Origin of the sequence: Streptomyces sp. 35G-GA-8, assembly GCF_023534745.1 — a bacterium.
Lineage (GTDB): Bacteria > Actinomycetota > Actinomycetes > Streptomycetales > Streptomycetaceae > Streptomyces.
This window is the reverse complement of record NZ_JAMHJQ010000005.1, coordinates 57,672-173,014: the sequence shown is the minus strand read 5'-3', so window position 1 is coordinate 173,014 and position 115,343 is coordinate 57,672. Positions and strand designations below refer to the sequence as shown.

The following is a 115,343-nucleotide window of genomic DNA, read 5'->3' as shown; positions in this document are numbered from 1 at the left end:
GGATCGCGCGGTCGCGAGGGCGGCGAGCAGGTCGGTCCGCTCGGCGTCGACGAGGGAGCCGGGTGTGGTCGTGGGGGTCACGATGATCAGGTCCTTCCGGTGGTTCTCGGTGCTGTTCTCGTTGTCTCGCACGAGACAACAGTCGCAGGAGAAGCGGACAGGATGTGTCCGCCTCTCGGGGCAATATGGAGTCATGCCGAAAACCTCAGCGCGACTGCTCGCCCTGCTCTCGCTGCTCCAGGCGCGCCGGGACTGGCCCGGGGCGCTGCTGGCCGAGCGGCTGGAGATCAGCCCCCGCACCGTACGCCGCGATGTCGACCGCCTGCGCGAACTCGGCTATCCCATCGTGGCGTTCAAGGGGCCCGACGGTGGCTACCGGCTCGACGCCGGCACGGAGCTGCCCCCGTTGCTGTTCGACGACGAGCAGGCCGTCGCCCTCGCCGTCGCACTCCAGATCGCCACGACCGCCGGTGCCGGCATCGAGGAGGCCGCGGTACGCGCGCTGAACACCGTCCGGCAGGTCATGCCCGCCCGGCTGCGCCATCGCATCGACACCCTCCGGGTCACCGCCGTCGAGCGGCCCGCGGGCCGGGACACCCCGCAGGTCGACAGCGGTGTGCTGATGACGCTCAGCGCCGCCGTCCACGCCCGCGAGGTGCTGCGCTTCGACTACACCCCCGCGGCCCCTCCGGGAACCACCGAGGACGACCGCCGCGAACCCGCGACGCGCCGGGTGCAACCCCATCACCTCGTCACCTGGGGAGGGCGCTGGTACCTCGTCGCGTGGGACCTCGACCGCGAGGACTGGCGCACCTTCCGCGTGGACCGGATCACCCCGCGTACCCCCACGGGGCCCCGCTTCACCCCGCGTGAACTGCCCGGAGGCAGCGTGGCGGCCTTCGTGACCGCCAGATTCCGGGGCTCAGACGGCTCGGGCCACTGGCCCTGCCGCGGCGAGGTGATCCTCGCCCTGCCTGCCGCGGCCGTGGCTCCCTACACCGCCGACGGCGTCGTCGAGGAACTCGGCCAGGACCGCTGCCGGCTCGTGCTGGGCTCATGGTCATGGGCCGGCCTGGCCGCCACCATCGGCAGGTTCGACGCCGACATCGAGGTCGTCGGCCCCGCCGAGCTCAAGGACGCCTTCGCGCGTCTGGCCCGCCGCTACGCCGACGCCGCGACCTGAGACCGTGTGCCGGGCGGACGCCCTCGCCTTCCAGGCGGCAGCCGTCGGCACCGCGGTGTCCCCGGACTCATCCGGGTGGTTTCACGCGCGAGCGATACCGTTCTCGGACATCGGCGCCACACACTGATGAACCATGCGCCAGTCAAGATCCTCCACCACCCATGTCAGCCGCCGGCGGTTGCTGTCCGTCTCCGGTGCCCTGGCGCTGACCGCCGCCTGCGGCTCCAACACCGGCCGGGGCGGGGGAGCGGGCGGTGGTCCGGCGCTCGATCACTGGTATCACCAATACGGCGAGGCCGGCACCGAACAGGCGGTGCGGCGCTACGCGTCCGCGTACCGGAGGGCGCGGGTCAACGTCCAGTGGCGGCCCGGGAATTACGACCAGCAGACGGCCGCGGCACTGCTGACCAAGAGCGCGCCGGACGTCTTCGAGGGCCGGCCGACCCTCGATCAGATCCGGGGAGGACAGGTCGCCGATCTGACCGGTCTGCTGACGGGCGTCCGGGACGACTTCCATCCCGCGGTGCTCGCCCCCAAGACGTATCAGGGCAAGGTCTACGGCATCCCGCAGGTCATCGACACGCAGGCGCTCCACTACCGCAAGAGCCTGCTGGACAAGGCCGGTGTCCGGCCGCCTCGCACCCTTGACGAACTGATCGACGCCGCGAAGGCGTTGACGACGAAGCACGTCAAGGGCCTCTTCCTCGGCAACGACGGCGGCGCCGGTGTCCTCGGTGCCACCCCGCTGCGCGCCGCCGGCCTGGAACCGGTCACCTCCGACGGAGAAGTCGGCTTCGACGACCCGCTGGCCGCCCGGACCCTGGGCAAACTGCACCGGTTCCACGCCGACGGCTCCCTCCTGCTCGGCGCTCCCACCGACTGGTCCGACCCGTCCGCGTTCGTCCAGGGGCTGACCGCCATGCAGTGGACGGGACTGTGGGCCCTGCCGCGGATCCAGCAGGCGCTCGGCGACGACTTCGGCGTCCTGCCCTTCCCCGAGGACGGCCCCCAGGGCAGGCCGTCGGTCCCGGTCGGCGCCTATGGCGCGGCCGTCCACGCGCACAGCCGCCATATCGACGCGGCGAAGGACTACGTGAAGTGGCTGTGGGTCGAACGCACCGACTATCAGCAGGACTTCGCGCTCTCCTACGGCTTCCACATCCCCGCCCGGCTCTCGCTGGCGAAGAAGGCGGCCGCACTCGCCGAGGGCCCCGCGGCCGACGCCGTTCGGTTCACGACCGACTACGGATACGCGGAGCCTCTGCTGTGGACCGACCGGAGCCTGACCGCCTTCCAGGACGCGCTGAGCCGGATCATCGTCGACGGCGCCGACCCGGCCGCACAGCTCAGACCGGTCATCGCCACGACCAGGGCCGAGTTGAAGCGGGTACGGTCATAGTCGCCCCGGCAACTCACCGCAGCGGCACGTCACTTGGGCGGCGGCTGCGCGGACCCCAGAACCGCTGGGTATGGTTCTGGGTCTTCGTCGGCCCCTTCGCCGCCGGGCTCGCCTTCTTCACCTACGTACCCCTGGTATGGAGCGTGTGGCTGAGCTTCTTCGACGCCCACAACACGGTGACGCCGACCGAGTTCGTGGGCTTGGACAACTACACCGAGATCCTCGGTGACCCCTCCTTCATCTCCAGCCTCACCACCTTCGCCGTCTTCTCCCTCTTCATCGTCCCGGCGACGTACGCCCTCTCCCTCGCGCTCGCGCTGATGGTGCACCGGCTGCGCTTCGCCCAGGCGTTCTTCCGGTCCGTCTTCTTCCTGCCGACCGCATGCTCCTACGTCGCCGCCGCGATCATCTGGAAACTCTCGATCTTCAACGGGGTGCGGTACGGGCTGGCGAACACGGTGCTCGGCTGGTTCGACGGCTCCGGCATCGCCTGGCTCTCGACCACCCGACCGCCCTGGTACTGGCTGGTCATCGTGACCGCCCGACTGTGGCTCCAGTCCGGCTTCTCCATGGTGATCCTGCTGGCCGGGCTCCAGCGCATCCCACCCACGCTCTACGAGGCCGCCGCGGTCGACGGCGCCCGCCCCGGCTGGCAGGTCTTCCGGCACATCACGTTCCCGCAACTGCGCGCGACCTCCGTCGCCGTCGTCCTGCTCCTGGTGGTCAACGCCTTCCAGGCCTTCGACGAGTTCTACAACCTGCTGTCCACGGCGAGCGGTTACCCGCCGTACGCCAGACCGCCCCTGGTCTACCTGTACTACGCCGCGCTGGGCCAAGGGCAGAACCTGGGACTCGGCAGCGCGGGCGCCGTGATCCTGGCACTGATCATCGCCGCCGTGACGGTGACGCAGGCGCGCTGGTCCGGCCTCGGACGCCGGGAGGACTGACCCGTGCGACGACACCCCACGAGCCGACCGGCGGCGTACTCGACGAGCCGGGCCCTCGCCCGCCGGCGGTTCGCCCGCGGACTGCGGCTCATCCCGCTCATCGCGCTCGCCGGGCTCTTCCTCGTCCCGTTCTACCTGCTGCTGCGCAATGGACTGGCCACCGAGGCGGACATCACCGGGCCCGAGTGGACGTTCTTCCCGGACAGCCTGCACTGGGGGAACCTCCGGGAGCTGTTCGACGACAGCAGTGTGCCCATGTCGCGCGCCCTGTGGAACTCGGCCGTGATCGCCGTTCTCACCACCGTCGGCACGCTGGTGCTCGCCTCGCTCGCCGGGTACGGCCTGGCCCGTATCGAATACCCCTACGCGAACCACGTCTTCTACGCGTTCCTGGTCACCCTCATGGTCCCGTCGGCCGTCACCTTCGTCCCGAGCTTCGTCCTGGTCTCCGCGCTCGGCTGGATCTCCACCCTGCGGGGACTGATCATCCCGACTCTCTTCAGCGCCTTGGCGGTCTTCCTCTTCCGCCAGTACTTCCTCGGCTTCCCCCGTGAGCTGGAGGACGCCGCCAGGGTGGACGGGCTCGGCCACTGGCGTACGTTCTGGCGGATCGTCGTGCCCAACACACGGCCGGTCTTCGCCGCCGTCGGCGCGATCGTCTTCATCGGCTCCTGGAACTCCTTTCTGTGGCCGCTGGTGATCGGCCAGGACCGCGACGCCTGGACCGTCCAGGTCGCACTCGCCACGTTCACCACGGCCCAGACCGTCAACCTCCACGAGCTCTTCATCGCCGCCGCCGTGTCGATCCTGCCCCTCCTGGTGGTCTTCCTCGTGCTGCAACGCCATATCGTCGCGGGCGCGGAGCGCTCCGGTATCGATGACTGACGCCGGAGGCAGCGGAAGTCACCGACCCGGGGAAGCCGTCATTCCAGGCATCCGGCCGTCGGGAGAGGGCCCGCGATCCGGGGAGGGCCCTCGACGAGGTCACGCAGCTGGGAGCGGGCGGTGATACCCAGTTTGGGGAAGCTGCGGTAGAGGTGCGAGCCGACCGTGCGCGGGGAGAGGAACAGCCTCTCACCGATCTCGCGGTTGGTCAGCCCACGGGCGGCGAGCCCGATGATCTGCCGCTGCTGCGGCGAGAGTTCGGCCAGCGCCCCGGGGACCGAGTCCGTGATGTCGAGGCCCGCGGCACGCGATTCGGCCCGCGCGCGCTCCATCCAGGGGCGCGCCCCCAGGCGACGGAAGGTTTCCAGGGCCTCCGTCAGCGGCGCTCGCGCCTCCGTGACGCGCCGCCGGCGCCGCAGCCACTCGGCGAGGTCCAGCAGGGTCTGGGCGCGTTCGAAGGGCCAGCGCTCCAGAACCGGGTCCGCCAGGGCCGCGCGGAAGTGCGGCTCGGCGTCCTGGGGGTCCGCGAGCAGCCCACGCGCGCGGTTGATCAGCGCGCGCAGACGAGGGGAGGCGTTGTCCCCGAGCGCCTGTGCGGAACGCTCGACGATCGCCGCCGCCTCCTCGCGGTGGCCGGCGCGCACCGCGGCGGCGGCCAGATCGGCGAGGGCCGGGTAGGACGCGTGGTAGTGCACGGGTGCGCCATCCGCCGTGAAGACCATGCGCAGTTGGTCGTACGCGGTCTCGTGGTCGCCTGCCGCGATCGCCGCGGCGCCGAGCGCGCGACGGGCGCGGACGGACACCGAACGGCTCTCCAGCGGATCGATCAGGGCGAACGCGTCGGCGGCTCGCGACCGGGCCGCCGACACGTCGCCCTGGAAGGCCAGTACGGTGGCGTCCGCGGAGGCCGCACACGCCACGGCATGGTCGAGGCCGCTTGTCGAACCGACCGCGGTGGTGCGGGCGCAGACCTCGCGGGCCTGTCCCCACTTTCCTCGCTCCACATAGGCCCAGGCGACCGCCCCGCCCAGACCCTCCGGCAGCGGTCCGCGCGACTCCCAGCGGTCGAAGGCCGCCTCGGCGGCGCGGACGGCCCTCGGCGTCTCGTCCAGGAGCCACGCCATGATCGCGAGGCTGGTGAGCCGGCCGGGACGGCGCTCCGCCTCGGCCGCCAACCCGGGGAGCAGGGAGACGAGTTCGGCTCGGTCGTCGAAGGGATCCGTGACGGCTCTCACCCAGGCGCGCGACCAGGCGTGTGCGGCGTTCTCGGGAAGGCGCCGCAGGAGAGCCTGGATGCGCCCGCGCCCCGTGTCCTCTCCGGAGTAGTAGCGGACCACGGCGGCGGTGGCCAGCAGGTCCAGAGCGGCGGCGGGCCGCGTGGGCGCCAACCGTTCTGCGGCGTCGGCCAGTCGGGAGAAGACCACGGAGTGGCGCACGGTCAGCGCCGCCAGCCGTCCGGCCTGCACCGCCGCCGAGGCCAGCAGCGACGCGTCGTCGGTGCGCGCGTGTGCCGCGGCGGCCAGCTCCTCCACCCAGGCGAGGTCGCCGGTGAACACGGCCGCCGCGGCGGCTTCGACCAGCAGCCGGGCGCTGTCCTCACGTCGGGGTGCCAGTTCGGCGGCGCGTTGCAGGGCCTTGGCCGCCGCCGCGTAGCCGCCGCGACGGCGGGCCCGGTCCGCGGTCCGCTCCAGCTCCGCCGATACGGCCGCGTCCGGGCCGGGGGAGGCGGCGGCGAGATGCCAGGCACGCCGGTCGGGTTCGTCCCGCAGCAGCTCGGCGAGTACGAGGTGAGCCTCGCGCCGCGCGTCACCGGACTCGGCGTGATAGACGGCGGACCGGACCAGCGGGTGGCGGAAGCGTACGTCCCGACCGGTGCGCCGGACCAGCCCGGCCCGCTCGGCCGGGGGCCATGCGTCGTCCTCGGCGGGCGGCAGCCCGGCGGAGACGGCGATCGCGGAGTCGACGCTGTCCATGGCGGCCAGGAGCAGCAGCGCCCGTGTGGTGGCGGCGGGGAGACCGCTCAGGCGGGCGGCGAAGATCCGCTCCAGGTGCTCGGTGAGCGGGAGCGGACCCGCGTCCGACGGCCGCACCGCCGTGCCGTGTGCGGCGGCCGACCGCGTCAGCTCGGCCAGTGCCAGCGGGTTGCCGCCGGCCTGGTCCAGGATCCGGGTCCTGATCCGGCCGGTGGGGCTCCCCGGCCGGCGGTCCAGCAGCCGGTTGGCCGCGGCGCTGTCGAGCGGTCCGAGGGCGAGCGTCGGTACGTGCCGGTCGAATCCGGGGAGATGATCGCCGGCGCGCGCTCCGATCAGCACCGTGACCCGTTCATCCCGCAGTCGTCTGGCGGCGAAGGACAGCGCGTCGAGGGAGGCGCGGTCACACCACTGCGCGTCGTCCACCACCACGAGCACGGGGGCCCGGTCGCCCAGTGCGGAGAGCAGGCTCAGGACGGCGACCCCGATGAGCATCGGGTCGGGTGCCGTCGTGGCCGACCCCTCGCCGAAGGCGTCGCGCAGCGCCGTACGCTGCCGCTCGGGCAGCCCGTCCCGCTCGGCCCGCACCGGCCGCAGCAGTTGATGCAGCGCGGAGAACGCGAGGTTCGACTCCGACTCGCTCCCGTCGGCGCGCAGTACGCGTGCGCCTCCCGCTCCGGCCCGGAGCGCCGCGGAGTCCAGCAGCGCGCTCTTCCCCGTACCCACCTCACCCACGAGCACCAGAAGCCGGTCGGCCGACGCCGGGTCCACCGCACGGAAGAGACGAGTCAGCTCCGCGTCCCGGCCGACGATCCGCGTCCCCGTGTCCGGCTCCGCTCGCGCGGCCGCACCGGTATTCCCCGCGTACTCGTCGTCCACAGAAATCTCCGGGAATCATGGCTCCCGTTCGGAGCCGCCGTAGCGTGCCCCACCCAGGCTACAAGCGGCGGGGCGGGCGCCCGGAGCGTGTGCGCGCGGGTGCAGTCATATGACGGATACCGCCGGCGTCGGCGGCGCCCTTACGGTTCCGGGAAATCCCCTGAATTCTCAAGGACGCCCCGTGGAGCAGATCGAGCTCGGCAATGTCACCGTCACCCGGGTCCGGGAATACTTCGGCCCCGTGGAAATGACCCCCGACACCTTCTTCCCGGAAAGTCCGAAGGAAGTCTGGGACGACGGTGCCTCCTGGCTGACCCCGCATTTCCTGGATTCCGGGACCCAGGTCGTGAATTCCGCGATCCAGACCTGGCTGCTGCGCAGTGAGGGCAGGACGATCCTCGTCGACACGGGCGTGGGCAATCACAAGGAGCGCCCGTACGCGCCGGTCTGGAGCCATCTGGAAACCGGCTTCCTGGCCAATCTCGCCAGGGCCGGCGTCGAACCCGAGGACGTGGACATCGTGATCAACACGCATCTCCATGTCGATCACGTCGGCTGGAACACCTTTCTGGACGGCCGGAGTTGGGTTCCCACCTTCCCCAATGCCACCTATCTGATCTCGAAGGACGACTTCGACTTCTGGAATCCCGAGAACGGTCATGAGCCGTTGCTCGGCCGTGGCAACCAGAATGTCTTCGAGGACAGCGTCGCCCCGGTGCACCGGGCCGGCCGGACGCTGCTGTGGGAGAACAGCCACCGGATCGACGCCGGCCTGCGCCTGGACGCGGCTCCCGGGCACACGCCCGGCTCCTGCGTACTGACGCTCGCGTCCGGGTCGGATCGCGCGGTGTTCGTCGGCGACCTGCTGCACAGCCCGGTGCAGATCCTCGAACCCGACACCAACAGCTGCTTCTGCGAGGACCCCGCGGGCGCTCGCGCCACCCGCCGCAAGGTCCTGGGCTGGGCGGCCGACAACAACGCACTCCTGATCCCGGCGCACCTGGGCGGTCACGGCGCCGCGGAAGTGGCGCGTGACGGAAGCAAGTTCGCCATCAAGGGCTGGGCGCCCTTCGCCCCGTACACCGAACAGGGCTGAGGCCCACGGAAAGGCACGCCAGTGAACCACCACCCCGACCCCGTCGTGACCACCGCCCAGGGGGCGGTCCGGGGGCTGCGCCAGGGCGCCACCACCGCCTTCCTGAACATTCCGTACGCCGCCCCTCCCCTCGGCGCCGCCCGATTCGCGCCGCCCGGGCGGCACACGTCCTGGGACGGCGTACGAGACGCCACCGTGCCCGGACCCAACGCGCCGCAATCCGAGCGCACCCTCGGCGGCGTGGACATGTCCCCCTACTTCGGCCCCGGTTGGAGCCGCGGCGAGGACTACCTCACCGTCAACGTGTGGACGCCCGCGGCCGTGGCGGGCGACCTGCCCGTCATGGTGTTCGTGCACGGCGGCGGATTCGTCGCCGGATCGACGCGGTCCGCGGTGTACGACGGCTCCGCCTTCGCCCGCGACGGCGTCGTCCTCGTCACCTTGAACTACCGGCTCGGCATAGCGGGGTTCCTCGATGTCCCCGGAGCGCCGGCCAACCGCGGTCTGCTCGATGTCGTCGCCGCGCTGCGCTGGGTACGGGAGAACATCGCCGCCTTCGGCGGTGATCCGCACAACGTCACCCTCTTCGGCCAGTCGGCCGGGGCGACCATCGTCGGCGGCGTCCTCGCCACCCCCGACGCCACGGGCCTCTTCCACCGGGCGATCGTCCAGAGCGGCAGCGGCCTGGGAGCGTTCACCACCGAACAGGCCGCCCGTGTCACCGGGGCGGCGGCCGAGGCCCTGCGCGTCGAACCCCATGCCGACGCCTTCGCGGAGATCTCCGACGAGCGGCTGGTCGAGGCGGCCTCGCGGCTCGCGGGCATCGACCTGCGGACCGAGACGCACAGTGATCCGCTGACGGGGCTCAGCCCCTTCAGCCTGGTCCTCGACACGCAGCCCGCCGCGTCCGTCGCCGCCGGCCTCGGCGCCGACATCGACCTGCTCATCGGGACCAACACCGAGGAGGGGAACCTCTATCTGGCCCCCATGGGCCATTACTCCACCTCGACCGCCATGGACGTCGACGCGGCGGCGGCCCGCTCACACGCGGATCCGGCGCGGCTCGTCGAGACGTACCGGAAGGCACGTCCCGGGGCGTCCTTCGGCGAGCTGCGCTCCGCCATCATGGGCGACGCGCTGTTCGGCGCGGGCAGCCGGGCCCTGGCCGACGCACATGCCGCGCACCCCGAATCCGGTACTTTCCGCTACGAGTTCGCGTGGCGCTCCCACGCCCTGGACGGAGAGCTCGGTGCCGCTCACGCGGTGGAACTCCCGTTCGTCTTCGATCTCGTGCGTCTTCCCCGGTTGCACGGACGGCGCGGCCTGCTCGGCCCCGAGGAGCCCCCGGCGGATCTCGCCGCCCGCGTGCACGACACCTGGGTACGGTTCGCCAGGACCGGCGACCCCGGCTGGGACCCGTACGACACCGGGCGCCGGGCCACGATGCGCGTCGACGCCGAGTGGACCCAGCTCGACGACCCCCACGGCCTGGAACGACGGGCATGGAGCTGAACCCATGGCCGGACGGACCCTCGGTCGGACGGACCCTCGGTCGGGCGGCTGCCTTCGGCCGGGCGGGCGCCTTCGGTCAGGCCGAGGGGGCGCTGTCGTCGCGGCAGGTGACGCCCGGCCGGGTGTTCAGTGACCACATGTGCGTGCATCGCGGGCACTGAAGGTGGACGACCGGTCCCCTGCTGGAGATCAGATAGCGCCAGTGCTCCCCGCAGTTGCGACGGTCGGCGCAGGTCGCGCAGTGCCGGGCATCGTCGCAGGCGGGGCAGGCCACCCAGGCGCGACGGGCGATGTCCGCCTGGGGGTCAATGGGAAGCCGCACCGCCGGGCTCCTCCCTCGGCAGGACACCTGCCGCCACGAGCAGGTCATAGGTGCGCCGCTGCTCGGCGTCGAGACCCGAGTAGAGGAGCGCGTACGCCTCGTCCTCGCCTCGGAGCGCGGCCACCGGGTCCCAGTCGGGCCCGAGCGCGGCCACGACCTCCGCCCGTCGTCGGGCTTCCTCGAAAGTCAGATCGATCGTGAAGGGTATGAGGCCGATGTCATTGTCCTGATTCATTGCGAAACTTCCAATGTGTCGACGGAACCCCGCCATCTTTACCAGGCGATCCCGCGACAGGGAAGGGTGACCTTAGTTGCCCCGGGGTCGCGCACCGTGGTGCCCGTCGCGGGCGCACCCTCGGATCGGCCCACGAGGGTGGCCCGTTGCCGGTGTCGGGCTCCGGTCCGGGAACCCCGTTCGCGCGCGGCACTGTGACGTACGTCACGGCGGACACCCCGAGAAGCCCGCTTCACCGAAGCTTTCCTGTCGACCTACCTGCCCTCGGACCGTGCCGGTCCTGTGAGCTGTCTCACCGGAACGGTTCGCGCGCACCGGTCAGTAACGGGCATGACCACGATTTCGCCGCCGCCTCATGCGACAGAGCCGCCCCGCCGAGTCACACCAGGAAAGCCGGGCGCCGCACACCTGCGGCCGGACATCCAAGGGCTGCGCGCCCTGGCGGTGGCTCTTGTCATCCTCTCCCACATCGGAGTGACGCGGTTCAGCGGTGGCTACATCGGCGTCGACGTCTTCTTCGTGATCTCCGGATTCGTGATCACGTCGATGCTGCTGCGCGAGCTCTCCTCGACCGGCCGGCTGTCCATCAGGGACTTCTACGCCCGCCGCGCGATGCGTCTGCTGCCCGCCGCCACCGTGGTCGTGCTCGCCACCCTCGCCGGATCGTGGCTGTACCTCTCCAAGGTCCGGTTCGCCGACTACGTGGGCGACGCCCTCAGCAGTTCCCTCTACGCGGCCAACATCCGGCTGGCCCTCACCGGCACCGACTACCTCTCCCAAAGCAGCCCGCCCTCGCCGTTCCAGCACTTCTGGTCACTCGCCGTCGAGGAGCAGTTCTATCTGCTCTGGCCGCTCCTTCTGCTGGTCAGCTGGATGGCGGCACGGCGCCACGCCTACGCGCTGGTGCTGCCGACGGCCGTCCTGACGGTGATCTCCTTCGCCCTGAGCCTGTTCACCACCGCGTCCTCGCCGTCCTGGGCGTACTTCGGTCCGCACACCCGGGTGTGGGAGCTCGGGACCGGCTCCCTCCTCGCCCTCGCCGCCACCCGGCTGGAAAAGCTCCCGGCCCGGATCGCGGCTCCGGCGACCTGGATCGGGCTCGCCTGTGTCCTGATCGCCGCGTCCACCTTCGACGAGAACACTCCGTTCCCGGGGTACCACGCGCTGCTGCCGGTGTTCGGAACCGCCCTGATACTGGCCGGCGGCCACGCCCCGACCCGGTTCGGCGCGGGACGACTGCTCGCGCTGCGGCCCGCGGTCTGGGTGGGCGGGCTGTCCTACGGCTGGTACTTGTGGCACTGGCCACTGCTGGTCATCGCGCCGACAGCGCTGCGCAGGAGCCCGGAACTTCCGCTGCTGGGCGCTCTGATGGCCGTCGCCCTGCTGGCCGCGTGGGCGACGTCCCGTCTGGTGGAGAACCCGGTGCGGTTCCATCCTGTTCTGCGCCGTCGGCCGGGCAGGGCACTGGGCATGGGCGCGGGCCTGTCGGCGGGCGCCGTGTCGCTGGTCCTGGTCGCGGGGGCCTTTCCGCCCGCGATCGACTCCGGCGTGGCCGCGCCCGTACTCCAGAACACCCTGCGGGCCGCACCGGACGCCGAAGCGCGGCTGGCGGAGCTGCTGGGCACCGCCCCCGCGCGCCTGCCGAGCAACCTCACGCCGGGAATCAGCGAGGTCAAGGGCGAGCGGTCGGCGCTCTACCGTGACGGCTGCCATGCCAACTACACCAGCACGAGCGCTCGGCCATGCGTCTTCGGCGACCGGGACTCCGACAAGGTCGTGGTGATCTTCGGTGACTCCCACGCCGCCCAGTGGTTTCCGGCGCTGGACCGGCTGGCCAGGACCAAGCACTGGCGGCTGGTCTCGCTGACCAAGGCGTCGTGCAAGATCGCGACGGTGACCACCGTCAGCGAGCACAAGCCCTACCGGTCCTGTGACACCTGGCGGAACAACGCCCTCGCCAGGATCGGCGAGTTGCGTCCCTTCCTTGTGATCGCCTCGTCCTCCGACGCGGGCACCCTGGCCGACACCGGGCTTGATCCCCTTCAGGAATGGACGGCCGGGTACCGCACCACCTTCCAGCGCCTCACGGCAACCGGCGCCCGGGTGGTCGAAGTCCTCGACACCCCCTGGCCCGATGCCGACGCGGTCGACTGCGCCGCGTCGTACCCCCTGCGGCTGACCATGTGTGCCACCGACACGACCAAGGCGTTCCGGGATCCGATCCGTAGAAAAGCCAGTCGTACGGCGGCGGCCTCCAGTGGGGTAACGGTCATCGACCCCGAGCCCTGGTTCTGCGCGCCCAACGGCGACTGCCCGATCGTTGTGGACGACACACTCGTCTACCGCGACGAAAGCCATGTCGCCGAGACCTACGCCGAGGCCATCGCGCCGGTGCTCGGTGACCGGTTGTCCCGGGCGCTCGATTGACGGATTGGTATCGATCCCCCCTGGGCAGTGAGCAGGGGAACTCGTGTCATGTGCACGACCATTCGCATGACCGTCCCATCTCTCCCCCAAGGAGGTCGACCATGCACGTCCCCAAGTTGACCCGCGGGCTCGTCGCCGCATCCGCCCTGACCCTTTCCCTGGTGGGTGGTCAGGCCGTCGCCGCCCCTGCCGCGGACACGGACAGGGCCTCGGCCGCCGACACGGCCTCGGCCGCCCGCGTGGTCACCTACGACGCCAGCGGTTCCGCGGAGTTCAGGTCCGCGGTCGACCGGGGCGCGGCGATCTGGAACGAGGTTGTCGACTCTGTCGAACTGCGGCCCTCGGCGGCCGGCCAGCGCGCCAACATACGGGTCCTCGCGGACAACGGCTGGCCCCGCGCCATCACCACCTCACTGGGCAACGGAACCGTCTACATCGGACGGCAGGCCGTGGACCAGGGCTACAACACGGTCCGTATCTCGTCCCACGAACTGGGCCACATCCTGGGCCTGCCGGACCGCAAGCCCGGGCCGTGTTCGAGCCTGATGTCCGGTTCCACCGCCGGAATCTCCTGCACGAACCCCTACCCGAACGCCGCCGAGGAGGCGGAGGTCGAGGGCAACTTCGGCGCTGCGTTCGCGCCGACGGCCGGAGCGGTGCCGCTCAACGTCATGCTCGTGGACTGACACCCGGCGCGGGACCACCGACGGGGGCGGCCGTATGCCCCGGAGCGCGCATCGCGTTCCGGGGCGTGCGCGGCGCGAGAGAATCCCGGCATGACAATCACCGCGCAGGCACTCAACAGAGCCACCCTCGCCCGACAACTGCTGCTGAGGCGTGAATCGCTCGACGTCGCGGACGCGGTGCGACGTGTGGTCGCCCTTCAGGCGCAGCAGCCCGCCTCGCCGTACATCGCGCTGTGGAACAGACTCAGCGGCTTCGATCCGGCCGGCCTCGACGCGGCCCTCGCCGGACACCGGACGGTCAAGGCGACGCTGATGCGACTCACGTTGCACGCGGTCCACGCCGACGACTACCGGACCTTCCGTGAGGCCATGGAGCCGACGCTGCGCGGCTCCAGGCTCGGCGACCCGCGCTTCAGGGCATCCGGGCTCACCGCGGAAGACGCCACCGTACTGCTCCCGGATCTCCTCGAATACGCCGACCAGGCGCGGACCCCCGCCGAACTGGGCGGCTGGCTCCAGGCGCGGCTGGGCGCCCCGATGGAGTCGGCGGCCCAGCGGATGCTGCGGCAGTACGCGCCGCTGTGGCACGCGCCGACCGGCGGGCCCTGGTCGTTCCGGACCAGGCCGTCGTTCGTCGCGGCGGGCACGCGGCCGGTCCTGGCGGATCCCGATGTCGCCGACGGAAGTCTGCGCACCCTGATACGCCGCTACCTGGAGGGCTTCGGGCCCGCGTCGGTGGCGGACATCGCGCAGTTCGCGCTCGTGGGGCGGGCCCGGGTCAGAACGGCGGTGAACGCGCTCGCCGACGAGTTCGAGCAACTGGAAGGCCCGGACGGCACGGTGATGTACGACATCCCCGGCGCGCCTCGGCCGGCCGAGGACACCCCCGCTCCACCCAGACTGATGGCGATGTGGGACAGCACGCTGCTGGCCTACGCCGACCGGGGCCGCGTCATCCCACCCGCCTACCGCAAGCACGTGACGCGGGTGAACGGTGATGTGCTGCCCACGCTGCTGGTCGATGGCCACGTCGCCGGCGTCTGGCGTCCCGTCGACGGTGGAATCGAGGCCACCGCCTTCCATCCCCTTCCTGGCCATGTCTGGGAGGGATTGGCAGCGGAGGCCGGTTCGCTCGTTTCGTTCCTCGCCGCCCGTGATCCGAGGGCCTACGGACGCTATGACCACTGGTGGGCCAAGGGAATGCCGGGCGCCGACACGCGGCTGCTCCCCGGCGACTGAGCGGATGAGCGACTGAGCGGATGACCGGATGAGCGCCGGGGGTACCTCGACGGCCGGCTCGGGCGCCTGGTCAGCGCGTTCGCGGAAGGGCGCGCGAGGCGGCTTGTAAGGTGCGTTCCATGCCGGATGCCCCGCCTCGCCCAGAGCCGTTCACCCCGCGGACGACCCCCGCGGCACTCGATGACCTCCGCGCGCGGCTGCGTGCGACGCGCTGGCCGGATACGCCCGAGGACGCCGGGTGGTCGCTCGGCACCGACCTCGCCTATCTCCGCGAGCTCGTCGCCTACTGGGCGAACGGCTTCGACTGGCGGGCGCAGGAGGCGGCGCTCGCCCGGCTGCCCCGCTTCCGCGTCCGGCTCGGCGGCCTGGGGATCCACTTCGCGCACGTCCGGGCCACCGCGCCGACCGGACCCGTTCTGCCGCTGGTCCTCAGCCACGGCTGGCCGGACTCGTTCTGGCGCTATGCGAAGGTCATCCCCCTCCTCACCGATCCCGGCGCGCACGGCGCCGACCCGGCCGACGCGTTCGACGTGGTCGTGCCCGACATGCCGGGCTACGGGTACTCCGACCGCCCCACGGGCCGGCCGCTCGACTCCATCGCCGTCGCCGGTCTGTGGGCCGAACTCATGGGAGACCTCGGTTACGCGCGCTTCGGCGCGGCGGGCGGGGACATCGGCAGTCACGTGAGCCGCTACCTCGCGCTCGACCACCCGGACCGGGTCGTCGCCGTCCACCGCATGGACGGGGGACTGCCCGTCTTCACCGGCGACCCGGCGGAGCTCGCGCCGGAAGAGCGCGCCTGGTTCGAGGACGTCGCGGCCTGGGGGGCGACGGAGGGCGCCTACGGAGCCATCCACCGCACGAAGCCGGGGACCGCCGCCTTCGGGCTCACCGACTCACCGGCCGGGCTCGCCGCCTGGATCGTCGAGAAGCTCCGGGCGTGGAGCGACTGCGACGGAGACGTCGAACGGCGTTTCACCAAGGACGAGATCCTCACGAACGTCACGCTCTACTGGCTCACCGGGACGATCGGCTCGTCGATGCGCATGTACCACGCGAACGGCGCGATCCCGCCGGAGCAGCTCACCCGCCGGGTCGAAGTGCCCTCCGGTTTCTCGCTCTTCCGCGGCGACATCGTCCGCCCGCCGCGAGCGTGGCTCGAACGCACGGCGAACGTCGTGCGCGTCACCGAGCCCGCGCACGGCGGGCACTTCGCGCCGTTCGAGGAGCCGGAGCTGTACGCGGAGGAACTGCGCGCGTTCTTCCGCCCTTTCCGGGCGGCGGCGACGGACTGAGACAGCCGGCACTCCGCACGCCCGCCGGACCGGCATGCGCATGCGGCGTCGGTCTCTTTTCATCGTTGAAAATGTGGGTGCACGACTGTTGTTATGTGTTTGGGGCTGTGGCTCAATGTTCGACTGTGTGCCGCCGCATCCCGCGGGTGCGAGGCACTTCTGTCCCTTCGACGAGGACGACGCCTTGAGACGACAACGACTTCGCCCCCGAACGCTGCTTCGAGCTCTCGCGTGTGCCGCCGCGCTGCTGCTGCCCGTGGGCGCCACCCTGGTCCCGGCGGCCGCCGCCGCTCCGGCCGCCGGTGCCGCCTCCACGACCGTGAACGCCTCCGCGCCCGTTACCGCCTTCGCGTCCGACGACCCGGCCACCGAGGTGCACGGCCTGAAGGGGGAGTACTTCCGCATGTCCGCGCCGGGCGCTCGCGACTTCGCCGAGCTCGGTGGCGTGGCGCTGGACCCCGAGATCAACTTCCCTGGTCTCACCGGCACGTTCGAGTCCACGACCGGGCGCACCGAGCACACGACGGCCCGGTGGACGGGGCAGATCGAAGCCCCCGCGACCGGTGACTACACCTTCTCCGCGATAGGCGACAACGGGTTCAGGCTCTCCGTCGACGGCGAGGTCGTCATCGACCACTGGCAGCCCGACTGGGATGTCGAGCAGCACAGCGAGCCGATCGCGCTGACCGCGGGCGAACCCCATGAGTTCCGGCTGGAGATGTTCCAGGACACCGGCGGCGCCAACATGTTCCTGCGCTGGGCGAGCCAGGACCTGAAGAAGCAGATCGTCCCTGAGGAGGCGTTCACACCGCCCGCCGACTTCGAGGTCTACCCGGTCGCGCTGAGCGTGGCCGAGGACGGCAGGCGACTCCAGGCGACGTTCGACGACAAGGTCGAGAACACCGGCGGCGTCAAGGACCATCTGAAGATCGAGGCCGACACCTCACCGATGCCGGTGAAATCGGTGGCCAGGGCCGCCGGCAATCCCAAGGCCCTGATCGTCACGCTGGCCGCGCCGGTCCAGAAGGGACAGCGGGTCCGCGTCGTGTACGACGGTGCGGGAGGACTGCGGGCGGGCGGGGAAACCGTCCCCGAGATCAGCCGTAGCGCCAAGAACCGGTCCACGCACCGGCTGACCACCACATGGGGCGACAAGCTGGACCGTGACCACCCGCTGCCGGAGTACCCCCGGCCGCAGCAGGTGCGCGATCAGTGGAAGAACCTCAACGGCCCCTGGGAGTTCGCCGGAGCCACCGAGGGCGAGCAGCCGGCTTTCGGCAAGCGGCTCGGGGAGCGGATCATCGTGCCGTTCCCGGTGGAGTCCCAACTCTCGGGTCTTGAGCGGCACGAGGACCACATGTTCTACCGCAAGCTCGTCACCGTGCCGGAGAACTGGTCCATCGGCAAGGGCCGCGACGGCGGCAAGCGGCTGAGGCTCAACTTCGACGCCGTCGACTACCAGGCCACCGTCTGGGTCAACGGCGAGAAGGTCGCCGAACACACCGGCGGATACACCGGGTTCACCGCCGACATCACGGACGCGGTCAAGGGCCCTGGTCCCCAGGAGATCATCGTCGCGGTCACCGATGTCACCGGACCGAATCAGCCGAAGGGCAAGCAGTCCACCAACCCGGGCGGGATCGTCTACACCCCGTCCTCCGGCATCTGGCAGACCGTCTGGATGGAGCCGGTCGCGCCCGCCGCGGTGGACTCCCTGACCACGACCCCCGACATCGACAAGGGCACCCTCGCACTGACCGTCAACTCCGCCGACGCCTCGCCCGGCGCCCGGATCAAGGCCGTCGCCCGCGACACGAAGGGCAAGGTCGTCGGTACGGTCACCGGCCCGGCCAACCGCTCGCTGACCCTGCCGGTCAGGAACCCGCGCCTCTGGTCGCCGGACGACCCGTATCTCTACGACCTCCAGGTGAGCCTGACGGACGGCCGGTCCACCGACCGCGTCGACAGCTACTTCGGAATGCGCTCCCTCCGTGTCGAGAAGGTCGGCGGCTACCAGAAGCTCGTACTCAACGGGAAACCGTTCTTCTCGCTCGCCATGCTGGACCAGGGCTTCTGGCCCGACGGGCTGTACACCCAGCCCAGCGACGCCGCGCTCACCTTCGACCTGAAGGCGCAGAAGGACCTCGGTTTCAACGCGGTACGCAAACACATCAAGGTGGAGTCACCTCGCTGGTACTACCACGCCGACCGGCTCGGTCTGCTGGTGTGGCAGGACTTCGTCTCCAGCGACATCAGCGGCGATCAGGGCAAGCAGGCGTTCCTCTCGCAGGGCAAGGAGATGATGAGGCAGCTCCACAACGCGCCCTCGATCGGCGGCTGGATCGTCTTCAACGAGGGCTGGGGCGAGTGGGACCGGGTGGAGACCGGGAAGATCACCGAGGCCGTCCGGGCCGACGACCCCTCGCGCGTCGTCAACGCTCACAGCGGGGTCAACTGCTGCTCGTCCAAGGGCGACTCGGGCAAGGGCGACATCATCGACCACCACGACTACCTGAACAACGACGCGCCGTTTCCCGACCACCGCGCCGCGATGGACGGTGAGCACGGCGGTTTCACACTCCGTACCGCCGGACACATGTGGCCGGGCGCTCCCGCGGCGATCTACAGCGGAGTCCCGGACAAGGCCGCGCTGACGGCGAAGTATGTGGAGAACACCCGGACGTACTATCTCGCCGCGGCCGGCGCGGAACTGTCCGGCTCCGTCTACACGCAGGTCAGCGATCTGGAGAACGAGCTCAACGGGCTGTGGACCTACGACCGTCGTGAGATCAAGGTCGATCCGGGGAAGGTGCGGCAGATCAATCAGCAGGTCATCGCGGCGGGCGCGGCGGCCGGTGACCGCGACCGGCTGAAGGGCGGCGCCGCCTGGTCGCTGGACGAGAACAAGGGCACGACGGCCCAGGACAGCGGTCCCAACAAGGCGCCCCTGACCCTCGGTGAGGGCACCGCCTGGGCGCCCGGCGTACGGGGTTCCGGACTCAGGTTCAACGGACAGGGGCAGTACGCCGAGACCCGCGGCCCCGTGGTCGACACCACCGAGAACTACTCGGTGTCCGCGTGGGCCACGCTCGACTCGCTTCCCGGCAACTACGCCACGGTGGTCAGCCAGGACGGCCGGCGGACGGAGAATCCCTTCTATCTCCAGTACGGCCAGGGCGCGTTCGCCTTCAGCACCCCGGGCGGTCACCGCGCCCGTCTGGAGATGAGGCCCGAGACGGGGAAGTGGTACCACCTCGTGGGCGTACGTGACGGTGACGACCTGAAGCTGTATGTCGACGGCACGCTCGCGGCGACGGCCCCGGCGGGCCCCGCCGATGTCAGCACCGGGCCGCTCTCCGTCGGCCGTGCCAAGTGGAACGGCGGGAACGTCGACTTCTGGAACGGCTCGGTCGACCAGGTGAGGGTGTACGACAAGGCGCTCACCGCGGCGGAGGTGAGCACGCTCCACGACGGCGAACAGCCGTAACACCCGACCGGCCCGGCGGCGGCGGAGCTGTCGCCGCCGGGCCGCCTCCGTGGACCTCACACACGGCCCGCGGAGGCCCGGATCAGGGCGCCCATGGGGCCTCCACCGCCCAGGTGGTGTCCTCGGTGAACGTGGCCGGGTTGTCCCACGCGTGACCGCCGCCGGGAGTGGCCAGCCACACTTCGGAGTTGATGTGACGGAGATAGCTGCCGGGGAGGTTGGCACTGGACAGGCGCACGCCGCCGGTGCCCGCGACCGTGCAGAAGGTGGCGTCGGCCTTGAAGAGGGCCGAGCCGTCGTCGGCGTCCCGCCGGACCCGGAAGTCCCGGTGCCGCAGATACTCGCCGGGGTAGTTGCGGGACTCGAACGAATAGCAGTTGCTGTTGGCGAGGCCGGTGACGACCTTCCAGGTCGCGTCGTTCTTGAGGAGCCCGGCGCTGCCGCCGTCGACGACCGCGGTGTACGCGAGCTGCTCGTAGTGGCGCAGGTACTTGTCGGTGTGGCCCGGGGTGGTGACCCGCAGCGAGGTGTACCGCCCGGTGGGCAGGACGACCGGTGGGGCGGGTGTCCGCGAGGCCTGGATCAGCGCCTGGTTCGCCGCCCTGACCCGTGCGGCGTCGACCTTGACCACCTGGCGGTCATAGGTGAGCAGGCCGTTCACCTCGTTCTCCACGTCCGTGATCTCCGTATAGACCGAGGCGGAGAGCCCCGCCGGCAGCTGACCGACGCGGATGCTGTCGAGCAGACCGACGAAGCGGTTGTCGAGCGCGGACAGACTCGGCTGGTCCTCGTAGCTGAAGCCGCCGCCCGGATACCACTCGTGCCCCGGCACCCTGTATCCGAGCCCGCCGAACTCGCCGAGAACGGCGGCCCGGGTGGCGGTGGGGGCGGTGTTTCCCGGCCCGACGTAGATGTGGTTGTCGATCACATCCCCGTTGCCCCCGTCGACCGAGCCGCAGCAGTTGACCCCGCTCATGTTGTTGACCAGTCGGGACGGGTCGTACGCCTTCACCTCGTCGGCGATCCTGGCCTGGTCGTACTGTCCCCACCCCTCGTTCTGGTTGACCCACATGACCAGGGACGGAGAGCTGCGGTGCTGGTCGATGATCGCGCGGTACTCGGTCTCCCACTGGGCGCGGGCCGCCGTGTCGGGGCTCTTGCCGGTGTCCATCGCCGGCATGTCCTGCCAGACCAGGAGCCCGAGCCGGTCCGCCCAGTAGAACCAGCGCTGGGACTCGACCTTGATGTGTTTGCGCACCATGTTGAAGCCCAGGTCCTTGTGCGCCTGAAGGTCCGACCTCAGCGCGGAGTCGGTCGGTGCGGTGTAGATGCCGTCCGGCCAGTAGCCCTGGTCCAGGGTGCCGGTCTGGAAGACGAACTTCCCGTTCAGTACGGGGCGCAGGATATTGCCGACCTTCGCCGTGGCGATCGACCGCATCCCCGCGTAGCCGCCGACCGAGTCGACGGTCGTGGCGCCGTCGAGCAGGTCGGCCCGCACGTCGTAGAGGAACGGGTCCTCCGGGCTCCAGAGCCGGGGATTCGCGAGGGATACGGAGAGCTCCGCGCCCGCGGCGCCGGTCGCCGTACCGACCACGTTCCCGCCGGTGGAGACCGTCACGCGGACGCCGCGGCCGTTCGCCGCGGCGGCCCGTGCCGTCACCCGGAGCGTGCTGTCGCCCAGGTTCGGCGTCATGTCGAGACGGGTGATGTGGGCCGCGGCGACCGGTTCCAGCCAGACGGTCTGCCAGATGCCGGACGCCGCCGTGTAGAAGATGCCTCCGCCCGGATGCGGCTTCACCTCATTGATCCGCTGCTTGCCGACCGCCTGGCCGCCGGTCTGGGTCGGGTCGTGGACGGAGACCACGACGGTGTTCGTACCGCCGTTCAGCCGGGGCGTGATGTCGTACGAGAACGCGTCGTACCCACCCTTGTGCGCCCCTACCTGGGTGCCGTTGACCCAGACGGTGGTCTCCCAGTCGGAGGCGCCGAAGTTGAGCTTGACCCGGCGGCCCGTCCAGTCCGCGGGGACGGTGAAGGCGCGCTTGTACCAGATCTTGTCGTTCTCGGTGATTCTGCGCTGGATACCGGAGAGGGCGGACTCGGCGACGAACGGAACCCGGATCCGGTCCGGGTACGCCGACGGCGGGCCGGCGTCACGGCCGGTCACCGCGAAGTCCCAGATGCCGTTGAGATTGGACCAGTCGGGGCGGGTGAGCTGAGGGCGCGGATACTCGGGCAGCGGATTGTCGACGGGCACCTGATCGGTCCAGGGCGTGGTCATCGGAGCGGGCTTCGGCGTCCAGGGCGCCGCCTGGGCGGGGGTCGTAGCGCCCCCCACCAGAGCGGTCGCCACCAGCGTCAGCAGGCCGGTCGCGGCCGTCAGACGTCTCCACCACGGCCGGCGGCCGGGGCTGGGCACACGCTTCATCGGTATGTCTCCTCCACGGATGACGCTCCCCGCGGCCGAACCGGCGTGGGGGAGCGGTGCGGGTGGTCGTGCGGCGGTCGTGCGGATGATGGTCCGGTTCGTGGCGCGGCTCGCTGTGCCTGTGTGGGGCAACTCGTGGGGGCAACTCGCTTGCAACGTTGGAAGATTGAGGGTCGGCGGTATGACAGCACGCCGTCGAAGGAGTGTCCAGGTTCCTCGCGGAACCCGGCGCCCGCTGCCCGCCCGGTCGGCATCCCCCGTGCGGGTGCGCGTGGCCGACACATTTTGGAAACGCATCGACAACTCTCTTGCCGCCTGCGCCGCAGCGCCTATATAACGTTGTAAACCGAGCCGCCGACAGGCGGTGCGGACTCTCTCACGACCGCCCTCGCCACCGCCGGCGGCCGGGGCGCGAGGACGCGGCGTCATCAAGCCCTGACGCGGCTGATGACCGTTCAGCGCCACCGCTCAGCGCCACCGTTCAGTGCCGTTCCCCGCCCCGTCGATGCCCTGCCCCTGCCCGACCGCACCCGACCGGAGTGCCGTCATCCCGCCAAGGAGCGTCCCGCGCATGATCAACCAGCGTCGATCCCGCACTCTCACCGTGGCCTGCATGCTCGCCGCCACCGCCGCGCTCGCCGTCGCCGGCTGCTCCAAGTCGGAGACCACCGACAGCGCGGGCGGTGACAGCGGCCAGGGTGCCCAGGCGGCCAAGACCCCCGACGCCACGTCCGGTTCCGGCTGCTCGCTGCAGACGTACGGCGCGCCGAAGCTGGACCTGAAGGACGCGGTGGTCGGCTTCTCCCAGTCGGAGAAGGAGGCCAACCCCTTCCGTATCGCCGAGACCCAGTCCATCAAGGACGAGGCGGCCAAGGTCGGCGTCAAGAAGCTGCTCACCACCAACGCGCAGTCGCAGCTCTCCAAGCAGATCAGCGACATCCAGGACATGCTGTCCCAGGGCGCCCAGTTCCTCATCGTCGCGCCGCTGAACTCGGACGGGCTGGAACCGGCGCTCAAGGCGGCCGCGGCGAAGAAGGTGCCCGTCCTCACCATCGACCGCAAGGTCAACTCCACCGCCTGCGAGGACTATGTCGCCTTCCTCGGCTCCGACTTCGTGGAGCAGGGCAAGCGCGCCGCCGACGCGATGATCAAGGCGACCGGCGGCAGCGGCAAGGTCGCCATCCTCCTCGGCGCGTCCGGCAACAACGTCACCACGGACCGCACCAAGGGCTTCGTCGACCAGGTGAAGGCCAAGGCACCCGGCCTCGAAATCGTCGCCCAGCAGACCGGCGAGTTCGCCCGGGACAAGGGCCAGCAGGTGATGGAACAGCTCATCCAGTCCAAGCCCGACATCACCGCCGTCTACGCGGAGAACGACGAGATGGGTCTCGGCGCGGTCACCGCGCTCAAGGCGGCCGGGAAGAAGCCGGGCAAGGACGTCAAGATCGTCTCGGTCGACGGCACCCGCAACGCCGTCCAGGCGCTGGTGGACGGGGAGTACAACGCGGTCATCGAGTCCAACCCGCGCTTCGGACCGCTCGCCTTCGCCACCGCGCAGAAGTTCTACGCGGGCGAGGAGATCCCGGAGAACGTGATCATCGCGGACCGCGCGTACGACGAGTCCAACGCCAAGGCGTCCCTCGGCGGCGCGTTCTGACCGACCCCTTCGCCGCCCGGCGAAGGGAACCGACTCCCTCGTCGGGCGGCGAGGAGCACTGACTGCCCCGCTCCACGGCCGCCGGGGCGCCCCACCCGCCACGGCGGTCCCGGGCCCACCCCTTGGAACAGCGGAAGGCCAAGAAGACCCATGGCACCACCCGAAGCAGCGGCTCAGGCGCCGGCGGGGACCACTCCGCCGACGGCCGACACCGTGCTCGAAGCCCACGCGGTGAGCAAGCGGTTCCCGGGCGTCGTCGCGCTCGACAACGTCTCCTTCTCCCTGCGCGCGGGCGAGACCCATGCCCTGGTGGGCGAGAACGGCGCCGGGAAGTCCACCCTCATCAAGGTCCTGACCGGTGTGTACCGGCCCGACGAGGGCGAGGTACGGATGACCGGTCAACAGGTACGGTTCGCCCGGCCGTTCGAAGCGCAGCAGGCGGGCATCTCCACCATCTACCAGGAGGTGAACCTCGTCCCGCTGATGAGCGTGGCGCGCAACATCTTCCTCGGCCGTGAGCCCAAGAACCGCTTCGGCCTCATCGACTTCGGCCGGATGCACCGCGAGACCACGGAACTGCTCGACGGCTTCGGTGTCCATGTCGACCCGCGCCGACCGCTGCACACCCTGGGCATCGGCACCCAGCAGATGGTCGCGCTGGCCCGCGCCGTCTCCGTCAACGCGCGGGTGGTCGTCATGGACGAACCCACCTCCTCCCTGGAACCGCGCGAGGTGGAGACCCTGTTCCGGGTCATCGCCGACCTGCGCGCCCAGGGCATCGCCGTGATCTATGTCAGCCACCGTATGGACGAGCTCTACCGGATCTGCGACCGCGTCACCGTCCTGCGCGACGGCCGCCACATCCACACCGGCGACCTCGCGGAGCTGAGCCGGATGCGACTCGTCTCGATGATGCTCGGCCGCGACATGGCCGAGGTCCGGCGCGACGGCGTGACCGGCTTCGCCGCCGAGGGACATGACGCGGAGCGCACTCCCGTACTCACCGCCCACGGCCTCACCCGCCGCCACCAGCTCCAGGACGTCTCCCTGTCGCTGTACGGCGGGGAGGTGCTCGGCCTCGGCGGACTCCTCGGCTCCGGGCGCAGCGAGACGGCGAAGGCCCTGGCCGGAGCGCTGAGCCTGGACGGGGGCGAACTCACCGTCGGCGGCCGGGGACTGCGCCGGCTGACCTCCGCGGGCGCGATCCGGGCGGGCATCAGCCTGCTGCCCGAGGACCGCAAGGCGGAGGGAATCATTCCAGGCCTCTCGGTGCGCGAGAACATCGTGCTCGCCGCCATGCCCCGTCTCTCCCGCGCCGGAGTGGTCTCCCGGCGCAAGCAGGACCGCGTCGTCGACATCTTCATGAAGCGGCTGCGGATCAAGGCCGCCGGTCCCGAACAGAAGGTCGGTGAACTCTCCGGCGGCAACCAGCAGAAGGTCCTGCTGGCCCGCTGGCTCTGCCTGGAGCCCAAGGTCCTCCTGCTCGACGAACCGACGCGCGGCATCGACGTCGGCGCCAAGGCCGAGGTCCAGGGCCTTGTCGACGAGCTCGCCCGCGAGGGCCTTGCCGTGCTGCTCATCTCCTCGGACATCGAGGAACTCATCGAGGGCGCCGACCGGATCGTTGTCCTGCGCGGCGGGGCCGTCGCGGGTGAACTGTCCGGCGATGACGTGGGCGAGAGCCAGCTGCTCGAAGTGCTCGCCGACCACTCGCCGGTGCCAGAAGGGAAGGCCCCGGCCGCGCATCGGGCCCCGGCCGCGCAGCAGGCCCCGGCCGCACAGGAGGACCCGCGATGACCCAGGCCACCCTCACCCCCACCCGGGCGCGCCCCCTGGCCCGGCTCCGTGACCCCGCCTGGTACCAGGAGTACGGCGTGTACGCCGCCGTGGCGGTGCTCCTGCTCTTCAACGCGCTGTTCACCGAGCACTTCATGACCGCCGACAACCTGCGCACCCAGCTCGTGCAGGTCGCGCCCATCGTGATCGTGGCGCTGGGCATGGCCCTGGTCATCGGCACCGAGGGCATCGATCTGTCGGTCGGCTCGACCATGGCGCTCGCCGCCGCGCTGCTCCCGCTCTATCTCGGCTACGGGCTCGTGCCGGGGCTTGTCGTGGCCCTGCTCGCGGGAGCCGTCGTCGGCGCCGTCAACGGCACACTGGTCTCACTGATCGGGTTGCAGCCCATCGTCGCCACCCTCGCCCTGTTCGTCGGAGGCCGGGGCATCGCCCTGGTCATGGCCGACGGCCAGCTCAAGCAGATCATCAACCCCGACGTCCTCGCGCTCGGCACCGGATCCTTCCTCGGTGTCCCGCTGGTGGTGCTGATCGCCGGGGTGCTCGCCGTCGCCGTCGCCTTCCTCGTACGGCGCACCACCTTCGGCCGGCAGATCGTCGCCGTCGGGGGCAACCGGTCGGCCGCCTCTCTTGCGGGACTGCCGGTCAAACGCGTCCTGATGGGTGTGTACATCCTCTGCGGGGTGCTGGCCGCCCTGGCGGGCATCCTCGCCACGGCCAGGCTGACGGCGAGCGATCCCTCCTCGCTCGGCACCCTCATGGAGCTCTCCGCCATCACGGCGGTCGTGGTCGGCGGAACCCCGCTGAACGGCGGCTCCGTCCGGGTCCTGGGCACCGTGGCCGGCGCCCTGCTGATGCAGCTGCTGCGCGCCACCCTCGTCAAGCACGACCTGCCCGACTCCACCGCACAGATCGCCCAGGCGGCCATCATCATCGCCGCCGTCTATGTCGCCCGGGAGCGTCGGTCCCGATGAACGAAACCACACCCGCCCCGCCTGCTCCCGCCCCGGCGCCGAAGAAGACCCCCGCGCCGGCCGGCGGCGAGACTCCTCGTGCGGTACCGGCCGCCGAGACGCCCCTCAAGCAGCGTCTCGCCGAGCTGGTGCAGCGTCAGGGCGTGCTCGCGGTCCTGCTCGCGGTCATCCTCGTCGCCTCGTTCGTCTACCCGACGTTCGCCACCCTCGACAACGCCCGCGGCGTGACCGTCCAGGCGTCGTTCCTCGCCGTGGTCGCCCTCGGCATGACCCTGGTCATCATCACCGGCGGAATCGATCTGTCGGTCGGATCGGTGTTCGCGCTGGGGGGTGTGCTCGCGGCCTGGGCCTCTCAATGGGGCTTCTTCACGGCGCTGCTGGTGCCCCTGCTGGTGTGCGGGGCGATCGGGCTGCTGAACGGCTTCCTCATCGCCCGCGCCGGAATGGCCCCCTTCATCGTCACGCTCGCCACGCTGCTCGCGGCCCGCGGTCTGCTGCTCGCCCTCACCGACGAGGGCGCCACCACCTATCTGGTGCCCAAGGACTCCGCGTTCGCCGAGCTGGGGCAGGGCGGCGTCGGGGGCTTCGGATACCCCCTCCTGATCGCCCTGGTGCTGTTCGGCGCGGGCGGGCTGCTGCTGCAACGGACCTCGTTCGGGCAGTCGCTGTTCGCGGTCGGCGGCAGCGCCGACGCGGCCGCGCTGATGGGGCTGCCCGTCGCCCGTACCAAGATCCTGGTCTACACGCTCAGCGGACTGCTGGCGGGACTCGCCGGCGCGCTGAACGCGGCCAGGCTGTCATCGGGTGTCACCATCGTCGGCGTCGGCATGGAACTCGACGCCATCTCCGCCGTCGTCATCGGCGGCACGCTCCTCGTCGGTGGGGCCGGATCGATCAGCGGCACGCTCTGGGGTGTCCTGCTGCTGGCCGTCATCCAGAATCTGATCAACCAGATCGGCTCGCTCAACTCCTCGTACCAGTCGGTGGTGAGCGGCGGCTTCCTTATCGTTGTCGTCGTGGCACAGCGCTATCTGGCGCGCAGCCGCAGAACCACCTGAACCACGCCGGGTTCCGGGTGGCCGTCCGGCCACCGGCACCCGGCCACCCCGGGGCCCCGGACCTCACCGGGGCCGGGTTCCCTGTCGAGTCAAGGAGTGCCGTGAGCGTCAGCCTCAAGGACGTTGCGCAACGGGCGGGCGTGTCCATCAAGACCGTGTCGAACGTGGTCAACAACTATCAGCACGTCACACCCCAGATGCGTGCCAAGGTGCAGCGGGCCATCGACGAGCTGGGCTACCGGCCCAATCTCACCGCACGCCATCTGCGCAAAGGGCGCACCGGCATCATCGCCCTGGCCGTACCCGAGTTCGGCAACCCGTACTTCGCCGAGCTGGCCGGCGCGGTCGTCGACGCCGCGGCCCGGCACGACTACACCGTGCTGGTCGACCACACCGGCGGGCTGCGCGAGAACGAGCTGCTGGTCTGCCAGGGCTTCCGCTCGCATGTGATCGACGGACTCATCCTCAGCCCGATCCACCTGGAGACCGAGGATCTGATGGCGCGCTCCGAGACCGCGCCCCTGGTGCTGCTGGGGGAGCGTGAGTACGAGGCCCCGTACGACCACATCGCCATCGACAACGTCACGGCGGCCCGCGCGGCCGTGCGGCACCTCCTCGACCGCGGCCACCGCCGTATCGCCTTCCTCGGCTCGCGCACCGGCCGTGAACGCCAGCCGGCGCATCTGCGGCTGCGTGGCTGGCGCGAGGAACTGGCGGCAGCGGGCATCGCGCCCGACGAGAGCCTGGTGATCGTCACCGACGGCTACGGGCGCGAGGACGGCGCCGCCGCCATGGCCGCGCTCCTCGACCGAGGGGAGCGGCCGGACGCCGTCTTCGCCTACAACGACCTCATCGCCATCGGTGCGATGCGCACGCTCACCGAACGCGGTCTGCGCATCCCCGCCGATGTCGCCGTCGTCGGCTTCGACGACATCGAGGAGAGCCGGTACGGCGCCACCACGCTCACCACCATCTCCCCGGACAAGGAGACCATCGCCCGGCTCGCCGTCGACAGTCTCGTCGAACGGCTCTCGGGCGAGCCCGTGGCCGAACCCCGCAGGCCCCGCCCCGGCTACCGCCTGGTCGTCCGCGAATCGACCGCGTCCCGAAGGACCCTGGACCCGGGGCGGACGGGACAGGTCTGAAACGCGGCGGCGGGACCCCGGGGCGTGTCCGTACGCGCCGCGTCCCGGGCGGCCCACGCCCCTGCCCGCCATCCGTTTCGTCACAAGGATCCCCGATGCCCACCCCCACCGTGCACAGCAGGCCGTTCGGCACCGCTCCCGGGTGCTCGGAGGTCGATCTCTGGACGCTCGACTCCGGAACCGGAACCCGGGCCGAGATCCTGACCTACGGCGGCATCCTGCACCGGCTCATGGTGCCCGACACCGCGGGGAACGCCGCGTCGGTCGTCCGGTCGCTCGCCTCCCTCGACGACTACACGGGGAAGAACCCCTACTTCGGGGCGCTCATCGGCCGTTACGCGAACCGCATCGCGCACGGCCGCTTCACCCTGGACGGCGCGGTGCACCGCGTCCCCGCCAACGACCGCGGCCACGCGCTGCACGGCGGTCCCGGCGGCTTCCACACCAGGGTGTGGAAGGCGGCGCCCCACCGTACGGATCACACCGCGGCGCTCCGGCTCACGCTGCACAGCGCCGATGGCGACATGGGATTCCCCGGCGCGCTCGACGTCACGGTGACGTACACGCTCGACACCGAAGGCACCCTCGCCCTCGACTACCGGGCGACCACCGACCGCCCCACGGTCGTCAACCTCACCAACCACGCCTACTTCGATCTCGCCGACGGGGGTGACATCCTCGGCCACACCCTCCAGGTGGACGCCGACGAGTATCTGCCCGTCGACGAGGCGGGCATCCCGCGCGGCCCCGCCGTACCCGTCCGGCACACCCCGTTCGACCTCACCGTTCCGCGGACGCTGGGGGACCGGATCGGCCTGCCCGACGAACAGCTCCGTTCGGCGGGGGGATTCGACCACTGCTGGATCCTGCGGGCAGCGGAGGAGGGACGCGCCGGAGTCCCGCGCCCGGCCGCCCGTCTCGCCGCCCCCGGCGAGGTGCGGGTCATGGAGGTGTGGACCACCGAACCCGGTATCCAGGTCTACACCGCCAACCAACTCGACGGCTCACTCGCCGATCCCGTCGGCCGGCGCCACGAACGGTATGGCGCGGTCTGCCTGGAGAGCCAGCATCTGCCCGACTCGCCGAACCGTCCCGGTCATCCCTCGACGCTGCTTCGCCCCGGCGAAGTAGCCGCCAGCAGGACCGAGTTGAGGTTTCCGCACCTCGGACGGGAGCGCGGCGCCGACGAGGTCTGAGCGGCGACGCCTGGCACAGAGGGTGAGTGTGAGAGACACAAGCGCCACTCCACTGGATAGAACGATCGTTCCAGACTCCTGCTATGTTGTTCTGGATGGATCGATCGTTCTAGTTCAACTGGTGAAGAGCCAAGGAGAGTTCCGGATGAGTAAGCAGTCGGTGACGGTCATCGGTCTGGGGCCGATGGGCCGGGCGATGGTGAACACCTTTTTGGAGAACGGCCACGAGGTGACCGTATGGAATCGGACCGCGAGCAAGGCCGAGGAACTGGTGGCCAGGGGCGCCACCCAGGCTCACACCGTCGAGGACGCGCTGGCCGCCAATGAGCTGATCGTGCTGAGCCTGACGGACTATGACGCGGTGTACGCCATCCTCGAACCGGTGGCGGCCTCGCTCTCCGGCAAGGTCATCGCCAACCTCAGCTCGGACACCCCGGACAAGGCCCGGGAGGCGGCCACCTGGGCGGCCGGGCACGGCGCGAAGCATCTCACCGGCGGGGTGCAGGTGCCGCCGCCGCTGATCGGCAAGCCCGGGTCCGCCACCTACTACAGCGGTCCGCGCGATGTCTTCGAGGCTCACGAGGACACCCTGAAGGTCCTCACCGACGCGGACTACCGGGGCGAGGACGCGGGCCTCGCGGCCATGTACTACCAGGCCCAGATGACCATCTTCTGGACCACCATGCTCAGTTACTACCAGACCCTCGCGCTGGGGCGGGCCAACGGTGTCTCGGCGAAGGAACTCCTGCCGTACGCCACGATGATGACGTCGATGATGCCCCACTTCCTGGAGCTGTACGCCGAGCACGTGGACTCCGCGACGTACCCCGGCGACGTGGACCGCCTGGCGATGGGCGCGGCCAGTGTCGACCATGTCCTGCACACCCACAGGGACGCGGGGGTGAGCACCGTACTGCCGGCCGCGGTCGCCGAGATCTTCCGGGCCGGGATGGACGGGGGCTTCGCCGAGAACAGCTTCTCCAGTCTGATCGAGGTGCTCAAGAAACCCTCGTCGGTCTGAGTCGTCGGGTGGGGATCGAGGACATGTCCTCGGTCCCCACCGTCTCCGGGGTCAGTCGACTGGCTTCTCCCAGACCGATACGTGCCGGCCGCTCTCGTTCGTGAAGGGCCGTCGCGTCCATCCGTCCCACCGCTCGCGCAACCGCAGTCCGGCGAGCTGAGCCATCAGATCGAGTTCCGCGGGCCACACATACCGGAAAGGGATCGACCTGTACTCGCCATGCCCGTCGCCGACCTCGATGTAGTTCGAACTCATCGCCTGGGTGGCCACGTCATAGGCGTCGAACGCCCACCGTGTCGGGCTCACATGGACGGGCACGATGTTCTGCCCGGCGGGGAGCTTTCGCAGCTCGGGGACCATGACCTCGATGACGAAGCACCCCCCGGGTGCCAGCTGGGCCGCGGCGTTGCGGAAACACGCCACCTGCGCCGCCTGGGTCGTCAGATTCATGATCGTGTTGAAGACCAGATACACGACGGAGAAGGTGCCCGCCACCCTCGTCGTCGCGAAGTCGCCGATCGTCACACCGATCGCGTCGCCGCCCGGTTTGGCGCCCAGCCGCGCGACCATCGCCCGTGACATGTCGATGCCGTGGACCGGTACTCCGCGCAGTGCCAGCGGCAACGCGACGCGCCCTGTCCCAATGCCCAGCTCAAGCGCTGGGCCACCGTCCGCCAGCTCTGTCAGAACGTCGACCGTCTCGGCCACGACGCTCGGCTCGAACATTTCTTCCGACGAGTCGTCGTACACCGCCGCGACGCGCTCTCCGAAGTAGCCGTCCCCATCGTCATCGTCCATCGCCCGACCATACTGCGGGAGCGATCGATGGGCCGCGTGATCTTGGCGGCCGGCCGCGGCCCGGCTTCGACGAAGACCGGTACAAGAAGACCGCTACAAGAAACGCGACACCGTGTGCGCGGATCTTCGGACACGGATTCGACGCGGTTGTCTCAAGACCGCGTAACGGACGGAACGCCAGGGCGAACAACGTGATCCGTACATTCATGAAGATTTCTTTACTCATTCACAACGCCTACGGGATCGGGGGGACCATCACCACGACGTACAACTTGGCCGGTGCGCTGGCCGAGCGGCACGAGGTGGAAATCGTCTCCGTGTTCCGGCACCGGGAGAGCCCGAACCTGACACCGGACCCGCGAATACGACTGCGCCCGCTCGTCGACCTGCGACATGAGAAGGAACACCCACTGCATCTGAGCCCGGCGAAGGTGTTCCCGGCGTACGAGTACCGCTACGGCCAGTACAGCGCGCTCACCGACGAGCGGATCGAAGAGTTCCTGGGGGCGACGGACGCCGATGTCGTCGTGGGCACGCGGCCGGGGCTCAATGTGCATATCGCTCTCCAGGCTCGGGCCGGGACCGCACGGGTGGGGCAGGAACACCTGACCCTGGACAACCACCCGCCGAGACTGCGCCGCGTACTGCGCCGGGTCTATCCGCGCCTGGACGCCCTCACCACCGTCACCCATGCCGACGCCGCCGCGTACCGCAAGAAGATGTGGCTGCCCGGCGTGCGTGTGGAGGCGCTGCCCAACAGCGTCCCCGACCCGTCGCTGCCGCCCTCGGACGGCACCGCCCCCGTTGTGGTGGCCGCGGGCCGACTGGTCCCGGTGAAGCGGTACGACCTTCTCATCGAGGCGTTCGCGGCGGTGGTGGCCGAACGCCCCGACTGGCAGCTGCGTGTGTACGGCGGGGGCGAGGAGCGCGACCGGCTGAGACGCCTCATCGAGGAACTCGGCCTGTACGACAACGTTTTCCTGATGGGAACCGCGAGTCCGATGGAGGCCGAGTGGGCCAAGGGCTCGATCGCCGCCGCGACCTCGAACTTCGAGCCTTTCGGCATGACGATCGTCGAGGCGATGCGCTGCGGTCTCCCCGTCGTCAGCACCGACTGCCCGCACGGTCCTGCCGAGATCATCGCGGACGGCGCGGACGGCCGGCTGGTGCCCGTCGGTGACCGCGAGGCCCTTTCGGCCGCCCTGCTCGACCTCGTACGCGACGACGAGACGCGCCGCCGGATGGGGCGCGCCGCGCTGAAGAACTCCGCGCGGTTCGCCCCCGGGCCGGTCGTGGCACAGGCCGAGGCACTGTTCGACGCGCTGGTGTCGGCGAGGCGGGCCGGACGTCCGGCCGCCGCGCGCACCACCGGCATCGACCGCGCGCTGGTGACCGGCGGCTATGCGGCCCGGGACGCCGCCTACTCGGCGGCAGGCACCATCCTCAAGACCGTACGGAAGGCGAAGCGATGAGCCCGGACCGCGACAGAACTGTTCGCGAAGCGGCCCCTCGCGACGAGAACGCGCGGGTCGAGAGTCCGCGCCCGCGCGCCGACTGCACGGTGGACGGGGAGAACCGGCTCACCGTACGGCTCACCGCGCCGGACACACCGAAGGCCCCGGCCGCCCGGCCCCAGCTGCTGCTGCGCCTGCGCCCGCCCAAGGGACAGCCCGAACAGGTCAGGCGGGTGTTCGACCTGGAACCGGCGCCCGGCCAGGACCGCTGGCAGGCCACCATCGAACCGGCCCCCGCCTTCGCGGAGGGCCGTTGGGACGCCTATGTCGTCCCCTCGCCCGGCACACCGCGCCGACGCCTCCTCCCCGGCGTCCGTGACCTGCGGGCCCTGGTGACGGGCCGCGCGCCCGACCGGACTTCCTCGCCCCTGGCGGTCCTGGTCCCGTACGCCACGCTGGACGGCTACTTCGCGGTACGCGCCTGGCTGCGCTCCACACACGCGGAGGCGGACCGTATCCGTGTCGCCGACGGCGCGATGACGGTACGGGGCCGGCTCTTCGGCGCCGAACTGGGCACCGGGGCCGCGGCGTTGCTGCGTCGCCGGGGAAAGGGCGGCATCGCACGGGAGGTGGGGCTGACCGCGGAGGGCGGCCACGCCTTCGCCGTCACCGTCGACTACCGGGATCTGCTGAGCACACCGGGCGCCGACGTGGGACCGGGGGTGTGGGACGTGTACGTACGCCCGTCCTCGGACGGGCGCCCGGTCCGGACGGCCCGGCTCCTGGACGACCTCGCGGACCGCAAGAGGGTGTTCGTGTACCCGGCCACGGCACTCGACGGGCTGACCGCGCGCCCGTACTACACGGTCGACAATGAGCTGTCGGTGGAGATCACGGAAGGCTGAGCGGACGGGGACGGGGACGCGGGCGCGGACGCGGCTCGGTGCGGGGGCGCGGGGTCGGCATGCCGACGATGCCCAGGGGGTTGTTGCCTACGATGAGGGAAGTCGGCCGCGCACCGGAACCCTCTGGGAGTCGTCACATGAAAGCCACCGCCGCCCCCCACCCCTTGAGCGCCCAGGAGATGGCCTTCTCCGCACTGCGCGAGCGAGCCCGCGCTCTCGCGGAATCCGGCCGGCGGGCGATTCTGGGGATCGTCGGGGCACCCGGTGCGGGAAAGTCGACCCTGGCCGCCCACTTGGCCGCCGCGCTCGGCCAGGACACGGCCGTGGTGGTGCCCATGGACGGCTTCCATCTGGCCAATGGCGAACTGAACCGGCTCGGAAGCCGGCAGCGTAAGGGCGCACCGGACACCTTCGACGCGGCGGGCTACGCGGCGCTTCTCCGCCGGCTTCGCGAGCAGGCGGAGGACTGCGTGTACGCCCCCCGGTTCCACCGCGAGTTCGAGGAAGCCATCGCGGGCGCCATCCCGGTCCCGGCGGAGGTGCCCCTGGTCATCACCGAGGGCAACTATCTGCTGCTCGACCAGGGCCCCTGGGCGGGCGTCAGAGCGCTCCTCGACGACGCGTGGTACGTCGCCACCGACGAGGAGACCCGGCTGAACCAGCTCATCCAACGGCACGTGGCCTACGGCAAGCCCTTCGCGGAGGCCCGCGCGTGGTCTCTCGGCAGCGACCAGCGCAACGCCGATCTTGTCGCGGCCACCCCGCACCGAGCCGACCTGGTGCTCGTCCCGCCGCCCCTTGACCCGAGCCCGACAGAGCCGCTGCCGACCGACCGGGCGCCGCACCGCACGGAGCCCGACTCCTCCACCGGGCACCGTCCCCCGGACGCGTGACCCCGGTTCACGCCGGTTCCGGGCGACCGGGTGGCGCCTCGGGACACCGCGCGCGGCCCTCCGTACACCGGACCTCTTCGTACGCCGGACCCCTACCGGGTCCCGGCCAGGTGGGTCCGGAAGAAGTCGGTCAGTTTGGCGACGGCGGGGCCGACATAGGGCTCCTTGTCGTAGAGGTCGACATGGCTGGCGCCATCCACCCAGTGCAGTTCCTTCGGACCCCGGGCGTTCTGGAAGGCTTCGACGCTCATCCAGGAGGTGACGGCCTCGCGGCCGACGATGAGCAGCAGGGGGCGCGGGGCGATCAGCCCGACGAAGCGGAACCCGTCGAAGAAGGCCATGCGGTCGACGCTGGACCAGGTGAAGGACCGCGCCGCGCGCGGGTGCTCGGCGCGGGGCGTGCGGTAGTACTCGAACCCCTCCGCGCCGTGCTCGCCGCCCGCGGCGTAGGCCTCCTCGGCGGTGCCGGGGAAGAGCGGGAAGGCCGGGACGCCCTCACCACGGGCCTCGGCGGTACGGGAAGCCGCGGCCGCGTCGAGCATGGTCTGGAAAACGGCCGGGTCCTGGGTGCCGTCGGCGCCTTCGCGGAACTGGCGCGCGATGTCGACGGCGGAGACGGTGCCGACGGCCTTGACGCGGTGATCGGACGCGGTCGCGGTCAGCGCGTATCCGCCCGAGGCACAGATGCCCAGCGCCCCGATCCGGTCGGCGTCGACCTCCTCGCGAGTGGTGAGGAAGGAGACCGCGGCCTTGATGTCCTCGACCCGCTGGGCCGGGTCCTCCAGACCACGCGGCTCGCCCCCGCTCTCTCCCTGGTAGGCGGCGTCGAAGGCGAGGGTGACAAAACCCTGGTCGGCCAGGCGCCGCGCGTAGAGGCCGGCGGTCTGCTCCTTCACGCCGCTGCCGGGGTGGCCGACGACGATCGCCGGGCGCGGCCCGCCGGCCTCACCGTCCGGTGTGTACAGGTGTCCGGCGATCGTGATACCGGCGCTGGGAAAGCTGACGTTGGTCCTCACGGTGGTGCTCCAGTCGCTGAAATGGGGAGCGGGCTCGCGGTGGGGCGGGCTCCGGCGGCCGTTCTGCTCGCGGCCACACATCAACGATGAAGTCGGCGGTTCGGGGGTACCAGGGAGGACGTTGCCTAGGGAAGCCGGTACCAGGCTTGTCGTCGGCTCAGGGGGCCCGGACGAACGTCCGCCCGGTGAGCGGACGGGGGCGCGGTTCTCCCAGGGGAGTGTACGCGCGTACACTATCGGTTACGATCCTGGGCATGTCGACGGACCACTTCACCGAGGACCTGCGGACCAACCTTGAGCGCATGCTCGCGGGCGACCTCTACATCGCCGATGACCCGGAGATCGCACAACGCCAGCAGCGCGCGATCCGACTCGCCTTCCGCTATCAGGCCGCCTTCGCCGAGGACGCCGTCGCCGCCCGGGGGATCCTGGCCGAACTGCTCGGCAGCGTGGGCGAGGACGTGGAGGTACGGGCGCCGATCCACGTCGACTTCGGAAGCAACATCACGATCGGGCCCCGCACGTTTGTCAATTACAACCTGACCGCGCTCGACGTCGCGCGGATCTCGATCGGCGCGGACTGCCAGATCGGCCCGAACGTCCAACTGCTCACCCCCACCCACCCCTTGGAGCCGGGTCCCCGGCGCGACAAGCTGGAAGCCGCACGCCCGATCACCATCGGCGACAACGTGTGGCTCGGCGGAGGCGTCATCGTCCTGCCCGGCGTGACCATCGGCGACGACAGTGTCATCGGCGCCGGTTCCGTCGTCACCAAGGACATTCCCGCCGGTGTCGTCGCCGTCGGCAACCCCACTCGTGTCATCCGAAGCCTCTGAGCCCCCTATGACGACCGGACGCACTGACCATCAGCGGCGCGAACGCATCATCGCCGCCACCCTCGATCTCATCGCCGACGACGGCGTCGCGGGTGTGTCCCACCGCAAGATCGCTGCCCGGGCCGCCGTGCCGCTGGGATCGATGACCTATCACTTCAACGGCATCGACGACGTACTCCGGGAAGCGTTCACCACGTTCGCCGACCAGATCGTCGCCCTCTTCGAGGCCCATCTCGGCGCTGCCAGCGACCGTGACGAGGTCCGCCAGGCGGTGGCCGACCTCGTCCACGCACTGTCCGAGGGGCCACAGCGCGACCTGGTGCTCACGCAGGAGCTGTACACCCTCGCCGCCCGTCGTCCCGAGTACCGGACGCTGACGACTCGGTGGATGCGCCGCAGCCGCGCCCTGCTTGAGCAGCATTTCGACCCGGCCACCGCACGGCAGCTCGACGCCCTCATCGAGGGCCTTTCCCTCCATCACGCCCTGGACAGCGAACCGCACGACCGCGCCCTCACGGTGGAGGCGATCACCCGTATCACCACGGACACACCGCGCTGAAACGGCCGGCCACCGGTCAGCGCCGGTCGAGGACGCGGGCGAGCCGGGTGAGCGCGGCCGTCCTGTCGGCCTCGACCGGCGTCAGTACGACGCTGGTGGCCCCCGCCCGATACCGGGCGGCGACACGCTCGCGGACCTGGTCGGGTGTGCCGGCGAGAGCCAGCTCGGCGACCCACTCCGTCGGCATGGTGGCGGCGAACTCCTCGGGCCCAGCGCATTGCCGGCGGTGACGAGCGAGCTCGTCGGCGAACGGCAGTGCGGCCAGGTGAGGCGCCCAGTCGGGCTCCCCGATCCAGGTCAGGCCCGCACGCGCCCGCTCCACAGCGGCGTCGGGGTCGTCGTCGACCACGGCGACGTCATAGGCGATCACCTCGACACCTTCCGCACCGGGCGTCGCGCCCAGGTGGCCGAGGGCCGAAGCGATGTACGCGGGCGGGGACGGCTCGGCCAGCAGGACACCGTCGGCGACCTGTCCTGCGACCTCCAGCGACTTGGGGCCCCGCACACCGAGCACGACCGGCGGAACGAGATCCGGCGTCTCGCCGATGACAACGTCCTGGGTCGTCACGTACCGGCCGTTCGGGGGCCCCGGCTCACCGCGCAGCAGCGCCCGGACCGCGGTGGCGTATTCACCGATGAAGGTGAGGGGGCTGGCCGGCCACGCTCCCACCTGGCGCATCCACACCGGCATTCCGTGCCCGATCCCCGCGATCAGCCGCCCCGGAAAGAGCTGTGCCAGGGTCGCCAACTCCATCGCGGCGAAGGCGGGGTTGCGCGCGCCGGCGGGCATGATGCCGATACCGACGACGATGCGTTCGGTGGCCGCCAGCACCGCACCGGCCTGGGCGACCCCGCCGCGGAAGCCGAGATCCTCGACCACCCACAGTTCGTCGAAGCCGAGTTCCTCCGCCCGGCGTGCGAAGGGCAGCACCTGTGCGGCCGGCAGATCGCGGGGGAGCATGACACCGACACGCTCGCGGGGGAGTGGTGTGCTCGGCACAGTCATGAAAGGCCGCCTTCCTTGGCATCGGCACGAGCGGTCGCTCGGTGGGACCGCTCGGGTGGACGTTCTTCGGTCGGATCCATACTCAATCAACGACGCGGCTCACAGAGCCGGGTCACCGGAGCCGCTTTCGCAGCACACCGGCGAGCAGCACGACGAGGAGCCCGGCGGTGGGTACGACCAGCAGACCCATGCGCAGACTGGTCGCATCGGCGATCAGTCCGACGACCGGCGGGGAGCACAGGAAGCCCAGGCGCATGAGCCAGGAGACGATGGTCAGCCCGGACCCCGGGCGCAGGCCCGGCAACTCGTCCGCCTCGTGCATCGCGGCGGGCACCAACGTGGCCACGCCGAACCCGGCGGCGGCGAATCCGAGAATCGTCCCGGGCACCGTCGGAACGGCCAGCGCCAGGCCCATACCCGCCGCGGCGACGAGACCGCCGACGCGGGCCACGGCGCGCTGCCCGAACCGATCGACGAGCCGGTCGCCGATGAGACGCCCGATGAACTGGGCGCCCACGAGAGCGATATATCCCGAAGCCGCCAACGCGACCGACGCCTCCAGCGAGTCCGACAGGTAGACGGCGGCCCACGAGCTGCCGGCGTCCTCCACGAGCGCGCCGGACGTGGCGATCAACACCAAGGCGCCCAGCACGAAAAGGGTGCGCGGTCCTCGCCCGGAGGCTTCCTTCCCCCGGGCGCCGGGGACATCGTCCACGGGGTCCACGGCCGACTCGGTCTCCTGGCCGGGCAGACAGAACCTCGCGGCGGCGAGCGCGGCGAGCGCGAACACGGCCGCCGAGATCCCCAGATGCGGTCCCCGCGACAGACCGAGCGCGATAGCGCCGGCGGCCATCGCCCCGCCGGTGACGGCGCCGATGGACCAGATCGCGTGGAAGGAGTTGATGATGGAGCGCCCGTACCGGCGCTGGACCCGGAGGCCGTGTTCGTTCTGGGCGACATCGGTGATCGCGTCCATCGCTCCCGCCAGGAACAACGCCCCGGCGAACGCCCACACCGAAGAACTCAGCCCCGCTGCCAGAATCCAGGCCCCGGTCAGTATGGTGCCGGTCACCGCCACCCGCGCCGAGCCGAACCGGCGGATGAGCACCCCGGCCGCGAGCCCGGCCACGATCGCGCCGGACGGGAACGTCGCGACCGCCAGCCCATAGGCGGCGTTACCCATTCCGAGTTCCGCCTTGATCTGGGGAAATCGCGGCAGGAGATTGGCGAACAACGCGCCGTTGGTGAAGAACAGCACGCTCACCGCCACGCGGGCCTGCCGCTCTGTCAGACCAGGCCGCGTCGACATAGCAAGACTCATGCGCCTGAGCCTATAGCCAAAGCGTACGAACGTACACTCCCGCCTGCCGGCCCGCTCCACGAGGGAGCGTCCCGTCTTTCGCATGCCGGAGCAGACCTGGACACCGTTCGACGCGGGCCGCTCAAGACCTCGTTCAAAGGCGGTCGCGTACGTTGGTAGCGTCGGCGTGAGCCGTGCCGGCCGGTGCGGATGCCGTTCGACCGAGAGAGACCTGATGTCCCCGACGATCCGCAGGGCCGTGATCCCCGCCGCCGGACTGGGTTCCCGTCTGTTGCCCCTGACCAAGGCCACTCCCAAGGAAATGCTGCCGGTCGGCGACAAACCGGTGATCGAGCACACCGTCCGCGAGCTGGTGAACTCCGGCATCACCGACATCACCATCGTCGTCTCCGGCGGCAAAAGCCTGATTCAGGACCATTTCCGGCCCAACCCGGCACTCTGCGCGCAGCTGCGGGAAGACGGCAAAGAGGGATACGCGGACGCGGTGGAGGAGGTCGCCGAGCTGGCCCGCCGAGGCCACATCACCTACCTCGACCAGCACGGTCCGTACGGCAACGGCACCCCCGTACTGAACGCCGCCCGGTCCTTCGGTGATGAGCCGGTGCTGGTGCTGTGGCCCGACGACGTGTTCGTGGCCGAGGTGCCCCGCGCCCAGCAGCTGATCCGCGCCCACGAGCAGACCGGCTGTCCGGTACTGGCCCTTATGCCGATGGACCCCGGCGACTCCCAGCGTTACGGCGTACCGATCGTCAAGGAAGACCTCGACGACGGCCTGCTGCGCATCACCGGCCTGGTCGAGAAGCCCAAGCCGGCCGACGCACCGTCCTCGTACGCGGCCATCGGCGGCTATGTGATCACCCCCGGCATCATCGACGAGCTGCGCGAGCAGACCCGCCTCTGGTACGACCGGCGGGAAGGTGAGATCTATCTGACCGACGCGATCAACGCCTACGCGGCCAGCCGCGCGGTGTACGGGCAGGTCATCTCCGGCCGCTGGTACGACACCGGCAACCCGGCCGACTATCTCGTCGCCCAGATGGCCTTCGCCCTCTCCCACCCCGAGTACGGGCCCGTCCTGCGCGGTCTGGTGGACGAACTCGACGGCGGCCGTCCCGGCTCGGCCGCGGACATCGCCGCGACGCTCTGATCCACCGTTCCCCTGTCCACTTCGGCGGTGCGGCGGTCCCCGCCATGACGGGAGGCGGGGACCGCCGCACCGCGTGCTCGTCGAGCGTGCCCGTCAGCCGTCCTGACGCGCCGACCGCTCCTCCTCGGCCGGCCGGGGCCGCAGTTCGGCGAAGACGGCCCCGCCCCGGTTCGGGGTGAGATCCACGGAGTCGAGTACGGAGGACAGCGTGAGGCTGGGCAGCAGATGCCGCAGCAGGACCGAGGTCCGGGCCAGCAGATCCTGGTACTCGCATACGGCCTGTGACATGGCCTGGACCCCGGCGAACGCCCCCACGGTGACCTCCGCGCTCTCGGCCGTCCGCACATGGGGGAGCAGTTCGCCCTGGGCCTGGGCCTTTTCCAGCAGTTCCCCGATTATCCCGCCCCAGCGCAGGAAGGGGCCGCTGCGGTCGACCCCATGAGCCTGCTGGTCGAGTGAGAGCCGGACCCCGGCCCGGACCATCGGGTCGGTCTGCAGGCGGTAGGCGTGCAGCAGCACCGTGTCCACGAACTGCTGGATCGTGCAGGAGCGGTCCGGAACGGGGAGCCACTGGTCCTGCTCGCTGAGCACGCCCTGAGCGAGGTGTTCCTTCGAGGGGAAGTGGAAGTACAGCGCCCCCTTGGTCACCCCGGCCTCGGCGAGTATCTCGCTGATGGTGGCCGCCTGATAGCCGCGCGCCTCGAAGACCCTGGCCGCCGCGGTCAGGATGGTCAGGCGCGTACGGATCGCCCGATCCTGCTTCGGCATGTGGGCCCCCTCTGCGTCGATGAGCCCAGCGGCCCGGAAAAGACCGTTCAGATTGTATCCGGCTGATGGGCGGCCTCCTTTGCCGTGGCGGTTTTGGCTGAGCCCGAAACCGGGGCGGGCCGGTGCCCCGCCGAGCCGGGCTCGGTTCAGTGGGGCCGGTGGCCGGCACGGGCCTCGGCGGTGGTCTTCAGATCGGCCAGCCATCCCTTCAGCCCGTCGCTGAGGATCTTGGTGGCGGTGGGGACGTCGGCCTCCACCTGGTCTCCGGTGTGGGTCTCCTCGGTGCGTACGAGGACACCGCCCTTGACCTTGGTGAAGTTCCATACGTGGACGCCGTCGATGCGCAGTCCCTCACCGATGGCGGGGCCGCTCCAGCGGATGCACGAGTTGTGCTTGAGCTGCTCGACGGTCGAGGTGATCTCCAGACTGGTGGCGGGAGTCGCGGGGTTGGGAGGTATCGGGGTCGTCCACCGGAACGCCGAACCCTTCCGGAGGGGGCCGTGGTCGAGGCGTTCCACCGTCTCGACCGGGGCCTGCCAGGACGGCCAGCCCTCCACATCGGTCTGGAGCTTCCAGATGGTGCTCAGCGGCGCGTGGATCACGGTCTCGGTGCCGGCGCGGACAAGGGCGTTGGGGTCGACGCCCTCGCCACGGCAGGTGAGGGGAGCGCCGGGCCGCGGGGTGGCCCCGGCGGGCGCGGCGGCGGTGCCGAGGACACCGGCGACGACGAGCGGGAGGGTGAACAGGGCGGCGCGGGCACTGGTGCCGCGGATTCCGGACATGGGCATTCCTCGTCAGTGAGCTGGAAGGTCGGGAGTGGGAAGAACGTGGGCTAGAAGCTCGTTCGTTCGTTAGAAGTTATAACGTGCGGTGAGTTGGTGAGTCAATGAGTTTCGTGATGCCTTCTCACGAGGACTTGAAGCTATAGCTGGAAGGTCCCCATGGGTCGGGTCCGCGAGCCGGGATCGGTGCTCTTGCGGCGCCATGACGGGACGGTAGGCTCGATCAGCCGTAGTTGATGCCGGGGCTGAAGTGGGGCCATATATCGCCTGGCGAGCCGTCACAGGAGAGAGCGGAGCATGGAATCACCCTTGCGGCGTACCTGTCGGCTACTGGTGGAGAATCTTGACGTGCCCTCGACCGTCACCAGCGTCCGCGACCTCCTCCCCCATATCGAGGAGGTCTCCGGCCGGCCCATCCGCCTGGAGCCGACGGTCACCAACACCGCCGAGCCGTGCGGCATGTGGGTCCGCACCACAGACGTGGACCACATCTTCTATGACCCACGGACCAGCCCCGCCCACGCGGACCACATCATCGCCCATGAGCTCGGACACATCCTGCGCGGGCACAACAGCCTGGCCGCCGCGCCCGAACAGCCCGTCACCGAACGGTTCTTCCACACGCTGGACCCGGAGACCGTACGCATGATCCTCGGCCGAACCACCTACGAGTACAAGGACGAGGAGGAGGCGGAGACCATCGCCTCGCTCCTCCAGCAGAGCATCCACCGCCGGCTGCCGGACGCCGCGGACCGTGTGGCGCGCACCCTGCTGAACGGGAGGAACCTGCGGTGAAAGAGGTCCTGCACCCCATTTCGCTGACGTTCGCCCTGGTCGGGCTCGCCCTGCTGCTGCTCCGGGCGCGGAGCTTCCGCGCTGATCCGGCCCTCGCCGCGCTCGCCGCCGTATTCGCCCTGTCCGGGGCCTCGTTCGCGGTGTCCTTCGCTCCGGTGTGGACACGGGTCGACCGGGCACTGGACGTTCCGAACGCGTCGGCCCTCATCGCGCACATCTGCGTCATCACCATGATCGGGTGTCAGCAGGTCATCCTGGCCTGCTGGGGACCGCCCGAGCGGGCCCGCCGTAGCATCCTGGTCCCCGGCGCGGCCTGCGCCGCCGTGATCGTCGCCCTTGTGGTCCTGTTCGCCAACCTCACCCCGAGCGCGTCGCGGCCGGTCGGCTTCACCGCGTACTTCGTGCACACGGACGTCTACCGCGCCTATCTGACCCTCTACATCGTGGCGTACGCGGTGGGCGAGGTGTGGCTGGCCCGAGCCTGCTGGCGGCACGCCCGCCGTACCGGCGCGGTGTGGGTGGCCCGCGGCCTCTACACCGTGGCCGTCGGATCGGTGATCACCCTCGGATACAGCGGGATCCGTATCGGGGGAGTGGTCGCCTCGCTGGCCGGCGGGCATCTGGACGAACTGGACGCGATCGCGTGGATCTGCGGGGACCTCGGCGCCGCCGTGGTCCTCCTGGGCTGGCTCGTGCCCACCCTCGCGCTGACGGCCGTCCGGCTGCGCACCCGCCGCCGCGAGCGCGACCAGTACCGGCAGTTGGGGCCGCTGTGGGAGGCGCTGCACGCCCAGGCGCCCGGCATCTCCCTCGACTCGCCCCCCAGCCACGACGGCCTGAGCGACCCCGGCGTCGATCTGGGATGGCATCTCTACCGGCGCACCGTCGAGATCCGCGACGGCCAGCGCATCCTGCGCCCCCACCTCTCTCCCGCCGTACGGTCCGACGCGGAGACACGCCACCGGGCCGCCGGACTCACCGGCCAGGACCTCGCCCTCGCCGTCACCGCCGACCAGATCCGTCACGCACTGGACGCGATGGCCGCCCGGCACCCGCCGGGGACCGAACCCGCCGACTACGCGGAGATCCACGGCGCCACCGGCACCCCGGACGACAACCTCCGCGCCCTGCTCGGCATCGCCAGGCACTTCACCTCCCACCGCGCCACAACCGCCCCCGTCACCACAGGAGATCAGCGTTGAGCGACCTCACCCAGCAGTCCGCCGTCGACCAGCTGCGCGCCCTCTCCGGCCGCGAGGTCTCGGCCCGCGAGCTGGCCGAACTCCACTTGGAGGTCATCGCCGCCGACCCGGGCTTCAACGCGGTGATCACCGTCGACCCCGACGCGGTACGCGCCGAGGCGGACGCGGCGGACAGCCAGCGGGCCCGAGGGGGCGAACTGCCGCTGCTCGGCCTCCCGGTCGTCGTCAAGGACTCGCTGGAGACCCGCGGTCTCCGTACCACCTGCGGCCTGCCCGAACTGGCCGACCACATCCCCGACCGTGACGCGGACGCGGTCGCCCTCCTGCGCCGCGCGGGCGCGATCATCCTCGGCAAGGCCAACGTCCCGCCGAACTGCCAGGACATCCAGACCTCCAACACGCTCTTCGGGACCACCCCCAATCCGCACGACCGTCTCCGTACGGCCGGCGGGTCCTCCGGCGGACCGGCCGCCGCCGTCGCAGCCGGGCACGCGCCGCTCGCCCTCGGCAGCGACCTGGCAGGATCCGCCCGGCTGCCGGGCCACTACTGCGGCGTCCACGCCCTGCGCCCCAGCCACGGCATCGTGCCCACCCGCGGCCATATCCCGCGACCGCCCGGCTGGGCCACCAGCAGCGACATGCTCACCCTCGCCCCCTTCGCCCGCACCGCGGCCGATCTCGACCTCGCCCTGGACGTCCTCGCGGCACCCTCGCCCAGGGACGCCACCGCGTGGCGGCTCCGCCTCCCGCCCGCGCGCCATGACGCGCTGCGCCACTACCGCATCGGGTGGTGGCCCGATGACCCGTTCTGTGCCGTCGACGGCGAGACGCGCCAACTCCTTGACCAGGTCGAGCAGTTGATTCGCAAGGCGGGTGCCCGTCTGGACTCCGCGACCCGACCGGTCGACCTGGCCACCAGCAACACCCTCTTCACCACGCTGATGTTCGCCACCGCCTCGGCCACCGCGCCGGAAGACGCCTTCGCCGCGGAGTGCGCACAGGCCGACACACTCGCCACGGACGACCGGTCCCCGTACGCCGCCTTCCTGCGCGGACGCACCAGCCGTCACCGGTCCTGGCTCCTCGCGCACGAACAGCGCACCCGGCTACGGGACGTCTGGAGCACCTACTTCGAGACCCACGACGTGCTGATCACGCCCGTCGCGCCGACGGCGGCCGTCGAGGACCAGACCGGTCTGCCGCCGATGGAGCGGCACATCCTGGTCGACGGCCGGCGGCGGCCGTACTACGACCAGACCACATGGACGAATCTCGCCGGCCACGTTCATCTCCCCTCGGCCACGGTGCCGATGGGGCGCACCCGCGACGGCCTGCCCATGGGCGTCCAGATCATCGGGCCCTACCTCGAAGACCGTACGGTCACCCGCGTAGCGGCCCTGCTCGCCGAGGCGGGCGACCAGGACCGATGACGGACGTCGGCGCCACTGGCGGGCGCGTCGCCGGCGGCGTCGACGGCGGCGGGGGTGCCGTGTTCAGGCGAGGCGATTGGTGGTGCCGGTGTCGTCGGCGGCGGTGGGCAGTTGCCGGTGGCCCTCGGAGTGGTGGTTGACCCAGCCGCACACGCCGCAGCTGTAGCGGCCGTCGAGGCCGGCGATGTGCGTGCCGCACTGCCGGCATTCGGCCTCCGTGATCTGCGGGCCCTCGTCCGGCACGGGGGCGGGACCGGCCTCACCGTCCCCCGCGGGCGAGTCACTGCGTGCGCTCATGAGGGGAGGCTACCGCTGTGCGGCGGCACGCATGCGCTGCCCCCTCACCTGGTGCTTATGGGCACTCTTGGCCGTTCCCGCGGCCGGGGTCCGACGATCGGCATCGGCGGCACGGTTATATGACCGGGATGCGCGCCGAGGGGCTTCGCGCTCTGCCGGAAGCCGATACCGGGAACGATTCGTGATCAGCCCTGAGCCCAAGCGAGGGAGCAATGGACGGAACTGAGGAGAACCAGGGAAACGGCACGTACGACGTAGTCGTGCTGGGCGCCGGTCCGGTCGGCCAGAATGTCGCCGACCACGCCCGCGCCGCCGGCCTCACCGTCGCCGTTGTCGAGCGCGAGCTCGTCGGTGGTGAATGCTCCTACTGGGCCTGTGTCCCCAGCAAGGCACTGCTGCGGCCGGTCATCGCGGTCTCCGACGCCCGCCGTGTGGACGGTGCCCGGCAGGCGGTCACCGGCGGACTGGACACCGCGGCGGTCTTCTCCCGTCGCGACCACTACGTCAGCGACTGGGACGACACCGGGCAGGCCGAATGGGTCAAGAGCATCGGCGCCGTCCTCTTCCGCGGCCACGGCCGGATCGACGGACCCCGCCGTGTCACGGTCACCAGGGACGACGGCGCACAGCACACACTCACCGCCCGCCACGCGGTGGCCGTCGCCACCGGCAGCCGGCCGGTCCTGCCCGACATCCCCGGCATCGCGGAGGCCAGGCCCTGGACAAACCGTCAGGGCACCGACTCCAGCACCGTGCCCGGCCGGCTTGCCATCGTCGGCGCCGGTGGGGTCGGTATCGAGATGGCCACGCTCTGGCAGGGCCTGGGCTCCCGGGTCACCCTGCTCGCCCGCCGCCGCCTGATCCCCCGTATGGAACCCTTCGCGGGCGATCTGGTCGCACGCGGACTCAGCGAGGCGGGCGTGGACGTGCGGACCGGCACGCAGGTGACCGCGCTACGGCGGCCGGACCCCGCCGGACCCGTGACCCTCACCCTCGATGACGGCGACGAGGTGGAGGCCGACGAGGTCATGTTCGCCACCGGCCGGACACCCAGCACGGACGACATCGGCCTCGACACGGTCGGGCTCACATCCGGCTCCTGGCTGGACGTGGACACCACCTGCCTGGTCCGCGGCGTCGACGGCGCCTGGCTCTACGCCCTCGGCGACGTCAACCACCGCGCTCTGCTGACCCACCAGGGCAAGTACCAGGCGCGGACCGCGGGCGACGCCATCGCCGCCCGCGCCGCCGGCCGCCGCCTCGACGACGGACCCTGGGGCGACCACGCCACCACCGCCGACCAACACGCCGTCCCCCAGGTGTTCTTCACCGATCCGGAGGCGGCGGCCGTGGGCTTGACCGCCGAGGAGGCGGTCCGCGCCGGCCACCGGGTCAGGACCGTCGACGTCGACTTCACCCCCGCTCAGGGCGCCGGCCTCTACGCCGACAACTACCGGGGCCACGCCCGGATGGTCGTCGACCTGGACCGGGAAGTCCTCCTCGGGGTCACCTTCGTCGGCCCGGGGATCAGCGAGCTACTGCACTCGGCGACCGTCGCCGTGGCCGGTGAGGTCCCGCTCAAGCGGCTTCGGCACGCGGTCGCCTGCTTCCCGACCGTCAGCGAGATCTGGCTCTTCCTGCTCGCCGCCTATCACCGCGACCACGACTGAGCCGCGTCACGCCGCCGGATGCCACTCAACGCCATGCCACGCCCCGGTGTTGTGCCCTTGCGGCGGGGCCGGGGCCGTGGGGTTCGGCGACGGGCAGCCTGAGGGCCTTCCGCCTGGATCAGGCCGGATCGGGGAACGGGCTGATCGCCTCCCGTGGTCGGCGGCTTCACCGTACCGGGGTGTCCGGGGCCCCCGTGGGGAACTCCTCGATGCCGAGCACCCGCAGCAGCTCCAGCCGCTCGCGGGCCTCGGCGTCCGCCGGGGTGAGCACCAGCAGCAATTGCCGCTGGTCGGGAGTGACCAGGGTCTCGCAGTCCATCGTCAGCCGGCCCACCCGGGGATGCAGGAAGGTCTTGTGGTCGGCGCGGCGGACCGCCACCTCGTGTTCGGCCCAGAGCCGGCGGAAGTCGGCGCTCGCGGCCCGCAACCGGTCGACGAGTCCGGCGACCGTGGGATCCCCGGACCGGCGGCCGACGGTCGCGCGCAGGTCGGCCACCAGTTGACGGTCCTGATGCTCCCGATCCTCGGGCGGGCAGACGGCGCGGGCGGCGGGCTCGGTGAACCAGCGATACGCGATGTAGCGCCGGTCGCCGGAGAAGCCGGTGTGGTCGCCCGTCAGCAGGACTGCCGCCCGGTTCTGGGCAAGGCACTCGCCCAGGTCGGACAGCACCACGGCCGGGGTGTCGCCGAGCAGATCGAGCATGCGGATCAGCCCGGCACGGGCCAGGCGGGCCACCCCGTCGGCGGGCGGGGGCTGGTGACCGGCCAGGTGGAACAGGTGGTCGCGTTCGTCGTCGGAGAGGCGCAACGCACGGGCCAGCGCGCCGAGCAGCTGGGTCGAGGGCTGACTGCTGCGGCCCTGCTCAAGGCGCACGACATAGTCCACCGACATGCCAGCGAGCATGGCCACCTCTTCCCGGCGCAGCCCCGTCGTGCGGCGACGGCGGCCGTCGGCGAGCCCCACCTCGGCCGGGCGGATCGCCTCGCGGCGGCGGCGCAGGAAATCGGCGAGCTGGTCACGTTGCATGACCTCATGGTCCCTCGCGGCAGGCGGGCCGATCCAGGGAGCGGCGCTCCCATGATGAACGCTCCGCTCCCACGGGGCGCGGTGCGGGCGCAAGGTGAGTGGCGGATCGACCGCGAAGACGAAGGAGAACGCGATGCAGACACGAACCCTGGGCAGCACAGGCCCGGCCGTTTCCGCACTGGGCCTGGGCGCGATGGGCATGTCGGGTGCCTACGGCGCGACCGACCGCGCGGAGAGCACCGCCACCGTGCACGCCGCGCTGGAGGCCGGCGTCACGCTGATCGACACCGGCGACTTCTACGGCATGGGCCACAACGAGTCGCTGCTCGCCGAGGCGCTGCGCGGCCGGGATCGGGACAGCTACCAGCTGAGCGTCAAGTTCGGCATGCTGCGCGGGCCCGGCCCGGAGTTCGGCGGGATGGACGGCCGTCCCGAGGCGGTGAAGAACTTCCTGGCCTACTCGCTGACCCGGCTGGGCACCGACCACATCGACATCTACCGCCCCGCCCGGCTGGACCCGGCGGTGCCGATCGAGGAGACGGTGGGCGCGGTCAAGGACATGATCGACGCAGGGCACGTGCGCCACCTCGGCCTCTCGGAAGTCGACGCGGCGACCATCCGCCGGGCCCACGCCGTGCACCCGGTCGCCGATCTGCAGATCGAGTACTCACTGATCTCCCGGGCGGTGGAGGCGGACATCCTGCCCACGCTCCGGGAGCTCGGCATCGGCCTGACCGCGTACGGCGTCCTGAGCCGCGGCCTCATCTCCGGGCACTGGAGCGCCGGCCACACCGCCGGCCCCGGCGACAGCCGCGCTACCGGCCCGCGGTTCTCGCGTGGGAACGTGGAACACAACCTCGCCCTCGTCGAGGCCCTGCGCCGGGTCGCGGCGGCGAAGGGCCGCACCGTCGCCCAACTCGCCATCGCCTGGGTGGCGGCACAGGGCGAGGACATCGTGCCGCTGGTCGGCGCCCGCACCCGCGAGCGGCTGGCCGAGGCGCTGCCCGCGACGGAGCTGACCCTCAGCGCCGACGACCTCGCCGAGATCGAGAAGGCGGTGCCGCCGGGCGCGGCGCACGGCGACCGATACCCCGCCGCGTTCATGTCCGGCCTCGGCACGGGAAACTGAGTCCGGCACCCCTGCCGGGCTCGCCTCTCGGCCCTCCCGGTGGGAGAGGATTCGCCTGCTGTTCCACCCATCGGTAACCTCGATTCTTTGATTCACGCGGCGCTTCCCCGAGATTCGGGATAATGGTCGCGTTCCCCGCGAGGTGATACCGGTCGGCCAGTACTGCCCGTAACCGAGAAGGCATGCATATCGGGAACTGGCCTGGTGTTTTCGTGATAGAGTCTCGATGAATTCACAGGATGCCACAAAAAAGGGGAATGGCGTGAATATCGAGAAGGTTGCGGCTCGACGTCTTACGGCCGAGGAGGTTTCAGAGTTGGGCCTCCAGGACGACATCTTCGTCTCGGCGGAGATGGACGGCCTTCCTCTCGACTGCTTCGCCCCGGCTTTCCTCACGGAGCCGGGTAAGAATTTTGAGGGAGGGTCCTTCACCGCGAGGACGATTTTCGACAAGGAAATACAGATTCTCCCGGACAATTCCGAAGAGCGGGGAATCTGGATAGCCGACGAGGCAGGGGAAGAAATAGAGGTTCTCCGGAGTGCGGGCGTTCTGCTGAACCTCGCCCTCTTCGTGCCCAACGGGAGCAAGGAATCTCTGGAGGCGCTCTACGCCGCCGCGCGGGACGCGTTCGGTGTGGGGATCGTTCAGCGCTGGAGCGAGGAAGTCGTCGCGGTGCCGGACGTCAAGGTCGACCTGTACGAGGAGCCGATCCGGGGGCGAAAGGGCGCGAACAGCCAGAACCGCGACCGCCGCGCCTTGGACATCTACCCGACCCGAGTGCGGTTCCTGGAGCCCAGCGATGGCTGGAAGTTCATTGTCGAACCGCACAAAGAGGTCGTCGACGACACGCCGACGATCTGACCTGATGGCGGCCCAGAGGCTGTTGTCAGCAGCTTGAGCGGACGCTCGGCCGGGGTCTCCCGGCCGAGCGTTCTGCGTGGGCGGGGTGACGCCGACCCCGGCCCGCGTCCTGATACGCGGAATCTGCCCGGAGGCTCGCCGGGGCTGGGACCGGCGGCATACCGGCGGGCGAGGAAGCTCCCGGTCGCGATGTGCCGGTCAGTCCGCCAACTCCCGTGTGTCCAGGGGCATGTGCCAGGCGATCCGGCGCTTCACGGCGTCGATCCCGTCCTGCAGTGGCGAGGGCGGGACAGCGAGCACGGGGCAGGACGCGTGTGCGAGGCAGTAGCGGGCGACCGAGGGACGCAGCGCCCGGCGCAGCCGTCCGCGTACCCCGGCGCCGACGACCAGCAGGTCCTCGGGGCTGTTGGCGGCTCCGGTCAGCACGGCGCCCGGTGTGCCCCGTACGACCAGACCTTCCATCGGCACCCCGGGCCCGGCGTCGCCGAACGCGGTGCGCGTCGCCTGGAGCAGCCGCTCGACGGCCGCCCAGCGGCACTCGTCGAGCAGTGACGGGCCGGACGATCCGCGCCGGCTCGGTTCCCCGCCCGGCGGCGCCCAGGCCAGCACGGCCCACAGTTCCGCATCCGCCCGACGGGCCTCGGCCGCCGCCCGATGCAGGGCGGTCAGACTGCCCAGTGTGCCGCTCACCCCGACCACCACGCGCCGCCCGCCGGATCTCTCCATCACGCCACCGCCCCTCACCGGATCTCAAGGTTTCCGCCTCCCATGAAAGGACCCGTGGGGCGATATCCCGGTCCGTTGGCGACTCTCTGACGGGGAGACGGCAGACTCTGACGGGACCATGACGGCGTCACGCGCGAGGGTCGGGCCCCGGCCCCCGGGCACGCGGATGGGCCCCGGGCTCGGGCCCTGGGCCCGGGGCCAGGCGCTTCGGATGCCGCACGGAGCTGACAGCCGCACCATGGGAGGAAAGGGGAGAACAGCCAGGGGGAGGAGAGCCGTGCCCGCGCCGCTTGTGCGGATCCCGCCGCTACAGCGGACAGCACGCCGATCACACAGGGAGACCAACGTGCGAGCAACCTTCTCGCTCGGGCGGATCGCCGGGGTGAGGGTCGGGGTTCACTGGAGTGTCCTGGTGATCTTCTTCCTCCTCGCGCTGGGCCTGGCACAGGGGCGCTTCCCGCAGGTGGAGCCCGGACACTCGGCCGCGTTGTACTGGGTGGCCGCACTCGCCACCTCTCTGATCTTCTTCGCCTCGCTCCTCGCCCATGAACTGGCCCACGCCATCGTCGCCCGGCGAAACGGGGTACAGGTCGACGACATCACGCTCTGGCTTCTGGGCGGCGTGGCCCGGATGAGATCGGAGGCGTCGAATCCGGCCGCGGAAGTACGTATCGCGGGCGTGGGTCCGTTGGTCAGCCTTCTGCTCGGAGTGGTCTTCGGGCTCTGTGCCTAGCTCCTCCATCTCGGGCATGCCCCGGGACTGCTCATCGAGGCGGTGACCTGGCTGGCCGCGATCAATATCCTCCTCGCCCTGTTCAACTCCATCCCGGCAGCCCCTCTGGACGGCGGCCGACTGCTGCGGGCCCTGCTGTGGCGTCGGAGCGGAGACCCCCTGCGGGCGACGGTCAACGCGAGCGCCGCGGGACGCGCCTTCGGCTGGCTGCTCGTCGCGGCCGGCTTTCTCCTGTTCATCGTGACCCGCACCTTCGAGGGGCTCTGGCTGTCACTGATCGGCTGGTTCCTCATCGCCGCCGCCACCGCCGAAGGACGCCAGGCGCATTTCCGGACCCTTCTGGCGGGTATCCCGGTCCGACAGGCCATGACTCCGGGCCCGGTCACCGTGCAGGGCGGGCTGACCGTCGCGCAGTTCCTCACCGACCCCCTCTACCGGTATCGGTTCTCGGCCTTTCCCGTGGTCGGCGAGGGCGGCAGGGCAGCAGGGCTGGTCACCCTGGACCGTGCCAGACACGTACCCGAGGAGCAGCGGGACTCCCGTACGGTCGCGGACGTGATGCTGCCGCTGGAACAGGTCACCACCGCGGCCCCGGACGCCCCCCTCGCGGACCTCCTGCCGCGTATCCGGCCCGGCGCGGAGAATCGCGTGCTGGTACTGGACGACCACCGGCTCCTCGGCATCATCTCCTCCAGTGACATCAGCCGAACGGTCACCTGGCTGATGGCGTCCCGCCAGCAGACCGGGGGATGGCGAAAGCCGCGGTGATGACGCGAGCGGACGCCCGGCCGGACAGCGCCTACTCGTCCAGCGGACAGGACCTACGCGTCTAGTCGACGAGCGTGGTGAGCAGGCCGGTCTCCAGGTCGTAGAGGTGACCCGAGACCTTGACGTGGGAGGACACATGCGGGCTGCTCCGCAGGAGCTCGACGTCCTTCCGCAGCGTCCGGGCGGGCTCGACCACGGCGAGATCGGCGATGGTCCGGTCGTCGTAACCGAGACGCGTGACAAAGCCATGGCGCAACTCGTCGTCGGCGAACAGGCCGGATCCGCAGTCGGTGTGGTGGATGACGGCCAGATCGAACCAGTCGGCGTCCGGCGTCTTGACCTCGTGGAGATAGCTGATCCACGCCACGTCCTGGAGGACGGCGGGGGTCACCCGACCGCCCACGTTGCGCAGGATGATCGCCTCACCGAGCTCGACCCCGAGAATGGCGGCCGGTTCCACCCGTGGATCGATGCAGATGATCACGAACGTCTGCTTGAACGGGACGAACGGCACGGCGGGCACGTTGAGCCTGGCGTCGGTCCGCGCGAACCTCTTGTTGCGCTCGATGTACGTCGAGAAGTTGGACACAGCCTCACGTTGGCACACGGAACGCCTCTCGGCGATCGGTGGAGCGTCGACCGCATGAGCCGAGCCGACGTCGCTCAGCCGACCCTTTCCCTCCCGAGAAGGAGCGAGATGACCTCCTACCGCACCACACCGACTCTCCGTGACCTCGCGGTGTTCACGGGGAGACCGCAGCACCGGAACTTCTGCCGCATGGCCGAGATGCTGCCCTCACGCACCATGGCCCCATCCTCCCGGCCGAGCGCCCTGCCCGAGGGGGAGCCGAGCGGCCTGCCGCCCACCTACCGTTTCGAGGGGACCACGCGCTCGACCAGGGCCTTCCTCTCCGACACCGATACCGCGGCCCTGCTCGTCCTCGTCGACGGACGCGTGCGGCACGAGCACTACGCGCTGACCGGCGGACCTGACGTTCCCTGGATGTCGATGTCGGTCGCCAAGAGCTTCGTCTCCGCCTTGGTCGGGATCGCCCTCGACGAAGGACACATCCCCTCCCTCGACGCCGCTGTCAGCGACTTCGTACCGGTTCGGCCGGGCTCCGCCTACGACGGTGTGTGCGTGCGTGACGTGCTGCGGATGTCCTCCGGTGCGCGGTGGACCGAGGAATACAGCGACCCGAGGTCCGAGGTGTTCAGGCTCGTCCAGGAGTCGGAAAGCGGCGGATCGCTCGCGGAGTTCGTGGCCTCCATGGAGCGCGCGTACGAACCCGGTACGGTCTGCCGTTACAACTCCGCCGACACCGTGGTGCTGGGTCTCCTGGTGTCCCGGGCCACCGGCCGCGGCCTCGCCGACTACATGCGGGAGAAACTCTGCGAGCCGCTCGGCATGGTCTCGCCGGGACACTGGCTGGTGGATTCCCGAGGCATCGAACTGGCCTACTACGGCCTCAATCTCACCGCACGCGACTACGCCAGGCTGGGCGAACTCTATCGCAACGGGGGCGTGTGGCAGGGCATCCGCGTCCTGCCCGCCCAGTGGGTGACCGACTCGGTGACGGTCGGTGCCCCCCACTGCGAGCCGGGACGCGTCCTGGGCCAAGGACCCCTCGGGTACGGCTACCAGTGGTGGATCCCCGAGGGAGACCGCGGTGAGTTCAGCGCCATCGGTGTCTACAACCAGTACGTCTACGTCGACCCGGCCGGCGCCACCACCATCGTCAAGCTCTCGGCCAATCGCACCTTCGGCACCTCGCCCGACGAAGCCACCAACCGGGAGCGGGAAACCCTGACACTGCTCCGGGCCATTGCCGCACACCACACCTGACACACCGCGACGTCAGCCGTGACTGGTGTCGATGACGCAGAAGAGGTTGCCCTCGGGATCCGCGAGCACGACGAAGTCGGCGTCCTCGGGATACGAGTCCCAGTCGACACGTTCAGCGCCCAGGGAGACCAGTCGAGCCACCTCGGCCTCCTGATCGGCGGCGTCGCCCGCATAGAGATCGAGGTGGATCCTCGGCCGCTCCGGCGCGGGCGTCGTAGTGAGGTCGAGGGCCAGCGCGGCACCGGACCCATCCGCCGGCACCAGCACCACCCAGTCGTCCTTCACCTCGCCGTCACGAGGGACATAGCCCAGGGCCCGACTCCAGAACTCCGCGGCCCGCCGCACATCGCCGGCCCCCATCACGATCGTTCCGATGCTCAGCATCCGCCGATTCTGGCAGAGACCTGAGTCGAGTGTCGCCGCTCCCTCCCCGGCAGGGCGTGCCGGGCCGCACGGTCGGGCCGGGCCGCACGGGCGGTCCTCGCCGCGTCACCCCGCGCGCCCAGCCGGCGGATCACACCCAATTGAGTTGACGTCCGAGATGTCCTCGGGTCTCCTGCTGTGATGTCTGACCTTCGCATCCAGCAGCCGGACGACGACGCCGCACTCGGCGACTGGCGGTACGCCCACAACGCGATCATTCCCGCCCACCCGCTCTCCCTGGACGACGTACGGGAACGTGCCCGGCGCTACCACCTGGAGATCGCCTATCTCGACGACGAACTCGTTGGCTGCGGCACGGTGCGGCCACCGACGGACGACACACGGACAGCCACCGTCATCGCCCGTGTACTCGCCGCCCACCGGGGACGGGGGTTCGGCGAGGAACTGTACGCGCGCGGGCTCGGCCGGGCCCGGGAGCTGGGAGCCGAGGTGATCGAGACCGTTGTCCTGTCCTCCAACGAGGACGGACTGCGGTTCGCGCTGAAGCACGGCTTCGTCGAGATCGAGCGATACCTGCTGCCCGGAGACACCATCCCCTGGATCGACTTGCGACTCTCCTGACGGGGCAGGGCCCCGACGCGTGCCGATGTGCCGAGGAGCCGAGGAGCCGAAGGCGGCCTTACGGTAGCTGACTCCGCGGTCACCGCGACCGAGAACAGAAGTGACCGCGAAGATGCCAACGGGGATACTGTGTAACGGAGTTGGGCCTAAGGGGGCGCGGTGACGCGGAGGTCTGGATGACGGGGACGGGTACGGGTACGGGGGACGGGTCACGGAGCCCCGAGGAGGCACTGGCCGCTGCCGTGGTCCGGGTCAAGGGCCCCGGCGGCGAACTGGCGGGAGCGGGCTTTCTCGTCTCCCCCGAACTGGTGGTGACCTGCGCCCATGTGGTGAACGACGCCCTTGACCTGCCTCGCGAGGACGACGTGGCGGCGGGCACCGAGGTCTTCGTCGACCTGCCCTTCGCCGAGGGCGGCGGCGCGGCGGAGGTCCAGCGGTGGGTGCCGGTCCGGGCGGACCAGACCGGCGATATCGCCGTCCTCCGGCTGCGGGCGCCGATACCCGGGACCCGCCCGGTGAACATGGCCGACACCGAGCGGGTGTGGGGCCACGACGTACGCGTGCCGGGCTTCCCGCGCCGCTCCCCGGGCGGCGTCTGGCACTACGGACGGCTGCGCGGCGGCACCGCCGAGGGCTGGGTCCAGCTGTCGCAGGCGGACCCCCACGGCGTACCCGTCGAGCAGGGGTTCAGCGGCAGCCCGGTCTGGGACGAACAACTGCGGGCCGTGGCCGGCATGGTCGTCGTGATCCAGCCCGGCGGAGTCCAGCAGAGCTTCCTGATCCCCACCCGCACGCTCGTCGCCGAACTGCCCGAACTGTCACCCGTGGTCCGCCCCGCGTCACCGTACCGCGGCCTGTCCACCTTCCAAGAGGCCGACGCGGACGTCTACTTCGGGCGGCAGGACGACATCGCCGATGTCACCGCCCTGCTTCTCGGCTCCCACCCATGTGTCACCCTCGTCGGCCCCTCCGGCAGCGGCAAGTCCTCGCTCGCCCGCGCGGGGGTGGTGCCGCGGATGCGTGAGCGCGGCCATGTCGTCCTGGTGGTGCGCTCGGGTGAGGGCGGCTCCCTGCGAGCGGCACTCGCGTCGGAGCTGGTCACGGCCGTACGTCCCGGACTGCGCGGGGCCGACAGGGCCCAGGAGGTACGCCGGCTGGAGGACCTGCTCGCGGAGCGCGGCCTCATGGACGCCCTGCGCATGACCGGCGGGGAGTGGGAGCGGCGACCGCTCGTCCTGCTCGATCAAGGCGAAGAACTGCTCGCGGGACCGGACAGCGAGGTCGAAGAGGCCGTACGGCTGCTGTTTCCCGCGCACCACCGCGATGGACCGCGGGTGTGTGTCACCCTCAGATCGGATGTCACGGACGCGGCCCTCAACCACCCGCTGCTCGGCCCCGCACTCGGCCGCGGCCAGGTACGGCTGCTCGCCCCGATGTCCCGCGCCCAGTTGGAGCGGGTGATCCGGGGCCCGCTTGAGGCGACGCCCGCCGTGACATACGACGACGGACTCGTGGAGCGGATGCTCGACGACGCGGGGGACGGCCCCGGCGCGCTGCCCCTGCTGGGCTTCGTGATGGCGCAGCTGTGGGACGGACAGGCAGCGGGGCGGCTGAGATTCGATACGTACCATGAAGTCGGCGGCGTCCAGGGCGCGTTGGGACGGTACGCCGAGACCGTCTGGCGGCAGTGTGTCCGCGAGGCCGACGAGACCGAGGCCATGCGGCTGCTCACCGACCTCGTCCGGTTTCTGCCGGGCGGCGAGGTCCCGATACGCAACGCCCTGAGCCGGGAGGAGGCGGGGCCGGGGCGCTGGCGGATCGCGACCGCGCTCGCCGAGCGGCGGCTGCTCGTACTGCGTGGCGGTGACGGGGAGACGGTCACCGCCGAACTCGCCCACGAGGCACTGATCGGCGCCTGGCAGCGGCTTGAGGCGCGGGTACGGCAGGACCGGAAGTTCCTGGGCTGGCGGGCGGAGCTGCGGCACGACGAGGAGCGCGGGCAGCTCCTGGAGGGTGAATCCCTCGCGGAGGCCGAACGGTGGGTGGACCTCCGGGGCACCGAACTGACCGACGCGGAACGGCGGTTCATCGATCGCTCGGTCGAGAGGAGGGCGGCGCGGGAGGACCGTGCCCGGCGGCGGGTACGGCAGAAGCGGTGGTTCATCGGCGGCCTCGCCGTCCTGACGGTGCTCGCGGTGGTCGCCTCAGGGCTTTTCCTGTCGCGCAACGCGGAGCTGGACGGGCAACTGCGGCGGGCGGCGTCCGAGCAGTTGGCGGTGCGGGCAGCGCAGCTCGACGACGTGTCGGTGGTGATATCGGCGCTGTTCTCGGGGGCGGCCTACCGTACGGCCGAGGAGCCGGAGGCCCGCACCGCGTTGATCAGTCAGTATCTGCGGCTGCGCCATGTGGAGCGGGTGGTGTGGGACAACCACGCCCCGGTCCGTGATGTCGCGATGAGCGAGGACGGCAAACGCGTCAGTGTGGGCATGACCTCGGGCGACGCCGTCGGTCTGACCCTCGGCAAGGACAAGGTGGACGACCGCGGCCTGCCGACAGGATCGAGGATCGTCACGCTCTCACCCGACGGGCGGATCTTCGCGCGGGCGTCCGTCAACGGGAAGGTGTCCCTGGGAATCCCTCCTGAAGGCCCGGAAGGCCTGGAGAACGAGGGCGACTGGCGCACGGTGGTCCTGCGGGACGGCGACACCGTACGGAAGAACGCTCGCGCTGCCGTCGACCTCCGTTTCGACGGTACCGGCGGCAGAGTACTCGCCGCGCTGCCCGGCGAAGGCGTCCTGGCGTGGGAGTCCGAGAGCGGCCGACGCGTGGGCAAGGCGTTGCGCGCACCCACGGGATGGGAAACGGCCGAGGCGTGGTTCGGTCCCGAGGGAACCGTGATCGGCCGGATCACCCAGGAAGGCGCGGCCGCGGGGGCCGAGGGCCGCCTGGTCCGCTGGAACCTCGCCAACGGCGAACGCGACTCGGCGACATGGGGAACGGACCGGACCGGTGCCGTCACCGTGAGCGGCGACGGCCGGACGCTGGTGCGGTGCACTCCCGAAGGGGTACTCCAGGCCTGGGACCTGACCGGCAGTCCGAAAGTGCGCCATCAGTACAGCAGGAGCCAACTGGGCCTGGTCTGCCCGCTGTATGTGCCGCGCCTGGACCGGACCGGCCGCTTCCTCATCAACCCGGCGCAGCGCTTCGGTACCTCTCTCGGCAGGTTCCGGTTCCTCGTCCTCGACCTGGCGGAGGGCCGCCCCAGCACCCTCGACCTGCCCGCGCCCGCCCAGCAGGACGAGTTGTTCACCGGCAGCTCGCAGCCGCTCGCCATGGCGCTCACCGGGGAGCCGGGGAATCTCCGGGCCGTGGTCGGCGTCGGCGCGACGGTGATGGTGGCGCGTGTCCCGGAGCCGTCCGCGTTCGACACCGCCATGCTCACCGCCCGGATCAGGACGGTGGACGCCGATCACAACCGCGTCATCAGTGTCGACGCCGACGGCAATGGACTGCGTCTGTGGGACCTGCGTACACGGGGACTGCTGGCGGCGGTGCGGCCGTCCCGTCCGCTGGCCGCCCTGTACGGCGCGTACAGCCCGGACGGCAAACGCGTCCTCACGCCCGCGGCGGACGGCCGTACCGTCCTGGTCTGGGAGATGAACGGGGGCACGCTCAAAGAGGTGAACCGGATCGATCTGCCACGACCGCCGGACATCGACCCGACAGGTCCCGACCCCCGCTCCGGGCGCACGCCCGCGTGGGTCAACATCAGCTTCGACGGCCCGGACCACGCGGTGATCTCGGCGTTGTCGTACGTCGTGCGATGGGACCTGCGGCGGGGCCGGGAAGCGGGCACGGCCTACCGGCCAAGGGCCCAGGAGTCGGTCGAGGTCTCGTTCGCCGCCGCCGGCACCTGGGCGGTGGCCCGCCCGGGGCACGGGCAGGCGGCGGTGCGCACGGCCACCGGGGGCTACGACATCGTGATCTGGGACTTCGAGGAAGGGCGGGAGGTCGCCTCGATCGACACGGAGGAATTCGGCGACGTCAAACAGCTGGGCTTCGACCCCACGGGCCGGCTGCTCGCGGTGCTGAGCGACAACGGCGGCGTTCGGGTGTGGGACATGGACAAGGAGGGCAAGGACAAGTGGCTCGCACCGCTCGCGTACCGGGGCGTCCAATGGCTCGCCACCTTCGCCTCGGAGTCCACCCTGAGCACCCAGAGCACGCTGAACGAGTACACCACCTGGGATCTGCGCAGCGGCACCGAGCGCTACCACTTCACACCGGGGTACGGCGCGACCGCCGACCTGACCCAGGACGGCAGGTTCATGGGCCTGGTCGACGGGTCGGACGGCTACCTCCTCGAACTCGACCCGGAGCGATGGCTGGAGAAAGTGTGCGCGGTGGCGGGGCGCGGTCTCACGCGGGCGGAGAAGTCCCTGACCCCACCGGGCAGCAGAACGGACCAGGTCTGCGACCCGGCGGGCGCGGATTAGGCGCCGCCCTCCAGCGGATGCCCAACTGGACCGCGATCCCCGGGGTGGTCGGCTTCTCAGCAGGAGAGGTTGCCGCCGACGTCGGTGCCGAGGATGCCGGCGAACTTCTTGTACAGGTTGATCCGGTCGTTCCGTTCGTCGGGGTTCTTGCCGTCGCACTCAAGGGCGCCGTTGATGCTGCGGATGGTCTCGCCGAAGCCCTTGTTGTTGACCATGGCGTCGTGCGGGGTCGTCCTTCCGGCGCCGGACTGGGTGTTCCAGAACCAGAGCCCGGTCTTCCAGGAGGTGGCCGGGTTCTTCTCCGCCTGCCAGGGGTCGTGCAGCAGGTCGACGCCGAGGGCGTCGCCGGCGGCCTTGTAGTTGAAGTTCCAGCTCAGTTGCAGCGGTCCGCGCCCGTAGTACGCGGACTGTCCGGCCGGGCAGCCGTACGGCTGCGAAGAGTCGCAGTAGTGCGGATAGTTGGCGGTGTTCTGCTCGACGACGTACCTGAGCCCGCCCGTCTCATGACTGACGTTGGCGAGGAAAGCCGCGGCCTCGCGCTTGCGGGCGGCATCGTTGCCGCTGGCGGCGAACTTCGGGTACGCACCCAGGGCGTCGGTGAGACCGCGGTAGGTGTAGAAGGAGTTCCTGTTCGGGAACATCGTGTTGAACTGGGCTTCACTGACCACGAACGAGGCGGCGTCGGCCGGCGTCGCCTGACCGGTCATGGACAGGACGCCGCTCAGAGCAGCGGTTGAGGCCAGCAGGGACAGGGTGCGGGAGTGTTTCATCGTTCCTCGGTTCGGCAGTCGACAGGTAGGCGCGCAGCGCCGGGTCCATCCTGATCAACAACTCCGCGATGAGTCGCGAATAACGGCCGAAACCACTCATTAGAGGCATAGTCGGCCAACTGGCGTAGCGCGGCGGAGCCAGAAGTGGGTCTCCGGAATTCGGCCCGTTACGGGTGTCGAGAATGGGCCGCCGGCTCCGTCCTCGGTATACCGGTGGCCTCAAAGGGCCGCACAACGCAGAGGGAGAAACGTCATGACGCTTCAGCGGATGGACAACATCGGCATCGTCGTCGAGGACCTGGACGCCGCCGTCGCTTTCTTCACCGAACTGGGCATGGAGGTCGAAGGCAAGGCGAAGATCGAGGGACTCTTCGCGGATCAGGCCGTCGGACTCGAAGGAGTCCGCAGCGACATCGCGATGATGCGGACCCCGGACGGTCACAGCAAGCTGGAGCTCGCGCAGTATCACACCCCCGAGGCCATCGGTGACGGATCGCACAACCCGCCGCCCAACACGCTGGGCCTGCACCGGGTCATGTTCGCCGTCGACGACATCGACGACACCATCGCCCGCCTGCGCACCCATGGCGCCGAACTGATCGGCGAGGTGGCGCAGTACAAGGACATCTACCGCCTCTGCTACCTCTATGGCCCCTCAGGCATCATCCTCGCCCTGGCCGAGCAGATCGGCTGACGGCCCCTCCGCGAGCGCGGCACATGAGCACCGTGCTCCCTCGCCTCATGGCCTCATGGAATGAACCTCACCTCCGGAAAGGCCGGCGACGGGCCGTCGAGCAGGTGTCCCCGCTGCCGCAGGTGGAGGTCGAAGAACGCGAGCGGGTACGCCTGCTGGATTCGTACCGCCCGGCCCGGATCGAGGGTACCGACCCATGCCCGCAGCTCCTCGTCGCTCATCCCGACCGCTTGCGCCAACTGCGGGATCAGTGCCTGGTAGTCGCCGTACGACCGGTGGACCGCCTCGTCGGCCCGGACGTTGAGCCGCCAGCCCCGCAGCCGCGACCAGAACTCCGCGACGCTCGGCTCGGCGGCCCGGGTGAAGTCGGCGGTCATCAGCATGAACGGCCGGTCCAGCTCGGCGGTGAAGGTCGGTTGCATCGGGCCGTCGAGGCTCAGCCCGGCCCGTACGCGCCGGTCCTCGCTCATGACAAGGGCAGTCGCCGTCGCGCCCTTCGACCAACCGAACATACCGATGCGCCGGGGGTCGAGGGCGCCGAGCAGACCGGCCGGCAGCGGCCGGTGTTCGGCGTCGGGATTGCGCCCGGCGCCAAGGTCCTCGACGCGGTCGAGGACGAAGCGGAGGTCCTTGGCGAAGTCCGCGGGTACCAACGCGTGCTCCGGGTCCCGGAGCGGGACGATGACCCGGCCGTCGGGAAATTCGCTGAACGCGTCGTGTGTGTGATCCACCGTCACCACCGCATACCCGTGGCTCGCGAGTTCCTGAACCACGATCGTGTTGTCGGCACGGTGGTCGTGCGCGCCGTGCGAGAACACGACGACCGGCAGTCGTGTGCCCGTCCGCCGTACCGGGGCGCCCTCGTGGACGGCCCTGAGCGGCGCCACCGTGGCATCGGCCGGGAACCCCGCCGACGTCAGAAGCGCCCGCAGAGCGCCGGGGGCCATCCAACTCGCCGACGGATACCGCCCGGTGTCCCGGGCCGGGTACCAGACACTGGCCATCAACTCGCGGTAATGCCCAGGACCGGCCACGGGATCCGGACGTGAACGGTCGACGAGACGCAGCGACACCGTGCCCACCGGGTACGGTCCGGTGGGTCCGGGCAGCTCGATCCGCGGTGGGTTCCGGGAGAGGGGAGCCGCCCATGCGCGCCCAGTGACGCCGATCGGTACGGCGCCCCCGGCTGCCAGCGCGGCTCCGAGCATGCGACGGCGCGTCATACCTCTTGGGTTGATGAACGGCGTGGTGGTCACGGACCCTCCCGGGGCTTCTCGGACGGAACGGGGCTCGCGGCCCATCCCGTCAGCCGCGGCGCTCCCGAACAGCGAGGTCGTGCGTCAGCGATGAGGGATTCACCATAGCCTTCGCGAGCAAGGGAGTTGGGCGGTTTCCGCTCGTTCTCGGCATCGGTGTCATGAGTGTCCGTACTCATGCGCGCGGGACTCCCTTCGCGGCACAGTGTCTGCGTCATGACAAGTGATCGGGAGGGGCAGGCGTGATGCGTGCGAGAAGCGTGGTGACCGTCGCGGTGGCGGCGGTGTTCGGCCTGGCGGGGGTGGGGGCCGGGCCCGCCGTGGCGGCTGGGGGTCTACTTCCGCACCCGGGGCCGGACGGTCTGGTGTGGGTGGAGGAGATGACGGGAGACGGTGGCGTCGCGTCGGGGGGCGCGTGGGATCGACTGCCGACCGTGCTCACCGTGGCCTGTGAGGGCGGCGGCAGCGTGGCGGTGACGATGGATTCGCAGGACGTACGGGTGGCCGAGTTCGCCGTGGACTGTCCTGTCGGCAGTGCGGGTGTGGGCTCGGTGACCATGGACGCGGGTGTCGTGCGGGGGTCCTTCACGGTGGGGGTCGACGCCTCGCACGACAGCGTCCGGTGGGCCCTGACGGTGACGCAGCCCGAGTAGAAACCCGCCGGGGGACGTCCGGGTGCGACCGGCCGCTGGAGCCGTGCCGTGGTGAGCGCGGCTGCCCGAGCTCGCACCGCGAAGCCCGGATCCGCCGCTGTCGCCGGCCGATCCGGGCCGGCGGGTGGTCGCACCCGGTCAGCGGGTCACCAGGTGACGGGCAGCTCGTGCAGACCGCTGAAGAACTCCTTGGAGCGCCAGCGCAGTTCGTCCACGGGAACGGCCAGCCGCAGGTCCGGCATACGGCTCAGCACCCGTTCCAGAGTCACCTGAAGTTCCAGCCGGGCGAGGTGGGCGCCGAGGCAGTAGTGCGTCCCGTGCCCGAAGCTCACATGCGAGTTGTTGGCACGGTCGAGAATCACCCGGTCCGGGTCGTCGAAAACACCGGGGTCCCGGTTCGCGGCGGAGGGGGAGACGATGACGGGCTCGCCCGCGCGGACGAGGACCCCGCCCAGCTCCGTGTCCTCCGTGGCGTAGCGCGGCAGGCTCAGTCCGTTGAGCAGCGGCACATAGCGCAGCAGTTCCTCGACCGCCTTCGGGATGAGACCGGGCTCGGCGCGCAGCCGGGCCATCAGGTCCTCCTCGCTGTCGCGGGGGAGCAGCAGGAGAGAGAAGAAATTGCCGATCTGGTTGGTGGTGGTGACGAATCCGCCGACGAGGAGTTCATTGAGCAACCCCATCAGTTCGCCCTCGGAAACACTCCCGTCCTTGTCGCAGGCCCGGACCATGAGCGTGAGCAGATCGTCGGCCGGCTCCCGGCGGCGCGTATCCACCCAGCCCCGCATGAGGGCGAAGAACTCCGTGGCCCGCCGTTGAATCGTCTCGGGCGTGGCGCTCCCCGAACACACGGTGTCGGCCCAGGCCCGAACATGAGGATGGTCCGAGTGGGGCACGCCGACCAGTTCGCAGATAAGTGTCATGGGCAGCGGGAAGGCGAAATCCTCGATGAGGTCGGCGGGCGGTCCTGTGTCGATCATCCGGTCCAGCAGACCGTCGGCGGTCCTGCGGATGTCCTCGCGCAGTCGCTCGATACGGCGCGCGGTGAATTCCTTGCTCAGGAGGGAGCGCATCCGGGTGTGGTCGGGGGCGTCGCTGGCGATGAGACCACCTCCCGTACGGGGCATCCGCCCGATGCGGGGCTGATCGCGGCTGACGGCCGTGGCGAGGCTGAATCGGGGGTCGGACAGGACGGTGCGGACATCCTCGTGACGGGTCGCCAGCCAGGCGTCCTCACCGTAGGGAAGACGCACCCGGGCCAGGGGCTTGTCCCACAGCTGACGGTATTCGGGGTGCAGATCCAGACCTTCGCTGGTCCAGAAGGGATAGGAGAGCGGCTCTGGATGCTGGGCGGGGAGCTGGTCCGGGCGGGGGGACGGAGGGGACAGGGGAGACATGGGGGTGTCCGCCTTTCCTGGTGAGGTCTTTCCTGGTGCGGTGCTGGGGCGGTGCGGTCGGCAGTGCGGTCGGCAGTGCGGTCGCCGCCGGTCCCCGGCGCTCACGGTGTTTGCTGTCACTCAGTGGTGCTCGGCGTTACTCGGCCTTACTCGATGGTGGTCGCTGGTGCTCAGTGGGGGAGACGCACGGGCTCGGGCGGTGCGGACGTGTCCGGCTCGCGCACGGGAGACCCGGGACCCACGGGGATGAGGACATGGGTCGGCGGGGGCGCGGAATCGTCGACGGAGGCGGTGAAATCGATGCCGTCGTCGCGGCAGATGAACTGCATGACCTGCCGTCCGGCGCCGGCCGCCCTGATGAGGCCGCCCGTGGTGGCCCAGACGCCGGAGAGGTAGAAGTTCTCCAGGCCGGGCAGGACCGGTCCGTTCTTCTTGACCAGTTCCTCCATGGCCTCGCCGCTCTCGACGAAGGGCTGCCAGCCGAGGAAGGTGCCCTCGTAATTGCCCGTGTAGCGGATCTGGGTGAGGGGGGTGGAGGTGTCACGTACCTGGACGGAGTCCTTGATGCCCGGATAGCGCTCGTCCAGGAAGTCGACGACCGTGTCCCGGACCCGGCGTTTGGCCAGCGAGTACGCGCGCCCGCGCCGCACGGGCAGTGTGTGCAACTCCCCTCCCCTGCGCAGGCGGCTCAGCTGTTCCGGCCCTTCGCTCAGCTCGCGCCAGGGCGCGGTGTCGGAGAAGTACGTCGCGTAGATGACGGTCGTGTCGCGCGGCGAGAGCTCGGGGTAGTACCGGCTGCGGAACTGGACATTGAGGCTGGGATGCCGGATGCCGCGCAGCCGCGAGGCGGTCTCCTCGTCGAGGAGATGCGTGGTGGTGGGTTCCCCCTGCGGAAAGGGCCGCCGCAGGCCCAGGAACACACTGACATAGCCGGGGAAGACCATGCCGGGCTCTTCGATGGTCCGGGTGAAGAGCCGCCGGTAGTCGTCGTCGAGATACCGGCCGCCGAGAAACTTCATCAGGGTGGTGGGGCCGTCGCACGCCGAGACGATGAGGTCCGCGTGGTACTCGCGCCCGTCGGCGAGCCGCACCCCGATCGCGCGGTCGTTCTCGACCAGGATCTCCTCGACCTTGGCGTTGTACGTGATCTCGCCGCCGAGCCGGGTGTACCGCTGGGCGATCGACTGGGCGAGTCCCAGGGAGCCGCCCTCGGGCACCCCCGCCGACAGGTTCGCCTGCGCGGCCATCTGGAAGTAGAAGGGCAGCACCGGGAACGCGGGGTGCTTCTCGTACAGGATGTAGTTGAACGCCTCGCGCAGCAGCGGGTCCTTGAAACGTGACGAATACTCCGTCATCAGTACGGACATCGAGGTCCGGAAGAGGTTGAAGTACGGGATGAAACCGGCCAGCATGCGCCAGCGCTCCCACCGGCTCATCAGGCCGACCGGCTTGAGGAACGGATAGGCGGGAAGGCAGGAGCGGAACTTCCGCAGTCCCGCGCAGAACGAGCGGATGGGGCGGGCGTCGGCCGGTGACAGGGAGAGCAGATGGGCTTCGAGCCGGTCCGGGTCGCAGTAGAAATACACGGCCCGCCCGTCCTGGCCGCGCACGATGTTGAACACATCGAAGTGGCGCATCTCCTTGCCCTGGAGGGCGCCCAGTTCGAGCCAGATCTGGTGCATCTCGTTGCCGGGGCCATTGCCCAGCAGCCAACTGATGCAGCAGTCGAACGTGAAGTCACCCCGGCCCCACCCGGTGCAGCAGCCGCCGGGGATCTCGTGCATCTCGAAAACCTGGCTGCGGTAGCCGTTCATCTGCGCGTAGCAGCCGGTGGACAGGCCACCGAGCCCGCCACCGATGATGATCATGGATTCCCTGCGCTTGGCAGGCGCCATACGCTGCTCTCCTCCTCGATTTTCCGGACGTCTGGGGTGGGAACTCGATGCCTGGGCGCTCACCGGGCTCACCATGTGCTCACCGGACACCCCGCTGTTCGAGCTGTGGCAGCCGGCCCAGCTTTCCCGGATGCCATGGCTCCGTTCCGCCGCTCTCCCAGGCGCGGAACTCCAGCCCCAGTTCCCGGCAGATGAACTGGGCGACGAACCGTCCGCTCGCGGCGGCGCGGATCAGACTGCCACCGCCGAACCACTGCCCGGCGAGCGAGAAACCCTCCAGGCTCGGCAGCCGCATCCGGTCCTTGTTGATCAGTTCCGTGATCACGTCATCGGCGTCGGTGAAGGACTTCCAGCCCAGGATGCTGCCGCCCCGCACACCGGTGTACCGCTCGGTGGTCGTGGGGGAGGCCACATCGATGACCTCGATGGCCCCGGCGATGCCGGGGTGGTGCCGGTCCAGAAAGGCACGGACGAAGTCGGCCACCTCCTGCTTGCGCGCCCAGTACGCCTTGCGGTTGGTGCGCCGCAAGTCCTTCCAGTACGTGTAGTCGCTGAAATACGTGCAGTGCACGACGGACTTGCCGGGTGGGGCGAACCCGTCCGAGTAGCGGGAGCGCAGCTGGACGACCATGCTTTTCTGCAGCACGCTCGGCAGGGCGGCGCTGTCCTCGTCGGACAGCAGATAGGTGGTGCTGTGCCTCTCCGCGGGGTCGAACTCGCCCTTGAGCCCGACGAACGCGGAGACGACCCCGGAGTAGACCAGCTCAGGACGGTCCATCATCCGGAAGAGTTTGTCGACCCGGGGACTGGTGTACTTGCCGTCGAGCAGCCCGTGGATCGTGGTGTAGCCGTCGCAGGCGGAGACGACGTGATCGGCGTAGTGCCGCTCGCCACCGCGCAGTTCCACCCCCACCGCACGATCGTTCTCCACCAGGACGCGGGCGACCCGTGTGCGGTAGTCGACACGTCCGCCCAGCGAGGTGTACCGCTCCTCGACCGATCTGGCCAGGCCCAGCGAGCCGCCCTGCGGGAAGCCCGCGTTCCGGTGGTGGGCGCTGGCCATGTTGAACAGGTACGGCAGCAGCGGGAAGACCTCGTGGTCCTGGAAGAAGATGAACGGGAACGCCCGGCGCAGCAGCGGGTCCTGGAACCGGTCGGCGAAGCGCTCCATACGGGTCACGGCCGTCCGCCAGAACAGCATGAAGTCCGGCAGGATCACGCGTAGTTCGGCCAGCTTCTCCCTGGGCGTCTGGAGCGGCGGTGGCGTGATGAACGGATAGTGGTTGATGTCGATGAAGCGCCTGAGATCACGGCAGAAGGCGCGGATGGGCCGTGCGTCGACGGGCGAGATCTCCAGCAGATGCCTCTCCAGCCGGTCGGGGTCGTTGTAGAACGTCACCGCGCGCCCGGCCGCGTCGACAACGGTGTTGAACATCTCGAAGTTGGCGATGGTCTTGCCGTCCAGGGCCCCGAGCTCCCGCCACACCCGGTTGGCGTCGTTGCCGGCGCCGGTGCCGGTGAGCCACTCGATGCAGTAGTCGAAGACAAAGCCCTGCCGGGACCACGCCGTACAGCAGCCCCCCGGCAGGACATGCCGCTCGAAGACACGGGTCTCCGCGCCGCTCATCTGGGCGTAGCAGCCGGTGGACAGCCCTCCGATGCCGGCGCCCACGATGATGATCCGGGGCTTGTCGCCCGGACTCCGCTCACGCCGCTGCCAAACGGGCCTGGTCTCACGCGACATGCGTCTCACCCCCGGCGAGACCGGTGACGCCGGTCAGGATGGCGACGGTGAGTTCCGCGTTCCGCGCGAGGTACTTCTCGTCCAGCATCTCGGCATGCGTGCCGTGCCCCCGCAGCAGTTCGGTACGGGTGGTCGAGCTGCCGTGCCAGGTGCCGCGCCGGCCCGCCGAGTAGAGGGCCGCCTTCCGCTCGTCGGAGATCACGCTGACGGTCCCCGCGACCGTACCGAGATTGGGGGTGCGGCCGCAGAAGTCCAGATACTCCCTGGCCTGAGCGAGCGTTTCGTCGGCGACCGCCGTGGAACGGGTGTGGCGGTGCAGATGGCCACGCAACTCGTGCTCGAACGCCTCGATGTGCTCGGCGGCGAGCGACTGGGCCTCCAGGATGCGGTACGAGTCCATGATCACCACATGCGGGACCTCGCGGCCGCGCCCCTCCAGTTCCTTGGCGACCTCGAAGGCGAGGTTGCCGCCGAGCGAGTACCCGAATACGGGGCAGGGGCCTTCGGGGCGGAGTGTCTCGATGAGGTCCGCGTAGCGGATCACCTTGTCGTCGCCGTCGATGTGGTTGAAGGCGGCGAGCTCGTACTGGGGCAGATGCGTGGCCAGTCGACGATAGACGAGCCCGTGCCCACCGGCCGGGGGGAAGCAGAACAGCGTGGGGCCCTGGCCGGTGTTGAACATCAGATAGGGCCGGCCGCCGGAGATCTTGCCGGTGATGATGTCCTCGACCGTTCTGGCCATGCCGTGCAGCGTCGTGACCTTGAAGAGCAGGCTGACCGGGACGGTGATGTTGAACTCGGCCTGGAGCCGGTGGATCAGCTCGATGAGCTTGATGGAGCTGCCGCCGGAGGCGAAGAAGTCGCTCCGGGGACCCACACCTCCCAGCGACAGCAGGGACTGCCAGTGGGCGGCCATCCGCTCCTCGTAGAGCGTGACCGGCGGTTCGTGGGTCTCCTCCCCGGACTCGGCCCGGGGCTCCGGCAGCGCGGCGAGGTCGACCTTGCCGTTCGAGGTGAGCGGCAAGGCGTCGAGCGCGGTGAAGTGGGCCGGGATGAGATAGGTGGGCAGCCGCTCCGCGAGGTGTCCGCGCAGCTCGCCCGGATCCGGCTCGCTTCCCGCCACCGGTACGTAGTAGGCGCACAGGGCCGACTCCCCCCGGGCATCCGTACGGACCGTGACGACGGCCTGGGCGAGACAGGGCAGGGACATCAGCGGATGTTCGATCTCGCCCGGTTCGATACGGTGGCCGCGCACCTTGAGCTGCGCGTCCGCGCGGCCGAGGAGGTGGATCAGGCCCCCGGCGTCTCTGCGGGCCAGGTCGCCGGTGCGGTAGAGCCGCTCGGGGGCGGCCCCGGGACCGCGATCCAGGGTCAGGGACACGAAGCGCTCCGCGGTCTGCTCGGGGTCGCCCGCGTACCCGAGGGCGAGACCCGCGCCGCCCACCCACAACTCGCCCGTCACACCGGGCGGTACGGGGTCGTGGTGGTCGCTCAGGATGTGCAGGGAGCAGTTCGGCAGGGGCGTGCCGATCGGCACCTGCTGGTTCGGTTCGAGTCCTTCCGTGGGGCCCTCGAAATACGCGCTGTCGATCGTCGCCTCGGTGAGGCCGTACGAATTGATCACCCGCGTGTCGGGGCTGCACAGGCCGCGCAGCCGCTCGTACTCCTCGACCTTCCACGCGTCGGAACCGACGATCAGCAGCCGCATGAAGTCCAGCCGGTGGCCGCCGTACGCGCAGTGGTCCATGAGCGCGCGGGCGACGGCCGGGACGAACTCGGCGCAGTCGATGTCCTCGGCGGTCATCGTCTCGTACAGCCGGGCGGTGTTGAGCAGCAGATCGCGGCCGATCAGGACCAGCCGCCCGCCGGAGCACAGGGCGCGGACGAGGTCGCCGGTGAACACGTCGAACGAAACGGCGGCGAGCTGGAGATGGACGCCGGGGTCCGTGCCGAGGCCGTACTCCTCCTGCCAGGCGGCCTGTAGGGCGGCCAGGGCGCGGTGGCTGACGCGCACGGCCTTGGGGCGGCCCGTCGACCCGGAGGTGTGGATGACATAGGCGGGCGAGTCCGGCTCGGAGCGGGATGCGCGGCGGCGTGGCCCGCCGCCCCCGAGGGCCCCGGCGGGGCCGTCCTCCGCGAGGACGTCGGTGATCACCTCGACACCCGGGGCCGCGAGCCGTTCCCGGTCCCCGGCACCGGTGATGACGAGGGCCGCCCCCGCGTTGTCCCGCATCAGGGTGAGCCGGTCGGTGGGATGGTCGGGATCGAGGGGCAGATACGCGGCGCCGGCCTTGAGGACGGCGAGCAGGGTGACGATCAGCTCGGGTGACTTGGGCAGGCACACGGCGACGACGTCCCCGCGCTCCGTACCCCGGTCGACCAGCCGGCCGGCCAGGCGCCGGGCGCGGCTTTCCAGCTCGCCGTACGTCAGATGCTCGGTGCCGCCCGACTCGGACGGTACGGAGACCGCGACGGCGTCCGGATGGCGGGCGGCGGCCTCGGAGATCAGCCGGTCCACCGGCTTGTCATGGGGGAGCGAGCGCCCCCGCGCGGTGGAGTCATGGACGAGGCGTGCGCGTTCCCCGGCGCCCAGCAGGTCGAGACGGGCCACCGGCTGCTCGGCGGGCGCGCGGGTGAGGGCGTCCAGCACATTCACGTAGTGCCCGGCCATCCGGCTCACGGTCTCGGGCAGGAAGAGATCGGTGTTGTACTTCAGGACGCAGTGGAAGCGCCGCTCCGCCTCGTCCTCGTATGCCGACAGCGTCAGGTCGAACTGGCCTTCCTCCTCGGGCAGTTCGATGTAGTCCAGGTGGTATCCGTACTGCTCGGAGGCCACCTTGTGGGCCAGCAGGATGAACATCGCCTGGAAAACCGCCGACCGGCTCGGGTCGTGCTGGAGACCCAGCTCCTCCACGAGCAGGACGAACGGATACTCCTGGTTGTCGAGCCCGCCGAGAACGGTCCTGCGGACCTGGGAGAGCAGCGCGGCGACGGACGGGGCGCCCGACAGGTCCGCGTACAGCGGCAGCGGATTGACGAAGTAGCCGTAGACGGAGGCGAATTCCTCATCGGTGCGGCCGGTCACCGGGCTGCCGACGATGATCTGGTCCTGGCCCGAGTAGCGGTGCAGGAGGACGTAGTAGGCGCTGAGCAGCACCATGTAGACCGTCACGTCGTGTTCGCGGGCCAGGGCGTGGACACGGGCGCTGAGGTCCGCGTCCAGGACGAAGAACTCGGAGGCGCCGTTGTGGGTCTGCACCGCCGGCCGCGGTTTGTCGGTGGGCAGACCGAGGGCCGGGACCTCGGCGGGCAGGCTCCCGCGCCAGTAGTCCAGCATGCGGCGCGCGTCGGGAGAGGCCAGGAACCGATTCTGCCGGTTCAGGAAGTCCAGATACCGGGCCGGTACGGGTGGGAGTTCGACGGGGCGGCCCTCGCGCGTCCCCTCGTACAGGGCGAGCAGTTCCTCGATGAACGTGAAGGTCGAGATGGCGTCCGAGATGATGTGGTGGACGGCCTTCATGATGATCCAGCGGTCCGGGCCGCGCTTGAACAGCCGGATCCTGATCAGCGGGTCGTGCTCAAGATCGTACGGACGGCGGTACTCACGGACGATCAGATCGTGAATGTCGTCCCAGTCGCGGCCCTGGACATCGAACATCCCCACATCGGGCTCGCCCGCGGCCGAGACGCGCTGCACCGGCCGGCCGTCCTCCAGCGAGAAGTTGGCGCGGAGCATGGGATGCCGCGCCACGAGCGTGCGGACGGCGTCGAACATCAGCTCCGGCTCCAGCCGGGTCCTGACCTCGACGGCGCCGCCGATGTTGTAGGCGAAGCCGTCGGGGTTCAGCTGCTTGAGGAACCACAGCGCCTTCTGGTTCTGGGTGAGGGGATGACACGACTCGTCCTCGTACATCTCGACCGCGGCGGAACCCGAGGCGCCCGCCGACCCCGCCGTCTCCTCGACGAGATGCGCCGCCGCCCGGTGCAGCTGGCCGCTCAGTTCGGCGGCGGGAGCGCCACTGAGCAGAGCCACCAGAGGCAGGGCGACACCGGTCTCGGCGAGGACACGAGCGCGGAGCTCCATCGCCAGGAGCGAGTCGAGGCCGAGGGCGGCCAGGCTGTTCGTCCGCTCGACCTGTTCGACGGGCGCGCGCAGCACGGTGGCCGCCGCCGCCGTGAACCGCTCGGTGACCAGCGCGGCGCGGCGCTCCTCGTCCGCCGCGCGGAAGACATCGAGGAAGCTGCTGTCCTCGTCGGATCCGGCGCCGCCGTCGGCGCCGTCGGCGAGTTCCGAGACGAGCGGCGGCGGCGACGCGTACCAGGCGAGGAAGACCTTCCAGTCCACCACCGTGGCGACCAGCAACTGGGCTCGGTCCTGGCCGAGGACACGCTCCAGCACGGCCATGCCCGCGTCGGGCGAGAGCGAACTCATGCCACGGCTGGCGCGGTAGTGCTCGACCAGACCCAGCTCCTCGATCATGCCCGTCGCCCAGGGGCCCCAGTCGATGCTGAGCGCGGGCAGCCCACGGGCGCGGCGGTGGTGGGCCAGCGCGTCGAGGAACGCGTTGCCCGCCGCGTAGTTGGTCTGGCCCGCGGTGGTGAGCAGCGAGGCGATCGAGGAGAAGAGGACGAAGTGGTCGAGCGGTGCGTCGCGCAGCTGCCGGTGGAGCAGCCAGGCACCGGCCGCCTTGGGCGCGAGGACGGAGTCGAAGGCCGCTCGGTCCATGGCGGGCACGAGTGTGTCCCGCACATGCCCGGCGAGGTGGAACACACCGCGGACGGGCGGGGCGTCCTGGCTCCGGTAGGCGTCCAGCCAGGCGGCCAGGGCCGGTTCGTCGGTGACGTCCAGCCGCGCGTGGACCGCGTGCGCGCCCAGGGCCTCCAACTCCTTGACGAACCGCGCGTCGCGGCCGCCGCGCGAGTCGCCGTCCAGGTCGCGCCAGGTGGCCCGGTCGGGGAGGGGGGTACGGCCGACGAGGATGAGATGACGGGCACCCCGCCGCACGAGGAAGCGGCACAGGAGCCGGCCCAGGGCGCCGAATGCCCCGGTGACGAGGTAGGCGCCGTCCGGACGCAGCCGTGGCGGCAGAGGGCGGGTGAGGCCGCTGGGACGGGTGAGCCTGCTGATGAGGCGGCGGCCGGGGCGCAGGACGATCTCGTCCTCGTACGGACCGGGATGCGCGGCGGCCGTCAGGATCTCGTCCAGGAGGGCCCGCGCCTCGGCCCTTCGCCCGTCGGCTGTCCGCGCGCCCTCCGGGACGAGGGGGAGGTCGATCAACGTGCCCCGGTGCGCGGTCAGTTCCTGATGGCGCAGGACACGGCCGACACCCCAGGCCGGGGCGCCCAGCGGCTCCACGGCGTCACCGCGATCGGCTGCCTGCGCGCCGCGTGTGACGATGTGCAGCGCGGCGGGCGCGGCGATCTGACGCCGGTCCTCCTGAAGCGCCCGCGCCAGGGCGACCAGGGAATACGCCCCGGTGGTGCTGTGCTCTTCGAGGCGCCCGCGTTCGGTCTCGTCCAGAGCCGGCAGATCGAGATTCCACAGGTGCACGACGGTGTCGACGACGGCGCCGGAACCCGTCGAGTCCTCCGTCGGGTCCTCCGCCGGGTCCTCCGCCAGGTCGGCCAGAAGCCGGCGCAGGTCGTCGACGCTGCCGGGCACCACGGTCGCGGTGTCCGCCCGTCGGTCCATCGTGTACGAGTCACCGGGGCGTACGAGGTGACAGCGACCGCCGCCCGCGGTGACCAGCTCCGCGAGCGCGTCCGCGACTCCGCCGGGCGCGTCGGCGAACAGCAGCCAGCCGCCGGGCGCGGGAGAAGCGGCCGGATCGGACTCCAGAGGGCTCGCGGTCCAGGTGGGTTCGGCGAGCCAGTTGTCGATCGTGCCCAGCCCCACGGCGGCCGACGCCTGCTCCACGTCGGCGGCCCGGAAACCGCTGACCTGCCCGAGCGGGAGGCCGTCGTCACCGTACAGGGTGATGTCTCCGACCAGCTCGCCGTCCCGCTGCCGGGTGACATGGGCATGGACCCACAGCGGTCGGTCGCCGACCGGGCCGGTGCGTACCTCGGCGATGGACAGGGGCAGCAGGATGCCGGTGGAGCCGCCCGCCGGGCCGTCGTCCCCCGCCGGGGTGGGCAGGGCGCGGGGCCCGCCCAGACTCCCGGCGGCAAGGAGAGCCTGGAAGCAGGAGTCGAGCAGAACGGGATGGACGTGGTGGCCCGCCGCGTCGTCACCGATGGCCTCGGGCGGGCGGATCCGGGCCAGCGCCTCGCCCCGGCCGGTCCACACCTCCTCGATGCCCTGGAAGGCGGGACCGTAGTGGTAGCCGAGCGAGCTCAGCGACGCGTAGCAGGCTCCGCTGTCGAGATGACGTTCGCCGCGCGCCCTGACCGCGTCGATGTCCAGCGGCGCCAGGGCGGCGGGGCGGTGGCCGGCGCGGGCCACACCGCTCGCGTGGACCGCGCGCTCCCCGCTTGGGCCGGTGCCGGTCGCGACGGTGAACGAGGAGTCCTCCAGGGAGAGTGCCAACTGCACGGTGCGGGACGCGTCGTCGGGAAGGAACAGGGCCTTGCGCAGTTCGATGTCGCCGAGCGCGGTCTCCGTGCCGCCGGTCAGGGTCCGTACCGCCTGGGCGGCCATTTCGAGATAGCCGGCGGCCGGGAACAGGGCTCGCCCCTGGATGCGGTGGTCGGCCAGGTACGGGGCGGTCTCCAGGTCGAGCTCCGTCTCCCACACCGGCTCCGCGGTGGCCAGCCGGCGGCCCAGGAGGGGATGGTCGACCCGGCCGAGCCTGACCAGCGCCACGGGATCCGGTTCCGTCCAGTACCGGTCGCGCTTCCACGGGTAGCCCGGCAGCGGTACCGGCCGCCCCGCGGGCTGGAGCACACCCCAGTCGATGTCGAGGCCGAGGGTGTGGAGGGCGGCGAGCGAGGTGGTGAAACGGATCTCCTCGTCCTCCTCACGGCGGATGGAGGGCAGGGTCACCACCTCGGTGGACTGCTCGGCGGGTCTGTCCGCGAGGCATTCCCTGATCGCGTGGGCCAGCACGGGATGCGGGCCGATCTCCAGGAAGACACGGTGGCCGTCGTCCGCCATGCGCTCGACGGCCGAGCGGAACAGGACGCTGTCGCGGACGTTGTGCCACCAGTAGTCCGCGTCGAGTTCGGTGCCGTGGGCCAGGCCCTCACGCGCGGTCAGATACAACGGCACCTGGGCGGGGCGTGGTTCGATGCCGGAGAGGCACGACAGCAGCTCGTCCTTGATCTCCCCCATGCGGGCGCTGTGGTAAGGCACACGGACGGTCAGGAACTTGGCGAAGACGTTCTCCGCGCGCAGCTCTTCGGCGAGTGCGCCAAGAGCCGTCTCGTCCCCGGCGAGGGTGACCGCGGCCGGGCTGTTCACCGCGGCGACGGACACCAGATCTCCGTACGGCTGGACGCGGCGCGCGGCCTCGTCCTCCGTGAGGCCCACGGCGAGCATCTTCCCCGTACCCGCCAGCCGCTGTTGCAGCCGGCTGCGGTGCACGACGATCCGCGCCGCGTCGCGCAGGCTGTACACGCCCGCCTCGTAGAACGCGGCGACCTCGCCCGTGCTGTGACCGACGACGGCTTCGGGGTGCACCCCGTGAGCGCGCCAGAGGGCGGCGAGGCCGATCTGTACGGCGAAGTTGGCGGGTTGGGCGAGCCAGGTCTCCGCCATGTGGGAGTCGGCCTCGTCCACGCTCATCGCCTCGACGAGCGACCAGCCGGTGAGCGCGGCGATCTCGCGGTCGCAGCGTACGACGGCGTCCCGGTAGACGGGCTGGGAAGCGAACAGTTCGCGGCCCATGCCCCACCACTGGGGGCCCATGCCGGTGAACACCCAGGCCGGTCGGCGCGGGTCCTCGCGCCGTCGGCCCACGAGCACGCGGGGATGGGCCTCGCCTCTCACCTGCGCGGCGAGCGCCTCGTCCAGGTCCTCTCGGGAGGAGTAGACGACGGACAGCCGGGCGTCATGGTGCTGGCGGCGGTGCGCGAGCGTGTGGCCGAGGTCCGCGAGGGACGGGGCCAGCCCGGGGGCGGCCGGGGCGGGCTCCGCCAGTTCCCGGCGGATCGCCTCGGCCAGTACCGGCAGACCGGACGCGTCGCGCGCGCTCAACGGGAGGACGCTGTGGCGCGGGCGGGGCGCCGAAGTCCGCGCCTCGGCGGTGGGCCGCGGTGCCTCCTCCAGCAGGACATGCGCGTTGGTGCCGCCGAAACCGAACGAGTTGACGCCGGCCCGCGCCGGGCCCTTGTGCGCGGGCCAGTCGGTGACCTGTGCCGGAATGGTGAACGGCGCGGCGGCGAGGTCGATGGCGGGGTTGATCCGCTCAAGGTTGATGTGCGGCGGGATCTTACGGTGCTCGATGCTGAGGGCGGTCTTGATGAGCCCGGCGATTCCGGCGGCCGATTCCGTGTGCCCGATGTTGGTCTTGACCGAGCCGACATAGCAGGGGGCGTCCGGTTCGCGGCCGACGGCCAGGGCCCGGGTGAGGGCGTCGGCCTCGATGGGGTCGCCGACCGGGGTGGAGGTGCCGTGGGCTTCCACGTACTGGAGGCTGCCCGGCGCGATCCTGGCCTCGGCGCACACCCGCTCGATCAGGGTGACCTGGGCGTCGGCGCTGGGTACCGTGATGCCATTGGTGCGTCCGTCCTGGTTGACCCCGCTCGCGGTGATCACGGCGTGGATCGGATCACCGTCCCGCAGAGCGTCGGACAGGCGCTTCAGCGCCACGACACCGACGCCTTCGGCGCGTACGTATCCGTCCGCGCCGGCGTCGAACGTACGGGAACGGCCTTCCGGGGACAGGAAGCCGCCCTTGGTCTCGGCGATCGTGTACTGCGGCGTCAGATGCAGCAGGGTGCCGCCGGCGAGGGCGAGGCCGCTCTCACCCCGGCGCAGGCTCTCGCAGGCGAGATGCACGGCGACCAGGGACGAACTGCACGCGGTGTCGATGGAGACGCTGGGGCCGCGGAAGTCGAAGCAGTGCGAGATGCGGTTCGACACCATCGTCATCATCGTGCCGGTCGCCGTGTGCGCGGCCAGGGTGTCGAACCGGAGGTCGGAGAACTGGAGGATCTTGTAGTCCAGGGTGAACGCGCCGATGAACACACCGACATCGCCTCCGGCCAGTTCGGCCGGCTTCTGACCGCCGTCCTCCAGCGCCTCCCAGGTCACCTCAAGCAGCTTCCGCTGCTGTGGGTCCATATGGTCGGCCTCGCGGGGGCTGATGCCGAAGAAGGCGGGGTCGAATTCGTCGAAGCCGTCGATGTATCCGCCCCGGCCACCCACCAGGCGGCCGGGCTTGGTCCTGTCCCGGCTGCCGAGGGCGGTCACGTCGTACCGGTCGCGCGGAGTCGGTGTGATGCAGTCCTTGCCGTCCAGCAGGTTCTGCCAGAAGGTGCGGTGGTCACCGGCGCCACCGGGGAATCGGCAGCCGATGCCGATGAGTGCGATCTTCTCGGGAGGCGTGGTGGGGAGCGATTCAGCCATGGAAGGGTCCTCGAAGTCGTCAACACGCAACGTGCGCGAAGGGCAGGCGCGGGCACCCGGGACTGTGCGCCGAAGCGGGGGCGGAGTCCGGGTGCGGTACGCGCGATGCCGATGCGTGGATGTTCGCGATAGCGGGGGGCCGTGAGGTCAGCCGGCGGTTTCACCGGTCTTCGCGGGCCGTCGCCAGGGATGCACCAGGGTGGCGACGATCGAGCCGGTTCCGGGGAACGAGTCCGGGTTCACGAGGCCGACCGCCGCCGGTTCGCGACCGGGCCGCCAGGTGAAGCTGCCGAATACCCGGTCCCAGATGGAGAGGTCGGAGCCATAATGTCCGGCCTCGGCCAGATCGGTGCTGTGGTGCAGCCGGTGCAACTCGGGCCCCACGAAGAGGTGGTTGAGCGGGCCGAGCCGTACGGCGACATTCGCGTGGACGAAATACCCCTGGGCGACGACGAACAGGCCCACTCCGAAGACGGCCGTCTCCGAGAACCCGACGAGTGCCAGTGCCAGTTGGGTGAAGCCCTGGGAGATCAGCACGTCCATGACGTGATTGACGCCGTTGTTGGCGACGTTGACCTTGTCGGGCACATGATGCACGCCGTGCAGCCGCCAGAGCCACGGATTGGTGTGTCCGAGCCGGTGTACGGCATAGCTGGCCAGCGAACCCAGCAGCAGGGCGAGGGGTATCTCTCCCCAGAGCGGAAGCGCGGGGTCCGCGGTGGCCACGACGCCCACGGCGGCCACTACCAAGGCCTGCGCCAGCCCGCCGCCCACCGCCGTGAGGACGTAGTACACGGAGTACCAGCGCCACTCACGCCGACTGGGATGCCAGCTGCGGTCGTACGGAATCAGCCGCTCCAGCCCCGCGAGGTAGCAGAGCATCGTGAGCTGAAAGACAAAGGTGACCCGGCTCGGGTCCCAGCCGTACCGCACGGTCATGGCGAAGACAGCCACGATCGAGACCAGCAATATGGGATGAGCGGCCCGGGCCAGCAGCGCACGTGCGGTGTCGCGCGCGCCCCGCCCCGACTGGGGCCGGCCCGCGCCAGATATCGTAGAACCGGACATTTCACCCCATCGTTCACGTTCATGGGTTGCCAAGGGGCATTCATCGGCATCCCGCACAGCAGAGATGCTTGTAACAGCATGCTGTGGATCAACTACCCGTAGCAATATCGCCTGGTCAGCGCACGGGGGCGCACCGGGCCATCCGGCCTTCGGCGCGCGCCCCCGGCGCACCTCCCCCCCACCGCCGCCAACGCGCCCCGATCCGCGGCGAGATGACCGCTGCCGACGTGTCGAGGAGAGTTACGGCTTCCTGGTCGTGGCGCGAGTGGGCGGGGAAGGGATGAGGCCCGTCGGTGCATCCTCGGGCCTGGACGCCGTGGTGATGTTCTCCAGCGACAGCCCGCTGGTCCGCACGCCGAACCCGACAGCGATCGCGGCCAGCAGTATCGCCGCCGCCCCCACGATGAATACGGCGCCCACTCCCGCGCCGTAGAAGAGCGGGATCAGATAGAACGGCGCTGCCGCGCTGGACAGCCGGTTCAGCGAGAACAGCCAGCCGTTGGCCGTGGTGCGCAGGCTCGTCGGGAACTGTTCCAGCTGGTAGATATGGGTGGCATTGGTCTTGATGTTGGTCACCACGGTGAAGCAGAAGCCGAGAGCCGTGATCATCACCGGTGACTGGGCGTACCCGTAAGCGAGTCCGATCACCGCCATGGCCGTCAGCGCCACACACAGGATCCACTTGCGCTCGGCCCTGTCCACGATGTGCATGGACAGATACGAGCCGATCGGCGATCCGAGGAGCGACAGCGTCATGAACGTCAGCGAGCTGCCGAGATCGAAGCCCTTCGCCTCCAGTGCGAGCGTGGCGAGGTTGTGGAAGCCGTAGTAGCCGATCGGCCCGAGAGCCCACAGCAAGGCCATCAGGGCAGTACGGCGGGCCAGGGGAGCCCGGAAGAGCGCCCGGACGGGCAGGCTCTTCTCCACGGCCGGGGGGATCGCCTCTCCCTTCGTGGGTGCGGGCGGCGGCCTCCATCCCTCCGCCTCCGCGGCCTTCTCGAAGACGGCGGTCACCCTGTCCGCTTCCGCCGACCGGCCGACCGTCTCCAGCCACCGAGGTGACTCGGGCAGACCTCTGCGGACGAAGAAGGTCAGCAGCGCGCCGAGGGACCCGATCGCGAACATCCACCGCCAACCCGCGACACCGAGTGGGGCCTTGTCGACGAGCAGCAGGCCCAGCACCCCGACAACGGGTACGGCGACATGGGCGCAGGTGTATGCCCTCGCCGCGTAGTAGCCGCGTCGGGCCGGCGGCAGAATGTCGGCCAGATAGGAGTCCGTCACCGGAAGTTCGCCGCCGAGTCCGATGCCGATGACAAAACGGCAGGCGATCAAGGTCCAGATGTTCGGCGCGCAGGCGCAGGCGATCGTACCCGCCGAGTACAGGCTGAGCGTGATCATGTAGGCGCCGCGTCGCCCGATCCGGTCCGCCACCCGCCCCACCACGACCGCGCCGACGAAGCTTCCGACGACAGTCGACGCGAGGAACAGCGACAGAGTGAGGCCGTTGAGGGAGAAGGTGTTCTTGAGAGTGCTCAACAGGACACTCGTCAGGAAGAGTTCGTAGATTTCGAAGAAGTTGCCGAGCGCCATCACATTGACGAAGCGCTTGTGGTGTGCTGTCACCGGAAGTCGGTCGAGCCGGGCTCCGATCGACGGTCCGGCAGTACCTCGCGAACTGCGCATACGTTCTTCCCCTCAGGGGCTCCGAACGGAACCCCTTGGTCCGGGAATTACTTGAGCGGGGCGATCTACCGCGAGAGTAGAGAGGTTGTCGACGGGACACGCCCAACTACCCTCTGTGCCCACTGGAAGTAGGTATCGACGCACGTCCGTACGAGGGTCCCGGGCGGCACAACGCCTCGACCTGGAAGAGGATTACGGCGGCGGTCGAGCGTCTTCTGCCCGGTAAGCGCGACCGGTTACTCTCCGTGTCAACCCACGTGTCAATCACATCAAGGCATTTACGGATGGACGGAGCGGTGAAGACGGGCGGCCGACCGCCAATGTTGGGGAGACAGAGGCGGCCGGCCGTGATTCTTCGGCTGCGACGAGACGGATCAGCTGGGCAGCCCCCATCGGGGGGCCGGTTCGTTGGGTGTGACGGGGCGGACGGTGAGGTCCGGGGCATCGCCCGCCGCGGTGATGAGCGCCGATTCACCCTTGCGGAGGGGGATGCGGATCTCGCCGTCGCCGGTCCCCTCGTACTTGATGCGCCGTCCCCGGCTGTCCCGGACCTCGATGGCTCCCGCAATGCCGTGGCGCACGACGCACGTGGCGCCCGCCTCGCTGGTGAGCCGTACCCAGCGGGTCGTGCCCTTCTCCCGTACCGCGCTGAGCAGGAAGGCACCCTGAGTACGGAAGTCGTGCACGGCCAGATCACGCCAGACGGCGGGAAGAGCCGGGAACACCCTGATCGTGCCGCCCCAGGACTGGCACACCATGTCGTGCAGCGACTGGGCGGCGGACAGCGGGGTCTCGATGACCGGGCCCGACTCCTTGTACATGGTGTTGGGCTGAATGAAGCGTGTCATCAGTTGACCGAGATAGCCGAGCGCGTCGTCGCCCTTGCCGAGGAGCGCCGACATGGAGGCCGCACCGGTGAACGTGTAGCCCTGGAGGGCTCCTTCGAAGCCGACCCAGTGGGCGAGCGATCTCTCGATCAGCGCCCGCTCGTCGGCGGTCCGGCCCGTGACCTCGTACAGCGGATAGACGGCGAGCATGTGCGAGTAGTGGCGGTGTGACTTGGCGAACGGGACGCCGGCCCCGATCATGTAACCGTCGCCGTCCACCGGGTACGGCGTGAGCTTCGCCAGCACCTCGCGCCAGCGGTCCGCCAACGGGTCCCGCTTGCCCAGCAGTTCGGCCGAGTCGAGAAGGGTACGGCAGCCCCAGCGCAGCAGCATCAGATCGTAGTTGCAGTCGGGCGCGTTGACCCCGTACTCGGGGGAGAAGGTCGCCGGGAGATGCAGCTTGCCGTCGGCGCCGGGGGACAGGAAGTGCAGATAGTAGTTGACGGCCCCGCGCAGCAGCGGGAAGAGGACATCGCGCAGGATCGCCTCGTCCATGGTGTGCCGGTAGCTGAGCCAGACGTTGTGCAGTGCCCAGGTGAGATTGCCGACCTCGGGGGTGGGCGGGTCCTGGCCGGGGATGCCGACGCCGTAGCCCAGATCTCCCGATGTGGCGCCGCCGTTGACGAGCTGGGGGTCGGTGGTGCGGGGAATGCCGTACGAGTCCCCTCGATAGGCGGGGGCGACCTCCTTGCCCAACTGGTCCCGGAACTCACTCAACGCACGTGTGACGGCGTCGAGTTCGAGATGGTTCGAGCCGTGGATCAGCCAGTACTCAAGCTGGACGTTGAGGTTCCACCAGGTGTTGGGCCAGGGCGTCGGCTCCAGCCACGGCCCGGAGGTCGCCATCACCGGCGCGTCCTTGCGGGCGGCCGCCGCGACCTTGTAGAGCTGGAGCCAGTAGAAGCGCTGCAACCGGGCGTCGGGCAGCGACAGGAAGCCCTTCCGGTAGTAGCGCTGCCACCAGGCGCGATGGGGGAGCGCGTGCACGCCGTACGGCACGGCCCGAGCCGCCCGCACCGAGCGCAGCGCACGGTCCCTGGCGGTGGTCGCGGGGTGGGAGTGTGTGACCGTCGCATAGAGGGTGTGCTTGCCGTGACGGACCACTTCCTGCCAGGCGGTGACATGCTGGCCGCCCGCGAGCAACGGCTGTACGGCGGCGGTCACGTCCCCGTGCCGCTCGATCGTGGCCGGTGGATTGGCGGTGTATCCGGGCGGGAGTGGTTTGGAGGCGGCGCGCGGGCTGATCGCCACGGCGGGGTGGAAGACCCAGCGGAAGCCGCGCTCTCCCTCGCTCGGTGTGACCTCGACGGCGAGCAGGTCGGTCGAGGAGTGCACGAGAGCGTGCAGTGTCAGGGAGCCCGCGGTGGTGGTGAGGGTGCCGGTCAGCTCGGCGTCGCGCAGCCGCAGCCGCCAGTCGAGGCCGGTGATGGTGCCGACGGGCTCCAGTGTGAAGTACCCGATGGGCAGCCTGGCGAGGCCGAAGAGCGAACCGAACTCCGGCCGGTGATCCTGGACTTCGGAGTGCTGGACATTGAATCGGATCGCGTTCGCGCCCGGTTCGGCGTAGATACCGGAGCCGAGGAAGCCGTTGCCGAGGAACGAGCCCTCGTACCACGTCTTCGGCATCCGCTGCCATACCGGGTCGGCGTCGTCGAGGACGGTGCGCCAGGCGTCCGGGGATATGTGTGGTTCCGTCGGTGTGCGGTGCGGTGATCCGGATTCCCCGGCGGGGGACGCGGCTTGGGCCGATACGGCCGTCCCGCCTCCCACCACCAGCGCGCCGCCCAACGCGGTGCCTGTGGCGAGCAGAGCCCTTCTCGACGGATCTGGTGCGGTGGCCATGGTGCCTCCCGTTGGCTCACATGAGGATGACGTGATGGGTCCGAGCTGTCTTTTGAGGGAAGAATTTGAGGGACGGAAGGGATGAGGGATCCGCCGGCTAACGACGCGGGCGGTCGCAGCTGGTGCGGCCCTGGTACCAGCGACACGCCACCGCCGCGAAGCCGCCGTTCGCGACCACCGGCACGGAGAGCTTCGCGTCACCGCGCACTACCCTGCCCTCGCGCACCAGGCCCCCGGGCCCGTCGGTGACCGTCTCGACCAGCCACGTGCCGTGGCCGAAGCGCAGTGGGACCTCGGCGGTGCGGGCCGCTCCGGCGAAGATGCCGCCGATGAACCAGCGTTCACCGTCGCGGCGGGCCAGGACCGCGCTCGTGCCCGGGTCGCCCGTCAGCAGTTTCGTCTCGTCCCAGGCCGCCGGGATCTGCTCGAGGAAGCGCCGGGCCTCGGGGCGTTCGTCGTAGGACTCGGGTGTGCCCGCGAGGTTCTGGATGCCGGACTCGTAGAGCACGGCGAGCCCGGACTCGCCCGCGTCCGAAGCCGCGTTGGGACGTTCCGCCCGATGGAAGGCGCCCGGGGTGTAGTCCATCCCGCCGATGACATTGCGGGTGAAGGGGAGCGTCGCCAGGTGCTCCGGGGTATTGGTCTTCTTCTCCTCGCCGTTGACCCCCTCCATGGTCATGACCTGCGGCCATGTGCGGTGGATGCCCTTGGGGACCGTCGAGCCGTGGAAGTTGACGAGGAGGTGGTGTTCCGCGGTCGCGGCCAGGATCGCGTCGTACCAGCGGAAGGTCTCCTGTGCCTCGGAGTCCATGAAGTCGATCTTCACTCCTTTGACGCCCCACCTCTCCAGCGTCGGCAGCCACTGTTCCCGCTCCTCGGGTGTGTCGAGGTCACGGTGGTGGATCCAGACCTGGATGCCGACGCCACGCTCACGGCCGTAGCGCACGAGCTCCGGCATCCAGCTGGTGGTCCGCCAGTCCGGATCGGTGACGTCCCACTGGTCCGGGTCGAAGTACCAGCCCGCGTCGACCACGGTGTACGGCCAGCCGCGCCGGGCCGCGTAATCCACGTACGCCTTCTGTTTCTCCAGGCTCTGCCCGGCCGGCCTGCCGCCCGCGAGCCAGGTCCACAGCGCGGGCGCCGGCGTGATCCAGGAGGTGTCACGCACCTTCGAGGCGGGGGCGATGTCGTCGACGAACGTGGACTCGGTGACGGTCGCCAGATCGCCGGTGATCACAGCACGCCAGGGCGTGGTGAGCGCCCCGTCGACCCGCACCCGTTCGTCCCAGAGCGTGACACGGTAGGTGGCCGACCCCGCGTCGTGCGCGAGACGCGCGCCCGAGTAGGTCCCGGTGAGGTCGGACTCCGCGACCAGCGCGTAGCTGTCACCGGCCTTGAACAGCGCCTGCATCATGTACTCGCCGGCGGGCGCGCCGGCCGCGTCGTACCGGGCGAACAGGTTCTCGTTGTCCTTCCGGTACTTGCCGAGCCAGGCCGTCGAGCCACCGGGGAGGGTGAACCCGGACTCCTCACCGAGCACATCGCCGGTGTCGGCGGGCAGGACATAGCGGTAGGCCACGCCGTCGCCGGAGACCCGTACGAGCAGATCGAGCCTGGTGCCGTCCGCGGTGCCGAAGCGGAAGCGCGTCTCCGTCATCAGGGCATGGCGGGCGCGGTCCTTGCCGACGGTGGTGCGGTACGACTCGGAGACCGTACGGTCACCGCGCCCGAGAAGGCGCAGCCCGGTGGAAAGGTCCGCTCTCTCCGTGACGATTCCGAGGGGAGAGGGCTCGATGACGGTCTGCCCGTCGCGGGTCACCTCCAGCGACAGGCCCCCGTCGGAAGGATCGAGCCTGACGACGGCAGCGGGACCGTGCCCGGCAGGCGCTGCCGGGGCGGAGATTTTCCAGGTGGCAGGCTCGGCGCCGGCGGGCAGCGCGGCGACCAGCACTGCCGCGAGCGCGAGACACAGCGTCAACACGGTGGTGCGCGTACGGACATGGATCGCCATGCGGATCCACCCCTCCTCAAGTCATCGGATGAATCGGAGCGTGGCGGAGATGCATGGGCCTGTCAATGAACATGACACGCAATTCATCGGGTGGCTGGGTGGCTCAGCTTGATCACATGTCATGAAACGCGGGTTTCTCGCGCCGACCGCGACGGCTCCCACGAGCCGCCCCGCACCGGTCACCCAACGGGCCTACGTCGCGGGCCCGGCGCCGTGCCGCCTGGTATAGCTAGACCCTGGATGAGGACTGGGGGCCGTGGAACGGTGGCCGGTATGGATATCTCGATCGCGCTCGTGACCGGCGCGAACAAGGGCATCGGCAAGGCGATCGCGCGGGAGTTCGTCCACCGCGGCCTGACGGTCCACCTCGCCTCGCGCAGCGTGGAACGCGCCGCCGACGCCGCCGCCGAGATCGGTGGTGATGCGCGGCCGCTGCGGCTGGACGTCACCGACGCGGCGAGTATCGCGGCCGCCGCGGAGCGGATCGACGCCCTGGACGTGCTGGTCAACAATGCCGGGGTCTCCGACGACGCCCTGCCGGCCCAGGACGAGGGCGTGGACGCCTTCCGCCGCATCTACGAGACCAATGTGTTCGGCCCGGTCGCGGTCACGAACGCGCTGCTGCCGGTGCTGCGCCGCTCGGCCCACCCCCGGATCGTGAACATCTCCAGCGGCACGGCGTCCCTGGCCTGGGCGGCGGAGCGGATGGCCGGATATCGCGGCGTTTTCGCCTCCTACCGGTCCTCGAAGGCGGCACTGAACGCGCTGACCGTGCTCTACGCCCAGAGCCTGGCCGAGGACGGCATCAAGGTCAACGCGTTGGCTCCAGGGCTGCGCCGGACCGGTCTGAACGCCACCACCGCCGCTGACGCCGGAGACCCCGCCGAGGCCGCCGCGGCGGCGGTCCGTCTGGCGCTCATCGGCGACGACGGCCCCACGGGAACGTTCGTCAACTGGGACGGCACGCCCGTGCCCTGGTAGGCCATCGGTTGTGGAAGAGCCGCGGGGACCGGCCGGAGAAACGCGGGCCGGTCCGCCGCATTCCGGCCCGACGAGCGCTTCGGCGATCCGGGTGCGCCGTCCTCGTGATCCACGCGCTTCGGCACGTTCTCGTTTCCCCGCCCCGTCGGTGATGAGCCCGCACCCTTTTCGTGGTACCGCCGTATCAGCTTCATGGTACGGTCGTATCACGAAGAATGGATCTCGCCGGAGGTGCCACGTGCCCGACAACACGACCCGTGAACGCCGCGACATCGGCCGCTACGTCAACGACACCCTGCGCGACCGGTACTTCGCCACCTGCGACGCGCTCTACGCGATGGGCGCGCCCGTCCGCTGGGAGACGGACGTGGAGACGAGCTTCGGCACCACGCACGCCTACCGGTACGGCCCCACGGACCCCGCCGCCGAGTCGCGTACACCGGTGGTCCTGATCCACGGCTCCGGCGGCTGCTCCGCGCAGTGGTACCCCAACACCCCGGCGCTCAGCGCCGAGCGCCCCGTCTACGCGCTCGACACCCCCGGCGACCCCGGCCGCAGCATCCAGCGCGAGCCCATGTGGCAGCCCGAGCGCGCCGCCCAGTGGCTCGACGAGGCCCTCGACGCGCTGGGCCTGGACCGGGTGCACCTGGTCGGCAACTCCTACGGCGGCTGGCTGGTCATCAACCAGGCGCACCTCCGCCCCGGCCGGCTCGCCTCGGTCACCGCCCTCGACCCCGGCGGCCTGGAGAAGGTCGGGCCGCGCTTCTTCGTCTGGATCTTCGCCAGCTTCTTCGCCACCTTCGCCCCCAAGGCGCTGCGCCCGCGGTTGGCCTCCTGGCTGGAACAGCCGGTACTCATCGTCCCCGAACTGCGCGCGTGGATACGGGCGGGCGTCCGAGCCTTCCGGATGCGCCGCCCTGCCCCCCTACCGCTGTCGGAGGACGAACTGCGCTCGATCCGCACACCGTTCTACCTGGTCATGGGCCGGCGCAGCCTGCTCGTGCACCCGCGGCGGCAACTGGAGCGGGTGCCGCGCCTGATCCCCGGAGCCCGCGCCGAGATCGTCGACGCGACCGGCCACGGACCGCAGATCGACCACCCCGACCTGGTCAATGACCGGATGCTGAGCTTCATGGAGGACGTCGACTCCCTCGGCCTGGCCGCGAACCACGGCGCCATCGACGCGTAGCGGTGTCAGCGCTCCGTGTCCGTCGCGTCCTTGGAGCGGTGGAACCTGGTGTGCAGCTCACGCACCTGCGCGGACAGCTCCGGCACCGGTCCTTCGACGGTCACCTCGGGGACGATCTCGTTGATCGACAGGGCGCGCACCGGAGGTGCCGGTACGCCCAAGTCGGCCAGCCAGGAGACTAGTTGCTCCGAGGAGACCACGTAGACGATCCGGCCCAGTCCCACCCAGCCGTGCGCCGCGGCGCACATGGGGCAATGCTCGCCCGACGTGTAGACGGTCGCCGCCGCCCGTTCCCGCGGTGTCAGATGAGTCGCCGACCAGCGTGCCAGTTCGAACTCCGGATGACGGGTGCCGTCGCCGGAAGCCACCCTGTTGTGGTCCTCGGCCAGCACCCTGCCGTCCGCCGCGACAAGGACCGAGCCGAAGGGCTCGTCGCCGGCCGCCAGCGCCTCGGCTGCCAGCTCGACACAGCGCCGCAGATGCCGTAGGTCATTGTTGTTCACCATGCCGTACCCGTCCTGTCAGCGGAGATGCGGAGATGCGGAGAGAAGCGGAGATGCCTACGCGGTCAGCCTAGGCGCAGTCCGTCGCCCGCCGGGACGCGGCGCACCACCCGGGGGAACGAGCCGGACCGGACCCGGGCCCCCGCCGTCGCCCCCGCAGTGTGATGTCCGAATACCGCCAGCGGATGATGCCGCCCGCGCACAGCATGGACCGTGAGAAAAGAGCTCAGCGCGACGAATTCCCGCGCCCGCGCGACGGCCCCCGACGTCCACCGCCCCAGGGAGGACACCCACTCATGACCGGCACCACGACCACTACCCACCTTGAGCCCACGCTCGCCACGCGCGTCGACGCGGCGGACTGGGAAGCACTTACGGATGAGGTCAACGCGTACGGCAGCGCACTGACCGGCCGGCTGCTCACCTCTGACGAGTGCGCCGCGATCGTCGCTCTGTACGATGAGGCCGAGCGGTTCCGTACCACCGTCGACATGGCCCGCCATCGCTTCGGCTCCGGCCAGTACCGCTACTTCACCCATGAACTTCCCTTCCCTGTAGGGGAGTTGCGCGAGGCGTTCTATCCCCGCCTGCTGCCCATCGCTCGCGACTGGGCGGCCAAGCTCGGCCGGCCGTCGCCGTGGCCCGACACCCTGGAGGAGTGGCTGGGGCACTGTCATCAGGCCGGCCAGACCAAGTCCGCGCAGATCCTCCTGCGGTACGGCGCCGGGGACTGGAACGCCCTGCACCGAGATGTGTTCGGCGAGGCCGTCTTCCCCCTCCAGGTCGTCATCGGCCTCGACGTGCCCGGAGTCGACTACAGCGGCGGCGAGTTCATCATGACCGAGCAGCGCCCGCGAGCCCAGTCCCGTGGATCCTCCACGACCCTGCCCCAGGGCCACGGGCTGATCTTCACCACCCGCGACCGGCCCGTCGCCTCCCGGCGCGGCTGGTCCGCCGGCCCCATGCGGCACGGCGTGAGCACCGTCCGCTCCGGCCGACGGCACACCCTCGGTCTCGTCCTCCACGACGCGAAATGACACCCCGGATCACTGACCAGGGCCACATACACACTGTGCGGACCGGACATCCTAGGCGAGCAGCAGGGCCATGTCCCAGTCGGTCGTGGTGCGGCCCTCCGCGTACGCGTCGAGCGCGAGGGCGGTGCCGGTGGCGCCTTCCAGGAACGCGGGGACGTCGGTGCCCTGCGGGGCGCCGGTGAGGGGGGCTCGGAACCCGAACCGGTACTCGGGGCGGAAGTGGGCGAGAGTACGGGCCGCCATGTCGTCGACGAGGTCGGTCAGACGCTTGTCGCCGATGGACTCGTTCAGCACGGCGAGCAGGTGCATCATCCCGCCCCACCCGTGACACACGTGGGGATTGTCGATGCTCCAACAGTCCGGATCGGTGGTCAGGAACGGCAGCAGGGAACGGTGCGCCAGTCCGCGCCACTCGGCCCGGTCGAGTGCGAGCCCCGCGAGCTGGAGCGAGCGGGAGATCCCCGGGGCGCCGTAACACCAGGAGGGGCGCTGGCGCGGCGACGGGATGCCCGGCCCGGCCGCCCAGCTTTCGAGGGTCAGGTGCGGAGGCCACAGCGGCCCGCCCTCGCTTTCGTACGTCCAGCGCTTGAGCAGATCGACCAGGCGCTCGATGGCCTCGCGCTGCCCGTCGACGACCACACCTTGGCGCCAGGCCAGCGAGAGCAGGGCGAGCGGCCCCGCCACGCCGTGCGAGAGCCCGAGGTTCAGGTGCCCGTCGGGCATCTCGACCTCCTGCCCCAGCTTGGGCGCTGCCCACGTCCACCAGCGGGGGACCCGCTGGCCCCGGTGGCGGATCTCGCCATACGCCATCCGTGTCAGATAGGTGAGGACGAGCCGCAGCTCCTCCTCGCACTGCTCACGGCGTGCAAGGAGATAGCGGCCGACGCCGCTCATGCCGCGGACCACCTCGAACTCGCCGTTGGTCGGCATCGGGGCGTCACGGACTTCGGGCAGCGCTCGGCGGACCAGGCGGCGCTGATGCTCGTCGAGCCGGCCGAGAGCGGAGCGGTAGCCGCCGGTGGCGCGGTGGGCGACGAGTACGGCGAAGGCGACGGCGCCCGGGCCGTTGTAGATGCCGCCCGGGGCGTGGGCGGTGGCGGCCGTGGCCCGCATCGCCCGGACGAGGTACGCGTGCGCTCGCGCGGCGTCGGCGGGGCCGGGGGTGCCGCGGCCGGTGAACGCCAGGGACACTCCCGGATAGCCGCTGGAGAGGGCCAGGTCCTGCCAGAGGGGTTCGCCCAGCCTGATGTGCGAGGAGTCGCCCGGAACAGCGGTGTCGGCCGCGGTGGCCTCCGGGTCGGCGAGCCGGTCGAAGACCCGCGCGGCGACGTCCCGGGCCTCGTCCGCGTAACGAGGGGCGGTCACCCGGTCACCTCTCTGTCTCTGTCTCTGTCCCTGTCCCTGTCCCTGTCCTTCTCCTCATGCCGGGCGTGGGCCAGGCGCCCCTGATGGTCGCGGGCTACGCCGCGCAGCACGGCGTAGCCGGTGTCCTCGCCGGTTCTGTCGATGCCGAGGAGGCGGTTGTGCTGCATGTGCAGCAGCGCCATCACGGCTTCGGCATGCTGTTCGGTACCGGGCGCCCGTCCCCCGTCGGACAGCAGCAGCGCACCGTACTTCCCGGTCTCCGGCGTGGTGCTCCACAGGGCCGCGACGGGGGCGCCCAGAACGGGCGCCGCGCTCTGGGCGGTACGTCCGGGCACGATCAACGACATGGCCTGCTCCCGGTACTTCCGGTAGGCCGCGTGGGCGGGCCCCTTGGGCAGAGCGCGGCTGATCCAGTCCGACCAGTCCCAGTCGCCGAGTGATTCCAGCAGCAGCGCGTGGTTGACGGCCGCGAGCACGGGGGCGGGCAGGGCCAGAGCGCCCCGCGCCCGCATGCCGAGTTGGGCCAGTGCCGACTGGCTGTCGACGCAGAACATCCGCTCCGCGTGAGCGAGTGCCTCGGGCCCGCCGTAGCGGTCGGTTTCGGGCCGGTAGGTGTCAAGGACCATGCCCTTGATCAGCCCTGTCTCCTGCCAGGCCCGGCTCACCGCGGCGAGCCGGGGCAAGGTCGTGGTCCGCAGGGCTTCGGCCTCGCCGTGCAGGCGGAGGCGGATATGGGGTTCGGGATCGCGGTAGCGGAGGTAGTGCCAGCCGCGCAGGTTGTCCGCGACCTCGCGCACGAGCGTGGGGAGAGCGGCGTGCAGCAACTCGTCGTGCGTGTCCTGAGTCCCGTAGAACTTCGCGTAGAGCCACTCCTCACCCGGCAGGTGCTGAACGGTGTGGTCCGTGGGCCGGGGTGCGGGCACCGGACGGCGCGGTCGGCGGGCGGTCCCGTTCTCCTGGTGCCGACCCGACGCGCCGGACCGGACGAGCGGAATGACGACTTCGGCGCCGTGTCCGCCGGACCAGCCCAGTCCGCGTCCGCCGTCCGTCAGATCCTCCAAGATCGCCAGAGAGCCGCCGCCGCGCACTTCCTGGCGGAACACCTCCCGGCGCCAGGGATCGGTGAGATCCACCCGGTACATACGGTCCCACCTGGCGAGGTTGACCTCGTCGGGTACGCGGTAGCGCCCCCGCCACGCCGTGACCGCCTCCTCCCATCCGGATGTGCCCTCCGCCGCGTCCCGCAGGTGCCGGTCGGGTACCCAGCGCCGGGGGAAGATCGTGACGCGGCCGTATGTCACACGGGGGAGATAGGGCAGTCCCTCCAGCCCGCACCAGTTCCAGCCCGTCCATGTCCTGGCTCTGCCCGAGACGAGTTCCACCAGCAGCCGGGCGACCGGTGGCGCCTCCCGGTCGAGAGCGAGCATATGCGGCACGACGGGCAGGACCTCACGCCCGTCGTCCGGCAGTGTCAGCCGCAGTCCGAAAGGCCCGGGCGAGACGAGGAGTTGACGCCAGTCCAGGGTGCCGGGCGCGTTCCGGTCGGCGTACACGCCCACCGGTATCCGGTGCGGCAGCAGGCGCGGGACCTGGGCCATGTTGAGCCCGCGCACCGTGTGTGGCCGGTACACCACCTGGGCCGGCACCGTACCGGCGTCGCCGAGACCGGCCAGGAGCGAGGACAGTTCGTCCTCCATCCCGACGAGTTCGGCGAAGCGTCCTACGGTCGCCCCGGCGACCCAGGAACCCGGGTACGGCGGGGACAGGAGCCTGAAGTCACCTCGGTCGATGGCCTGTTCGCTCTCCGCCAGCAGGTGGAAGCAGAGCTCCAGCGACCTCGGCGGGGGCGGGGCCGGGTCGGCCGTCCGGCCGGCGGCCAGCCGGTCGACGAGACCGGGGGTGAGCCGGACCTCGTCGTCACCGCTCAGCAGCGCCTCCTGCACCAGGTCGTGTGTGAGCAGACGGCGTTCCTTGGGCAGCTGCTCCGGTTCCCGGTGCCCCGTGGACTCGCCGTCGGCACGCTCGCCGTAGCCGGGCGGGAAGCCGATACCCCGGTGCCGGTCGACGAGTTGGCCCAGTGGAACCACCCCGCTCGTGCCGTACGCCTCCAGGAATCGGTCCCAGTAGGTACGCATGTGGGTGTGGGTCTGCCAGTCCCCGGAGATCTCCCACATGGCGGAGGCGTAGCGGGCGGCCTCGTCGGTCACCGCCCGCGAGATCCGCAGGTCGGCGTCCATCCGCAGGTCGACGTGGACGGGCGGCCTGACGGCGGTGCCCTCGGGGTCGGTCAGCCGCATGAGCCCGCGCCAGGCCGCGCGGCCCTCGCCGGGCTTCGTCGCGGCGTAGTCGTCCAGCGCCGCGCGTAGGAAAGCGAGTTCCGCCGCCGCTCCTGGCACGGGGGCGACCGCCGCCGCGATGCGTTCGTACAGCGCCTCGTCCAGGTCCTGCGGGGTGATGGAGGTCAACAGGAAGCCGTGCCGCACGAGTTGGGACAGCGCGGCGTCCAGCCGGCCGGGGGTGAGCCGGGGGAACGAGGCGGACGCCTGCTCCAGGAGCATGGTGTAGCCGACAGGCCGCGTCGTGCGCTCGCACACCCAGGCCACCAGGGCCGTGTTGCGGACGGAGGCCTCGCGCCCGTTGCCCGGTACGACGAGCCGTTCGCCCCGTGTGCGGCACAGGTCGCTCAGCACCACGTCGACGCCCCGGCGAACCTCCGGCAGTTCGAGCCATGCGTCGACGCGCCGGGTCAGCCAGGCGGCGTCCGGCCGTACCGCCTTCTCGCCGGGGCCGGACAGTGTCACGCGTGTGGTGTCCGCGACCCGGGCGGGTGCGACTCCGGCGAAGAGCCCGAAGGGCGTCGGCCTGGTCTCGGCTCGCAGTGCGTACCGGGAGAGGGAGAGCGCGGTACGGCGCAGCCGCTTGGCCCCGAGATCGGCCCCCGCGTCGAGCCGGTCGAGCGAGTCGGCGAGGGCCCCGCTGGCGACATGCAACGCCTCGCGCAGCAGTGGGTCGGCGGCGACTTCGCGTATCCGCCCGGCCGAGTCGCCGAGGGGAGGACCATCCGGTCCGGTGCGGGGTCTTGACGTAATGCGTACGAACAGGCAGTCCTGCGGCGTGTAGTGGTCATCCCGCACGTGTTCCGGCTCCCTCCTCGATCCCCTCGATCCCTCGATCCCGAGAAACGGGCACGACCCGCGTGGGGCGGGGCGAGGACCCCGCCCCACGCGGACGCGAGGGAGCGCCTACCAGCAACAGAGGTTGCAGGGCGACCCGAATGTGCTGGGAGAGGTGGCGCCGCCGGACGCGAACGCGGGGCCCTCGCCTTCGGTCTCCGAAATCTGGATGTCGAGGTCCAGGTCGGCGAGGTCGGTGGTGTCTTCCAGCAGAAGGTTGGTGCTCATGAGACTCCTCCCGTTCGGTGGCTCGCCGACGTCGGATGGACGTCGGCGAAATGTGCGGTCCTGTTCGAACCAGACAGGAGCATATGCATGTACGAAAGCCGAACACCACGTGCGGAAAGACAAGTTGACCGAAACGGGCGCTCCCTCACGCCGCGACGGAGACGCTTCCCACGGTTGCACTGCCTGTGTGGGGAACGGGGACCCTGACGTGAAGCATGTGCTTCGCGAGCTTCTTGCCGAACGAAGACTTCACGCCATGATCGGACAGGCCCTAGGCGAGCCAGTCGTGGTCGCGTGCGTACCGTGCGGCCTCGTGGCGGGTGCGGGTTTGCGTCTTGCGCATCGCGTTCGAGAGGTAGTTGCGGACGGTGCCTTCCGCGAGGTGGAGCCGGGTGGCGATGTCGGCGGCCGAGTAGCCCTCGCCGGTGGCTCGCAGGACGTCGATCTCGCGGTCGGTGAGGGGGCAGTCGTCGACGACGGCGAGGGCGGAGACGTCGGGGTCGATCCAGCGTTTCCCTTCGTGCAGGGTTTTGATGACGGAGGTGATGTGGGCGGGTTCGGCGGATTTGCTGACGAAGCCCTGCACCCCGAGTTTGAGGGCTTTGCGGAGCACTCCGGGCCGGGCGTGGCGGGTCAGCATGAGGATGATCTGATGCGGCAGGGCACGGCGGATCGCGGTGATGGCGGCGAGTCCGTCCATGTGGGGCATTTCGAGGTCGATGACAAGGACATCGGGTCTGTGACGCAGCGTGGCCTCTGTGGCCGCTTCGCCGTCGGCCGCTTCGGCGAGCACGGTGATCTCGCCTTCGAGGGGGAGCAGCGACGCCAGCGCCTTGCGGAGCAGGGCTTCGTCGTCGGCCAGCACCACGGTGGTCATCGGTGGTCCTTCCGCGTTCTCGGGGGAGTGACAGGGCGCGGGCGGGGAAGTCTCGCGGCTGTCAGGAACCGGCCGTGTTCCTGTTCCACGGTGAGCTCGCCTCCGCCGTCGGCCACCCGTTCCTTGAGGGTGGCGAGTCCTCTGAGCTGGGGAAGCGGGGTCTCCTGTGCGCCGTCGTTGACAATGGTGATGCCCGTTGCGGAGAGGGTGATCCGTACCTGTTCGGCCTGTGCGTGCCGCAGGATATTGGTCGTGGTCTCGCGGAGGACCTGGCCGAAAAGCTCGCCCGCGCCGGCGTCGACCTCGGCCTCCCGGTCGACACACACGCGGATGCCCGCGGCTTCGAAGAGGTTCTTCGCGTTCTCCAGCTCCGCGGAGAGATTGAGGCGTCGCTGTGCGTAGGCGAGCTCCTTGGTCTGGGTGATGGTGTCGGCGACCAGGGCGTGGATCTCGCGCAGTTCCTCCTCGGCTCGCGCGGTATCGCTGTGCACCAGCTTCTGGGCCAGGGCGGTCTTCAGCTTCACCACATGAAGGGTATGGCCCTGGATGTCGTGAAGATCGCTGGCGAACCGCATCCGTTCGCGGATGACGGCCAGTTCCGCCTCGCGGTCCCGTGACTCCTCCAGCTCCTCGACGAGGTCGTAGAAGCGCTTGTTGGGGAACATGAGTCCGGTCACCACCGCCGTGAGGCCCGCGGGGATGATGACGTAGCCGATCAGAATGTCGGGGAAACTCTCCTGAGTCACCAGAGGTCTGGCCGCTCCGACCACGGCGACGAAGACGGTCAGTGCCACGGCTGCCGCGCCTCGGTGGCGCTGCAGCCGCGATACGGCGAGCGGTCCCACGACGATGACGCCGAAGACCGCCGCCCCGCTGTCGGCCACCAGCGCCCCGAAGACCCACACGGCCGCGGTGATGACCAGGCAGGGAAGTGTGACGCGGGAGATGCCACCGTGGACCGCCCACCGCACGAAGGCCAGGAGGGCGGCCGCCACACCCAGGCTGAGGACCGCGACGTCCCACCAGTTCCGGGAATCCATCGCCACCACCACCATCCCGCTGACAGCGATCGGCGGAAGCAGCATGGTGAGGTTCAGTCTGCACAGCCGTCCCCGCGTCGGTTCGGCGTCCTCGGACCCGGAGTGTGCCGGTGCCGGTGCCCGGGCCGGCCTCACCGGCGGGCCGTCGGCGGGATGCGCGGGGGACTGGTATCCATGTGCGGGTTCTCCGGGATCGAACAGCGAGAGTCTGGGCCCGCCCCAGTATTCTTCCGGCACCGCGCCACCGCCAGTGACACCGTGTCATGGGTTCGGGCGAAGAATGTCATGGTGAGGTCGTGACGTGGCCGCACTGCCCGGGGAGCGCGGCGGCTGCTGAGATCGACACCATGTCCTCCACACCAGTCATCGACGTTGATCGTCTGAGCGTCACATACGGCGGCTTCCAGGCCGTGAAGCAGTTGTCCTTTCAGGTCGAGCGGGGGGAGTTCTACGCACTGCTCGGCACGAACGGGGCGGGGAAGACCTCGACCCTGGAGATCATCGGAGGTCACCGTGCGGCCACGTCGGGCACCGTGCGAGTCTTCGGGCACCGCCCGAGCGACCGGCGCGCCGTACGGCCCAGGATGGGGATCATGCTCCAGGAGAGCGGATTCTCCCCGGACCTGACCGTGAAGGAATCGGTCCGGCTGATCGGGAAACTCACCCGGCGTACGGACCGGGTCGAGCGCGTCCTCGACATCGTCGACCTCATGCACAAGGCCGACACGAAGGTGTCCCAGCTCTCCGGTGGCGAGAAACGACGTCTGGACTTCGCCACCGCCGTGTATGGCGCGCCGGAGCTGATCTTCTTGGACGAGCCCACCACCGGTTTGGACATCCAGTCCCGGGACGGTCTGTGGGACGCCGTGGACAAGCTGCGCGAAGACGGATCCACCATCGTGCTCACCACGCACTACCTGGAAGAGGCGCAGCAGCGCGCCGACCGCATCGGGATCATGCACAAGGGCGTCTTCCAGCGGGAGGGGACCGTCTCGGAACTCACCCGGACCCTGCCGGGCGCCGTCCGCTTCGCCCTCCCGGCCGGTGCGCCGGAGCTGCCGCTGCGGGCCACGCGCGGGAGTGACGGGATGTTCCTCGTCGAGACCTTCAGCCTGCAGAAGGACCTGTCCACCTTGCTCCACTGGGCGGAGAGCCACGCGGTGCAGCTGCGAGAACTCCAGGCCGGACCGACCAGGCTCGACGACGTCTTCCGCGCCATCGCCAGTGAGTAGCCCAGTACCGCGACCCACCGCCAGAACCTTCCCAGAACGAACAAGGACCTTCGCCATGCTCTCGATCGCTCTCAGCGAGCTGATCCAGATCCTCCGGAACCGACTGGTGCTGATCACCAGTTTCGCCATTCCCGTAGGAGTCTGCGCCGCCTTCATCTACAAGCACGAAGCCTTCGCGGCTGCGACCAGCCTCGGCTACATCGCGGCGGTGGTGGTCTTCACCGTGGGGGCGTTCGGGCTCTATGCCACCACGGTGACCACCCTGGCCTCCCGCAGGCAGAACCTCTTCCTCAAGCGGCTGCGCTCCACCGCGGCCGGTGACACCAGCATTCTCTCCGGGCTGCTGCTCCCGGTCACCGTGATCTCACTGGTGCAAGTGACCGCGATCCTGACCGTGCTGGGCATGGTCAGCGGCGGGCCGGCCAACGTCGTCCTCCTGGTGGCGGCGGTCATCTCGACAGTGATCATGATGCTGGGCCTGGGGCTGGCCACCGCGGGACTGACGAACTCGCCCGAGCACGCCCAGGTGACCACGCTGCCCGTCTGCATCGGCACCATCGCCGTCATGACCTGGGTGGGGATCGCCGGCACCGAGGAGCTCACCCTGCTCAAACGGCTGCTTCCCGGCGGCTCGGCCACGGAACTCGTCCTCAACGCCTGGAACGGCGGCGTCGCCGTCACGGACTCCCTGCTGCTGCTCGCCCCCACGCTGAGCTGGGTCGTCGTCGCCGTCGCACTGGCCTCCCGGCTCTTCCGCTGGGAACCGCGTCGGTGACGACACCCCGAGCGGGTCACCCATAAGCGCGGTGTGGAGGCGGACACGAACGGGCGTGGCGATGATTTCCACGCGGGCAGCCGGTCATCAGGGGGAAAGGATTACGAGGGAAAGCAAAGGAGATCCGCGATGCCGACAAAGGGACCCGCGAGGCGGCCCACGACCGAGCTCGACGCCCGCTACAGCTCCGCGCTCAATCCCCACCCGGGTGCCGCGGACGTCACCGCCACCGAGTGGGACGAGGCCCGGCGGCAGCTGGAGGCCGCCGAGATCTTCTGGGTGTCCACGGTGCGATCCGACGGCCGGCCGCATGTCACCCCCGTGATCGCCGCCTGGCACGACGGGGTGCTGTACTTCTCCACCGGCGCGGGGGAGCAGAAGGCGAGGAACCTCGCTCACAACGGGCACTGCGCGCTGACCACTGGGGGAAACTCGCTCACCGAAGGGCTCGACCTCGTGGTCGAGGGCAAGGCGGAACGGGTCGCGGATCCGGCGGTGCTGGAGGAGGTGATCGCGGCGTACGAGGCGAAGTACGGCTCCCACATCACGTCGCCCGAGGGCACCTTCCACGGGATCGGGGACGCCTTTCGGAAGGGCGACGCGATGGTGTTCGCGGTGGCCCCGTCCACCGCGTACGGCTTCGGCCGGGACGACGGCCTCTACACCCATACGCGGTGGACGTTCCAGATCGCTCGGACCGCTCGCTGAAGGGACAACGCGATGGACGCTGACAACCGGACCAGGGCCGCGATCGAGGAACACTGGCGGGCGTCGGAACGTGGGGATACCGAAGCCGAGCACGCCATCTACGCCGTGGACGCGATTCTCGACTACCCCCAGTCAGGTGAACGGTTCCGGGGCCGCGAGACGATCTCGGCGCAACGTGGGGGGCATCCCGCCAGCCGGCACTTCACCGTCCACCGCATTGTCGGCGGCGGGGATCTGTGGGTGAGCGAGTGTGTCATCACCTACGACGGGGTGCCCACCTATTCAGTGAGCGTCATGGAGTTCGCCGACGGGCATGTGGCGCACGAGACTCAGTACTTCGCGGACGCCTTCGGCGCGCCTGAATGGCGGACCGCACTCGCGGAGCCCATGCCGGGCAGGAGTATCGCCAGGGCCTGATCCAGGGGTGGCCTCGATCGCCGACAGCGGGGTGGAGCGTTGCGGGTGCGGGGGCCGATGAGTTTTCGACGGGGAAGGCGTCTACCTGGTTATGACTACTCACATACTCAAGACTCCCGAGGTCGATCTCGCCTACGACGTCCATGGCCCGCTGCCGACCACCGACGGACGTCCGCCGCTGGTCATGATCGGCCAGCCCATGGACGCCGGCGGCTTCGCCGCGCTGGCGTCACACTTCCCCGAGCGCACCGTCGTCACCTACGACCCGCGCGGCCTCGGCCGCAGCATCCGCAAGGACGGCCGGGTCGACCATGAGCCCATGGTCCAGGCCGCCGATGTGCGCGCCATCATCGAGGCGCTCGGCGCGGGCCCGGTCGAGATGTTCGCGAGCAGCGGCGGTGCGGTGACCGCGCTCGCCCTCGTGGCGGCGTACCCCGATGCCCTGACCACGCTGGTGGCGCACGAGCCGCCGCTCATTCCGCTGCTCCCCGACGCCCCGGCCGCCGAGCGCGCTCGGGCCGGTGTCCGGGACGTGTACGAGGCGAAGGGCTGGGGCGCCGGCATGGCGGCCTTCATCGTGATGACGTCGTGGCAGGGCGAGTTCACCGACGAGTACTTCGCCCAACCCGCCCCGGATCCCGCCGCGTTCGGCATGCCGGCCGAGGACGACGGCTCCCGTGAGGATCCGCTGCTCTCCGACCGGTCCTGGGCGGTCAGCGGCTATCGGCCCGACGCCGACGCGCTGACCGCGGCGCCGACGCGCGTCGTGATCGCGGTGGGCGAGGAGACCGGGGACACGTTCACCGGGCGCACCTCGGTGGCGACGGCCCAACTGCTCGGCCGGCGGGCGACGGTGTTCCCGAGCCACCACGGCGGCTTCCTCGATGGCGAGTTCGGCTATGCCGGGCAGCCGGAGGCCTTCGCGTGCACGCTGCGCGAGGTCCTTGACGGCGTCAACTGACTCACGTGGCACGGCCGCACCGGACGGGCACCGCACGTGCTGTCCGTCCGGGGGGGCCGACTACTCGGGTCGAGATCTGCGGTACGGACAGCCCCTCGCCCGCCGACACCGGCATCAGGACAACTGGTCGGCCTGAGATTCCGTACGAGAGGCCGGAACGGCGGGCTTGGGTACGGCAACGGCGCGTACCGGATCGCCGCGCCGGCCGGCCAGTCGGCACCAGAGGCAGCCCGCGTGCCCCTGGCGTGCGGAGCGGTCCCGCACCCTCAAGCCCCACTGGTCGGTGGCCCGCACGCCGGGCGGCTTGCCCCAACCCGCGAGGTGCAGGCCCCATACGACCAGAGCCGCCAACGCCATGATGACCGACCCCACCCAGATCCCCGGGCGCCAACCGACGATGCCCACGCCGGCGACCGCGGCCCCGGCCGTGGCTATGACGCAACCGGTCCATCCCGCGATGGTGTGGCCCTCGTCGTACTGATGTCCGCTCACGTGCCTGCCTCCTCGCGCCCGCCAAGCCGCGGGACGGCTCGGATCAGGGTTTATGATGTCTTAGCAAGTGAGGAATTTATCTTAGTGCTCTAAGGGAATTCAATGGAGGGCAAGCCCCGTTCCGCCGCCTCCGCGTCGGACGCGAGCAGTGCGCTGGACGATCTCGTCGCGTCGAGAATCGTCGGCCAGCAGGAGTTCGCCCGGAATCTGGGGCTGAGCGTCACGGACCTCGTCTGCTTCGCGTACGTCCTGGAGGCCGGGGACTCCCCGGTCACGGCGGGTGACTTGGCCGTGCGCGCGCACGTCACGACGGGAGCGGTGACCGGTATCGTCAACCGCCTGGAGCGCGGTGGACTGGTGACCCGCCGGCCGGACCCGGCCGACCGGCGCCGGGTTCGCATCACCCCGGTCCCGGCCGCCGCCGAGCGTGTGCGGGCCGTCTACGGGCCGTACTACGCGCTCCTCGCGGAGCTCTTCGCGGACTACACGCCCGACGAGATCGCCGTACTCGCCGATTGGTTCACGCGCGCCGGTGCGCTGACGCGTGCTTACCTGGAGGAGTCGTGTTAGACCACGACTCCGGCCGCTCTCGGCGTCGACGGCATCGTCGTCCACGGACACAACACGACGGATGGCCGAGCTGTCGCTCTGTTCATCCGCCGCGTCGAGGCGACCAGGAGCTCAGCTGTAGTCGTCGGGGTGGTCCTGCATCCAGACGTTGATCCGGTCGCGGACGTCGATCAGCTCGGTTCGGTGGGTCTCCAGGTTCTCCGTTGAGGTGTCGCCGTCGAGTGTCGCGCGGAGGTCGGCCATCCACGCGAGCGGCTCGGGGAAGTGACCCGGCCCCTTCCGGTCCGCCTTCATCGCCGCCTCGATGCCCGAGAGTTCTTCGTGCACCCTGCCCAGGAAGTACGCGCAGTCTCCCGCGCCGGGTGTGCAGGTGTCATCGAGTGTGGCCTGGAGGCCGGCGAAGGCGTCGCGGACCAGTTCCGGCCCGGGGGACGCGGGAGTTGGGCCGGTGGCGGCAGTCTCCCGCGCTGCGGCGTCCGCCGGTGCCGGGGCGGACGAGGAACGGGAGGAGTCCCCGGTCCGGGCGTCCCCGGTCGTGTCGTCCGTGCCCGCGGAACACGACAGCAGAAAGGCCGCGAGTGACGCGGTGATGATCGCCGTACGCCGGACACGTCGGATCTTCATGAGGCCCCCTTGTGTGGTGATCACGTGTGTGGTGATCACGGCAACTCTACGGTCTCGATCAGGCCCGGCCGTCCGTGGACTGACGGCGAGTGGACGGAAGTTGGCGGGCTGCCACCGGCGCGGGCGAAACCCACCGCGCCGCGTCCACTGGTCAGCGGCCGTACCTCAGCCGACCGACCCAGCGGCCAAGACCCCGTCGAGACCGGCGAGGACGCGACTGAAGCGGTCGGCGATCCGCCGTACTCGTACGACCCGCTCCGCCGGGGCTTCGCCCCCAGTGATCGTCGGGCGACAGGATCGGCGCCTTGCGTTCCGCCTGGGCTCGGATCTCCACGTAGGACTCGTGGGCCGTGATACGGAACGCTTCCTCGTACGAGGCCAAGGCCGCACTCATGGCCGCGCCCGCGAGGCCCCGGCGACGAATACGTGAGGCCAGCCACGCGAAGAAGCCCATGACAGCCGCGAGGGCCCCGACCAGGATCAGGAACGGTACGAACGCGCCCATGCGCGGGAGCCTACTTCGCTCACACCTTCTGAGGGTCAGTCGGTGCCCGCCCGGGATACGTCGAGGGGGAGCGGTGCCGATCCACGATCCCCTCGACCATCCTCATCAGCCGATCCCCCGCCTGATCGATGCTTCCGTTCTGCGTGCTGACCTGCGCGCCTTCGAGTACGAAGGTGATCTCGGCCGCGGCCTGCTCGGGATCCGGCAGCCCGGCCTCGGCGCACATGCCGACGAGTCTGCGGGTCTGGAGCGCCTTGTGCTTCTCGATCACCTGCCGCGCGGGATGGGAGCGGTCGGGCAGCTCGGCGATGGAGTTGATGAACGGGCAGCCCCGGTGCGAGATCGCGGGCAATCCCTCGGCGATGAAGCGGGCCATGGCCAGGATCTGCTCCCTGGGACGGCCGGGGTATTCGGCCTCGACCCGGTCGAAGGCCGCCTGGTAGTCCGCGGCGACGATCCGCAGCCACTCCGCGACCAGCGCGTCTTTGGTCTCGAAGTGGCGGTAGATCGCCATCTTGGTGGTCTCGGCCCGCTCGGCGATCGCCTGGACGCCCACCCGTTGGATCCCCTCGCTCTGGAAGAGGTCCTCCGCCGCGTCGAGGATGCGCTCGCGAGGCGGCAGTTTCGCCACCCTGCTCGGCCTTCTGGCGGTCGATGCCATGACTGCTCCGTGACGTCCGGTCGGTCGTGGGGCTCACGACCCCTCCTACGGTACCAGTCCGTTCCGTGCGATACCGTTGGGTATCATCAGGTACTCAACGGTATCTTCATCTTCGGGGAGTGACTGTGAGAGTTGCCGAGTACGTACGCTTCGACGCCGTCGGGCTCGCGGAGTTGGCGGCCAAAGGCGAGGTGGCCCCTGCCGAACTGGAAGCAGCCGCACGTGAGGCCGCGCGGGCGGTCAATCCGCGGATCAACGCGATCGTGGAGACATGGCCGGCCGACGACGAGCCCCACCCCGGAAGCACGCCACTGGCCGGAGTCCCGTTCCTGATCAAGGACATCGGAGTCGCCATGGCCGGGAGGCGAGTGGAACTGGGCAGCCGTCTCGCGGCGGGCAACGTCGCCGGCGCCGACTCCTCCCTGATGCTGCGCTTCCGTCGCGCCGGCCTCGTGACGTTCGGCCGTACCGCGAGTCCGGAGATGGCCTACAGCATCACAACCGAACCAGTGCTGTACGGCGCGACCCGCAACCCGTGGAACGTGGAGCGGAGCGCGGGCGGATCCAGCGGCGGCGCGGGCGCGGCGGTCGCCGCCGGGGTGGTCCCGATCGCGCACGGCACCGACGCCGCCGGCTCGCTCCGCATCCCCGCCGCCTATAACGGCCTCTTCGGGTTGAAACCCACTCGTGGCCGGGTCTCCATGGGTCCTGACGTCGACGAAGTCTTCAACGGCCTGGCGGTGCACGGCAGCGTCAGCCGCACCGTACGCGACAGCGCGGTACTGCTCGACCAGATCCGCGGCCCGGAACCGGGTGATCCGTACTTCGCCCAGCCGCCGGCCCGGCCGTACGCGGAGGAAGTCACCCGCCATCCGGGTTCGCTGCGGATCGGTGTCCTGACTCAGGCGTGGGGCGGACGCCGCACCACCACACCAGTGGCCGACGCTCTCTCTCGTACCGTGCGTCTGCTCGAATCCCTCGGCCACCAGGTGGAGGAGGCCCAAGTCGACCTCGGGGTCGACTGGGAGGACTTCGTCCTCGCCAACGCCCGTCTGTGGACGGCGAATCTCACGGCCTCGGTCGACGAGCTGGCCGCCGCCTTCGACAGGACCGTCGACTCCTCGACCCTTGAGCCGGTGAGCCTTGCCGGCTACCACTACGGGCAGCGGGTCAGTGGCGCCCAGTTCGTCTCCGCTCTCGCGGTCAGGAACCGGGTCGCGCGAAGCCTGGCACGGTACTTCGACGCTCACGACATGCTGCTCACCCCGACCGTGCCGGAGCTTCCCGTGCCCCTGGGCACGTATGCCGAGGGCGCGGAGGCACTGGACGGCCTCGGCTGGATCGGCCGCGTCTTCGAGCGCTCACCGTTCACCGCGGCATTCAATGTGGCGGGCACGCCCGCCATGTCCGTGCCTCTGACGGCCGACGCCGAGACCGGGCTCCCGATCGGTATGCAGTTCGCCGCCGGATACGGGCGGGAAGGCCGACTCTTCCGCCTCGCCGGACAGCTCGAACAGGCAAGCCCGTGGTCGGGCCGGACATCTACCGTGTGGGCGGGGAACCACACGGGCCACTGAGGACGAGTCGGGAAGACGGGCCGGGGGAGAAGGGACGGGGGCCTTCCCCCTGATCCCCGTCCCCCGTCCCCCGTCCCCCGTCCATCCGTTTCGACGGTGCTTACACGTCGGCGAGATACCAAAGACGCGACGGGTCGGTGTCGCAGTTGTAGATGACGGTGGGCGTGTTGTTCAGGACACCTCCGCCCGCAGGGCTGAGGCACTTGCCGCTGTTGTAGTTCACGAGGTGGTACCGGTAATTGCCCTTGTCGACGAAGTACCAGAGCCGCGACGGATCGTTGTCGCAGTTGTAGATGACGGTCTGGGCATTGTTGTCGGAACGACCGCCCTCGGGAGTAAGACACTTGCCGCTGTTGAGGTTCAGGATCTGGTAGATGTTGTTGCCCTTGTTCACCAGATACCAGGTGCGTGACGGGTCGCTGTCGCAGTTGAAGATGACATTGACGGCGTTGTTGTCGGATCGACCGCCCTCGGGGGTGAGGCACTTGCCGCTCTTGTTGTTCACGAGGAAGAGGGGGCCCAATGCCGCCGCCGCACGCGACGATGCCGTCGTTGAGGGCGACGCCTGCGTCGTCTTCGGCGCTCCCGCCTGTGCCGGTCCGGCTGCCGAGGCACTCGGTGCCGAGAGGACGCTGCCGCCGATCGCCGCCACAGTCGCCGCGACCAGCCCCGCGGTCCTGAAATGAATTCTCGCCACTGTCTGCTTTCCTTTCCGAGTGCGGATAAATGAACGCAGGCGGGCATCCTTGATCGTCACGGCCGTGTGTCCGGCGAAACGCGACAGGTCGACATGCTGTCGATCCGTCCTGTGCCTGGATGTCGAGCCGGAATCGATTCCCGGGTGCCGCGCTAGGCGTTGTGAAAGCTACCTCTGAGAGATAGTCATGTCGTGAGTAGCCGGGTACTCAGAGTCTCCGTCCCTCCGTATGATGTCGGGCCTGGTGTGCGGGGCCGATCCGTGCAGAAGGGCTGTCGATGAATGGCCGAAATGATCGTCAGGCATCGTCGGAACATGGGGGACCTGAGGTCGGTTCCTCGCCTCGCTCCTGGCCCCTGACAGGCCGAGATGACGTGTTGCGCGAGTTGATCTCGCGGCTGGAGCACTCCGACCGGCCCTGCCTGCTGATCACGGGTGCGGCGGGTGTGGGCAAGACGCGGCTGGCCCGCGAACTGCTGTCCAGGACCGACGCCTCCCAGGGGGAGGCCATGGTGGCATCGGCTTCCGAGAGCACCGCGCAGATTCCGTTCGGGGCCCTGGCGCATCTGCTCCCCGCGACGTGGCCCAGCGCCGACGGGCGCCCCAACCTGCTGCGGTTCCTCGCGGACGCGCTGCTCGCCGATGCCGACGGTGGACAGCGAATGCTGCTCGTCGACGACGCGCATCTGCTCGACGAGGGCTCGGCCGCCCTGCTGCTGCACCTGGCCGTATGCGGCGGCACGCGGCTCGTTCTCACCGCACGCTCCGGAGTGACGATGCCCGACGCGATCGAGGCATTGGTACGGGGGGACTACGCCGCCAGGGTCGACCTGCGGCCACTGGAGCCCGATTCCGTCGGGCACCTGTTGGAACGGACGTTGCGGGGTCACGTGGGGACCACGACCGTGCGTCGGCTCTGGGAGTGCAGCAGCGGCAATGTGCTCTGGTTGCAGCAACTGGTCGACGCCGGACTCACCTTCGGGGCACTGACGGTGATCGAGGAGGTGTGGTCCTGGCAAGGACCGTTCCAACTCAGCACACAGCTGGTCGATTTGGTGAGCCGGCGCATCGGAGAGCTCCCCGCGGACGTGCAACGCGCCGCCGGATTACTCGCCTTCGGGGAGCCCCTGGGCGTGCCGGTCCTCGAAGAACTCACCAGTGCGGCCGTGATGGACGAACTCGACCGTCGCAGCCTCGTCGTCAGTGAGCGGGACGGTCGGCGCATACACCTCCGGCTGGCTCATCCCCTCTACGGCGAGGTCCTGCGCGGGCAGACGCCGGCCCACCGGCGTCGGCAGTACTGCAAGGAGCTGGCCGCGGCGGTCCGGCGAACGGGCCTGCGGCGGCGCGAGGACATCGCCCGCGTCGGCGGCTGGCTTCTGGAAGCCGGTGATCTCAGCGATCCGCGGTTGCTCGTCTCCGCGGCCGATCACGCCGTACTGACGATGGACTTCACCCTGGCGGCGAAACTGGCCCAGGCGGCCTGCGACGCCGGTGGTGGGGCGCCGGCCCGGCGAACACTGGCCATCACGCTCGGCTACGCCGGGCACGGTGTGCGAGCGGAGCAGGTCCACAGCGACCTGCCCCAGTCCGTCACGTCCAGCCGCGATCATCTGCAGTCGGTGCAACTGCGCGCGGCCAACCTGTACCTCTCGCTCGACCGGCCCGCTGACGCACTGGAGTTGCTGCGCCGTACCGAACAGGCGATGACCGATGACGCCGCACGAGCGGAGCTGGCCGCGCTGCAGGCCATCCTCCTCGCGGTGCACGCCGACTGGTCGGCGTACGCGGGGGCCGTCACCCGCGCCCGGGATTGCACAACGTCGAGTCCCCGGACAGCCCTCCGATTACGGTACGCCGAGTGCGTCGACCACTTCTGTCACGGGCGGACCGTCGCGGCACGGCGGTTGATCGAAGCGGCATTGTCGGCGTCCGACGGCGATGACGACATACCCATGGTGCGTGCCGGCCTTCTGGGCTGGCTGTGCATCATCCAGGCATTCTCGGGGCGGCTGGGCGAAGCCGAAGCGACCGCCGTCGACCAGTTCCGACAGGCACAGGACTCCGGTTGGATCGGTCACCTGGGCGCCTGGCAGTTCTATCTGGGCAGAGTCGCCGCCCGCCAGGGGCGTCTGAGATCCGCTCAACGACACATGCGGGAAGCGGTTTCCACGCTGCGCGACGACAGCACCTGGGGTCAGCAGGCGTTGATCCTCGGCGAGTGGGCCACCGTCGAGGCGCTGATCGGCGACGCCGACAAGGCGAAGGCGTTACTCGACCAGGCGCATCTGGCCCGCGTGGAGTCCTACCGCGTATTCCACATCCCGGCCTTCCAGATGGCCCAGCCGTGGATCCTGGCAACCCAGGGCCGGGGCAGTGACGCCGCGCGTCAGGCGATACGCGCGGCAGGCGACGCCAGGAAGCGGGAAGCCCCGCTCTGGGAGGCGGAGTTGTTGCACCTGCCGATACGCCTGGGCCGGCCCGCGACCGTATCCGCGCGACTGGCCGAACTCGCCGCCGCCTCGGACGCCCCGCACATCGGGATCTACGCCGAACACGCCGCCGCGCTCGCCGCCCGTGACGCCTCCGGTGTGGAGCGGGCCTGTACCGCGTTCGAAGCCGCCGGTATGTATCTGCACGCCGCGGAGGCGGCAGCCCACGCGGCGCTCCTGTGGTCGCGCGATTCAGACGCGGCGCACGCCCAACAGGTCGCCGACCGCTGTCACCAACTCGCGCAGCGCTGCGAGGGCGTCACCACACCGGCCGTCCTCGCCTGCTGGACCCCCGAGCTGACCGATCGCGAACGCGACATCGCACGCCTTGCCGCGATCGGCCAGAGCAGCCAGCGCATCGCCGGGCAACTCGGTATCACCGTACGCACTGTCGACAACCACCTGCATCGGGTCTACCGCAAGACCGGTGTGAGTGGACGGAGCGAACTGCGGAAGGTTCTCTCCATCGGTTCACCGGACTCCCCCCGGTAGCTCTTGGCACTGACACTGATGGGGTCGATATCGCGGTGGCGACGAGGTGCCTGGTACTGAAGTGCATAGGCACGGTCATCCCTGGCACGCCGTGGCCGGTCGGGCGACGATTGTGTGTGTGCCGGACATCGCGGTAGCTCGCACAGAGCCACTGCGCGTATCACACCGCACACGCACACGTACACACCGTACACACCGCACGTAAGTATGGAGCGAGGAACGACTATGCGCATCGATGACTATCGCACCGTCGGCCGCAGCGGCTTGCGGGTCAGCCCCCTCACCCTCGGTGCGATGCTGTTCGAGGACCCGGATCGCGGTTGCGACCGCGAGACCTCGTTCGAGATCATGTCGCGCTACGTCGACGTCGGCGGCAACACGATCGACACGGCGAACATCTACTCGGGCGGCCGCTCCGAAGAGACGGTCGGCGCGTTCCTCGCCACTCGCCCCGAGTTGCGTGACCGGCTGGTGATCTCGACCAAGTTCACCGGCAATCTGTTCCCCGGCGACCCCAACGGCGGCGGCGCGGGCCGAAAGGCACTCATGCGGCAGGTGGAGGGCTCGCTGCGGCGGCTGGGTACGGACTACATCGACCTGTACTGGTTGCACGGCTTCGACCCGCACACCCCGCTCGAAGAGACGGTCGCCGCACTCGATGAGGTGGTGCGTTCGGGGAAGGTCCGCTACGTAGGCTTCTCCGACGTACCCGGCTGGGCGATCGGCCGCGCGGCGACCATCGCCGAGTTCCGCGGCTGGTCGCCGATCGTGGCGCTTCAGCCCGAGTACTCGCTGCTGGCCCGCAGCGCCGAGAGCGAGATCTTCGGCGTCGCCCACGAGCTGCGGCTCGGGATCACCCCCTGGAGCCCGCTCGCCGCGGGCGTTCTGTCCGGCCGCTACACCCGCGCCGACCGTACCCCCGCGGGCGCGGCACGGGCGGGCGCACAGGCGACCCGAGCCCGCCTGTCGGAACACACCTTCGAGGTGCTGGACGCCCTCGGCGACATCGCGACGCGGCAGGGCAGCACCGTCGCCGCGGTCGCACTCGCCTGGGTGCTTCAGCAGCCGCTGGTCACCTCGCCCATCATCGGCACCCGCAGCGTGGCCCACCTGGACAGCGCCCTGTCGGCCCTGCCTGTCACGTTCACGCCCGACGAGCTCGCGGCCCTCGACCAACTGACCACGCCCACACTCGCCTTCCCTTACCCGTACCTGGCGGGCATGGCGCAGCTCCAGCAAGCCGGCACGACCATCAACGGCAGGTTCACGCGGGTCTTCGACGCCGCGTCCTGACGACGTCTCGCGGGGGATCGAGGACTCTCGACCGAGCGGCTCGTGTCATCGCACCATACGAACGTCATGCCCGGCCGGATGCGGATCGGGACGAGGTTTCCAGGGGATGGTCCGCCCGAGTTCAGCGGCAGAGTTCCAGGATTGTGTCCTCGAACCCCGGAAACTCCTGGGTCGCCTGCTCGATGATCGCCGTTGCCGACCGCCCTCGGTCAGGGGCGAATCGCTTCGCCACGGCGGCGAGTTCCGGACGGAGACGCTGGGGCGAGTCGGGGTCGGATTCGGCCATGGCTTCCCAGGGGCCGAAGCCCCCGGCGAGCACCCACAGGAAGTCCCCGAGATCGCGCGCCAGGACACCGGTCTCGCCTTCGGATCCAAGAAAGACAAGAGGCTGGTCCACGAGAGGGTGGTTCGGGCGGATCAGCCAGAACGCGACATATCCGCCAGTGCCGTCCTGGCCGAACACACGGAAGCTGTCTCCGCTCACCTCCGAGTTCCCGGTCCAGGCCCGGAGCCAGTCGGTGGTGTCCTCAGCAGACAGAAAGGCCGGGAAGGGCTCGAAGTCGATTCCTTCGTCGTAGTCAAAGGGCAAAGCGAGTGCGGCGGCGAGTGCGGCAGGGAACTGTCGATCATCGGTAGACATCACGCGGACAGGCTAGCGACCACCACTGACAGCGGACGGCTGATACCTCTGGCCTGTTCCAGAGCGAAGGATGCTGACCGTCATGTCGCCGACCGGTCATTCCGACCTCCGGTCCAGCATGTGCGTGCTGGTCGACGGGAGGAGGCGGTTCCGCCGCCGGACACTGGTCTGATGCTCCGTTCGATGGCTGTGTCACCACCCCCCGGCGAAGAAGTTGGCGAGCGCCTGGGGTGAGTCCGCCGCATTCGTGGTGTTCGCGAAGGCGATGACGAGCACAACGGCTGCCAGGAGCGCCGATGCGGTACCGCCGAACTTCATCGCGCGCCTCGCGCGTACGTCGGACGACGTCTTCAGCCGCCTCCACAACACGACACTCGCACCGGCCAGCGCGAGCGCGAGCAGGGCGGCCATGCCGGCCAGAACGGCGTGGTAGGTGGCGAACTCGCTGATCATGAGGGTGAGGGCGGGGGAGTGCTGACCGCCGGGAGCGACAGCGAGTTGCTGTTGAACCTGGGCGAGGGTCGCGCTGAGTTCGTCGTCCGCGCCATCGCCCGTCAGCATGGGCAGCAACGAGGCGAACGGAGCCGCCGCGCCCTGCAGATTGGCCACCAGCGCCACAAGGGCGAAGAGCCCGAGCACCCCGACGGGGACCCCGGGCAACAGGAAGGGAACCCGGCCGACCCGCCCGCTGAGCTGCTGCCGAAAACGCCGCCAGAGGACGACACCGAGCGCCACGGACACCACGAGGAGCAGCGCGGAGACACCGGCCTTGACGAGATGGAAGCGGAACCAGAAGGTGACAGTGGCTTCCAGCTGGGCGGGGAAGTCCCGGCTGCCGGAGCCCCAATAGGCGACGAATCCCCGGCTGAAGGAATCGCCGACGTTCGCCGTATTGACGGAACTCCGGGCCAGCGCGTTGGGCGCGAGGAAGAAGGCAACGAGGAGCGCTCCGGCCAGGGAGGTCAGGAGGCCGATCTGCCTCCGTGGCGCGGCGGTGAGGCGGGACAGGGGTTCGAGGCTGTTCATGGAGGACTTTCGGCTTGTAAGAGGCGGCGTCTTTCCGCGGGGGCCGGGGGCCGGAACCCCCCAGAACGGGAAGCTATCCCGGAGGCGATCATCCGGTCCCTGGAGCCAGCCTCCCTCTACGAGGTGGGGCTAACCCGACCAGAGCTGCGCCGCGCGCCGGAACATGGGGCCGCATCGGCCGGACTCCCATCGTGGGGGTCCGGGTCCGGGACTCCGGCCGAGTGTCGATGACGGGCATGACCAGTTACGAGCAGGGTGAGCGGCCCCGGCTGATCAACCCATCCGCGAGTACCGGGGCACAAAGAACGAGTCGAAGGGCTTCTGTCGGCGGGACTTCCACGATCTACGCGGCTGTATCGCGGGCACCGGAATGTCCTTGATCGCACAATTGTCAGAAGCTGCCGAAGAAGCGGTCCCACCAGCTGGGACGCCGATCATGCCAGGGCAGTTGGCTCGGCCCTGCGTAGTCGCACTCCAATAGCTCCTCGGGAACGACCGCGTACCCGAGGTCGGCCAATGTCCCCATCACCTTGTCCAGATCCGCAGCGTCCAACTCGCCCTCGGCTTGCGCTTCCCCCGTGCCCAGGAAGGCGCCGGGGTTGTCGGCGCAGACCAGCGCCAGAGAACCGAACTTGCTCACGCAGACAACGATGCGGGTTCCGCACACCGTCGCATCGGCCGGCACGGTGACCCGCCCGTACTCACTGGAGTCCTGTGTGTCCCGCTCGCTGACACATGGCGCGGCGAAGTCGTCCTCAAGCCGCGCCACGAGAACGTTGAACAGCGCGCCAATCTCACCACGGTTGTAACTGCGAGGCCACTCCAGCCACTCGGGGTCGTCGAGCTCGCGCAACAAGGACACCAGATCTTCTTTGTGCTCCGCCACGCGCAGATCTTGGCGGATCAGCAGAAGACCGCGCAAGCCCGACCTTACTCATTACTCATTCAACTTCAGTAGTCCGACGCTGCGAGCATGGGCAGCTTCCGCGCCCTCACCTCTTCGAGGTAGACACTCTCCCCTGGCGTGCGGGCACAGACTCCCAGCTTTCCTCTGAACGCCATGGCGATGAGGATCGGCAGGATTCCATCCAGCATCATGCTCTTGTGCAGGTGCAGGCTCTGTGCTCGTTCGGCGAGAACCCGCTGCACGAAATCGGTGAACTCCAGGGGATCGATTTCCACCATCCCCATGAGGTCGTCTCCGAATCCGGACGGCACACGATATTCCTCCGAGAGCGTCTTCACCGTTCCCAGGAAGATGCGCGCGACGGAATTGGCCGGGCTCCAGATCGTGTCGTCACTGATGTCGAAGGTGTAGCTCATGACGGCCAGTCCAGGAGCTGTTCCGTAGACGGTCTCCCCCGCATGCCTTGCAGGGGTTGGAGATGGAGACCCCGATGCCTGGCTGGCACGAGCCGTTCGCCGGGTTCTCTCACTACGAGTGCGAAGGGCACCCATCGACAAGCTCGGCGGTCCCTCGAACGGATCATCGGATCACCGGAGGCCCCGCCTCGATGCGGCGTAGCACCGGGGGCAGACGGTCCAGGTCGGGGCCGGTCTGAACCTGCCGCTCGTCCCACCAGGTGGCGCCGGCGTCGTGCAGCCGGCCGATCACGTCCTTGGCTTTGGCCGCGTCCGGGGGCGTGGCTCCGCCGAGCACGAACTCGAAGGGGTGCTCGGCCCCGGCCGCTGTGCGCTGCTTGCGCACGTAGGCGACCAGTTCCCGTACCTCCGCCGCATCCGGTACGTGACCATGCCGGGCCGTCTCGAACAGGGGCACCGCGCCGTCCCACCGTGCTGCCCGCCGCATGGGCGCACGTCGCGGCCAGAACCCGCCGATCCACACCGGTGGACGGGGCTGCTGCACGGTGGCGGGCAGCAGCGTCACGTCCCGGACCTCATAGTGCCGGCCGTGGTGGTCCACCGGCCGGCCGGACCAGAGGTGCCCCAACAACTCCAGTCCCTCGTCCAGCCGCTCGGCGAGGAGCCGCGGCTCGGCGGTGTCGCCGAAGCTGCGGTATTCGTCCTCGACCGGACCGCCCAGGCCCGCCGCGAAGATGACCCGACCGCCGCTGAGGTGGTCCAAGGTGGCCACTTGGCGGGCGAGTTGCTGCGGACGATAACGGGGGACCGGTGTCAGTAGGGTGCCCAATCGGATCCGGGAGGTCGCCAGCGCGGCGGCGGTCAGCAGCATCCAGGGGTCTCCGAAGGGACGCCCCTGATGCTGCCGGTGCAGTACGTGGTCCCAGACGAAGAGGCCGTCCCAGCCGGCCTGTTCGGCGGCAGTCGCTACGGTCGCGACGTTTCGGGGGTCGGCGAAGTCGCCGAAGTTGGGGATGTTGATGGAGAAGCGCATCCCAGCAGGATGCGCAGCCGGCCAGGAAGGCGCAATCGGATTCACGCCGCGCGGCAGGACAGTCCGTCACAGGCTCGTGAAGAGGTCGTCCAACGGGGCCGGTGTCCGGCCGGGAGCGAGGTTTTCGACCAGGAGACGGCCGTAGCGGATCTTGCGGCCCTTCTTCGTGCCGAGAAAGCGCCGCAGCTGCTGTGGGCGGGGCCTACCCCGCTGTGCGGGCTGGCGCAGGAATGTCTCCCAGGCACGCAGGTCGCCCTCGGCGTGGATGATCTCCTCGACCTTCTCCGTGCCCAGCGCGCGGATGAGCTCGTCCTCCAGGTCCGCCGCGCAGACGAAGAAGCCCCGCCCCGGCGCTCCGGCCCGCGTCAAGGCGCGGTCGTAGAAGCGCTGCTCGCCCTCGTCACACAGTCCCGTCAGGCGCAGACCAAGGCCGGGCAGCCCGAGCAGGCCGGCGTAGCGGCCTATGCTCATCGCCCCGCCCATCGACACCACACACACCCCTTCGGCGGCAAGGTCCCGGCGACGCCGTGTGGCCAGCGCCTCGACGGCCGCGAGGTCACTGGCACCTTCCAGCAGCACCGCCGTGCCCAACCTCAGCCGCACGGCCAGTTCACTCGCCGGTCCGCCGGGGCCGCCGGCTGCCCAGCGATCGACCGCGTCCCGAAACGCCCACATGTCCGCCATGGAGCGGAGTCTGCACGCTCACCGACCCGCACGACACACAATATTCCGACCGCCCGAGCATCGGCCGATCCTCCGCCTTGCGATGCCCAGTGCTGTGACCGCATAGGTTCGCCGGGTCGGTGGTCGTGGCGGTTGGATGTGCGGTGACGTCCGATCCGATTGCTGGAGGCGCGGTGGCCGAGCCCGTTCGTGTGCGCAGACTGACCGATCAGGAGGGGCAGAAGCCGCAGCAGATCGTGCGCCGGGGCAGCACCAGTTCGCTTCCCGGACCGGGTGTTCGCCTTCGACGAGTTCGGCCCGCTGGGGATCCGGCCCACAGCGGGCTCGGGCTGGGCCGAACGACGGCGCCCCGTCGGCTGCTGGCCACGTACCACCGCACCCATGGAGTCCGGTACTTCCACGGATGCTACTCAGTGGGCAACGACTGCCTGTGGGGCGTGAACCGGTGCAAGAAGGGAGTCGTGAACACGCTGGCCGCGCTGAAGTCGATCCGCGCTGCCCGGCCCGACGGCGCCCCGATCTACGTGATCCTGGACAATCTGTCCGCCCACAAGGGCGCCGACATCCGTCGCTGAGCGAAGAAACACAAGGTCGAGCTGTGCTTCACCCCGGCCTACGCCTCGTGGGCAAACCCGTTCGAAGGGCACGTCGGACCGCCGCGGCAGTTCACCATCGCCAACTCCCACCACCCCAACGACACCGCGCAGACCCGGACCCTTCACGCCTACCTTCGCTGGCGCAACGCCAACGCCCCAGGTCACAGCACCGCCTCCGCCGCGGATCTGTCTGGGCTACTTGACCAGCCGGAAGGCGGGGTGCCCAACCCAGGCCCGCAGGAACTCCGCCGTTCCCAGCGCCATCCAGTCGTCGTCCGCGATCCCCAACACCCCCGGAAGGCCAGCAATGACCGATGCCTGTCCGTCCAGCAGCTCGGCTTTGGCCACGCCCCCGATGACGTCCATGACAGCGGCGGTCAGCAGGGCCGTGGCCACGTGGTCGATCTCGCCATTGCAGCCGGCGCTGACATTGAC

Annotated in this window: 92 protein-coding genes and 1 pseudogene (2 of these 93 cut by a window edge); 50 read left to right on the top strand and 43 right to left on the bottom strand. The window is 70.1% G+C overall.

All coding sequences use genetic code 11. The features are described 5' to 3' along the window. A protein-coding gene (locus M1203_RS12785; RefSeq protein ID WP_249950027.1) for a DinB family protein crosses the window boundary here: on the bottom strand, positions 1-81 show its 5' portion. It extends 498 nt beyond the left edge of the window; 81 of the gene's 579 nt are visible here — the first part of the coding sequence; its start codon is at positions 79-81; its stop codon lies off the left edge, out of view. 112 nt (positions 82-193) lie between these two features. On the opposite strand from M1203_RS12785, the gene M1203_RS12780 reads away from it, so the two are divergent. From M1203_RS12780 to M1203_RS12765, 4 genes are all read left to right on the top strand, one after another. After that, entirely contained in the window at positions 194-1,183 is a 990-nt protein-coding gene (locus M1203_RS12780) for a YafY family protein (RefSeq protein WP_249949750.1), read from the top strand. A 133-nt stretch (positions 1,184-1,316) separates the two neighbouring features. Then, positions 1,317-2,582, top strand: coding sequence for an ABC transporter substrate-binding protein (locus M1203_RS12775; protein ID WP_249949749.1), 1,266 nt, complete (start codon positions 1,317-1,319; stop codon positions 2,580-2,582). Further along, on the top strand, positions 2,579-3,529 hold the full coding sequence (locus tag M1203_RS12770; RefSeq protein WP_249950026.1) for a carbohydrate ABC transporter permease: 951 nt from the start codon (positions 2,579-2,581) through the stop codon (positions 3,527-3,529). The genes M1203_RS12775 and M1203_RS12770 overlap by 4 nt, the downstream gene beginning before the upstream one ends. An 81-nt stretch (positions 3,530-3,610) precedes the next feature. Beyond that, entirely contained in the window at positions 3,611-4,414 is an 804-nt protein-coding gene (locus tag M1203_RS12765) for a carbohydrate ABC transporter permease (protein ID WP_249950025.1), read from the top strand. Between the two features lie 38 nt (positions 4,415-4,452). Here M1203_RS12765 and M1203_RS12760 read toward each other — a convergent pair whose 3' ends face one another. Next, a complete protein-coding gene (locus M1203_RS12760; RefSeq protein WP_249949748.1) occupies positions 4,453-7,263 on the bottom strand; it encodes an AAA family ATPase in 2,811 nt (936 codons plus the stop codon). Positions 7,264-7,444: 181 nt separating this feature from the next. Here M1203_RS12760 and M1203_RS12755 point away from each other — a divergent pair, with 181 nt between their 5' ends. After that, entirely contained in the window at positions 7,445-8,359 is a 915-nt protein-coding gene (locus M1203_RS12755; protein WP_249949747.1) for an MBL fold metallo-hydrolase, read from the top strand. A 21-nt stretch (positions 8,360-8,380) separates the two neighbouring features. Beyond that, complete coding sequence (locus M1203_RS12750) at positions 8,381-9,871, top strand: carboxylesterase/lipase family protein (RefSeq protein WP_249949746.1); 1,491 nt, start codon at positions 8,381-8,383, stop codon at positions 9,869-9,871. A gap of 76 nt (positions 9,872-9,947) precedes the next feature. Here the strand turns inward: M1203_RS12750 and M1203_RS12745 are convergent, their stop codons facing one another. Next, positions 9,948-10,193: a hypothetical protein gene (locus M1203_RS12745; protein WP_249949745.1), complete on the bottom strand. Its 246-nt coding sequence runs from the start codon at positions 10,191-10,193 to the stop codon at positions 9,948-9,950. After that, positions 10,177-10,428, bottom strand: coding sequence for a DUF6400 family protein (locus tag M1203_RS12740; protein ID WP_249949744.1), 252 nt, complete (start codon positions 10,426-10,428; stop codon positions 10,177-10,179). Before M1203_RS12740 ends, M1203_RS12745 begins: the two co-directional genes overlap by 17 nt. Positions 10,429-10,758: 330 nt before the next feature. Between M1203_RS12740 and M1203_RS12735 the strand changes: the two genes are divergently transcribed. The 5 genes from M1203_RS12735 to M1203_RS12715 all read left to right on the top strand — a co-directional run bounded on the left by M1203_RS12735 (position 10,759) and on the right by M1203_RS12715 (position 19,562). Continuing rightward, a complete protein-coding gene (locus M1203_RS12735; protein WP_249949743.1) occupies positions 10,759-12,855 on the top strand; it encodes an acyltransferase family protein in 2,097 nt (698 codons plus the stop codon). 101 nt (positions 12,856-12,956) lie between these two features. Next, positions 12,957-13,541: a snapalysin family zinc-dependent metalloprotease gene (locus tag M1203_RS12730; RefSeq protein WP_249949742.1), complete on the top strand. Its 585-nt coding sequence runs from the start codon at positions 12,957-12,959 to the stop codon at positions 13,539-13,541. Between the two features lie 90 nt (positions 13,542-13,631). Next, positions 13,632-14,780: a winged helix DNA-binding domain-containing protein gene (locus tag M1203_RS12725; RefSeq protein WP_249949741.1), complete on the top strand. Its 1,149-nt coding sequence runs from the start codon at positions 13,632-13,634 to the stop codon at positions 14,778-14,780. Between the two features lie 119 nt (positions 14,781-14,899). Next, positions 14,900-16,075: an epoxide hydrolase family protein gene (locus M1203_RS12720; protein WP_249949740.1), complete on the top strand. Its 1,176-nt coding sequence runs from the start codon at positions 14,900-14,902 to the stop codon at positions 16,073-16,075. Positions 16,076-16,259: 184 nt separating this feature from the next. Beyond that, positions 16,260-19,562 (top strand): LamG-like jellyroll fold domain-containing protein, encoded by a 3,303-nt coding sequence (locus tag M1203_RS12715; RefSeq protein ID WP_374402807.1) that lies wholly within the window; start codon positions 16,260-16,262, stop codon positions 19,560-19,562. Between the two features lie 82 nt (positions 19,563-19,644). On the opposite strand, the gene M1203_RS12710 is transcribed toward M1203_RS12715, so the two are convergent. Beyond that, positions 19,645-21,990, bottom strand: a complete 2,346-nt coding sequence (locus tag M1203_RS12710; protein WP_249949738.1) for an AbfB domain-containing protein — start codon at positions 21,988-21,990, stop codon at positions 19,645-19,647. A 571-nt stretch (positions 21,991-22,561) separates the two neighbouring features. Here M1203_RS12710 and M1203_RS12705 point away from each other — a divergent pair. The 7 genes from M1203_RS12705 to M1203_RS12675 all read left to right on the top strand — a co-directional run bounded on the left by M1203_RS12705 (position 22,562) and on the right by M1203_RS12675 (position 30,835). Continuing rightward, positions 22,562-23,647, top strand: a complete 1,086-nt coding sequence (locus M1203_RS12705) for an ABC transporter substrate-binding protein (RefSeq protein ID WP_249949737.1) — start codon at positions 22,562-22,564, stop codon at positions 23,645-23,647. A 150-nt stretch (positions 23,648-23,797) separates the two neighbouring features. Continuing rightward, the gene (locus M1203_RS12700) at positions 23,798-25,444 is read left to right on the top strand and encodes a sugar ABC transporter ATP-binding protein (RefSeq protein ID WP_249949736.1); all 1,647 of its coding nucleotides are present in this window, start codon (positions 23,798-23,800) and stop codon (positions 25,442-25,444) included. Continuing rightward, the gene (locus M1203_RS12695; RefSeq protein WP_249949735.1) at positions 25,441-26,415 is read left to right on the top strand and encodes an ABC transporter permease; all 975 of its coding nucleotides are present in this window, start codon (positions 25,441-25,443) and stop codon (positions 26,413-26,415) included. Before M1203_RS12700 ends, M1203_RS12695 begins: the two co-directional genes overlap by 4 nt. After that, positions 26,412-27,473: an ABC transporter permease gene (locus M1203_RS12690; protein ID WP_249949734.1), complete on the top strand. Its 1,062-nt coding sequence runs from the start codon at positions 26,412-26,414 to the stop codon at positions 27,471-27,473. Before M1203_RS12695 ends, M1203_RS12690 begins: the two co-directional genes overlap by 4 nt. A gap of 101 nt (positions 27,474-27,574) precedes the next feature. After that, a complete protein-coding gene (locus M1203_RS12685; RefSeq protein ID WP_249949733.1) occupies positions 27,575-28,618 on the top strand; it encodes a LacI family DNA-binding transcriptional regulator in 1,044 nt (347 codons plus the stop codon). 95 nt (positions 28,619-28,713) lie between these two features. Continuing rightward, entirely contained in the window at positions 28,714-29,814 is a 1,101-nt protein-coding gene (locus tag M1203_RS12680) for an aldose epimerase family protein (protein ID WP_249949732.1), read from the top strand. Positions 29,815-29,935: 121 nt separating this feature from the next. Next, a complete protein-coding gene (locus M1203_RS12675) occupies positions 29,936-30,835 on the top strand; it encodes an NAD(P)-binding domain-containing protein (RefSeq protein ID WP_308404867.1) in 900 nt (299 codons plus the stop codon). Positions 30,836-30,886: 51 nt separating this feature from the next. Here M1203_RS12675 and M1203_RS12670 read toward each other — a convergent pair whose 3' ends face one another. After that, positions 30,887-31,633 (bottom strand): class I SAM-dependent methyltransferase, encoded by a 747-nt coding sequence (locus tag M1203_RS12670; RefSeq protein WP_249949730.1) that lies wholly within the window; start codon positions 31,631-31,633, stop codon positions 30,887-30,889. 206 nt (positions 31,634-31,839) lie between these two features. Here M1203_RS12670 and M1203_RS12665 point away from each other — a divergent pair, with 206 nt between their 5' ends. The 3 genes from M1203_RS12665 to M1203_RS12655 all read left to right on the top strand — a co-directional run bounded on the left by M1203_RS12665 (position 31,840) and on the right by M1203_RS12655 (position 34,885). Then, positions 31,840-33,105, top strand: a complete 1,266-nt coding sequence (locus M1203_RS12665) for a glycosyltransferase family 4 protein (RefSeq protein WP_249949729.1) — start codon at positions 31,840-31,842, stop codon at positions 33,103-33,105. Then, on the top strand, positions 33,102-33,992 hold the full coding sequence (locus M1203_RS12660) for a hypothetical protein (RefSeq protein WP_249949728.1): 891 nt from the start codon (positions 33,102-33,104) through the stop codon (positions 33,990-33,992). The genes M1203_RS12665 and M1203_RS12660 overlap by 4 nt, the downstream gene beginning before the upstream one ends. Positions 33,993-34,129: 137 nt before the next feature. Then, positions 34,130-34,885 (top strand): nucleoside/nucleotide kinase family protein, encoded by a 756-nt coding sequence (locus M1203_RS12655; RefSeq protein WP_308404866.1) that lies wholly within the window; start codon positions 34,130-34,132, stop codon positions 34,883-34,885. A 92-nt stretch (positions 34,886-34,977) separates the two neighbouring features. On the opposite strand, the gene M1203_RS12650 is transcribed toward M1203_RS12655, so the two are convergent. Continuing rightward, a complete protein-coding gene (locus M1203_RS12650) occupies positions 34,978-35,901 on the bottom strand; it encodes an alpha/beta hydrolase (protein ID WP_249949727.1) in 924 nt (307 codons plus the stop codon). A gap of 254 nt (positions 35,902-36,155) precedes the next feature. Here M1203_RS12650 and M1203_RS12645 point away from each other — a divergent pair, with 254 nt between their 5' ends. Further along, on the top strand, positions 36,156-36,737 hold the full coding sequence (locus M1203_RS12645; protein ID WP_249949726.1) for a sugar O-acetyltransferase: 582 nt from the start codon (positions 36,156-36,158) through the stop codon (positions 36,735-36,737). A 7-nt stretch (positions 36,738-36,744) separates the two neighbouring features. Continuing rightward, complete coding sequence (locus M1203_RS12640) at positions 36,745-37,296, top strand: TetR/AcrR family transcriptional regulator (RefSeq protein ID WP_249949725.1); 552 nt, start codon at positions 36,745-36,747, stop codon at positions 37,294-37,296. Positions 37,297-37,312: 16 nt separating this feature from the next. Here M1203_RS12640 and M1203_RS12635 read toward each other — a convergent pair whose 3' ends face one another. After that, positions 37,313-38,302, bottom strand: a complete 990-nt coding sequence (locus M1203_RS12635) for an LLM class flavin-dependent oxidoreductase (RefSeq protein ID WP_249949724.1) — start codon at positions 38,300-38,302, stop codon at positions 37,313-37,315. Positions 38,303-38,414: 112 nt separating this feature from the next. Further along, a complete protein-coding gene (locus tag M1203_RS12630) occupies positions 38,415-39,623 on the bottom strand; it encodes an MFS transporter (protein WP_249949723.1) in 1,209 nt (402 codons plus the stop codon). Between the two features lie 214 nt (positions 39,624-39,837). Between M1203_RS12630 and M1203_RS12625 the strand changes: the two genes are divergently transcribed. After that, entirely contained in the window at positions 39,838-40,770 is a 933-nt protein-coding gene (locus M1203_RS12625) for a UTP--glucose-1-phosphate uridylyltransferase (protein WP_249949722.1), read from the top strand. Between the two features lie 93 nt (positions 40,771-40,863). Here M1203_RS12625 and M1203_RS12620 read toward each other — a convergent pair whose 3' ends face one another. Both M1203_RS12620 and M1203_RS12615 read right to left on the bottom strand, forming a co-directional pair. Further along, a complete protein-coding gene (locus tag M1203_RS12620) occupies positions 40,864-41,538 on the bottom strand; it encodes a ScbR family autoregulator-binding transcription factor (protein ID WP_249949721.1) in 675 nt (224 codons plus the stop codon). Positions 41,539-41,684: 146 nt separating this feature from the next. Then, complete coding sequence (locus M1203_RS12615; RefSeq protein WP_249949720.1) at positions 41,685-42,320, bottom strand: SRPBCC family protein; 636 nt, start codon at positions 42,318-42,320, stop codon at positions 41,685-41,687. A 348-nt stretch (positions 42,321-42,668) separates the two neighbouring features. Here M1203_RS12615 and M1203_RS12610 point away from each other — a divergent pair, with 348 nt between their 5' ends. The 3 genes from M1203_RS12610 to M1203_RS12600 are packed head-to-tail and all read left to right on the top strand — an operon-like array spanning position 42,669 to position 45,747. Continuing rightward, on the top strand, positions 42,669-43,115 hold the full coding sequence (locus M1203_RS12610) for a toxin (RefSeq protein ID WP_249949719.1): 447 nt from the start codon (positions 42,669-42,671) through the stop codon (positions 43,113-43,115). Further along, positions 43,112-44,317 carry an MAB_1171c family putative transporter gene (locus M1203_RS12605; protein ID WP_249949718.1) on the top strand — a complete coding sequence of 402 codons (1,206 nt, stop codon included), beginning with the start codon at positions 43,112-43,114 and terminating at the stop codon, positions 44,315-44,317. Before M1203_RS12610 ends, M1203_RS12605 begins: the two co-directional genes overlap by 4 nt. After that, positions 44,314-45,747: an amidase gene (locus tag M1203_RS12600; protein ID WP_249949717.1), complete on the top strand. Its 1,434-nt coding sequence runs from the start codon at positions 44,314-44,316 to the stop codon at positions 45,745-45,747. Before M1203_RS12605 ends, M1203_RS12600 begins: the two co-directional genes overlap by 4 nt. Positions 45,748-45,810: 63 nt before the next feature. Here M1203_RS12600 and M1203_RS12595 read toward each other — a convergent pair whose 3' ends face one another. Further along, positions 45,811-46,044: a hypothetical protein gene (locus tag M1203_RS12595; protein WP_249949716.1), complete on the bottom strand. Its 234-nt coding sequence runs from the start codon at positions 46,042-46,044 to the stop codon at positions 45,811-45,813. A 212-nt stretch (positions 46,045-46,256) separates the two neighbouring features. Between M1203_RS12595 and M1203_RS12590 the strand changes: the two genes are divergently transcribed. After that, positions 46,257-47,714, top strand: coding sequence for an NAD(P)/FAD-dependent oxidoreductase (locus tag M1203_RS12590; RefSeq protein WP_249949715.1), 1,458 nt, complete (start codon positions 46,257-46,259; stop codon positions 47,712-47,714). A 166-nt stretch (positions 47,715-47,880) separates the two neighbouring features. On the opposite strand, the gene M1203_RS12585 is transcribed toward M1203_RS12590, so the two are convergent. Then, positions 47,881-48,741, bottom strand: coding sequence for a helix-turn-helix transcriptional regulator (locus tag M1203_RS12585; protein WP_249949714.1), 861 nt, complete (start codon positions 48,739-48,741; stop codon positions 47,881-47,883). A 133-nt stretch (positions 48,742-48,874) separates the two neighbouring features. Between M1203_RS12585 and M1203_RS12580 the strand changes: the two genes are divergently transcribed. Together M1203_RS12580 and M1203_RS12575 are read left to right on the top strand one after the other, a co-directional pair. Then, entirely contained in the window at positions 48,875-49,870 is a 996-nt protein-coding gene (locus M1203_RS12580) for an aldo/keto reductase (protein ID WP_249949713.1), read from the top strand. Positions 49,871-50,132: 262 nt separating this feature from the next. Beyond that, a complete protein-coding gene (locus tag M1203_RS12575; protein ID WP_249949712.1) occupies positions 50,133-50,732 on the top strand; it encodes a hypothetical protein in 600 nt (199 codons plus the stop codon). A 198-nt stretch (positions 50,733-50,930) separates the two neighbouring features. Here the strand turns inward: M1203_RS12575 and M1203_RS12570 are convergent, their stop codons facing one another. After that, positions 50,931-51,458, bottom strand: a complete 528-nt coding sequence (locus tag M1203_RS12570) for a universal stress protein (protein WP_249950023.1) — start codon at positions 51,456-51,458, stop codon at positions 50,931-50,933. Between the two features lie 346 nt (positions 51,459-51,804). Between M1203_RS12570 and M1203_RS12565 the strand changes: the two genes are divergently transcribed. Both M1203_RS12565 and M1203_RS12560 read left to right on the top strand, forming a co-directional pair. Beyond that, a complete protein-coding gene (locus M1203_RS12565) occupies positions 51,805-52,191 on the top strand; it encodes a site-2 protease family protein (RefSeq protein WP_249949711.1) in 387 nt (128 codons plus the stop codon). Positions 52,192-52,233: 42 nt separating this feature from the next. Further along, positions 52,234-52,959 (top strand): CBS domain-containing protein, encoded by a 726-nt coding sequence (locus M1203_RS12560; RefSeq protein WP_249949710.1) that lies wholly within the window; start codon positions 52,234-52,236, stop codon positions 52,957-52,959. A gap of 61 nt (positions 52,960-53,020) precedes the next feature. Here M1203_RS12560 and M1203_RS12555 read toward each other — a convergent pair whose 3' ends face one another. After that, positions 53,021-53,548, bottom strand: coding sequence for a carbonic anhydrase (locus M1203_RS12555; RefSeq protein WP_249949709.1), 528 nt, complete (start codon positions 53,546-53,548; stop codon positions 53,021-53,023). 108 nt (positions 53,549-53,656) lie between these two features. On the opposite strand from M1203_RS12555, the gene M1203_RS12550 reads away from it, so the two are divergent. Further along, a complete protein-coding gene (locus M1203_RS12550) occupies positions 53,657-54,805 on the top strand; it encodes a serine hydrolase (protein ID WP_249949708.1) in 1,149 nt (382 codons plus the stop codon). 12 nt (positions 54,806-54,817) lie between these two features. Here M1203_RS12550 and M1203_RS12545 read toward each other — a convergent pair whose 3' ends face one another. Beyond that, positions 54,818-55,189: a VOC family protein gene (locus M1203_RS12545; protein WP_249949707.1), complete on the bottom strand. Its 372-nt coding sequence runs from the start codon at positions 55,187-55,189 to the stop codon at positions 54,818-54,820. 180 nt (positions 55,190-55,369) lie between these two features. Between M1203_RS12545 and M1203_RS12540 the strand changes: the two genes are divergently transcribed. Together M1203_RS12540 and M1203_RS12535 are read left to right on the top strand one after the other, a co-directional pair. After that, complete coding sequence (locus M1203_RS12540) at positions 55,370-55,810, top strand: GNAT family N-acetyltransferase (protein WP_249949706.1); 441 nt, start codon at positions 55,370-55,372, stop codon at positions 55,808-55,810. A gap of 176 nt (positions 55,811-55,986) precedes the next feature. Further along, a complete protein-coding gene (locus M1203_RS12535; RefSeq protein WP_249949705.1) occupies positions 55,987-60,306 on the top strand; it encodes a trypsin-like peptidase domain-containing protein in 4,320 nt (1,439 codons plus the stop codon). A gap of 56 nt (positions 60,307-60,362) precedes the next feature. Here M1203_RS12535 and M1203_RS12530 read toward each other — a convergent pair whose 3' ends face one another. Beyond that, entirely contained in the window at positions 60,363-61,076 is a 714-nt protein-coding gene (locus tag M1203_RS12530) for a chitinase (RefSeq protein WP_249949704.1), read from the bottom strand. 253 nt (positions 61,077-61,329) lie between these two features. Here M1203_RS12530 and M1203_RS12525 point away from each other — a divergent pair, with 253 nt between their 5' ends. Then, the gene (locus M1203_RS12525) at positions 61,330-61,770 is read left to right on the top strand and encodes a VOC family protein (protein ID WP_249949703.1); all 441 of its coding nucleotides are present in this window, start codon (positions 61,330-61,332) and stop codon (positions 61,768-61,770) included. Positions 61,771-61,823: 53 nt separating this feature from the next. Here the strand turns inward: M1203_RS12525 and M1203_RS12520 are convergent, their stop codons facing one another. Further along, positions 61,824-63,026 (bottom strand): acetylhydrolase, encoded by a 1,203-nt coding sequence (locus M1203_RS12520; protein WP_249949702.1) that lies wholly within the window; start codon positions 63,024-63,026, stop codon positions 61,824-61,826. Positions 63,027-63,271: 245 nt separating this feature from the next. On the opposite strand from M1203_RS12520, the gene M1203_RS12515 reads away from it, so the two are divergent. Continuing rightward, a complete protein-coding gene (locus tag M1203_RS12515) occupies positions 63,272-63,679 on the top strand; it encodes a hypothetical protein (RefSeq protein WP_249949701.1) in 408 nt (135 codons plus the stop codon). 146 nt (positions 63,680-63,825) lie between these two features. On the opposite strand, the gene M1203_RS12510 is transcribed toward M1203_RS12515, so the two are convergent. From M1203_RS12510 to M1203_RS12475, 8 genes are all read right to left on the bottom strand, one after another. Then, positions 63,826-65,073 carry a cytochrome P450 gene (locus M1203_RS12510; protein WP_249949700.1) on the bottom strand — a complete coding sequence of 416 codons (1,248 nt, stop codon included), beginning with the start codon at positions 65,071-65,073 and terminating at the stop codon, positions 63,826-63,828. Positions 65,074-65,243: 170 nt separating this feature from the next. Then, entirely contained in the window at positions 65,244-66,941 is a 1,698-nt protein-coding gene (locus M1203_RS12505) for an NAD(P)/FAD-dependent oxidoreductase (protein ID WP_249950022.1), read from the bottom strand. 106 nt (positions 66,942-67,047) lie between these two features. Further along, on the bottom strand, positions 67,048-68,712 hold the full coding sequence (locus M1203_RS12500) for an NAD(P)/FAD-dependent oxidoreductase (RefSeq protein WP_249949699.1): 1,665 nt from the start codon (positions 68,710-68,712) through the stop codon (positions 67,048-67,050). Continuing rightward, the gene (locus M1203_RS12495) at positions 68,702-78,223 is read right to left on the bottom strand and encodes a non-ribosomal peptide synthetase/type I polyketide synthase (RefSeq protein WP_249949698.1); all 9,522 of its coding nucleotides are present in this window, start codon (positions 78,221-78,223) and stop codon (positions 68,702-68,704) included. The genes M1203_RS12500 and M1203_RS12495 overlap by 11 nt, the downstream gene beginning before the upstream one ends. A gap of 147 nt (positions 78,224-78,370) precedes the next feature. Then, complete coding sequence (locus M1203_RS12490; protein ID WP_249949697.1) at positions 78,371-79,291, bottom strand: sterol desaturase family protein; 921 nt, start codon at positions 79,289-79,291, stop codon at positions 78,371-78,373. 240 nt (positions 79,292-79,531) lie between these two features. After that, the gene (locus M1203_RS12485) at positions 79,532-80,917 is read right to left on the bottom strand and encodes an MFS transporter (RefSeq protein ID WP_249949696.1); all 1,386 of its coding nucleotides are present in this window, start codon (positions 80,915-80,917) and stop codon (positions 79,532-79,534) included. A gap of 434 nt (positions 80,918-81,351) precedes the next feature. Further along, positions 81,352-83,706 (bottom strand): glycoside hydrolase family 95-like protein, encoded by a 2,355-nt coding sequence (locus M1203_RS12480; RefSeq protein WP_249949695.1) that lies wholly within the window; start codon positions 83,704-83,706, stop codon positions 81,352-81,354. 97 nt (positions 83,707-83,803) lie between these two features. Then, on the bottom strand, positions 83,804-85,717 hold the full coding sequence (locus tag M1203_RS12475) for a glycoside hydrolase family 97 protein (RefSeq protein WP_249949694.1): 1,914 nt from the start codon (positions 85,715-85,717) through the stop codon (positions 83,804-83,806). 273 nt (positions 85,718-85,990) lie between these two features. Between M1203_RS12475 and M1203_RS12470 the strand changes: the two genes are divergently transcribed. Together M1203_RS12470 and M1203_RS12465 are read left to right on the top strand one after the other, a co-directional pair. Next, the gene (locus tag M1203_RS12470) at positions 85,991-86,698 is read left to right on the top strand and encodes an SDR family NAD(P)-dependent oxidoreductase (RefSeq protein ID WP_249949693.1); all 708 of its coding nucleotides are present in this window, start codon (positions 85,991-85,993) and stop codon (positions 86,696-86,698) included. Between the two features lie 238 nt (positions 86,699-86,936). After that, entirely contained in the window at positions 86,937-87,887 is a 951-nt protein-coding gene (locus M1203_RS12465; protein ID WP_249949692.1) for an alpha/beta fold hydrolase, read from the top strand. 5 nt (positions 87,888-87,892) lie between these two features. On the opposite strand, the gene M1203_RS12460 is transcribed toward M1203_RS12465, so the two are convergent. Beyond that, a complete protein-coding gene (locus M1203_RS12460; RefSeq protein WP_249949691.1) occupies positions 87,893-88,393 on the bottom strand; it encodes a nucleoside deaminase in 501 nt (166 codons plus the stop codon). Positions 88,394-88,686: 293 nt separating this feature from the next. Here M1203_RS12460 and M1203_RS12455 point away from each other — a divergent pair, with 293 nt between their 5' ends. After that, positions 88,687-89,427: a 2OG-Fe(II) oxygenase gene (locus tag M1203_RS12455; RefSeq protein WP_249949690.1), complete on the top strand. Its 741-nt coding sequence runs from the start codon at positions 88,687-88,689 to the stop codon at positions 89,425-89,427. Positions 89,428-89,478: 51 nt separating this feature from the next. Here M1203_RS12455 and M1203_RS12450 read toward each other — a convergent pair whose 3' ends face one another. From M1203_RS12450 to M1203_RS12430, 5 genes are all read right to left on the bottom strand, one after another. Then, a complete protein-coding gene (locus M1203_RS12450; protein WP_249949689.1) occupies positions 89,479-90,792 on the bottom strand; it encodes a lanthionine synthetase C family protein in 1,314 nt (437 codons plus the stop codon). Continuing rightward, on the bottom strand, positions 90,789-93,926 hold the full coding sequence (locus M1203_RS12445; protein WP_249949688.1) for a lantibiotic dehydratase: 3,138 nt from the start codon (positions 93,924-93,926) through the stop codon (positions 90,789-90,791). Before M1203_RS12445 ends, M1203_RS12450 begins: the two co-directional genes overlap by 4 nt. Positions 93,927-94,034: 108 nt before the next feature. Then, entirely contained in the window at positions 94,035-94,193 is a 159-nt protein-coding gene (locus M1203_RS12440) for a class II lantibiotic LanA (protein ID WP_249949687.1), read from the bottom strand. 271 nt (positions 94,194-94,464) lie between these two features. Further along, positions 94,465-95,070, bottom strand: coding sequence for a DNA-binding response regulator (locus M1203_RS12435; protein ID WP_249949686.1), 606 nt, complete (start codon positions 95,068-95,070; stop codon positions 94,465-94,467). Next, positions 95,067-96,155, bottom strand: coding sequence for a sensor histidine kinase (locus tag M1203_RS12430; protein ID WP_249949685.1), 1,089 nt, complete (start codon positions 96,153-96,155; stop codon positions 95,067-95,069). Before M1203_RS12430 ends, M1203_RS12435 begins: the two co-directional genes overlap by 4 nt. A gap of 302 nt (positions 96,156-96,457) precedes the next feature. Between M1203_RS12430 and M1203_RS12425 the strand changes: the two genes are divergently transcribed. From M1203_RS12425 to M1203_RS12405, 5 genes are all read left to right on the top strand, one after another. Continuing rightward, positions 96,458-97,342, top strand: coding sequence for an ABC transporter ATP-binding protein (locus M1203_RS12425; protein WP_249949684.1), 885 nt, complete (start codon positions 96,458-96,460; stop codon positions 97,340-97,342). A gap of 55 nt (positions 97,343-97,397) precedes the next feature. After that, positions 97,398-98,117 carry an ABC transporter permease gene (locus M1203_RS12420; RefSeq protein ID WP_249949683.1) on the top strand — a complete coding sequence of 240 codons (720 nt, stop codon included), beginning with the start codon at positions 97,398-97,400 and terminating at the stop codon, positions 98,115-98,117. 129 nt (positions 98,118-98,246) lie between these two features. Next, complete coding sequence (locus M1203_RS12415; RefSeq protein WP_249949682.1) at positions 98,247-98,825, top strand: pyridoxamine 5'-phosphate oxidase family protein; 579 nt, start codon at positions 98,247-98,249, stop codon at positions 98,823-98,825. 12 nt (positions 98,826-98,837) lie between these two features. Next, positions 98,838-99,242, top strand: a complete 405-nt coding sequence (locus tag M1203_RS12410) for a nuclear transport factor 2 family protein (protein ID WP_249949681.1) — start codon at positions 98,838-98,840, stop codon at positions 99,240-99,242. A gap of 91 nt (positions 99,243-99,333) precedes the next feature. Beyond that, positions 99,334-100,203: an alpha/beta fold hydrolase gene (locus M1203_RS12405; protein ID WP_249949680.1), complete on the top strand. Its 870-nt coding sequence runs from the start codon at positions 99,334-99,336 to the stop codon at positions 100,201-100,203. A gap of 114 nt (positions 100,204-100,317) precedes the next feature. Here M1203_RS12405 and M1203_RS12400 read toward each other — a convergent pair whose 3' ends face one another. After that, on the bottom strand, positions 100,318-100,695 hold the full coding sequence (locus tag M1203_RS12400) for an HGxxPAAW family protein (RefSeq protein WP_249949679.1): 378 nt from the start codon (positions 100,693-100,695) through the stop codon (positions 100,318-100,320). A 102-nt stretch (positions 100,696-100,797) separates the two neighbouring features. On the opposite strand from M1203_RS12400, the gene M1203_RS12395 reads away from it, so the two are divergent. Beyond that, positions 100,798-101,265: a MarR family winged helix-turn-helix transcriptional regulator gene (locus M1203_RS12395; RefSeq protein WP_249949678.1), complete on the top strand. Its 468-nt coding sequence runs from the start codon at positions 100,798-100,800 to the stop codon at positions 101,263-101,265. Between the two features lie 111 nt (positions 101,266-101,376). Here M1203_RS12395 and M1203_RS12390 read toward each other — a convergent pair whose 3' ends face one another. Further along, positions 101,377-101,889 (bottom strand): hypothetical protein, encoded by a 513-nt coding sequence (locus tag M1203_RS12390; protein WP_249949677.1) that lies wholly within the window; start codon positions 101,887-101,889, stop codon positions 101,377-101,379. 524 nt (positions 101,890-102,413) lie between these two features. Then, positions 102,414-103,055 carry a TetR/AcrR family transcriptional regulator gene (locus M1203_RS12385; RefSeq protein ID WP_249949676.1) on the bottom strand — a complete coding sequence of 214 codons (642 nt, stop codon included), beginning with the start codon at positions 103,053-103,055 and terminating at the stop codon, positions 102,414-102,416. 125 nt (positions 103,056-103,180) lie between these two features. On the opposite strand from M1203_RS12385, the gene M1203_RS12380 reads away from it, so the two are divergent. Continuing rightward, positions 103,181-104,632: an amidase gene (locus tag M1203_RS12380; protein WP_249950021.1), complete on the top strand. Its 1,452-nt coding sequence runs from the start codon at positions 103,181-103,183 to the stop codon at positions 104,630-104,632. Positions 104,633-104,732: 100 nt separating this feature from the next. Here the strand turns inward: M1203_RS12380 and M1203_RS39025 are convergent, their stop codons facing one another. Next, the gene (locus tag M1203_RS39025) at positions 104,733-105,389 is read right to left on the bottom strand and encodes an RICIN domain-containing protein (RefSeq protein WP_249949675.1); all 657 of its coding nucleotides are present in this window, start codon (positions 105,387-105,389) and stop codon (positions 104,733-104,735) included. 218 nt (positions 105,390-105,607) lie between these two features. Here M1203_RS39025 and M1203_RS12370 point away from each other — a divergent pair, with 218 nt between their 5' ends. Together M1203_RS12370 and M1203_RS12365 are read left to right on the top strand one after the other, a co-directional pair. Next, positions 105,608-108,313, top strand: coding sequence for a LuxR family transcriptional regulator (locus tag M1203_RS12370; protein ID WP_283958544.1), 2,706 nt, complete (start codon positions 105,608-105,610; stop codon positions 108,311-108,313). 225 nt (positions 108,314-108,538) lie between these two features. Further along, positions 108,539-109,606 carry an aldo/keto reductase gene (locus tag M1203_RS12365; protein WP_249949673.1) on the top strand — a complete coding sequence of 356 codons (1,068 nt, stop codon included), beginning with the start codon at positions 108,539-108,541 and terminating at the stop codon, positions 109,604-109,606. A gap of 121 nt (positions 109,607-109,727) precedes the next feature. Here the strand turns inward: M1203_RS12365 and M1203_RS12360 are convergent, their stop codons facing one another. The 6 genes from M1203_RS12360 to M1203_RS12335 form a co-directional block, all read right to left on the bottom strand. Then, positions 109,728-110,246: an SMI1/KNR4 family protein gene (locus M1203_RS12360; protein WP_249950020.1), complete on the bottom strand. Its 519-nt coding sequence runs from the start codon at positions 110,244-110,246 to the stop codon at positions 109,728-109,730. Positions 110,247-110,438: 192 nt separating this feature from the next. Next, on the bottom strand, positions 110,439-111,272 hold the full coding sequence (locus tag M1203_RS12355) for a tat (twin-arginine translocation) pathway signal sequence (protein WP_249949672.1): 834 nt from the start codon (positions 111,270-111,272) through the stop codon (positions 110,439-110,441). A 391-nt stretch (positions 111,273-111,663) separates the two neighbouring features. After that, a complete protein-coding gene (locus M1203_RS12350) occupies positions 111,664-112,194 on the bottom strand; it encodes a hypothetical protein (RefSeq protein WP_249949671.1) in 531 nt (176 codons plus the stop codon). 29 nt (positions 112,195-112,223) lie between these two features. Next, on the bottom strand, positions 112,224-112,595 hold the full coding sequence (locus M1203_RS12345) for a DUF6086 family protein (protein WP_249949670.1): 372 nt from the start codon (positions 112,593-112,595) through the stop codon (positions 112,224-112,226). 163 nt (positions 112,596-112,758) lie between these two features. Next, the gene (locus M1203_RS12340; RefSeq protein ID WP_249949669.1) at positions 112,759-113,628 is read right to left on the bottom strand and encodes an LLM class flavin-dependent oxidoreductase; all 870 of its coding nucleotides are present in this window, start codon (positions 113,626-113,628) and stop codon (positions 112,759-112,761) included. A 66-nt stretch (positions 113,629-113,694) separates the two neighbouring features. Then, positions 113,695-114,312: a TOPRIM nucleotidyl transferase/hydrolase domain-containing protein gene (locus M1203_RS12335; protein ID WP_249949668.1), complete on the bottom strand. Its 618-nt coding sequence runs from the start codon at positions 114,310-114,312 to the stop codon at positions 113,695-113,697. Positions 114,313-114,570: 258 nt separating this feature from the next. On the opposite strand from M1203_RS12335, the pseudogene M1203_RS12330 reads away from it, so the two are divergent. After that, a pseudogene (locus M1203_RS12330) lies at positions 114,571-115,064 on the top strand (transposase); the annotation flags it as partial. 39 nt (positions 115,065-115,103) lie between these two features. On the opposite strand, the gene M1203_RS12325 reads toward M1203_RS12330, so the two are convergent. Further along, positions 115,104-115,343 carry the 3' portion of a DUF6368 family protein gene (locus M1203_RS12325; protein WP_249949667.1) on the bottom strand. 393 nt of this gene lie beyond the right edge of the window, so the window shows 240 of its 633 coding nt (coding positions 394-633); its start codon lies beyond the right edge, outside the window — the gene reads right to left on this strand; it ends in the stop codon at positions 115,104-115,106.

Bases quoted from the DNA above. Each gene is read 5' to 3' on its own strand.
- M1203_RS12780 (WP_249949750.1), top strand. From the start codon at position 194: ATGCCGAAAACCTCAGCGCGACTGCTCGCCCTGCTCTCGCTGCTCCAG.
- M1203_RS12775 (WP_249949749.1), top strand. From the start codon at position 1,317: ATGCGCCAGTCAAGATCCTCCACCACCCATGTCAGCCGCCGGCGGTTG.
- M1203_RS12740 (WP_249949744.1), bottom strand. From the start codon at position 10,428: ATGAATCAGGACAATGACATCGGCCTCATACCCTTCACGATCGATCTG.
- M1203_RS12735 (WP_249949743.1), top strand. From the start codon at position 10,759: ATGACCACGATTTCGCCGCCGCCTCATGCGACAGAGCCGCCCCGCCGA.
- M1203_RS12730 (WP_249949742.1), top strand. From the start codon at position 12,957: ATGCACGTCCCCAAGTTGACCCGCGGGCTCGTCGCCGCATCCGCCCTG.
- M1203_RS12725 (WP_249949741.1), top strand. From the start codon at position 13,632: ATGACAATCACCGCGCAGGCACTCAACAGAGCCACCCTCGCCCGACAA.
- M1203_RS12720 (WP_249949740.1), top strand. From the start codon at position 14,900: ATGCCGGATGCCCCGCCTCGCCCAGAGCCGTTCACCCCGCGGACGACC.
- M1203_RS12710 (WP_249949738.1), bottom strand. From the start codon at position 21,990: ATGAAGCGTGTGCCCAGCCCCGGCCGCCGGCCGTGGTGGAGACGTCTG.
- M1203_RS12705 (WP_249949737.1), top strand. From the start codon at position 22,562: ATGATCAACCAGCGTCGATCCCGCACTCTCACCGTGGCCTGCATGCTC.
- M1203_RS12700 (WP_249949736.1), top strand. From the start codon at position 23,798: ATGGCACCACCCGAAGCAGCGGCTCAGGCGCCGGCGGGGACCACTCCG.
- M1203_RS12695 (WP_249949735.1), top strand. From the start codon at position 25,441: ATGACCCAGGCCACCCTCACCCCCACCCGGGCGCGCCCCCTGGCCCGG.
- M1203_RS12690 (WP_249949734.1), top strand. From the start codon at position 26,412: ATGAACGAAACCACACCCGCCCCGCCTGCTCCCGCCCCGGCGCCGAAG.
- M1203_RS12680 (WP_249949732.1), top strand. From the start codon at position 28,714: ATGCCCACCCCCACCGTGCACAGCAGGCCGTTCGGCACCGCTCCCGGG.
- M1203_RS12670 (WP_249949730.1), bottom strand. From the start codon at position 31,633: ATGGACGATGACGATGGGGACGGCTACTTCGGAGAGCGCGTCGCGGCG.
- M1203_RS12665 (WP_249949729.1), top strand. From the start codon at position 31,840: ATGAAGATTTCTTTACTCATTCACAACGCCTACGGGATCGGGGGGACC.
- M1203_RS12660 (WP_249949728.1), top strand. From the start codon at position 33,102: ATGAGCCCGGACCGCGACAGAACTGTTCGCGAAGCGGCCCCTCGCGAC.
- M1203_RS12655 (WP_308404866.1), top strand. From the start codon at position 34,130: ATGAAAGCCACCGCCGCCCCCCACCCCTTGAGCGCCCAGGAGATGGCC.
- M1203_RS12645 (WP_249949726.1), top strand. From the start codon at position 36,156: ATGTCGACGGACCACTTCACCGAGGACCTGCGGACCAACCTTGAGCGC.
- M1203_RS12640 (WP_249949725.1), top strand. From the start codon at position 36,745: ATGACGACCGGACGCACTGACCATCAGCGGCGCGAACGCATCATCGCC.
- M1203_RS12635 (WP_249949724.1), bottom strand. From the start codon at position 38,302: ATGACTGTGCCGAGCACACCACTCCCCCGCGAGCGTGTCGGTGTCATG.
- M1203_RS12630 (WP_249949723.1), bottom strand. From the start codon at position 39,623: ATGAGTCTTGCTATGTCGACGCGGCCTGGTCTGACAGAGCGGCAGGCC.
- M1203_RS12625 (WP_249949722.1), top strand. From the start codon at position 39,838: ATGTCCCCGACGATCCGCAGGGCCGTGATCCCCGCCGCCGGACTGGGT.
- M1203_RS12620 (WP_249949721.1), bottom strand. From the start codon at position 41,538: ATGCCGAAGCAGGATCGGGCGATCCGTACGCGCCTGACCATCCTGACC.
- M1203_RS12615 (WP_249949720.1), bottom strand. From the start codon at position 42,320: ATGTCCGGAATCCGCGGCACCAGTGCCCGCGCCGCCCTGTTCACCCTC.
- M1203_RS12595 (WP_249949716.1), bottom strand. From the start codon at position 46,044: ATGAGCGCACGCAGTGACTCGCCCGCGGGGGACGGTGAGGCCGGTCCC.
- M1203_RS12590 (WP_249949715.1), top strand. From the start codon at position 46,257: ATGGACGGAACTGAGGAGAACCAGGGAAACGGCACGTACGACGTAGTC.
- M1203_RS12585 (WP_249949714.1), bottom strand. From the start codon at position 48,741: ATGCAACGTGACCAGCTCGCCGATTTCCTGCGCCGCCGCCGCGAGGCG.
- M1203_RS12580 (WP_249949713.1), top strand. From the start codon at position 48,875: ATGCAGACACGAACCCTGGGCAGCACAGGCCCGGCCGTTTCCGCACTG.
- M1203_RS12570 (WP_249950023.1), bottom strand. From the start codon at position 51,458: ATGGAGAGATCCGGCGGGCGGCGCGTGGTGGTCGGGGTGAGCGGCACA.
- M1203_RS12550 (WP_249949708.1), top strand. From the start codon at position 53,657: ATGACCTCCTACCGCACCACACCGACTCTCCGTGACCTCGCGGTGTTC.
- M1203_RS12545 (WP_249949707.1), bottom strand. From the start codon at position 55,189: ATGCTGAGCATCGGAACGATCGTGATGGGGGCCGGCGATGTGCGGCGG.
- M1203_RS12540 (WP_249949706.1), top strand. From the start codon at position 55,370: ATGTCTGACCTTCGCATCCAGCAGCCGGACGACGACGCCGCACTCGGC.
- M1203_RS12535 (WP_249949705.1), top strand. From the start codon at position 55,987: ATGACGGGGACGGGTACGGGTACGGGGGACGGGTCACGGAGCCCCGAG.
- M1203_RS12530 (WP_249949704.1), bottom strand. From the start codon at position 61,076: ATGAAACACTCCCGCACCCTGTCCCTGCTGGCCTCAACCGCTGCTCTG.
- M1203_RS12525 (WP_249949703.1), top strand. From the start codon at position 61,330: ATGACGCTTCAGCGGATGGACAACATCGGCATCGTCGTCGAGGACCTG.
- M1203_RS12515 (WP_249949701.1), top strand. From the start codon at position 63,272: ATGCGTGCGAGAAGCGTGGTGACCGTCGCGGTGGCGGCGGTGTTCGGC.
- M1203_RS12510 (WP_249949700.1), bottom strand. From the start codon at position 65,073: ATGTCTCCCCTGTCCCCTCCGTCCCCCCGCCCGGACCAGCTCCCCGCC.
- M1203_RS12505 (WP_249950022.1), bottom strand. From the start codon at position 66,941: ATGATCATCATCGGTGGCGGGCTCGGTGGCCTGTCCACCGGCTGCTAC.
- M1203_RS12500 (WP_249949699.1), bottom strand. From the start codon at position 68,712: ATGTCGCGTGAGACCAGGCCCGTTTGGCAGCGGCGTGAGCGGAGTCCG.
- M1203_RS12495 (WP_249949698.1), bottom strand. From the start codon at position 78,223: ATGGCTGAATCGCTCCCCACCACGCCTCCCGAGAAGATCGCACTCATC.
- M1203_RS12490 (WP_249949697.1), bottom strand. From the start codon at position 79,291: ATGTCCGGTTCTACGATATCTGGCGCGGGCCGGCCCCAGTCGGGGCGG.
- M1203_RS12480 (WP_249949695.1), bottom strand. From the start codon at position 83,706: ATGGCCACCGCACCAGATCCGTCGAGAAGGGCTCTGCTCGCCACAGGC.
- M1203_RS12475 (WP_249949694.1), bottom strand. From the start codon at position 85,717: ATGGCGATCCATGTCCGTACGCGCACCACCGTGTTGACGCTGTGTCTC.
- M1203_RS12470 (WP_249949693.1), top strand. From the start codon at position 85,991: ATGGATATCTCGATCGCGCTCGTGACCGGCGCGAACAAGGGCATCGGC.
- M1203_RS12460 (WP_249949691.1), bottom strand. From the start codon at position 88,393: ATGGTGAACAACAATGACCTACGGCATCTGCGGCGCTGTGTCGAGCTG.
- M1203_RS12455 (WP_249949690.1), top strand. From the start codon at position 88,687: ATGACCGGCACCACGACCACTACCCACCTTGAGCCCACGCTCGCCACG.
- M1203_RS12440 (WP_249949687.1), bottom strand. From the start codon at position 94,193: ATGAGCACCAACCTTCTGCTGGAAGACACCACCGACCTCGCCGACCTG.
- M1203_RS12435 (WP_249949686.1), bottom strand. From the start codon at position 95,070: ATGACCACCGTGGTGCTGGCCGACGACGAAGCCCTGCTCCGCAAGGCG.
- M1203_RS12430 (WP_249949685.1), bottom strand. From the start codon at position 96,155: ATGCTGCTTCCGCCGATCGCTGTCAGCGGGATGGTGGTGGTGGCGATG.
- M1203_RS12425 (WP_249949684.1), top strand. From the start codon at position 96,458: ATGTCCTCCACACCAGTCATCGACGTTGATCGTCTGAGCGTCACATAC.
- M1203_RS12420 (WP_249949683.1), top strand. From the start codon at position 97,398: ATGCTCTCGATCGCTCTCAGCGAGCTGATCCAGATCCTCCGGAACCGA.
- M1203_RS12415 (WP_249949682.1), top strand. From the start codon at position 98,247: ATGCCGACAAAGGGACCCGCGAGGCGGCCCACGACCGAGCTCGACGCC.
- M1203_RS12410 (WP_249949681.1), top strand. From the start codon at position 98,838: ATGGACGCTGACAACCGGACCAGGGCCGCGATCGAGGAACACTGGCGG.
- M1203_RS12405 (WP_249949680.1), top strand. From the start codon at position 99,334: ATGACTACTCACATACTCAAGACTCCCGAGGTCGATCTCGCCTACGAC.
- M1203_RS12395 (WP_249949678.1), top strand. From the start codon at position 100,798: ATGGAGGGCAAGCCCCGTTCCGCCGCCTCCGCGTCGGACGCGAGCAGT.
- M1203_RS12390 (WP_249949677.1), bottom strand. From the start codon at position 101,889: ATGAAGATCCGACGTGTCCGGCGTACGGCGATCATCACCGCGTCACTC.
- M1203_RS12385 (WP_249949676.1), bottom strand. From the start codon at position 103,055: ATGGCATCGACCGCCAGAAGGCCGAGCAGGGTGGCGAAACTGCCGCCT.
- M1203_RS12370 (WP_283958544.1), top strand. From the start codon at position 105,608: ATGAATGGCCGAAATGATCGTCAGGCATCGTCGGAACATGGGGGACCT.
- M1203_RS12365 (WP_249949673.1), top strand. From the start codon at position 108,539: ATGCGCATCGATGACTATCGCACCGTCGGCCGCAGCGGCTTGCGGGTC.
- M1203_RS12360 (WP_249950020.1), bottom strand. From the start codon at position 110,246: ATGTCTACCGATGATCGACAGTTCCCTGCCGCACTCGCCGCCGCACTC.
- M1203_RS12355 (WP_249949672.1), bottom strand. From the start codon at position 111,272: ATGAACAGCCTCGAACCCCTGTCCCGCCTCACCGCCGCGCCACGGAGG.
- M1203_RS12345 (WP_249949670.1), bottom strand. From the start codon at position 112,595: ATGAGCTACACCTTCGACATCAGTGACGACACGATCTGGAGCCCGGCC.
- M1203_RS12340 (WP_249949669.1), bottom strand. From the start codon at position 113,628: ATGCGCTTCTCCATCAACATCCCCAACTTCGGCGACTTCGCCGACCCC.
- M1203_RS12335 (WP_249949668.1), bottom strand. From the start codon at position 114,312: ATGGCGGACATGTGGGCGTTTCGGGACGCGGTCGATCGCTGGGCAGCC.